This is a genomic window from Priestia sp. ST2 (genome assembly GCF_055810735.1).
This window is the reverse complement of the sequence record NZ_JBVVNT010000001.1, coordinates 346,029-461,371: the sequence shown is the minus strand read 5'-3', so window position 1 is coordinate 461,371 and position 115,343 is coordinate 346,029. Positions and strand designations below refer to the sequence as shown.

The 115,343-nt window shown below is 38.7% G+C and carries 121 protein-coding genes, 5 tRNA genes and 1 riboswitch (2 of these 127 cut by a window edge); of the genes, 17 read left to right on the top strand and 109 right to left on the bottom strand.

Annotated features, from left to right (window positions below; genetic code table 11):
• The 14 genes from AC0KUU_RS02350 to AC0KUU_RS02285 all read right to left on the bottom strand — a co-directional run.
• Window positions 1-23, bottom strand: the beginning of a protein-coding gene (locus AC0KUU_RS02350) for an amino acid ABC transporter permease (RefSeq protein ID WP_013059114.1). 637 nt of this gene lie to the left of the window's left edge; 23 of the gene's 660 nt are visible here — the first part of the coding sequence; it begins with the start codon at window positions 21-23; its stop codon lies off the left edge, out of view.
• A gap of 31 nt (window positions 24-54) precedes the next feature.
• Window positions 55-858, bottom strand: a complete 804-nt coding sequence (locus AC0KUU_RS02345; protein WP_370506066.1) for a transporter substrate-binding domain-containing protein — start codon at window positions 856-858, stop codon at window positions 55-57.
• A gap of 281 nt (window positions 859-1,139) precedes the next feature.
• Entirely contained in the window at window positions 1,140-1,577 is a 438-nt protein-coding gene (locus AC0KUU_RS02340; protein WP_013059116.1) for a BrxA/BrxB family bacilliredoxin, read from the bottom strand.
• Window positions 1,578-1,770: 193 nt separating this feature from the next.
• Window positions 1,771-2,766: a methylmalonyl Co-A mutase-associated GTPase MeaB gene (gene meaB, locus AC0KUU_RS02335; RefSeq protein ID WP_322552423.1), complete on the bottom strand. Its 996-nt coding sequence runs from the start codon at window positions 2,764-2,766 to the stop codon at window positions 1,771-1,773.
• Window positions 2,767-2,782: 16 nt separating this feature from the next.
• Window positions 2,783-4,933: a methylmalonyl-CoA mutase gene (gene scpA, locus AC0KUU_RS02330; protein WP_025750479.1), complete on the bottom strand. Its 2,151-nt coding sequence runs from the start codon at window positions 4,931-4,933 to the stop codon at window positions 2,783-2,785.
• Window positions 4,926-6,962, bottom strand: a complete 2,037-nt coding sequence (locus tag AC0KUU_RS02325) for a methylmalonyl-CoA mutase family protein (RefSeq protein WP_162214945.1) — start codon at window positions 6,960-6,962, stop codon at window positions 4,926-4,928. The genes scpA and AC0KUU_RS02325 overlap by 8 nt, the downstream gene beginning before the upstream one ends.
• Window positions 6,963-7,222: 260 nt before the next feature.
• A complete protein-coding gene (locus AC0KUU_RS02320; protein ID WP_162214946.1) occupies window positions 7,223-8,482 on the bottom strand; it encodes a dihydrolipoamide acetyltransferase family protein in 1,260 nt (419 codons plus the stop codon).
• Window positions 8,483-8,497: 15 nt separating this feature from the next.
• Window positions 8,498-9,481: an alpha-ketoacid dehydrogenase subunit beta gene (locus tag AC0KUU_RS02315; protein WP_013084975.1), complete on the bottom strand. Its 984-nt coding sequence runs from the start codon at window positions 9,479-9,481 to the stop codon at window positions 8,498-8,500.
• Between the two features lie 12 nt (window positions 9,482-9,493).
• A complete protein-coding gene (locus AC0KUU_RS02310; protein ID WP_013084976.1) occupies window positions 9,494-10,486 on the bottom strand; it encodes a thiamine pyrophosphate-dependent dehydrogenase E1 component subunit alpha in 993 nt (330 codons plus the stop codon).
• A gap of 20 nt (window positions 10,487-10,506) precedes the next feature.
• Window positions 10,507-11,928: a dihydrolipoyl dehydrogenase gene (lpdA, locus tag AC0KUU_RS02305; RefSeq protein WP_034648963.1), complete on the bottom strand. Its 1,422-nt coding sequence runs from the start codon at window positions 11,926-11,928 to the stop codon at window positions 10,507-10,509.
• Window positions 11,929-11,956: 28 nt separating this feature from the next.
• Window positions 11,957-13,036 carry a butyrate kinase gene (gene buk, locus AC0KUU_RS02300; protein ID WP_370511583.1) on the bottom strand — a complete coding sequence of 360 codons (1,080 nt, stop codon included), beginning with the start codon at window positions 13,034-13,036 and terminating at the stop codon, window positions 11,957-11,959.
• 96 nt (window positions 13,037-13,132) lie between these two features.
• Window positions 13,133-14,236 carry a branched-chain amino acid dehydrogenase gene (bcd, locus tag AC0KUU_RS02295; protein ID WP_322552424.1) on the bottom strand — a complete coding sequence of 368 codons (1,104 nt, stop codon included), beginning with the start codon at window positions 14,234-14,236 and terminating at the stop codon, window positions 13,133-13,135.
• A gap of 12 nt (window positions 14,237-14,248) precedes the next feature.
• Window positions 14,249-15,160: a phosphate butyryltransferase gene (yqiS, locus tag AC0KUU_RS02290; RefSeq protein WP_043976264.1), complete on the bottom strand. Its 912-nt coding sequence runs from the start codon at window positions 15,158-15,160 to the stop codon at window positions 14,249-14,251.
• A 238-nt stretch (window positions 15,161-15,398) separates the two neighbouring features.
• Window positions 15,399-17,468, bottom strand: a complete 2,070-nt coding sequence (locus AC0KUU_RS02285; RefSeq protein WP_043976261.1) for a sigma-54 interaction domain-containing protein — start codon at window positions 17,466-17,468, stop codon at window positions 15,399-15,401.
• A gap of 175 nt (window positions 17,469-17,643) precedes the next feature.
• Here AC0KUU_RS02285 and AC0KUU_RS02280 point away from each other — a divergent pair, with 175 nt between their 5' ends.
• Entirely contained in the window at window positions 17,644-17,895 is a 252-nt protein-coding gene (locus AC0KUU_RS02280) for a DUF2627 domain-containing protein (protein ID WP_013059128.1), read from the top strand.
• A 12-nt stretch (window positions 17,896-17,907) separates the two neighbouring features.
• Here the strand turns inward: AC0KUU_RS02280 and AC0KUU_RS02275 are convergent, their stop codons facing one another.
• Window positions 17,908-18,636: a glycerophosphodiester phosphodiesterase gene (locus AC0KUU_RS02275; protein WP_028410665.1), complete on the bottom strand. Its 729-nt coding sequence runs from the start codon at window positions 18,634-18,636 to the stop codon at window positions 17,908-17,910.
• A gap of 124 nt (window positions 18,637-18,760) precedes the next feature.
• Between AC0KUU_RS02275 and AC0KUU_RS02270 the strand changes: the two genes are divergently transcribed.
• Complete coding sequence (locus AC0KUU_RS02270; protein WP_013059130.1) at window positions 18,761-18,913, top strand: YycC family protein; 153 nt, start codon at window positions 18,761-18,763, stop codon at window positions 18,911-18,913.
• 312 nt (window positions 18,914-19,225) lie between these two features.
• The gene (locus tag AC0KUU_RS02265) at window positions 19,226-20,557 is read left to right on the top strand and encodes a peptide MFS transporter (RefSeq protein ID WP_013084983.1); all 1,332 of its coding nucleotides are present in this window, start codon (window positions 19,226-19,228) and stop codon (window positions 20,555-20,557) included.
• A 390-nt stretch (window positions 20,558-20,947) separates the two neighbouring features.
• Here the strand turns inward: AC0KUU_RS02265 and spo0A are convergent, their stop codons facing one another.
• The 26 genes from spo0A to AC0KUU_RS02135 form a co-directional block, all read right to left on the bottom strand.
• The gene (gene spo0A / locus AC0KUU_RS02260; protein ID WP_013084985.1) at window positions 20,948-21,736 is read right to left on the bottom strand and encodes a sporulation transcription factor Spo0A; all 789 of its coding nucleotides are present in this window, start codon (window positions 21,734-21,736) and stop codon (window positions 20,948-20,950) included.
• A gap of 227 nt (window positions 21,737-21,963) precedes the next feature.
• Window positions 21,964-23,244, bottom strand: coding sequence for a SpoIVB peptidase (spoIVB, locus tag AC0KUU_RS02255; RefSeq protein ID WP_016765539.1), 1,281 nt, complete (start codon window positions 23,242-23,244; stop codon window positions 21,964-21,966).
• Window positions 23,245-23,426: 182 nt separating this feature from the next.
• The gene (gene recN, locus AC0KUU_RS02250; protein ID WP_028410663.1) at window positions 23,427-25,154 is read right to left on the bottom strand and encodes a DNA repair protein RecN; all 1,728 of its coding nucleotides are present in this window, start codon (window positions 25,152-25,154) and stop codon (window positions 23,427-23,429) included.
• A gap of 16 nt (window positions 25,155-25,170) precedes the next feature.
• Window positions 25,171-25,620: a transcriptional regulator AhrC/ArgR gene (ahrC, locus tag AC0KUU_RS02245; protein WP_013059136.1), complete on the bottom strand. Its 450-nt coding sequence runs from the start codon at window positions 25,618-25,620 to the stop codon at window positions 25,171-25,173.
• A 161-nt stretch (window positions 25,621-25,781) separates the two neighbouring features.
• Complete coding sequence (locus AC0KUU_RS02240; RefSeq protein WP_013084988.1) at window positions 25,782-26,609, bottom strand: TlyA family RNA methyltransferase; 828 nt, start codon at window positions 26,607-26,609, stop codon at window positions 25,782-25,784.
• On the bottom strand, window positions 26,606-28,507 hold the full coding sequence (dxs, locus tag AC0KUU_RS02235; RefSeq protein WP_013059138.1) for a 1-deoxy-D-xylulose-5-phosphate synthase: 1,902 nt from the start codon (window positions 28,505-28,507) through the stop codon (window positions 26,606-26,608). The genes AC0KUU_RS02240 and dxs overlap by 4 nt, the downstream gene beginning before the upstream one ends.
• Before the next feature lie 320 nt (window positions 28,508-28,827).
• A complete protein-coding gene (locus tag AC0KUU_RS02230; protein WP_013059139.1) occupies window positions 28,828-29,724 on the bottom strand; it encodes a polyprenyl synthetase family protein in 897 nt (298 codons plus the stop codon).
• Window positions 29,724-29,957, bottom strand: a complete 234-nt coding sequence (locus tag AC0KUU_RS02225) for an exodeoxyribonuclease VII small subunit (RefSeq protein ID WP_013059140.1) — start codon at window positions 29,955-29,957, stop codon at window positions 29,724-29,726. Before AC0KUU_RS02225 ends, AC0KUU_RS02230 begins: the two co-directional genes overlap by 1 nt.
• Window positions 29,958-29,960: 3 nt before the next feature.
• Complete coding sequence (xseA, locus tag AC0KUU_RS02220) at window positions 29,961-31,301, bottom strand: exodeoxyribonuclease VII large subunit (RefSeq protein ID WP_162214963.1); 1,341 nt, start codon at window positions 31,299-31,301, stop codon at window positions 29,961-29,963.
• 84 nt (window positions 31,302-31,385) lie between these two features.
• The gene (gene nusB, locus AC0KUU_RS02215) at window positions 31,386-31,778 is read right to left on the bottom strand and encodes a transcription antitermination factor NusB (protein ID WP_013059142.1); all 393 of its coding nucleotides are present in this window, start codon (window positions 31,776-31,778) and stop codon (window positions 31,386-31,388) included.
• 221 nt (window positions 31,779-31,999) lie between these two features.
• Window positions 32,000-32,401: an Asp23/Gls24 family envelope stress response protein gene (locus tag AC0KUU_RS02210; protein ID WP_013059143.1), complete on the bottom strand. Its 402-nt coding sequence runs from the start codon at window positions 32,399-32,401 to the stop codon at window positions 32,000-32,002.
• A 29-nt stretch (window positions 32,402-32,430) separates the two neighbouring features.
• Window positions 32,431-33,783, bottom strand: a complete 1,353-nt coding sequence (accC, locus tag AC0KUU_RS02205; protein WP_013084993.1) for an acetyl-CoA carboxylase biotin carboxylase subunit — start codon at window positions 33,781-33,783, stop codon at window positions 32,431-32,433.
• Window positions 33,784-33,795: 12 nt separating this feature from the next.
• Complete coding sequence (gene accB, locus AC0KUU_RS02200; protein ID WP_043976256.1) at window positions 33,796-34,302, bottom strand: acetyl-CoA carboxylase biotin carboxyl carrier protein; 507 nt, start codon at window positions 34,300-34,302, stop codon at window positions 33,796-33,798.
• A gap of 352 nt (window positions 34,303-34,654) precedes the next feature.
• Window positions 34,655-35,299 (bottom strand): SpoIIIAH-like family protein, encoded by a 645-nt coding sequence (locus tag AC0KUU_RS02195; RefSeq protein WP_013084995.1) that lies wholly within the window; start codon window positions 35,297-35,299, stop codon window positions 34,655-34,657.
• Between the two features lie 13 nt (window positions 35,300-35,312).
• Window positions 35,313-35,975: a stage III sporulation protein AG gene (gene spoIIIAG, locus AC0KUU_RS02190; protein ID WP_013084996.1), complete on the bottom strand. Its 663-nt coding sequence runs from the start codon at window positions 35,973-35,975 to the stop codon at window positions 35,313-35,315.
• Entirely contained in the window at window positions 35,972-36,592 is a 621-nt protein-coding gene (gene spoIIIAF, locus AC0KUU_RS02185) for a stage III sporulation protein AF (protein WP_013059148.1), read from the bottom strand. The genes spoIIIAG and spoIIIAF overlap by 4 nt, the downstream gene beginning before the upstream one ends.
• 5 nt (window positions 36,593-36,597) lie before the next feature.
• On the bottom strand, window positions 36,598-37,782 hold the full coding sequence (spoIIIAE, locus tag AC0KUU_RS02180) for a stage III sporulation protein AE (RefSeq protein ID WP_013059149.1): 1,185 nt from the start codon (window positions 37,780-37,782) through the stop codon (window positions 36,598-36,600).
• A 24-nt stretch (window positions 37,783-37,806) separates the two neighbouring features.
• The gene (gene spoIIIAD, locus AC0KUU_RS02175) at window positions 37,807-38,190 is read right to left on the bottom strand and encodes a stage III sporulation protein AD (protein WP_013059150.1); all 384 of its coding nucleotides are present in this window, start codon (window positions 38,188-38,190) and stop codon (window positions 37,807-37,809) included.
• A gap of 20 nt (window positions 38,191-38,210) precedes the next feature.
• Window positions 38,211-38,417: a stage III sporulation protein AC gene (gene spoIIIAC / locus AC0KUU_RS02170; protein WP_013059151.1), complete on the bottom strand. Its 207-nt coding sequence runs from the start codon at window positions 38,415-38,417 to the stop codon at window positions 38,211-38,213.
• Window positions 38,418-38,436: 19 nt separating this feature from the next.
• The gene (spoIIIAB, locus tag AC0KUU_RS02165) at window positions 38,437-38,949 is read right to left on the bottom strand and encodes a stage III sporulation protein SpoIIIAB (protein ID WP_013059152.1); all 513 of its coding nucleotides are present in this window, start codon (window positions 38,947-38,949) and stop codon (window positions 38,437-38,439) included.
• Window positions 38,950-38,955: 6 nt separating this feature from the next.
• The gene (gene spoIIIAA, locus AC0KUU_RS02160) at window positions 38,956-39,903 is read right to left on the bottom strand and encodes a stage III sporulation protein AA (RefSeq protein ID WP_043976253.1); all 948 of its coding nucleotides are present in this window, start codon (window positions 39,901-39,903) and stop codon (window positions 38,956-38,958) included.
• A gap of 65 nt (window positions 39,904-39,968) precedes the next feature.
• Window positions 39,969-40,250: a YqhV family protein gene (locus AC0KUU_RS02155; protein ID WP_013059154.1), complete on the bottom strand. Its 282-nt coding sequence runs from the start codon at window positions 40,248-40,250 to the stop codon at window positions 39,969-39,971.
• 137 nt (window positions 40,251-40,387) lie between these two features.
• The gene (efp, locus tag AC0KUU_RS02150) at window positions 40,388-40,945 is read right to left on the bottom strand and encodes an elongation factor P (protein WP_013059155.1); all 558 of its coding nucleotides are present in this window, start codon (window positions 40,943-40,945) and stop codon (window positions 40,388-40,390) included.
• 19 nt (window positions 40,946-40,964) lie between these two features.
• Complete coding sequence (locus tag AC0KUU_RS02145; RefSeq protein WP_162214964.1) at window positions 40,965-42,023, bottom strand: M24 family metallopeptidase; 1,059 nt, start codon at window positions 42,021-42,023, stop codon at window positions 40,965-40,967.
• Between the two features lies 1 nt (window position 42,024).
• Complete coding sequence (gene aroQ / locus AC0KUU_RS02140; protein ID WP_034648945.1) at window positions 42,025-42,462, bottom strand: type II 3-dehydroquinate dehydratase; 438 nt, start codon at window positions 42,460-42,462, stop codon at window positions 42,025-42,027.
• 121 nt (window positions 42,463-42,583) lie between these two features.
• The gene (locus AC0KUU_RS02135; protein WP_016765547.1) at window positions 42,584-43,120 is read right to left on the bottom strand and encodes a YqhR family membrane protein; all 537 of its coding nucleotides are present in this window, start codon (window positions 43,118-43,120) and stop codon (window positions 42,584-42,586) included.
• Window positions 43,121-43,433: 313 nt separating this feature from the next.
• Between AC0KUU_RS02135 and AC0KUU_RS02130 the strand changes: the two genes are divergently transcribed.
• On the top strand, window positions 43,434-44,390 hold the full coding sequence (locus tag AC0KUU_RS02130) for a DUF1385 domain-containing protein (protein WP_013085002.1): 957 nt from the start codon (window positions 43,434-43,436) through the stop codon (window positions 44,388-44,390).
• Window positions 44,391-44,438: 48 nt separating this feature from the next.
• The gene (locus AC0KUU_RS02125; protein ID WP_013059160.1) at window positions 44,439-44,837 is read left to right on the top strand and encodes an SA1362 family protein; all 399 of its coding nucleotides are present in this window, start codon (window positions 44,439-44,441) and stop codon (window positions 44,835-44,837) included.
• Window positions 44,838-44,867: 30 nt separating this feature from the next.
• Here the strand turns inward: AC0KUU_RS02125 and AC0KUU_RS02120 are convergent, their stop codons facing one another.
• The 4 genes from AC0KUU_RS02120 to AC0KUU_RS02105 all read right to left on the bottom strand — a co-directional run bounded on the left by AC0KUU_RS02120 (window position 44,868) and on the right by AC0KUU_RS02105 (window position 50,272).
• Window positions 44,868-45,749, bottom strand: a complete 882-nt coding sequence (locus AC0KUU_RS02120; protein WP_322552425.1) for a patatin-like phospholipase family protein — start codon at window positions 45,747-45,749, stop codon at window positions 44,868-44,870.
• A gap of 102 nt (window positions 45,750-45,851) precedes the next feature.
• On the bottom strand, window positions 45,852-46,283 hold the full coding sequence (gene mntR, locus AC0KUU_RS02115; protein ID WP_013085004.1) for a transcriptional regulator MntR: 432 nt from the start codon (window positions 46,281-46,283) through the stop codon (window positions 45,852-45,854).
• 284 nt (window positions 46,284-46,567) lie between these two features.
• Complete coding sequence (locus tag AC0KUU_RS02110) at window positions 46,568-49,126, bottom strand: vitamin B12-dependent ribonucleotide reductase (protein WP_322552426.1); 2,559 nt, start codon at window positions 49,124-49,126, stop codon at window positions 46,568-46,570.
• A 312-nt stretch (window positions 49,127-49,438) separates the two neighbouring features.
• Entirely contained in the window at window positions 49,439-50,272 is an 834-nt protein-coding gene (locus tag AC0KUU_RS02105) for a lipoate--protein ligase family protein (RefSeq protein WP_013085005.1), read from the bottom strand.
• 230 nt (window positions 50,273-50,502) lie between these two features.
• Here AC0KUU_RS02105 and AC0KUU_RS02100 point away from each other — a divergent pair, with 230 nt between their 5' ends.
• Entirely contained in the window at window positions 50,503-50,886 is a 384-nt protein-coding gene (locus tag AC0KUU_RS02100) for a rhodanese-like domain-containing protein (RefSeq protein WP_013085006.1), read from the top strand.
• Window positions 50,887-50,930: 44 nt separating this feature from the next.
• Here AC0KUU_RS02100 and gcvPB read toward each other — a convergent pair whose 3' ends face one another.
• Genes gcvPB through gcvT form a run of 3 tightly spaced genes read right to left on the bottom strand, consistent with a single transcriptional unit; the run spans window position 50,931 to window position 54,869 of the window.
• Window positions 50,931-52,409: an aminomethyl-transferring glycine dehydrogenase subunit GcvPB gene (gcvPB, locus tag AC0KUU_RS02095; RefSeq protein WP_043976249.1), complete on the bottom strand. Its 1,479-nt coding sequence runs from the start codon at window positions 52,407-52,409 to the stop codon at window positions 50,931-50,933.
• Window positions 52,402-53,748 (bottom strand): aminomethyl-transferring glycine dehydrogenase subunit GcvPA, encoded by a 1,347-nt coding sequence (gcvPA, locus tag AC0KUU_RS02090; RefSeq protein WP_043976247.1) that lies wholly within the window; start codon window positions 53,746-53,748, stop codon window positions 52,402-52,404. The genes gcvPB and gcvPA overlap by 8 nt, the downstream gene beginning before the upstream one ends.
• A gap of 20 nt (window positions 53,749-53,768) precedes the next feature.
• On the bottom strand, window positions 53,769-54,869 hold the full coding sequence (gcvT, locus tag AC0KUU_RS02085; protein ID WP_043976245.1) for a glycine cleavage system aminomethyltransferase GcvT: 1,101 nt from the start codon (window positions 54,867-54,869) through the stop codon (window positions 53,769-53,771).
• 212 nt (window positions 54,870-55,081) lie between these two features.
• Window positions 55,082-55,174: riboswitch (glycine riboswitch) on the bottom strand.
• A gap of 180 nt (window positions 55,175-55,354) precedes the next feature.
• Between gcvT and AC0KUU_RS02080 the strand changes: the two genes are divergently transcribed.
• Together AC0KUU_RS02080 and AC0KUU_RS02075 are read left to right on the top strand one after the other, a co-directional pair.
• A complete protein-coding gene (locus tag AC0KUU_RS02080) occupies window positions 55,355-57,028 on the top strand; it encodes a DEAD/DEAH box helicase (protein ID WP_013085010.1) in 1,674 nt (557 codons plus the stop codon).
• Window positions 57,015-57,839, top strand: a complete 825-nt coding sequence (locus AC0KUU_RS02075) for a YqhG family protein (protein ID WP_013059169.1) — start codon at window positions 57,015-57,017, stop codon at window positions 57,837-57,839. The genes AC0KUU_RS02080 and AC0KUU_RS02075 overlap by 14 nt, the downstream gene beginning before the upstream one ends.
• Before the next feature lie 24 nt (window positions 57,840-57,863).
• Here AC0KUU_RS02075 and AC0KUU_RS02070 read toward each other — a convergent pair whose 3' ends face one another.
• From AC0KUU_RS02070 to AC0KUU_RS02030, 9 genes are all read right to left on the bottom strand, one after another.
• The gene (locus tag AC0KUU_RS02070) at window positions 57,864-58,049 is read right to left on the bottom strand and encodes a YqzE family protein (protein ID WP_013059170.1); all 186 of its coding nucleotides are present in this window, start codon (window positions 58,047-58,049) and stop codon (window positions 57,864-57,866) included.
• 43 nt (window positions 58,050-58,092) lie between these two features.
• Window positions 58,093-58,467: a competence type IV pilus minor pilin ComGG gene (gene comGG, locus AC0KUU_RS02065; protein ID WP_043976241.1), complete on the bottom strand. Its 375-nt coding sequence runs from the start codon at window positions 58,465-58,467 to the stop codon at window positions 58,093-58,095.
• Window positions 58,457-58,894, bottom strand: a complete 438-nt coding sequence (gene comGF, locus AC0KUU_RS02060; protein ID WP_043976239.1) for a competence type IV pilus minor pilin ComGF — start codon at window positions 58,892-58,894, stop codon at window positions 58,457-58,459. The genes comGG and comGF overlap by 11 nt, the downstream gene beginning before the upstream one ends.
• The gene (locus AC0KUU_RS02055) at window positions 58,891-59,229 is read right to left on the bottom strand and encodes a type II secretion system protein (protein ID WP_028410645.1); all 339 of its coding nucleotides are present in this window, start codon (window positions 59,227-59,229) and stop codon (window positions 58,891-58,893) included. Before AC0KUU_RS02055 ends, comGF begins: the two co-directional genes overlap by 4 nt.
• Window positions 59,213-59,695 carry a competence type IV pilus minor pilin ComGD gene (comGD, locus tag AC0KUU_RS02050; RefSeq protein ID WP_322552428.1) on the bottom strand — a complete coding sequence of 161 codons (483 nt, stop codon included), beginning with the start codon at window positions 59,693-59,695 and terminating at the stop codon, window positions 59,213-59,215. The genes AC0KUU_RS02055 and comGD overlap by 17 nt, the downstream gene beginning before the upstream one ends.
• A complete protein-coding gene (comGC, locus tag AC0KUU_RS02045) occupies window positions 59,637-59,948 on the bottom strand; it encodes a competence type IV pilus major pilin ComGC (RefSeq protein ID WP_322552429.1) in 312 nt (103 codons plus the stop codon). Before comGC ends, comGD begins: the two co-directional genes overlap by 59 nt.
• A gap of 14 nt (window positions 59,949-59,962) precedes the next feature.
• Window positions 59,963-61,009 carry a competence type IV pilus assembly protein ComGB gene (comGB, locus tag AC0KUU_RS02040; RefSeq protein ID WP_097824594.1) on the bottom strand — a complete coding sequence of 349 codons (1,047 nt, stop codon included), beginning with the start codon at window positions 61,007-61,009 and terminating at the stop codon, window positions 59,963-59,965.
• Window positions 61,000-62,052, bottom strand: a complete 1,053-nt coding sequence (gene comGA, locus AC0KUU_RS02035) for a competence type IV pilus ATPase ComGA (RefSeq protein WP_013085018.1) — start codon at window positions 62,050-62,052, stop codon at window positions 61,000-61,002. The genes comGB and comGA overlap by 10 nt, the downstream gene beginning before the upstream one ends.
• 269 nt (window positions 62,053-62,321) lie before the next feature.
• The gene (locus AC0KUU_RS02030; protein WP_013059178.1) at window positions 62,322-62,705 is read right to left on the bottom strand and encodes a Spx/MgsR family RNA polymerase-binding regulatory protein; all 384 of its coding nucleotides are present in this window, start codon (window positions 62,703-62,705) and stop codon (window positions 62,322-62,324) included.
• A gap of 262 nt (window positions 62,706-62,967) precedes the next feature.
• Between AC0KUU_RS02030 and AC0KUU_RS02025 the strand changes: the two genes are divergently transcribed.
• Window positions 62,968-63,204, top strand: coding sequence for a DUF2626 domain-containing protein (locus AC0KUU_RS02025; protein WP_013059179.1), 237 nt, complete (start codon window positions 62,968-62,970; stop codon window positions 63,202-63,204).
• A gap of 37 nt (window positions 63,205-63,241) precedes the next feature.
• On the opposite strand, the gene AC0KUU_RS02020 is transcribed toward AC0KUU_RS02025, so the two are convergent.
• Entirely contained in the window at window positions 63,242-63,874 is a 633-nt protein-coding gene (locus tag AC0KUU_RS02020) for an MBL fold metallo-hydrolase (RefSeq protein ID WP_034648929.1), read from the bottom strand.
• Between the two features lie 208 nt (window positions 63,875-64,082).
• On the opposite strand from AC0KUU_RS02020, the gene AC0KUU_RS02015 reads away from it, so the two are divergent.
• Window positions 64,083-64,259 carry a DUF2759 domain-containing protein gene (locus AC0KUU_RS02015; protein WP_013059181.1) on the top strand — a complete coding sequence of 59 codons (177 nt, stop codon included), beginning with the start codon at window positions 64,083-64,085 and terminating at the stop codon, window positions 64,257-64,259.
• 35 nt (window positions 64,260-64,294) lie between these two features.
• Here AC0KUU_RS02015 and AC0KUU_RS02010 read toward each other — a convergent pair whose 3' ends face one another.
• From AC0KUU_RS02010 to AC0KUU_RS01900, 23 genes are all read right to left on the bottom strand, one after another.
• A complete protein-coding gene (locus AC0KUU_RS02010; protein ID WP_043976229.1) occupies window positions 64,295-65,197 on the bottom strand; it encodes a M14 family metallopeptidase in 903 nt (300 codons plus the stop codon).
• A 111-nt stretch (window positions 65,198-65,308) separates the two neighbouring features.
• Window positions 65,309-66,277, bottom strand: a complete 969-nt coding sequence (locus AC0KUU_RS02005; RefSeq protein WP_013059183.1) for an ROK family glucokinase — start codon at window positions 66,275-66,277, stop codon at window positions 65,309-65,311.
• A gap of 2 nt (window positions 66,278-66,279) precedes the next feature.
• Entirely contained in the window at window positions 66,280-66,486 is a 207-nt protein-coding gene (locus AC0KUU_RS02000) for a YqgQ family protein (protein ID WP_013059184.1), read from the bottom strand.
• A 181-nt stretch (window positions 66,487-66,667) separates the two neighbouring features.
• The gene (locus AC0KUU_RS01995; protein ID WP_043976226.1) at window positions 66,668-68,188 is read right to left on the bottom strand and encodes a rhomboid family protein; all 1,521 of its coding nucleotides are present in this window, start codon (window positions 68,186-68,188) and stop codon (window positions 66,668-66,670) included.
• A gap of 135 nt (window positions 68,189-68,323) precedes the next feature.
• Window positions 68,324-68,500 carry a hypothetical protein gene (locus AC0KUU_RS01990; protein WP_013059186.1) on the bottom strand — a complete coding sequence of 59 codons (177 nt, stop codon included), beginning with the start codon at window positions 68,498-68,500 and terminating at the stop codon, window positions 68,324-68,326.
• A gap of 51 nt (window positions 68,501-68,551) precedes the next feature.
• Window positions 68,552-69,349 (bottom strand): DUF92 domain-containing protein, encoded by a 798-nt coding sequence (locus tag AC0KUU_RS01985; RefSeq protein WP_025750519.1) that lies wholly within the window; start codon window positions 69,347-69,349, stop codon window positions 68,552-68,554.
• Window positions 69,336-69,902, bottom strand: a complete 567-nt coding sequence (locus AC0KUU_RS01980) for a 5-formyltetrahydrofolate cyclo-ligase (protein ID WP_322552430.1) — start codon at window positions 69,900-69,902, stop codon at window positions 69,336-69,338. Before AC0KUU_RS01980 ends, AC0KUU_RS01985 begins: the two co-directional genes overlap by 14 nt.
• A 46-nt stretch (window positions 69,903-69,948) precedes the next feature.
• Window positions 69,949-70,098, bottom strand: a complete 150-nt coding sequence (rpmG, locus tag AC0KUU_RS01975; RefSeq protein WP_013059189.1) for a 50S ribosomal protein L33 — start codon at window positions 70,096-70,098, stop codon at window positions 69,949-69,951.
• Window positions 70,099-70,340: 242 nt separating this feature from the next.
• Window positions 70,341-72,620 (bottom strand): sugar phosphate nucleotidyltransferase, encoded by a 2,280-nt coding sequence (locus AC0KUU_RS01970; RefSeq protein ID WP_043976221.1) that lies wholly within the window; start codon window positions 72,618-72,620, stop codon window positions 70,341-70,343.
• Window positions 72,617-74,935, bottom strand: a complete 2,319-nt coding sequence (locus AC0KUU_RS01965; protein ID WP_322552431.1) for a glycosyltransferase — start codon at window positions 74,933-74,935, stop codon at window positions 72,617-72,619. Before AC0KUU_RS01965 ends, AC0KUU_RS01970 begins: the two co-directional genes overlap by 4 nt.
• Entirely contained in the window at window positions 74,928-75,422 is a 495-nt protein-coding gene (locus tag AC0KUU_RS01960) for a DUF4912 domain-containing protein (protein ID WP_043976217.1), read from the bottom strand. The genes AC0KUU_RS01965 and AC0KUU_RS01960 overlap by 8 nt, the downstream gene beginning before the upstream one ends.
• A 193-nt stretch (window positions 75,423-75,615) precedes the next feature.
• Window positions 75,616-76,275, bottom strand: coding sequence for a phosphate signaling complex protein PhoU (gene phoU / locus AC0KUU_RS01955; protein ID WP_013059193.1), 660 nt, complete (start codon window positions 76,273-76,275; stop codon window positions 75,616-75,618).
• A 22-nt stretch (window positions 76,276-76,297) separates the two neighbouring features.
• Window positions 76,298-77,095 carry a phosphate ABC transporter ATP-binding protein PstB gene (gene pstB, locus AC0KUU_RS01950; RefSeq protein ID WP_371264484.1) on the bottom strand — a complete coding sequence of 266 codons (798 nt, stop codon included), beginning with the start codon at window positions 77,093-77,095 and terminating at the stop codon, window positions 76,298-76,300.
• A gap of 617 nt (window positions 77,096-77,712) precedes the next feature.
• Window positions 77,713-79,890, bottom strand: coding sequence for a peptidoglycan D,D-transpeptidase FtsI family protein (locus AC0KUU_RS01945; RefSeq protein ID WP_322552432.1), 2,178 nt, complete (start codon window positions 79,888-79,890; stop codon window positions 77,713-77,715).
• Window positions 79,891-80,051: 161 nt separating this feature from the next.
• Entirely contained in the window at window positions 80,052-81,329 is a 1,278-nt protein-coding gene (locus AC0KUU_RS01940) for an MFS transporter (protein WP_043976213.1), read from the bottom strand.
• A gap of 129 nt (window positions 81,330-81,458) precedes the next feature.
• On the bottom strand, window positions 81,459-82,067 hold the full coding sequence (gene sodA / locus AC0KUU_RS01935) for a superoxide dismutase SodA (RefSeq protein ID WP_013059198.1): 609 nt from the start codon (window positions 82,065-82,067) through the stop codon (window positions 81,459-81,461).
• A gap of 197 nt (window positions 82,068-82,264) precedes the next feature.
• Window positions 82,265-82,357 (bottom strand) — tRNA-Ser (locus tag AC0KUU_RS01930).
• An 11-nt stretch (window positions 82,358-82,368) separates the two neighbouring features.
• Window positions 82,369-82,445, bottom strand: a tRNA-Ile gene (locus AC0KUU_RS01925).
• 3 nt (window positions 82,446-82,448) lie between these two features.
• Window positions 82,449-82,523, bottom strand: a tRNA-Asn gene (locus AC0KUU_RS01920).
• Window positions 82,524-82,563: 40 nt separating this feature from the next.
• Window positions 82,564-82,637: transfer RNA gene (locus tag AC0KUU_RS01915), tRNA-Met, on the bottom strand.
• A gap of 1 nt (window position 82,638) precedes the next feature.
• Window positions 82,639-82,713: transfer RNA gene (locus AC0KUU_RS01910), tRNA-Asn, on the bottom strand.
• A gap of 62 nt (window positions 82,714-82,775) precedes the next feature.
• The gene (locus AC0KUU_RS01905; RefSeq protein ID WP_043976211.1) at window positions 82,776-83,261 is read right to left on the bottom strand and encodes a DUF456 domain-containing protein; all 486 of its coding nucleotides are present in this window, start codon (window positions 83,259-83,261) and stop codon (window positions 82,776-82,778) included.
• 86 nt (window positions 83,262-83,347) lie between these two features.
• Complete coding sequence (locus tag AC0KUU_RS01900) at window positions 83,348-85,003, bottom strand: Na/Pi cotransporter family protein (protein ID WP_080781555.1); 1,656 nt, start codon at window positions 85,001-85,003, stop codon at window positions 83,348-83,350.
• A 220-nt stretch (window positions 85,004-85,223) separates the two neighbouring features.
• On the opposite strand from AC0KUU_RS01900, the gene AC0KUU_RS01895 reads away from it, so the two are divergent.
• The gene (locus AC0KUU_RS01895) at window positions 85,224-86,015 is read left to right on the top strand and encodes a DUF1189 family protein (protein WP_162214971.1); all 792 of its coding nucleotides are present in this window, start codon (window positions 85,224-85,226) and stop codon (window positions 86,013-86,015) included.
• 147 nt (window positions 86,016-86,162) lie between these two features.
• On the opposite strand, the gene AC0KUU_RS01890 is transcribed toward AC0KUU_RS01895, so the two are convergent.
• Window positions 86,163-87,374, bottom strand: coding sequence for an MFS transporter (locus AC0KUU_RS01890; protein WP_322552433.1), 1,212 nt, complete (start codon window positions 87,372-87,374; stop codon window positions 86,163-86,165).
• A gap of 76 nt (window positions 87,375-87,450) precedes the next feature.
• On the opposite strand from AC0KUU_RS01890, the gene AC0KUU_RS01885 reads away from it, so the two are divergent.
• Together AC0KUU_RS01885 and ispG are read left to right on the top strand one after the other, a co-directional pair.
• Window positions 87,451-87,783, top strand: a complete 333-nt coding sequence (locus AC0KUU_RS01885) for a hypothetical protein (protein WP_013059203.1) — start codon at window positions 87,451-87,453, stop codon at window positions 87,781-87,783.
• Window positions 87,784-87,934: 151 nt separating this feature from the next.
• A complete protein-coding gene (gene ispG / locus AC0KUU_RS01880; protein WP_201763664.1) occupies window positions 87,935-89,038 on the top strand; it encodes a flavodoxin-dependent (E)-4-hydroxy-3-methylbut-2-enyl-diphosphate synthase in 1,104 nt (367 codons plus the stop codon).
• Window positions 89,039-89,075: 37 nt separating this feature from the next.
• Here ispG and AC0KUU_RS01875 read toward each other — a convergent pair whose 3' ends face one another.
• A complete protein-coding gene (locus tag AC0KUU_RS01875; RefSeq protein WP_013059205.1) occupies window positions 89,076-89,441 on the bottom strand; it encodes a G protein-coupled receptor family protein in 366 nt (121 codons plus the stop codon).
• Window positions 89,442-89,700: 259 nt separating this feature from the next.
• On the opposite strand from AC0KUU_RS01875, the gene AC0KUU_RS01870 reads away from it, so the two are divergent.
• Window positions 89,701-90,276, top strand: coding sequence for a 5' nucleotidase, NT5C type (locus AC0KUU_RS01870; RefSeq protein ID WP_013085038.1), 576 nt, complete (start codon window positions 89,701-89,703; stop codon window positions 90,274-90,276).
• A 30-nt stretch (window positions 90,277-90,306) separates the two neighbouring features.
• Here AC0KUU_RS01870 and AC0KUU_RS01865 read toward each other — a convergent pair whose 3' ends face one another.
• The 3 genes from AC0KUU_RS01865 to AC0KUU_RS01855 are packed head-to-tail and all read right to left on the bottom strand — an operon-like array spanning window position 90,307 to window position 92,335.
• Window positions 90,307-90,720: a Fur family transcriptional regulator gene (locus tag AC0KUU_RS01865; RefSeq protein WP_013059207.1), complete on the bottom strand. Its 414-nt coding sequence runs from the start codon at window positions 90,718-90,720 to the stop codon at window positions 90,307-90,309.
• Window positions 90,717-91,559: a metal ABC transporter permease gene (locus AC0KUU_RS01860; RefSeq protein ID WP_013059208.1), complete on the bottom strand. Its 843-nt coding sequence runs from the start codon at window positions 91,557-91,559 to the stop codon at window positions 90,717-90,719. The genes AC0KUU_RS01865 and AC0KUU_RS01860 overlap by 4 nt, the downstream gene beginning before the upstream one ends.
• Window positions 91,556-92,335 (bottom strand): metal ABC transporter ATP-binding protein, encoded by a 780-nt coding sequence (locus tag AC0KUU_RS01855; RefSeq protein WP_013059209.1) that lies wholly within the window; start codon window positions 92,333-92,335, stop codon window positions 91,556-91,558. Before AC0KUU_RS01855 ends, AC0KUU_RS01860 begins: the two co-directional genes overlap by 4 nt.
• A gap of 273 nt (window positions 92,336-92,608) precedes the next feature.
• Here AC0KUU_RS01855 and AC0KUU_RS01850 point away from each other — a divergent pair, with 273 nt between their 5' ends.
• Window positions 92,609-92,860 (top strand): DUF2624 domain-containing protein, encoded by a 252-nt coding sequence (locus AC0KUU_RS01850; RefSeq protein WP_013059210.1) that lies wholly within the window; start codon window positions 92,609-92,611, stop codon window positions 92,858-92,860.
• Window positions 92,861-92,909: 49 nt separating this feature from the next.
• Here the strand turns inward: AC0KUU_RS01850 and AC0KUU_RS01845 are convergent, their stop codons facing one another.
• Together AC0KUU_RS01845 and AC0KUU_RS01840 are read right to left on the bottom strand one after the other, a co-directional pair.
• Window positions 92,910-93,797, bottom strand: a complete 888-nt coding sequence (locus AC0KUU_RS01845; protein WP_016765580.1) for a deoxyribonuclease IV — start codon at window positions 93,795-93,797, stop codon at window positions 92,910-92,912.
• 28 nt (window positions 93,798-93,825) lie between these two features.
• Window positions 93,826-95,145 (bottom strand): DEAD/DEAH box helicase, encoded by a 1,320-nt coding sequence (locus AC0KUU_RS01840; protein ID WP_013059212.1) that lies wholly within the window; start codon window positions 95,143-95,145, stop codon window positions 93,826-93,828.
• Window positions 95,146-95,330: 185 nt separating this feature from the next.
• On the opposite strand from AC0KUU_RS01840, the gene AC0KUU_RS01835 reads away from it, so the two are divergent.
• Window positions 95,331-96,035 (top strand): YqfQ family protein, encoded by a 705-nt coding sequence (locus tag AC0KUU_RS01835; RefSeq protein ID WP_013059213.1) that lies wholly within the window; start codon window positions 95,331-95,333, stop codon window positions 96,033-96,035.
• Window positions 96,036-96,163: 128 nt separating this feature from the next.
• Complete coding sequence (locus AC0KUU_RS01830; protein ID WP_013059214.1) at window positions 96,164-97,114, top strand: 4-hydroxy-3-methylbut-2-enyl diphosphate reductase; 951 nt, start codon at window positions 96,164-96,166, stop codon at window positions 97,112-97,114.
• Window positions 97,115-97,161: 47 nt separating this feature from the next.
• Here the strand turns inward: AC0KUU_RS01830 and AC0KUU_RS01825 are convergent, their stop codons facing one another.
• From AC0KUU_RS01825 to floA, 21 genes are all read right to left on the bottom strand, one after another.
• Window positions 97,162-98,283, bottom strand: coding sequence for a Nif3-like dinuclear metal center hexameric protein (locus AC0KUU_RS01825; RefSeq protein WP_237074126.1), 1,122 nt, complete (start codon window positions 98,281-98,283; stop codon window positions 97,162-97,164).
• Entirely contained in the window at window positions 98,280-98,984 is a 705-nt protein-coding gene (locus tag AC0KUU_RS01820; RefSeq protein ID WP_237074125.1) for a tRNA (adenine(22)-N(1))-methyltransferase, read from the bottom strand. Before AC0KUU_RS01820 ends, AC0KUU_RS01825 begins: the two co-directional genes overlap by 4 nt.
• 168 nt (window positions 98,985-99,152) lie before the next feature.
• On the bottom strand, window positions 99,153-99,512 hold the full coding sequence (gene cccA, locus AC0KUU_RS01815; protein ID WP_013059217.1) for a cytochrome c550: 360 nt from the start codon (window positions 99,510-99,512) through the stop codon (window positions 99,153-99,155).
• Between the two features lie 131 nt (window positions 99,513-99,643).
• Entirely contained in the window at window positions 99,644-100,783 is a 1,140-nt protein-coding gene (locus tag AC0KUU_RS01810) for an acyl-CoA dehydrogenase family protein (RefSeq protein WP_043976200.1), read from the bottom strand.
• A 382-nt stretch (window positions 100,784-101,165) separates the two neighbouring features.
• Window positions 101,166-102,299 carry an RNA polymerase sigma factor RpoD gene (rpoD, locus tag AC0KUU_RS01805; RefSeq protein ID WP_013059219.1) on the bottom strand — a complete coding sequence of 378 codons (1,134 nt, stop codon included), beginning with the start codon at window positions 102,297-102,299 and terminating at the stop codon, window positions 101,166-101,168.
• Between the two features lie 65 nt (window positions 102,300-102,364).
• Window positions 102,365-104,173 carry a DNA primase gene (dnaG, locus tag AC0KUU_RS01800; protein WP_013085046.1) on the bottom strand — a complete coding sequence of 603 codons (1,809 nt, stop codon included), beginning with the start codon at window positions 104,171-104,173 and terminating at the stop codon, window positions 102,365-102,367.
• Between the two features lie 41 nt (window positions 104,174-104,214).
• The gene (locus AC0KUU_RS01795) at window positions 104,215-104,685 is read right to left on the bottom strand and encodes a YaiI/YqxD family protein (RefSeq protein WP_026106699.1); all 471 of its coding nucleotides are present in this window, start codon (window positions 104,683-104,685) and stop codon (window positions 104,215-104,217) included.
• Between the two features lie 315 nt (window positions 104,686-105,000).
• Window positions 105,001-105,804 (bottom strand): pyruvate, water dikinase regulatory protein, encoded by an 804-nt coding sequence (locus tag AC0KUU_RS01790; RefSeq protein ID WP_013059222.1) that lies wholly within the window; start codon window positions 105,802-105,804, stop codon window positions 105,001-105,003.
• A gap of 33 nt (window positions 105,805-105,837) precedes the next feature.
• A complete protein-coding gene (locus AC0KUU_RS01785) occupies window positions 105,838-106,476 on the bottom strand; it encodes a helix-turn-helix transcriptional regulator (RefSeq protein WP_025750542.1) in 639 nt (212 codons plus the stop codon).
• 258 nt (window positions 106,477-106,734) lie between these two features.
• Window positions 106,735-107,499, bottom strand: coding sequence for a DNA repair protein RecO (recO, locus tag AC0KUU_RS01780; protein ID WP_013059224.1), 765 nt, complete (start codon window positions 107,497-107,499; stop codon window positions 106,735-106,737).
• A 27-nt stretch (window positions 107,500-107,526) separates the two neighbouring features.
• A complete protein-coding gene (locus tag AC0KUU_RS01775) occupies window positions 107,527-107,670 on the bottom strand; it encodes a YqzL family protein (RefSeq protein WP_014458193.1) in 144 nt (47 codons plus the stop codon).
• A 155-nt stretch (window positions 107,671-107,825) separates the two neighbouring features.
• Window positions 107,826-108,731, bottom strand: coding sequence for a GTPase Era (gene era / locus AC0KUU_RS01770; RefSeq protein WP_013059225.1), 906 nt, complete (start codon window positions 108,729-108,731; stop codon window positions 107,826-107,828).
• Window positions 108,724-109,122 carry a cytidine deaminase gene (locus tag AC0KUU_RS01765; RefSeq protein ID WP_013059226.1) on the bottom strand — a complete coding sequence of 133 codons (399 nt, stop codon included), beginning with the start codon at window positions 109,120-109,122 and terminating at the stop codon, window positions 108,724-108,726. The genes era and AC0KUU_RS01765 overlap by 8 nt, the downstream gene beginning before the upstream one ends.
• Window positions 109,123-109,213: 91 nt before the next feature.
• Window positions 109,214-109,585 carry a diacylglycerol kinase family protein gene (locus AC0KUU_RS01760; protein WP_043976196.1) on the bottom strand — a complete coding sequence of 124 codons (372 nt, stop codon included), beginning with the start codon at window positions 109,583-109,585 and terminating at the stop codon, window positions 109,214-109,216.
• Entirely contained in the window at window positions 109,569-110,039 is a 471-nt protein-coding gene (gene ybeY, locus AC0KUU_RS01755; protein ID WP_025750544.1) for an rRNA maturation RNase YbeY, read from the bottom strand. Before ybeY ends, AC0KUU_RS01760 begins: the two co-directional genes overlap by 17 nt.
• On the bottom strand, window positions 110,036-112,144 hold the full coding sequence (locus AC0KUU_RS01750; protein WP_043976703.1) for an HD family phosphohydrolase: 2,109 nt from the start codon (window positions 112,142-112,144) through the stop codon (window positions 110,036-110,038). Before AC0KUU_RS01750 ends, ybeY begins: the two co-directional genes overlap by 4 nt.
• 63 nt (window positions 112,145-112,207) lie before the next feature.
• The gene (locus tag AC0KUU_RS01745; RefSeq protein WP_043976192.1) at window positions 112,208-113,182 is read right to left on the bottom strand and encodes a PhoH family protein; all 975 of its coding nucleotides are present in this window, start codon (window positions 113,180-113,182) and stop codon (window positions 112,208-112,210) included.
• A 3-nt stretch (window positions 113,183-113,185) separates the two neighbouring features.
• Window positions 113,186-114,373 carry a sporulation protein YqfD gene (yqfD, locus tag AC0KUU_RS01740; RefSeq protein ID WP_016765592.1) on the bottom strand — a complete coding sequence of 396 codons (1,188 nt, stop codon included), beginning with the start codon at window positions 114,371-114,373 and terminating at the stop codon, window positions 113,186-113,188.
• Window positions 114,374-114,389: 16 nt separating this feature from the next.
• Entirely contained in the window at window positions 114,390-114,674 is a 285-nt protein-coding gene (gene yqfC, locus AC0KUU_RS01735; protein ID WP_013059232.1) for a sporulation protein YqfC, read from the bottom strand.
• 59 nt (window positions 114,675-114,733) lie between these two features.
• Window positions 114,734-115,195 carry a hypothetical protein gene (locus AC0KUU_RS01730; RefSeq protein ID WP_043976190.1) on the bottom strand — a complete coding sequence of 154 codons (462 nt, stop codon included), beginning with the start codon at window positions 115,193-115,195 and terminating at the stop codon, window positions 114,734-114,736.
• A gap of 31 nt (window positions 115,196-115,226) precedes the next feature.
• Window positions 115,227-115,343, bottom strand: the 3' portion of a protein-coding gene (gene floA / locus AC0KUU_RS01725) for a flotillin-like protein FloA (RefSeq protein WP_237074124.1). 867 nt of this gene lie beyond the right edge of the window; the window shows 117 of its 984 coding nt (coding positions 868-984); its start codon lies beyond the right edge, outside the window — the gene reads right to left on this strand; the stop codon is at window positions 115,227-115,229.

Sequence of the window (115,343 nt, the reverse complement as noted above, 5' to 3'; positions counted from 1 at the left end):
ATTTGCGAAAAATCCAAATTCATGCCTAGTTCCATTCCTCTCTAACTATCATTCTTATTTTTGGTTATCAAACCACTTAACGATTAATTTATCTAATTCACCGTTTTCTTTCATTTTCTTTAATTCACGGTTAAAGTCATTCGTTAGCTTGCTGTCTTTAGGAAATGCGATTGCTGATCCTTTACTTGAATCTGGACGCCCTGTATCAGACATTTGCAAGCTTTTGTCTTTATTCACATATCCTTTAGCTACTGTATCTTCAATAATCGCTGCATCGATACGATTTGATTTCATTTCTTGAATTAGTTCTGGAATACGGTCACGCGTTGTTACATTTACTCCGTCAACTTCTTTTGCAATTTCTTTTGCTTCGTCTGCTTGAATAGAAGAAGTTTGTACACCGACTGTTTTTCCTTTTAGTTCTTCTGCATTTTTAATTGGGGCATCTTTCTTAGATACAATCATGTTTTTTGCTTCATAATATACGTCTGAGAAGTCCACGTTCTTTTTACGCTTTTCAGTTGGCGTCATACCAGCTAAAACTAAATCGACTTTATTAGATTGTAAAGCTGGAATTAATCCGCCAAATTCCATATCCTTCACCTGTACGTCATAGCCTAACTTTTTACCGATTGTTTTTGCTAAATCTACGTCAAATCCGATTGCTTCACTATCACCTTTTGCCGTATCAATATATTCAAATGGTGGGTAATCTGCTGATGTTCCCATTACTAGTACTTTTTTATCTTTGTCGTCGCTGCTTGCTCCGCCATTAGACGTTCCTTCTCCTGCTCCGCATGCAGCTAAAACGCCTGCTGTTAAAAGACCAATTGCCGTTACCGATAACCACTTCTTCAATTTCATCTTCGTTCCCCCTAGTTTATTCCTTACATTATTTTTTAAAAATTAATAATATTATGAAATAAGTTTTTTGCTATTGCAAGTAAATGTCGAAATTTAAATATATATTCATATAAATGTATTTTAACACAACATTATAAATATGCAATATCTTTTTTAAATATAAGTTTCACTATTTGAAAATACCTTTTCTCAACATTTTCCACTCGTTAGAAAACCTGCATACAGATAGGTAAAAAAACGCATAAAAAAAGAAGCCGTTCAAAACGGCTTCTCTCTTACACTTCTTCACAGTGCTGTTCGAATGCTTCTTGCAGCTTCATCACAACTGACATTGGCTCATGGCCTTCAATTTCGTGACGCTCTACCATTGTGATAATTTTTCCGTCTTTTAATAAGGCGAAAGATGGAGATGAAGGCGGATAACCTTCAAAGTATTCGCGTGCACGTGCAGTTGCTTCTTTATCTTGCCCAGCAAATACTGTAACCAAGTTTGTTGGACGTTTATCATAATGTACAGCGTGCGCTGCAGCAGGTCTTGCAATACCTCCTGCACAACCACAGACTGAATTCACCATTACAAGCGTTGTACCAGGCTTTTTAAACGTTTCATCTACCGCTTCAGCCGTCGTTAATTCTGTATAACCAGCAGCTGTAATTTCTTTACGGGCTTGACGAACAACGTCGTTCATAAACAAGTTAAAATCGATATTCATTTTCATACCTCCCTTTTGCTATCTATTCTTTATCATAGCAAACGAAAACTAAAAAGGCGATTGCTTTGACTCATTTTTTCTTGGTAATCAAGATTAAACAAGAAAAGAAATGGTGATACTATTTTTACAGCTAGAAAACCATACTCTTAACTCCCTAGTGTAGAAGGATCCGCATAAAATACAGGATCCTTTTTTATATTTCCTTCATCGCCTGCTGGTAGGTTTTAATTAAGTGTTCGAGAGCTTCAGCCATTGTGACATCTCCCGTCATCATTTGTTTTTCAACATCCCCTAACGTTTGCTTAACTAAAGGATGTTCATAAAATGATTCTTGTAAATATTCATTAACACTTGCTTGTAACCATGCCTTCATTTGCTTTTGTCTTACTGTATAAAACAGATCATTTTTATTCATCCATTCCTTATAGTTACAAATTATCTTCCACAAGTCTTGAAATGATGCTTCTTCATAAGCAGAAGTTGTGATGACCTGTGGGTTCCACCCTTCAGAATGATCGTGAAGGAAACCGATGACGCTTTCGTATTCTTTTGCAGTCACTTCTGCTTTTAGCCGGTTATCCCCGTCTGCTTTATTTACACAAATCAAATTAACCCATTCAAGCAGCCCTTTTTTAATTCCTTGCAAATCATCTCCTGCTCCGGTTAAAGCAAGCAGAACAAAGAAGTCTACCATCTCTTTTACAATCATTTCACCTTGGCCAACGCCCATCGTTTCGACAAATATGATGTTATACCCAGCCGCTTCACAAAGAAAAATGGCTTCTCTCGTTTTAAGATGAACACCTCCAAGCGTTCCTTGAGAAGGTGAAGGACGGACAAAAGCGTTCTCTTGTTTGGTAAGAAGCTCCATTCTCGTTTTATCTCCTAAAATACTTCCTCCAGACAAGATACTGCTTGGATCGACTGCCAAAACTGCAACGGAATGGCCATTTTTGCATAGGTACGACCCAAATTTGTCAATCAGCGTACTTTTTCCTGCTCCGGGTACGCCTGTAAAACCGATGCGCACTGAATGCCCCGTATGAGGATAGATTTCTTTAATCAGCTGTTGTGCTATTACTTTATGCTTGGGCGCTTTACTTTCAATTAAAGTAATAGCTTGAGCTAACGCTGTTCTTTTTCCTTCAAGCAGCCCTTGTTTATAATCTTGTACCGTTTTTAATTTCACCAATTGTCTTCACCAACTATTCTTCTAACCGTTTCTTTATTTCATATAAAACGGAAACGGCCGCTTTTGGGATTACTGTTCCAGGTCCAAAGATTGCAGAAGCGCCGTGTTCTAAAAGAAATGAGTAGTCTTGTTTAGGAATAACGCCTCCGACAATAACAACGATATCGTCGCGCTCTAATTTCTTTAACTCATCAACAAGCTGCGGCAGTAACGTTTTATGCCCGGCTGCCAAAGAACTTATGCCAATCACATGTACGTCGTTTTCTACAGCTTGCCTTGCTGTTTCTTGAGGCGTTTGAAATAAAGGACCGATATCAACATCAAATCCAAGATCAGCAAAGGCTGTTGAAATGACTTTCGATCCTCTGTCATGCCCGTCTTGCCCCATTTTTGCGACTAAAATTCTTGGGCGTCTTCCTTCTTCCTCTAAAAATTCAGCCGTGAGCTTTCGAACTTCTTCGATTTGATCTCGATGCACAAACTCCGCACTGTATACCCCGCTGACTGACTTAGAAGTAGCCTGATGTCTTCCAGCCACTTTCTCAATAGCTTCTGAAATTTCACCTAGTGTAGCTCTAGCTCTCGCAGCTTCAACCGCAAAAGCAAGGAGATTCCCTTCACCTGTTTTGGCACAATTGGTCAGTCGATTAAGCGCTTCGATTACCGCTTGTTCGTTACGTTCACTGCGTATTTTCTTTAACTTTTCCAGCTGCTTCATTCGAACTGCTGTGTTATCAATATCAAGAATATCAAGCGGTTCTTCTTGCTCCGGCTGAAACTGATTCACACCTACAATAATTTCTGCCTGCGAGTCTATTCTTGCTTGTCTGCGCGCAGCGGCTTCTTCTATCTTCATTTTAGGTACGCCTGCTTCTATTGCTTTTGTCATTCCGCCGAGCTGCTCTATTTCTTCAAGGTGCTTCCACGCTTTTATCATTAATTCATTCGTTAATGATTCCACATAATAAGAGCCTCCCCAAGGATCAATAACGGAACAAATCTCCGTTTCATTTTGTAAATAAAGCTGCGTATTTCGGGCAATTCTAGCTGAAAAATCAGTTGGAAGAGCAATCGCTTCATCTAGTGCGTTTGTATGAAGCGACTGCGTATGTCCTGATACTGCAGCCAGAGCTTCGACGCATGTTCTAATAACATTATTAAATGGATCCTGCTCCGTTAAGCTCCATCCGGACGTTTGAGAATGCGTTCTAAGAGCTAGAGATTTAGGGTTATCCGGCTCAAACTGCTTCATTAATTTTGCCCACAGCAGCCTCCCTGCTCTCATTTTCGCTACTTCCATAAAATAGTTCATTCCAATTGCCCAGAAAAAGGATAGCCTCGGAGCAAATGCGTCAATTGTAATTCCCGCTTTCAAGCCGGTTCGTACATATTCAAGTCCATCTGCAAGCGTATAAGCAAGCTCTAAGTCTGCTGGAGCACCTGCTTCTTGCATATGATAGCCTGATATACTGATACTGTTAAATTTCGGCATGTACTCCGCTGTATATTTAAAAATATCCGCAATGATTCGCATTGACATCTCAGGAGGATAAATATACGTATTGCGCACCATATATTCTTTTAAAATATCATTTTGAATCGTTCCAGCCAGCTTTTCTTTTTTTACGCCTTGTTCTTCAGCTGTTACGATGTAGAAAGCTAAAATAGGAAGCACCGCCCCGTTCATTGTCATCGACACGGACATTTGATCAAGCGGAATCCCTTCAAACAGCTGCTTCATATCTATCATTGAATCAATTGCCACACCTGCTTTCCCTACATCTCCAACAACTCTTGGATGATCAGAGTCGTAGCCGCGGTGGGTAGCAAGATCAAAAGCAACAGACAGCCCTTTCTGTCCAGCAGCTAGGTTTCGGCGGTAAAAGGCATTGCTTTCCTCCGCCGTTGAGTATCCTGCATACTGCCTAATAGTCCAAGGCCGATTCACATACATCGTTGCATACGGTCCTCTCACAAACGGTGGGACACCAGGTGCAAAGTGAATAAAATCGAGGCTATCTCTATCTTTTTTTGTATATACTGATTTTAATTCAATTTGTTCATTTGTTTGAAAGGCAGTGAATGAACTTTGAGTCACGTCATCTTCCCTTTGCTGCTTTGAAAATGATAATGGAATATTAGAAAAAGAAGGCTTTTTATACATGAACTTCTACCTCCAAAGCACATAATAACTTCTTAACGCATTGAATAACATTCGTCTTAGGATGTATGACGCTCATTACACCTTTTTGCTGCCACTGCGTTTTGCGTGATACATGTTCTTCCCCTACTACGTACACATAAACGGAATCTTCCTCAAAATACGTCATCGCTTTTGTTAAGAGCTTTTCCACGAGTTCATCACTTCCACAGATCACATATGCTTCGTGCTTTTGTTCATTCATCCAATCTGCTATCTCGACATAGGAATCTATGTTTTTAATTGTTTCACACGCAAAGCCTGCACTTTCAAATAAAGACCGGGCAATCTCAGCTTTTTTACGGCTGTTAGGATCGGTGAGCTCCATAATGCCAATGCTCATTCCCTTTGTATAAACCCGTATTTTTTCAAACTTCTCTGCTGCTCTCCACTTAGTGAGCGGCACAACACTGTCAGGCTGTGTCTGCTTCGCCATTTGTTTTAGCATCCACCCTGCTGTTACCCCTTTAGATGCTAGCTTTGTATAATCCTCTAGGGAAAGATTTGATGAAAATTCCGAAGCGTTCTGATCACTGTATTTATCCATTTTTATTTCTTCTTTTCTAAACGGGGTGCTTTTTATCTCTTGAGATACATCCTGTTGCTTAGGAGCATAGTGTGTGACTCCGATCAAGCGCTCAATTCGGCACTCTATATTCTCTTGTCTTTTTACTTTCATTTGTTCAACTTCATCTTGAATTCGCCCTTGTTTTAAAGCTTCTTCCATTCCGCCGTGGTCTTCAATGTTGCCAAATAACTCCCAAGCTTTTGTCATTAATTCATGTGTGTAGGCTTCAACGTACCAAGAGCCTCCGGCAGGATCCGTTACTTTTGATATATGTGTTTCGTGCTGCAAAATTAAGTGAGTGTTACGGGCAAGGCGATGAGCGAACTGAGAAGATGAAGACGTGACAGAATCATATGGCTCAATATGCAGACTATCCGCTCCTCCTACAATAGAAGCAAATGCTTGAACCGTGCTCCTTAATGCATTTGTATACATGTCTTCTTTAGACTGTGTAAGATGTGACGTTTCTGTATGGATAAACGGCACTGAAACGGCCGTGTCATCAAAAGCACGAACCACATTTGCCCAAAGCATGCGAAAAGCACGAAGTTTGGATATTTCCATAAATAAATGTGAGCTAACTGAAAAAGAAAAGGTCATGTGAGGTAAAACTTGATGTAAGGACAAACCGCGTTTTATGCATTCATCAATATACTGCACCCCTGTAGCAAGCATATAAGCTAGTTCTTGAACAGCGTTTGCACCGCTGTTATGGTAAGGGATGCTTGATACAATGATCGTTTTGAGCTCTGGAACATTACTGTGAGCCAAACGCGTTGCGTAAGCTAAATGATCGTATAAATCTCGAGTAGAAAGTGGAACTCTTCCATATTCAGCAAGGGTGCCGAGCGGATCCATTCCAACCGTTCCTTTTAGCTGTCTCATATTAAAGTTATGATCAGCACAGTATGCTTTTAGAAACGAAAGAAGCGGAACGGATGTACATCCCGTATTTAAAAATAAAGGGACCGCTTCAAGAGCTACATGCTGAAACAAATGAGCAACATCCTCTAAAGTAGAAATTGTACCGCCTGATGCTACTTCAGCTTCAGTTGCTTCATCAACGTCTTTCCCTTGCCTCATTGCTTCACTGCACGTAAAAGCGGCCGTATTTTGTCCATTTCTCAAACTGTGTAAAAGAAGTTTATTGCTTTCTTTAATAGAAGGTAAGTCGATTTTTTGGGTGATTTCCCATTCCCCTAGTATGTATGATTCTTTACCGGCTCCGCTTAAACAATCTATTCCCGCCGGACTCTGCTGTAAGTAGTCTAAATGTGCCGTATCACTTTCGAAATAAAGCGGTTTCAAAAAGATGTTTTCCAACGTTTCTTTTGAAGAGATCGCGGTATTTTTGCTAACTTCCTGTGCCCAATCTTCTTTAGGTGTACGTGTAAATTCATGAAATGATAATGTATTTGTTTTCATTTCCATGCCCCTTTACAGTTAATAGCTGCCTGCTAAACCGAGATGATTACACTTTGAAGTTTGATGATTCTTCTTTTATTTTAATACATCTTTTACAAATTGTTCAATCATTGCTTCAAAATAAAAAGGGACCGGGACATAATTAACCTACGTTTACCATCACCATAAAAAAATCCGAACGAGTTGGATTCTCTTTCAAGAATCTAAATTCATCGTTCGGATCTTCCTTCAGCTAAAATATTTTTGTGTCAGCCTCTGTTTTAATAGACGGACGTATTCTCTTTAGAAGTAGATTCTAAAATCTCTTTAACTCTTGCCAAGAATCTGCCGCACACCAAGCCGTCTAACACGCGGTGATCAAGTGATAAACATAAGTTAACCATATCTCGAACAGCAATCATGTTATCAATAATAACCGGACGTTTTACAATAGATTCTACTTGTAAAATAGCCGCTTGCGGGTAATTAATAATCCCCATTGATTGAACGGAACCAAACGATCCTGTGTTGTTAACAGTAAACGTTCCGCCCTGCATGTCTTCAGACTTCAATGAACCCGTACGAACTTTTTGCGCGAGCTCTGTAATTTCACGCGCAATGCCTTTGATTGTCTTTTCATCGGCTTGTTTAATAACCGGCACAAATAAAGCATCGTCTGTTGCAACAGCAATCGATACATTAATGTCCTTTTTCTGAACAATACGGTCTCCTGCCCACATTGAATTCATTTGAGGGAATTCTTTTAAAGCTTGAGCCACTGCTTTTACGAAGAACGCAAAATACGTTAAGTTAAAACCTTCTTTTTGTTTGAAGTCCGTCTTTAATGCATCACGATAAGAAACTAAGTTCGTTACATCAACTTCAACCATTGTCCATGCATGCGGAATTTCGTGCTTGCTGCGAAGCATATTTGCTGCAATAGCTTTACGCACGCCTGTAACAGGGATTTCTTGATCTCCTGCTGCAGACACAACCGGCGCGGGCTGCTGCGTTTTTGGAGCAGCTGCCGCTACAGGTGCTTCTGGCTGAACTGTTGATGCAGGTGTTTCTTTCACTTCAGCAGCTCCGCCTTTTTCAATAACAGCTAAAATATCTTTTCTCGTAATGCGGCCGCCCGCCCCTGTCCCTGTCACGGTATCTAAATTAATATTATGCTCTTGTGACAGACGCATAACGGCTGGAGAGTATCGACTTTTATTGGATTGACTGTCCGCTGTTTTTGACGCTGATTCTTCTACAGTCTTATCAGACGTTTTCTGTTCTTTTTGAGGTACAGTTCCTTCTACTTCAATTAAACAAATCACTTCTCCTACAGGCAAAGTATCATCTTCACCTGCAATTAACTCTTTAATTGTTCCACTAAAAGAAGAAGGTACTTCAGCATTTACTTTATCCGTCATGACTTCAGCTAACGGGTCGTACTTATTTACGTGATCTCCAACAGAAACGAGCCATTTGCTAATTGTACCTTCTGTTACACTTTCACCGAGCTGCGGCATCGTAATTTTTTCAATAGCCAATTGATACAACTCCTTTTAAAATTGAGCTAATTCTCTCATTGCTTTTTCTACTTTATCTGGATTCACCATAAAATATTTTTCCATTGTTGGTGCATACGGCATAGCTGGAACATCAGGGCCAGCAAGGCGCTGAATTGGCGCATCTAAATCGAATAAGCAGTGTTCAGCAATAATAGCTGCTACTTCGCTCATGATGCTGCCTTCTTTGTTGTCTTCCGTTAAAAGCAGTACTTTACCTGTTTTAGATGCTGCTTCAATAATAGCTTCTTTATCAAGCGGATAGACCGTTCTTAAATCTAAGATGTGTGCTGAAATACCGTCTGCTTCCAGTTTTTCAGCAGCTTGAAGAGCAAAGTGTACACAAAGACCATATGTAATAACCGTGATGTCGTCTCCTTCTCTCTTTACATCTGCTTTGCCAATCGGAAGTACATAATCATCTTCAGGGACTTCTCCTTTAATCAAACGGTACGCACGCTTATGCTCAAAGAAAAGAACTGGATCATCATCACGAATAGCTGCTTTTAATAATCCCTTTACATCATAAGGCGTAGAAGGCATCACAATCTTTAACCCTGGCGTATTGGCAAATAGTGCTTCAACAGATTGAGAATGATAAAGAGCACCGTGAACTCCGCCGCCGTAAGGAGCTCGAATTGTAATTGGACAACTCCAATCATTATTAGAACGATAGCGAATTTTCGCTGCTTCTGACACAATTTGATTGACTGCGGGCATAATAAAATCAGCAAATTGCATTTCAGCAATCGGACGCATGCCGTACATTGCCGCTCCGATTCCTACCCCTGCAATAGCAGACTCTGCAAGAGGCGTGTCAATGACTCTTTCTTCCCCGAACTGTTCGTATAGTCCGTTGGTTGCTTTAAATACGCCGCCTTTTTTCCCTACGTCTTCTCCTAATACAAACACGCGGGAATCTCTTTCCATTTCTTCACGAATGGCCATTGTTACTGCATCAATATATGAAATAACCGGCATATGTTCTCCTCCTTACTCACCGTACACGTATTTTAAAGCCGATTCCGCTTCTGCATAAGGAGCGTTTTCAGCATAATCTGTTGCATCATTAACGATGTTCATAATATCATCAAGCATTTGTTTTTCTCGTTCATCGGTTAACACGTTAACCTCTTTTAAATAAGTCGCAAAGTACGCAAGCGGATCGCTCTTTTTAGCTTCAGACAATTCTTCTGCTCCGCGATATGCACGATCATCGTCATCACTTGAATGGGCAGTCAAACGCTCTGAAACAGTTTCAATAAGAGTAGGTCCTTCTCCTCTGGATGCACGATCTCTTGCTTCTTTTACCACTCGGTATACTTCAAGGACATCGTTTCCATCAATTGTGTAGCCTGGCATACCATATCCAATTGCACGATCAGATACTTTTGCGCATCCTAGCTGCTTTTCAACCGGAACAGAAATCGCATACTTGTTATTTTCACACATAAAGATAACAGGAAGCTTATGAACACCTGCAAAGTTCGCGCCTTCATGGAAATCTCCTTGGTTAGAAGATCCTTCTCCAAACGTCACAAACGTTACTAAGTCTTTTTTCTCCAATCGTCCTGCTAAAGCGATTCCTACTGCATGAGGCACCTGTGTTGTAACTGGAGAAGATCCTGTTACAATTCGCTTTTCCTTATGGCCAAAGTGACCTGGCATTTGACGACCTCCTGAGTTTGGATCTTCTGCTTTAGCAAACCCAGAAAGCATTAAATCGCGCGCAGTCATTCCAAATGCTAGCACAACACCCAGATCGCGGTAATAAGGTAATATGTAATCATTCTCTCTATTTAAGGCAAAAGCTGCGCCAACTTGAGCGGCTTCCTGACCTTGACATGAAATAACAAAAGGCACCTTCCCTGCACGATTTAATAGCCACATACGCTCATCAATTTTTCGTGCAAGCAGCATAGTGCGGTACATTTCAAGTACTTGTTCATCAGTTAATCCTAATGATTCATGACGGTTTTTTGTCATGTTTAAACCTCCTTTAATCATCAAAAATGAATCGCTTTTCCATCTACAGCTAATGAAGCTTCTCCCATCGCTTCTGAAAGGCTAGGGTGAGGATGAATGGTATGAGCAATTTCCCATGGTGTAGCATCCAATACCTTTGCAAGACCTGCTTCAGAGATCATATCCGTCACGTGAGGTCCAATCATATGCACACCAAGGACATCATTTGTGTCGGCATCAGCAATAATTTTAACAAACCCCTCTGCCTCTCCATATACAAGAGCTTTTCCAACGGCCTTAAACGGAAACTTTCCAACCTTCAGCTGAAACCCTTGCTGTTTTGCTTCTTGTTCTGTTAATCCTACACTTGCTGCCTCCGGGCTGCTGTATACGCATTTAGAGATTGTTGTATAATCAATCTTCAAAGGCTTTTCACCATGTAAATGCTCCACAGCTACAATTCCTTCGTGAGAAGCTACATGTGCAAGCTGCAGTCCGCCAATCACATCTCCAATTGCGTAGATATGAGATTCTTTCGTTTGATAAAAATCATTTGTGGCAATCACACCGTTTTCTACTACAATATCGGTATTCTCGAGACCAATTCCTTCGACATTCGCTTGACGCCCTACAGATACAAGCAGCTTTTCTGCTTCATATTCTTGCATATCGTCTCCTACTTGAGCGGAAATTTTCACCTGACCATCAATAGACAGTGTATCAGCCATTACTTTAGCAGAAGTAATAATGTTAACTCCTTTTGCTTTTAAAAGCTTCGTCATTTCACGGGAGATATCTTGATCTTCTGTTGGTAAAATTCGATCGCTGTATTCCACAACCGTTACATCAACATCAAAATCTGTGAGCATTGACGCCCATTCAATTCCAATGACGCCGCCTCCCACAATAATAATAGAAGCGGGAAGTGTTTCCATCTTTAATGCTTCATCTGAAGTGATTACTTTCTCTCCGTCAATCGTTAGACCAGGTAATGTTCTAGGACGAGACCCGGTTGCGACAATTACATTCTTTGGAATAAGCATTTCGTTTTCTTCACCGCTTTTTAATTCGACGGAGATAGTTCCTGGCATAGGAGAAAAAATAGAAGGGCCTAAAATACGTCCAATTCCTTCATATACGTCAATTTTACCTTTTTTCATTAGCTGTTTAACACCATTATGTAACTGTGAAACAATTTCTGACTTTCGTTCTTGTACACGTGCATAGTTCAATAGCACATTGGACGTTTCTACGCCAAATTCACTGCTTTTCTTAGCTGTTTGGTAGACTTCTGCACTTCTTAGTAAAGCTTTGCTTGGGATACACCCTGCGTGCAGGCATGTGCCGCCTAACTTATTTTTTTCTACAACCGCTACCGATAGACCTAACTGAGAGGCACGAATAGCTGCTACGTACCCTCCGGTTCCACCGCCGAGAATGACCAAATCATATTCTTTTGCCACACTGCTTCACACCTTTCTGCAAACGCTATTAAGCGCCTTTATATTCCTTCACTTCTTCTTCACCTGTAAGCACTCGGAGAGCCCCTTCAGCTAGCGCTTGAAGCTCATTTTCTCCAGGATAAACAATGACATCTGCAATCCACTTTACATGATTAATAATCAGCTCAACAAACGCTTTTGAATAAGCAATGCCTCCCGTTAAAATAATGGCATCTACTTTTCCATGCAATACCGTACTGGCAGCTCCAATTTCCTTCGAAATTTGATAAGCCATTGCTTCGTAGATAAGCTTAGCTTTTTCGTTTCCATTTTTCACTAGCGCTTCGACTTTCTGCACGTCAGATGTGCCCAAATAACCGACAAGCCCGCCTTTCCCTACAAGCATTTTCATAATCTCCTCGCGGTAATACTGACCTGAAAAGCAAAGACGAACTAATTCACCAACCGGTACACCGCCAGCGCGCTCTGGACTAAAAGGACCGTCACCGTGCAGGCCATTGTTCACATCAATTACTTTTCCGCGTTGGTGAACTCCGACTGTAATGCCTCCACCCATATGGGTAACAATAACGTTCATTTGTTCATATGTGCTATTCATTTCTTTAGCCACTTTTCGAGCAACCGATTTTTGATTCAGCGCGTGAAAGATGCTTTTCCTTTCCATAAAAGGAGTTCCTGAGATACGAGCGATGTCACTTAGCTCATCTACCACCACTGGATCAACAATGTACGCTGGTATATTTAATCCAGATGCAATCTCAAAAGCTAAAATCCCGCCTAAATTTGAAGCATGATGGCCGGCATAACCGTCTTTTAAATCTTTGAGCATGGCTTGATTTACTTCGTATGTGCCGCCTTCAATCGGGCGTAAAAGCCCTCCTCTTCCACATACTGCACTTAATTTAGATAAATTAATCCCTTCTTCATCAAGTGCCTCTAAAATCGAGTTTTTACGGAACTCATACTGTGCATATATCGTCTCAAACTGATTCATTTGCTGTGAATCGTAGCGGATTGTTCGATCAAAAATTGGTTTATCGTTGTGAAATACGCCAATTTTTGTGGACGTTGAACCCGGATTTATTATCAGCATTCGATATTCGTGCATATCCAACACATGTCCTCCTACCTTATCATTCTCATAAACGAAGGCTAGGTCGAAAGGATTTCATTTATTCCTTTTGCCTAGCCTTCAGCTCAAACATTAGCGCGTATGACGTCTACTTAAAATATGCTGTCCATTTTGTAAAAATTGACTGCGTGAACGACGCAGCTTTTCAATTCTTTCTTCAGCTAAGCGATCTGCTGCTAGATAGGTTGGAATGCCATCTCGCTTTGAGATTTCAACTACCTTTTCAATATTATCATAAATACCTTCAACTTTTTTCAGGGCACGCTCACGGTTATATCCAACTAGCTCATCAGCTACGTTAATAACGCCTCCTGCGTTAATAACATAGTCGGGTGCATATACAATGCCTAATTCATGAATTAAATCACCATGACGCGTTTCTTTCAATTGATTATTAGCTGCCCCTGCAATAACTTTTGCTTTTATTTGAGGGATCGTTTCATCGTTAATCGTTGCTCCAAGTGCACAAGGAGCATAGATATCACATTCTACACCATAAATATCATTCGGGTCTACTGCTTGCGCACCAAATTCTTCTACCGCACGCTGAACAGCTTCTTTATTAATATCCGTTACAATAAGTTTTGCTCCTTCTTCCTGAAGGTGGCGGCATAAATTATACGCTACGTTTCCTACACCTTGGACAGCTACTACTTTTCCTTCAAGCATATCTGTTCCAAATGCTTCTTTTGCTGCTGCTTTAATTCCTCGGTATACGCCGTAGGCTGTGACTGGTGATGGATTGCCTGATGAACCAAAAGCAGGAGATACACCCGTTACATAATCCGTTTCCTCATATACAATATCCATATCCTCTACCGTTGTGCCCACATCTTCTGCTGTAATATATCGACCATTTAACCCTTGAATAAAGCGACCAAATGCACGGAACATTGCTTCATTTTTATCTTTGCGAGGATCTCCGATAATAACCGTTTTCCCTCCTCCTAAATTCAAGCCTGCTGCTGCATTTTTATAAGTCATTCCGCGTGATAGACGAAGCGCATCTTCAATTGCAGCCTCTTCTGATTCATATGTCCACATTCTTGTACCGCCTAGAGCTGGTCCAATTGTTGTATCGTGAATGGCAATAATGGCTTTTAAGCCTGAATCTTTATCTTGGCAAAATAATAACTGCTCGTAATCGTATGTTTCCATATAGTCAAAAATTTTCATTGTTAGTGCCTCCTAAGAATTCTGTTGAGCGACGCTGATAGCAAGCGCCAGTGAGTATAATTTACTTTCTGATGAATCTGCTCTGGATGTTAAGACGACCGGAGCTTTTGCTCCTGCTAGAATAGCTCCAACTTTTGCTTTAGCAAAATAAATAAGGGATTTATATAAGACGTTCCCTGTTTCAATTGCTGGAACGAGTAATATATCTGCTTGACCGGCAACTTCACTTTGAATGCCTTTTTGCTTGGCTGCTTCTATGTTAATGGCATTGTCGAGTGCTAAAGGTCCATCAATCACGCAGCCTTTAATTTGTCCTCTGCGGTTCATCTGTGTAAGAAGGGCAGCCTCTACTGTTGCAGGCATCAAAGAGTTCACAACTTCAACCGCTGCAATAGGAGCTACCTTTGGCATCTCGATCCCAATCGAGTGGGCAACGTTCACCGCATTTTGAATGATTTGAACTTTCTCTTCCAGAGACGGCGTAATATTCATAGCTGCATCTGTTACAAGAATCGGACGGTCATAGTGGGGAACGTCAAATACAGCTACATGTGATAAAACATTTCCCGTACGCAAACCATGCTCTTTATTTAACACAGCTTTTAAGATAAGCGATGTGGATAAATTCCCTTTCATTACGATATGAGCTTGACCTTGCTGAACTGAACGCACAGCCAATTGAGCCGCTTCTAAAACGGACTCCGTATGTACGACCGTCACAGCCTTATGAGTGAGTAAGGATGGGCGGTACAGCCTGAATAATTCATTAATTGTCGTTTCGTTGCCAAACAAAATAAATTCAGAAACTTCCCTTGACACAGCTTCATACACTGCCTCAATTGTTTCTAAGTCTTCAGCTGCTGCAACAGCAACAGTCAAAGAAGACTGCTTAGCAACCCGAGATAAGATGGTAGCAAGAGTCATGGAATGTTCGACCTCTCCTTTTTCATTCTTTCTTTTGCTCCGTTTTAAAGAGCATACTGCGCGTTTATGCAGTCACCTAAAATACATGCAAGATTTGTGCCATCCTCTGCATATATTACATAATATAGCTGCTTATATCCGTTCTTACGCACAAAAAAAATTTTTTATTGATTCTAACACCAAATAGAAAAAAAGAATACCTCTCTATTTATATGCAATAAATTGCACACCATGCATTTTATTGCATGCTGTTATTTGCAAGATTGTATTTTTCCAACTTATAATACAAAGAACGCAGGGAAATATTGAGCTGTTTTGCTGTTTTCGTTCGGTTATACTCGTTTGCAAGCAGCACTTTTTGAATAAGTTCCGCTTCGTAATTTTCCATCATGTGCGCTAAAGTCTTCCCTTCGAACATTACCTCTTCATTCACCTGATTTTTTTCTTTTTTGCCCTTGCCTTCAAGTGAAGGGAGATGAACAGAATCAATCATTGTTTCTGTATAGTGCATATAAATAATCGCTCTGCCTAATATGTTTTCAAGCTCTCTGACGTTTCCTGGCCAGTCGTATGATCTTAATGACTGTAAAGCCCGCTCTGTTACTCCTTCAACATGCCGGCCGTAATCTTGATTAATTTTTGTAATTAAGTGTGTAACAAGCGCACCAATATCCTCTTTTCTCTTCCGAAGAGGAGGTATGTGAATCGGAATTTTGTTTAGCCGATAATACAAGTCCTGTCTGATGCTTCCATCAGCCATTCCTTTTTCTAAATTCACATTCGTAGCTGCAATAACGCGAACATTCACCGGAATAGGAGTCGTTCCTCCAACGCGAATAAGCTCTTTTTCTTGAAGCACCCGAAGCAGCTTAGCCTGCATATGAGCTGAGAGCTCCCCGATTTCATCTAAAAAGATGCTACCGTTATTGGCTTCTTCAAAAACGCCGCGTTTCCCCCCTCTTTTTGCCCCGGAAAAAGCTCCTTCTTCGTACCCAAAAAGTTCACTTTCAAGCAAGGACTCAGAAAGCGCAGCACAGTTAATCCGGACAAATTTGTTAAACTTTCGGCTGCTCGCATTATGAATCGCATGTGCAAACAGCTCTTTACCCGTCCCAGATTCACCTCTAAGCAAAACAGTAGCTGGTGTTTTAGCAGCAAGTCTAGCCTGCTCAATTGCTAACTGAAACTCTTCAGATTGACCAATGATATCAGCAAATGAATATTTCGCTTCAAGCGTTCTGATAATTTGACGCGCTCTTTTGAGTTCATTTGTAAGCTCTTGAATTTCAGACATATCATGAATAACACCAACGCTGCCTTTTAATTTTCCATCAACAATAACGGGGGCAACATTGACAACCACGTCTCTTTTACTCGGACCGAGCCTCATTCTTACACCTCGGACAGGACGCCTTGTTTGCAGTACCTTCATGTGCATACTGTCTCCTTCAGAGATATCGGCAGTCGCGGGCTGACCAATAATATCCGTCTTTTTTAAACCCGTAATTCTTGTATAAGCAGGATTAATTAAAATTCCTCTTCCTTCTTCATCGACAACCGAAATAGCTTCTTCAGAAGATTGTATAATAGCTTGAAGCATAGTTTGTACTTCTTTTAAGTTCGTAACTTCTTCTGCCAATCCGACAACGTCCGTAATATCTTTAAAAATCGAAAAGGCCCCAAACAGCTCTCCATTCTCGTCGAGTATTGGTATTCTAGTCGTAATTACCTTCCGTCCGCTATCTAACACAAATTCACTATTTTGATCAATCGTTTTTGTATGAAGAACATCAACAAGTTTACTATTTGGAATGACTTCATGAAGATGCTTACCAATTACATCTCTGTGTGAAAAGTTCGTCAAACGCTCGGCACTTTGATTAAATAGCGTAATATATCCATTCCTATCAATCACGACCATCGCATCATGAGCTGCGTTAAAAATAAGATCATATTTATACGATTCTTGCTTTAACCTCTGAATTAACTCTTCTTTTTCCTCCATCAGATTTGCCATAATTTCAGCAACCAATCCCGGCACTACCAGTGCATCAGCGGGTTTGCTTCTTTGCAATTGTTGAAAGACGCCTTGTTTACCTGTTGTTTCAACAATGACATCGAGCTGCTTTGTCATATAAGGCTCCCAATTCATTCCGGTTGAAATATCTTGTTCTTGCGCATGCAAAACAGCCGGCGCGTTAGCTCGTACGTCTACTACACCAATCACTTTCATAAATTCTGTTTCCAACAAGATTTTCAGAATAGCTAATCCGCCTTTTCCTCCTCCAACGATCAACACATTTTGCATATTTTTTCACCTTTTCTACTTAATATGTACATATCCCGTGCAAAATATTGCATATACCTATCATATAAAAAAAGAAACGCTCTTGACAATTTATTTAGTTCTTTTATGATTCAAGTATAACGGTTTCATAATGTAAACGCATTCATTTTAAAAAAGAGAAGCGAAAGGAGCAGTTATGGTTCGAATTATCGCACTGCTAATCTTACTTATTCCCGGTATACTCGCTGGCTATGGCATTAAACTTATGAGAGATATGATTTTTGGCATCCTGCAATCCCCATTCCCTTCTTTATTTTTGCAATTTTCAGTCGGCCTTCTATTATTTTTAATCGGCCTTGGATTTGTTGCTGGCTTTATTCTGCACAGAGACCGCAAGCGAAACAAAGTTCAAAACAGATTTCAAAAAGATAAAAAAACATCGCATTAATGCGATGTTTTTTTACGAAAAGCGTCCTCCAAATTGCTTCACCATTTTTTCTGGATAATCGGTAATAACGGATTCACATCCATATTTTCGAAGCTGCTCAGCTACTTTTACATCATTTACTGTGTAAGGTCGCACTGGAATTTGACAATCTTTTGAAGCCGCTACATTTACTTCATTAACAGTACGCTGATTAGGGTGAAGAGCTTTTGCGCCAAGATGCTGCGCATATACCCAAGGCTCATACATCGGATAAGAATATAAAATAGCTGTTTCAATCGTAGAATCCAGAGAACCAATTCGGGCTAAGCTGTTATGATTAAAAGATGAAATCATCGTTCGATCCTTCATCTTGTATAAATAAATTAAATCCAAGACTTTCATTTCCAAGTATGGATAGTCAAATATATTGTTTTTCAACTCAATATTTACGCTAATTCCTTCACTTGAAGCCCACTCCATTACTTCATTTAACGTGGGGATTTTACATACTCCATACTTTTTTTTGAACTTATAGCTCGCATCTAATTTTTTTAAATCTTGATACGTAAAATCTTTTACATACCCTTTTCCATTCGTCGTTCGATCTACTTTTTCATCATGAATTACAGCAAGTTCTCCATCCTTTGTCATATGCACATCAAGTTCAATTCCGTGTGCTCCAACTCTCGCTGCTTCTTTGAAGGAAATCATCGTATTTTCAGGAAACGTTCCAGCTGCGCCGCGATGACCTATTACAAACATACTTGCTCAACTCCTCTATTATCACTTATTATTAACTTTAGCATTACTTAATAGTGAAAGCACGAATTTACTGTTTATACTTTTTTACTTTCATTACTTTATATGCAAAAGGAGGTTGTTGTGTATGAGACCACTGCAAATTTCACCGGATACAGCCGTAAAATTAGCGGAACAATTAAATATCCCCCTCGAGCAATTAATGCATATGCCTCAGCATATTTTGCTGCAGAAACTTGCTGAATTAAATGCGAGCGAAGATAAAAAAGGATCTGAATAACAGATCCTTTTTTCTTTTGAATTTCCATTTCCAAAAATAGTATTACCTTCTCATTTCATTACCTATAACATATATTAGAATATTTAATAATATAAATGTATTTTTAAAAATGCTTTTAAATAAGTAATTTAATACTTTTTTGTGTATATTTAATTATTTTTTGATTTTTCCATATAATTTCATTGACGAAATTATTGTTTTTCTACTAAAATAAAAAGACATTATATTTATTCCAGTACTTATATTCTGATTTTTTGATTAATTCAAACAAAAGAATTAAATAGTATGAGAAAAATTTAGGGGGACTTCATTATGCAAGCAGCTGTACAACACGAAAATCAGCAGCCAAATGGGTCTAGGAAAAAACACCCTCCTGGACTGTACTTATTATTCGCTACTGAGGCATGGGAAAGATTTAGTTATTATGGAATGAGAGCCATTCTGGTTCTTTATTTAACTGCTACCGCTGCTCAAGGTGGACTAGGGGTAGATAAAGCAACTGCACTGAGCTTATATGGAACATTCACTAGTGCTGTTTACATTACGCCGATGATTGGCGGATATTTAACAGACCGCTTCCTCGGAAGAAGGCTAGCCATCACTATCGGCGGTGTGATTATGGCACTCGGGAATTTTTCCATCTTCATTCATCAAAGTGTAGCCGCTTTGTATATCGGACTTGCTTTATTAATTATCGGAAACGGATTTTTCAAACCAAATATCTCCACATTGGTCGGAGATCTCTATGAAGAAAATGATCCTCGCCGTGACGGTGCTTTTACCATTTTTTATATGGGTATTAACTTTGGTGCATTTTTCGCACCGTTAGTTGTTGGATTAATGAGTTACAAATACGGATTTTTAACAGCAGCTATCGGAATGGTTGTTGGACAAATTTTATTTAACCTACTGGCTAATCGCTACTTAGGTGATATCGGGAAAGAGCCTACAGGAAAAGTTCACGCAGCGGCATCTCAAACATCAACTGCTCCGCTGTCAGCACGAGAAAAGAAAAGAACGGTTGCTATCGTTATTCTAGCCTTCGTTGTTATTGCTTTCTGGACAGCTTTTGAACAGGCCGGAAGTTCTTTAACGCTATATGCTCAAGATCAAATTAATCGTCAAATAGGTAGTTTCACGGTTCCAACAGAGTGGTTCCAATCATTGAATCCGCTGTTTATCATGATTTTAGCACCAATTATGTCACTAGTTTGGTACAAGCTCGGAAATTCAAAACGCGGTGATTTCAAAACGCCAACAAAAATGGGTATGGGACTTGTGACAGTGGGATTAGGATTCTTAATTTTAATTCCAGCCGTTATGTATACTGGTAATGACCCAGCTTTAAAAGTAAATATCCTGTTCATGATTTTCACTTACTTCCTGCACACGCTAGCTGAGCTTATGATTTCGCCAGTAGGGCTGTCTATGGTAAGTAGACTGGCTCCATTAAAGCTTGCTTCTCTTTTAATGGGCGTATGGATGGCAAGCTCTGCTGTCGCTAATAAGCTAGCGGGTGTTCTTGCATCTTATACACAGTCTTTAGGTTATTTCGATATCTTCAGCTTAATCGGAGCTGTAACAATTGTACTTGGAATTATTGTTCTGTTCCTTTCAAAACCGATTGCTAAATTAATGGATTAAAAAAAGCAGCCTTTTCTGAAGGCTGCTTTTTTATAATTTACTTATCTATATCCCATTTAAAATATGGACATGAATTTTTCAATACATCTTCTAAATCTTCTTTCAAACACAAAACCCTCATAACAATTAAATAAATTATTTCAATAAAATACTCCACTATGGATATGAAGAAAAACAAGATGCACGTTCCATTAACCTCAATATTTTCACCTCTTAAAACAAAATAAAAAGACCAATGAATGAGTAAAATTCATCGGCCCTGCAGTAAAAAGTTTATTGGTTTTTAGTTTACTATCTAGTGTAAATTCCAAAGATTTATCGGCATGTACTCTGTATTACAAAAGGTATCAGCTCACTCAAAACCCCGTAATTCCAGCAGTCCTATCCCTTTCAACTCGCTTTATGTTCAAGGCGTAATTTATCCGCAACCATGGCGATAAATTCACTGTTTGTCGGCTTCGCTTTTGACATGCTGACAGTATACCCGAATAATGAAGAAATGGAATCAATGTTTCCTCGGCTCCATGCTACTTCAATGGCATGACGAATGGCGCGCTCAACGCGGCTTGCCGTTGTATTATATTTTTTTGCAATATCAGGATACAGTACTTTTGTAATCGACCCAAGCAGCTCAATATCCTTATATACCATTGAAATGGCTTCTCTCAAATACAAATAGCCTTTGATATGAGCAGGTACACCAATTTCGTGAATAATGCTCGTAATGCTTGCATCTAAATTTGCTGGTTTGCTGTCGCGATGTGAACGCATGGAAGAAGATGAACGTTGCATGAATGAAGATGTTTGTCCGCTAACTTGACGAATATGATTCACTAAGTTTTCCATATCAAACGGCTTTAGAATAAAATAAGCAGCTCCTAAATCAACCGCTTTTTTCGTTACGTCTTCTTGCCCAAATGCTGTTAGCATAATGACATTTGGATAATTTTCTTTTTTCATTTCTTTTAACTGACCTAAAACTGCTAATCCATCTAGATGCGGCATAATAATGTCTAATACAAGAACATCCGGATCTTTATCTTTTAAAATGGATAAACACTCTTGTCCATTGTAAGCTACTCCGATTACTTCCATGTCTTCTTGCTCTGAAATATAATCTTCAAGCAAACCAATTAGTTCCCGATTATCATCAACCAAGCATACTTTAATTTTTTTCAATGCAGCTTCCTCCTCAGTCCTTTATGTTATACGTCGTTTCCTACGTGTCTCTATTCTTTATTCTAAAGGACAAATTCGACAATGCAACATTATTTCCTTTATTTTTTTAGAAAAAAGTCTTTTAAATGGAATTTATTCGATTTTCTCTTATTTTCTTTGTTTTTCGACGTTTTTCTCTTACATTTACGACAATAATTTTTATCAAAAAAAGCGAACTAATGACAACATTAGCTCGCTTTTTTTCGATTATTTTTATAAATATCGATTCCTGCTTCGTTAAGCATCCATTCAATATGGACACCGTAACCCGAGGTAGGATCATTTACAAAAACATGGGTAACCGCTCCAACGACTTTACCGTTTTGAATAATCGGGCTCCCGCTCATTCCTTGAACAATTCCACCTGTTTTCTTTAGCAATTTAGGATCTGTAATTTTAATAACCATTCCTTTAGTAGCCGGAAACTTTTGAGGTATAGTACTCATAATTTCAATATCAAATTCTTCTACTTGATCATCATCTACTACCGTTAGAATTTTAGCCGGTCCTTCTTTTACTTGATGAGATAGGGCAATTGGCATTGCTTTATCCATTATTCCATTTTCCATCGTTGAAGACAATTTTCCAAAAATACCAAAAGGACTATTTCGTGTAATATTTCCAATGATTTGTCTATCTTCAGAAAACCTTGCTAGCTTTTCGCCGGGAACGCCGTTAGAACCTTTTTCAATTGATGTAACGGTCGAACGGACAATTTGTCCATCTTCTACTACGATTGGCTTTTTTGTATCCATATCCGAAATAACATGACCTAAAGCGCCGTATTTTTTAGATTTTGGATCATAAAAAGTCATTGTGCCAATTCCTGCAGCTGAATCACGGATATATAAACCGATTCTGTAAGCATAATCTTGCTTATCTTTTAACGGATATAGCTTAGTGTCAAACTGCTTTTTTTCTCTTAAAATATGCAGATTTAATGGTTCACCCGTTTTTCCTGCCTGCTGAATAAACGGTGTAATATCACTCATTTTTTCAATGGTTTTACCATTAATCTTCGTAATCATATCTCCAACTTGAATACCCGCAATTTCGCCAGGAGATCTTTTACCTTTTGCTGTATCTACTTGATGATAGCCTACAACAAGAACACCTTTTGAATTTAATTTCACACCGATTGATTGTCCACCTGGAATGACTTTAAAATCAGATAATACCTGCACGTCTACACGCTTTACAGGAATACCGGCCAAATGAAGCATCAACTCTTCTTTGCCTACTTGTTTGCCTGCTACGGTCAGCTTCGCCTTGTTACTTGTTACATCGTAAACAGGTGATGAAGCTTCTACGCTAAGCGGTAATGTCGTATTAATTTTTTCTTTTTGCTGTTCAAATAAGACGATTTGTTTTGGAATGTGTATATATTGTTGCACAACTGGAATAAATCCTACAAAAATGAACGAAACAAGGAGAATCGCACCAATTATATGTCTGTATCGATTTTGCATGTTTTCACTCTCCTCGCTTCCTCGCCTAAATGGCTACACATTTAATTTAGCCTTCTTAGAGCGCATTTATAACAGAAGTTCAGAGAAAAATGAAAAGAAGTGCAAGGAAACATTTTCAGTTCCTCCATTTTGTATAAAAAAACACCTTTAACACATACTGTTACGTGTTAAAAGGTGTTTTTTTAAATGGTGTGCTTCATCTTATCCGCTAAATCTAAAAGCTCTTTGGCATGTTCCTTCGTTAAGCTTGTAATTTCAGCTCCTGCAATCATTCGACCAATTTCTTTTACTTTTTCATCAACAGTTAACGGAAGAACAGACGTCGTTGTACGATCACCTTTTATCTCTTTAGCAATAAAGAGATGAGTATCTGCCATCGCTGCTACCTGAGGCAGATGAGATATACAGAGAACTTGTGAATCAACAGAAATAGCATGTATTTTTTCACCGATCGATTGAGCTACTCTTCCACTTACGCCTGTATCAACTTCGTCAAAGATAATGGACGTCACGCCTTGATGCTTAGAGAAGATGCTTTTTAACGCCAGCATAATTCTTGACAGTTCTCCTCCTGATGCTACTTTTGCAAGAGGCTTTAAAGGTTCACCAGGATTGGTAGAAATATAAAATTCTACGTTGTCAATACCGTCTTTGGTGAATTTTATTCTTTCTCCATTTACTTCAACGTCATTTTTACCTGCATTTACAACAGAGAATTTAATTTGAAATACGGTCTTAGCCATATACAGTTCTTGAAGCTCATGATGGATACTGTCCGTTAACTCCTGAGCAAGTTTTTTTCGAATAGCTGAAACGTTATTAGCTTCTACTAATAAATCCTGTGCTACACTGTTTAACTCTTCTTTGATCTTGCTCACATGCGTATCTCGATTTTCAATACGATCAATTTCATCTTCAATTTGCGCTGCATATTCTAGAATTTCATCTACACTTTGACCGTATTTACGCTTTAAGTGATTAATTTCATTTAAACGCGCTTCAATAAAGTCTAAGCGTTTGGGATCAAATTCTAATAAATCAAGCTGCTGACGAATTTTATAAGATGCGTCTTCTAGCTGATAGAAGCTCGATGAAATGATCTCAGAAATTTCGGCATAGTTTTTTTCCAGTGACGAAATATCCTCCGTATGATTCATTGCTACGCCGACCCAATCTAAACCTTGGTGTTCACCGTGCAGGGCATTGTACGCATCGTTTAGCGACGTATAGATCTTTTCAAAGTTAGAAATCTTCAAACGCTCTTCATTTAGTTCCTCGTCTTCGTTCAGCTGCAAATTTGCCGCTTTGATTTCATCTAATTGAAATTGAATAAGATCGAGGCGATGTGCCATCTGCTGTTCATTTTCAGTTAATTGATCAAGCTGCTTTTTTAGCGATGTATACCTAGAAAATACCTCTCGATACTCCGTCAAAGCCTCTTCTACTTTTTCTCCTCCATATTGATCAAGAAGAGTTAAGTGACGATCTTGATTCATTAAATCTTGGTGCTCGTGCTGTCCATGTATATCAATTAACGTCTGTCCAACTTCACGTAGGATAGCTAACGTTACGAGCTTACCGTTGATGCGGCAAATACTTTTCCCATTTGTAGTGATATCTCGGCGAAGCACAATCATTCCATCTTCCACTTCCAAACCGACTTGTTTGGCTTTTTCGTGACTCGGATGCTGTTCTTCATCAAATAAGAAAAGTCCTTCAATTTCGGCTCTGTCTGTTCCGTGGCGTACAAACTCCGAAGAGCCTCTTCCACCTACTAACAATGAAATGGCATCAATAATAATCGATTTCCCCGCTCCTGTTTCGCCTGTTAATACCGTTAAGCCTTTTTCAAATGAAACAGAAAGTTCATCAATAATCGCAAAGTTTTTAATGGATAATTCAGCTAACAACCTGCTTCACTCACCTTTATAACATTTCTAAAAATCGGTCTGATATAATTTGCGTATCTTCAGGAGTACGGCAAATAATCAAACATGTATCGTCTCCACAAATTGTTCCTAATATTTCATCCCAATCCAAATGATCAATTAATGCGCCAATCGCATTTGCATTTCCCGGTAATGTTTTCATCACCAACATATGCCCCGCTGAATCAATTTTTACAAATGCGTCCATAAGAGAGCGCTTTAACTTTTGTAAGGGATTAAAACGCTGATCTGCAGGCAAGCTGTATTTGTATCGACCGTCCATCAAAGGCACTTTGACTAAGTGCAGTTCTTTAATATCACGAGAGATTGTTGCCTGTGTTACATTAAAACCTTGGTTTTTTAAAATATCTACCAATTCATCCTGTGTTTCAATATCATTATTCGTGATAATATCACGAATTTTAATATGTCTTTGCCCTTTATTCATGTTGGCACCTCACATTAATATGTAATCTTTTTTTTGTTTTGTTGTTTATAAGTCTTTCACTAATTAAGTATCATAATGTGTTCAACTTGATTATGCACCTTTTGTATAAAGAGTCATAATCAAATCGCCAATGCTAAGTCTTTGCTTAACATTGGCCATTATTACTTTTTCTCTTTTAACGTCTTATGTGCTTCTTCAACTACTTCGCTCACAGTAAGCGGAGCTTGATTTTCACCAAGTTCACGCTCGCCTTTCCAGCGCAGGTGGAGAAGAAATTCGATATTTCCATCTCCTCCCGTTATCGGTGAATACGACATGTTATATACATCGTATCCTTGACGAAGGGAGAAATCCACCATGCCTTGAAGAACTTCTTCATGCACTTTTGAATCACGCACGATTCCTTTTTTCCCAACTTGCTCTCTTCCAGCCTCAAACTGTGGCTTAACGAGCGCAACAACATCGCTGTGTGGAACAAGAAGTGTTTTTAACACAGGAAGAATGAGTCTTAAGGAAATAAATGATACATCAATAGAAGCGAATTCAGGCAAGCCTCTTGATAAATCAGCTGGCGTCACATAACGGAAATTGGTTCGTTCCATTACTTCTACTCGTTCATCTTGACGAAGCTTCCAAGCTAGCTGATTATAGCCTACGTCTAGCGCATAGGACATCTTCGCTCCATTTTGAAGCGCACAATCGGTAAAGCCTCCAGTAGAAGAACCAATATCAATCATGATTTTATCCGCTACATGGACATTAAATTCTTTAATCGCTTTTTCAAGCTTAAAGCCGCCTCTGCTGACGTAAGGCATCACTGCACCTTTAATTGTCAGCGGCGTATCGCGTTCAATTTTCTCTCCCGGCTTATCCAAACGGACTTCATTCGCATAAACGAGTCCTGCCATCACTGTACGCTTTGCTTTTTCTCTTGTTTCAATCAAACCTCGTTCTACTAATAATACATCTACTCGTTCTTTTTTTGTCACTTAACTTCAAGCCTCTTTTGTGTTGGTGTTACGAGTTTTTTAACTCGATTTATAATCTCTTCTTTGGTTAAGCCAATTTCTTCTAAAAGTTTTGTTACGCTGCCGTGCTCGATAAAGCGATCTGGAATCCCCATACGTTCAACGCGCGTATCATAATAGCCGTGCTCTGATGCAAACTCTAACACCGCGCTTCCAAAACCGCCTTGAAGTACCGCTTCTTCTACCGTAATCACAGGCTTACTAGTTTGGAAAATCTCATGAAGCATTTTTTCATCCAACGGTTTAATAAAACGAGCATTTACCACTTTGACGCTGATTCCTTGCTTCTCAAGTTCTGCTGCTGCATCCATCGCCATTGAAATCGTTGTACCAAACGTTAAAATGGTTGTATCTGAACCTTCTTTTAATACGTCCCATGTTCCGATCGGAATGTTTTTCAATTCTGAATCTAGTTCAACACCTAATCCGTTTCCTCTAGCATAGCGCATAGCAATCGGACCTTCTTCATAAGTCAAAGCAGTGTGAACCATGTGCTGGCCTTCATTCTCATCTTTTGGCATCATAATAACAAGGTTAGGCAAATGACGTAAGAATGCAATATCAAACACGCCTTGATGCGTTTCACCATCAGCACCTACTAGCCCAGCGCGATCAATCCCAATAAATACATTTAGCTTTTGACGGCAAATATCATGAACCACTTGATCGTATGCACGCTGTAAAAACGTAGAATAAATAGCTAAAAAGGGCTTCATATTTTGAGTTGCAAGACCTGCTGCCATTGTTGTTGCATGCTGCTCTGCAATCCCAACATCAAACATGCGATGCGGAAACTCTTTTTGAAATGCTTCGAGTTTTGAACCCACAGGCATTGCTGGTGTTACGGCTACAATGCGATCATCTTCCCTAGCCATCTTCAATACCGTATCACTTACTAGTTTACTCCAAGCAATCGGAACATTTTTGTCTTTAATAAAGTCACCGGATTCAATTTTGTAAGGGCCTGTACCATGCCATGCTCCGCTTTTATCGCTTTCCGCCGGCAAGTAGCCTTTCCCTTTTTTCGTAATAACGTGAATCAGCACGGGACCTTTTGTTTTCTTTGCATATTGTAACGTTTCCAATAAATCATCATAGCTATGGCCATCAACTGGGCCTAAATACGTAAAGCCAAGGTCTTCAAAGAACATGCCTGACACGACCATATACTTTAGACCATCTTTTACACGTTCTGCCGTTGCCGCAAGCTTACCGCCTACTGCAGGCACTTTTTTCAGCAAGACTTCAAGCTCATCTTTTACCCAGTTGTATTTGCCTGCCGTGCGCAAACGTCCTAGAATACTGTGTACAGCTCCCACGTTAGGAGCGATAGACATTTCATTGTCATTTAAAATAACGGTCATATCCGTTTGCTCGTGCCCGATGTGGTTAAGCGCTTCAAGAGCCATACCACCTGTTAAAGCTCCGTCACCAATGATGGGAACAATATGAGCTTTTGTTTTTTGCAAATCTCTTGCAGCAGCCATTCCCATTGCGGCTGAAAGAGATGTAGAACTATGTCCCGTTTCCCATACATCATGTTCACTTTCGTCACGCTTTGGAAAACCGCATAATCCTTTATATTGACGGATTGTATCAAACTCTCCCGCTCGTCCTGTTAAAATTTTATGGACATACGACTGATGCCCCACGTCCCATAAAAATTTATCTTTTGGGCTGTCAAATACTTTATGGAGTGCAAGCGTTAACTCAACAACTCCCAAATTCGGCCCTATATGACCGCCAGTTGCAGAAAGCTTTGTAATTAAAAAACGACGAATCTCTTCACTTAGTTCTTCTAATTGTGTTACTGACATTTTCTTTAAAAACTCAGGATTTTTTATCGTTGTAAGATCCAAGGTGGATCACTCACTTTCGTACTTGTTATAAAGTTACCTTAATACATTGTCTATTGTTTTATACGTATAGTCAATTTTTAGTATTTCCTTATTACTTACAATACCTTTGATATTCTATCAGTAAACCAGCGATATTCAAAGGAAAACAGTGAAAAAATAGCCGCTAACACAAATGTGATAACGGCCACCAAGATATTGTATATGTCTTTCAAACCTATGCACTACGCTTTTATACAGTAGTAAAATCATTATAGCATAGCCCCTATTGGGACTCAATCTTATTTTACTGTATCACTCAAAAAACCTGACAGAGATCGTCATTAACTATCACGTTTTGCTATATATAAACAAATTTCTTCTAGTAATCCGTGCTTAATTTGAGCTTGACGTAACGAGAGAAGTGCTTGTTCAACATGATACTGTAACTTTTCTTTGGCCGCTTCCATACCTAATAAAGAAGGATATGTCGTTTTTTCATTTTCTGTATCACTGCCAATTGGCTTTCCTAATTTTTCTTCAGACCCTTCCACATCCAAGATATCATCTTGAATTTGAAACGCTAACCCTACATGCTTACTGAATTCTTCTAATAATTCTTGCTGTAAAGGCGTAGCTTTTGCAAGAATAGCTCCTGCTTTTACACAAAACCCTAGCAGCTTCCCCGTTTTGTGAAGGTGAATATATTCAAGCTCATCTAGCGTGAGCTGCTTTTTTTCGCCTTCCATATCCGCAACCTGTCCGCTGATCATACCTTCTGTTCCGCTTGCTTTTACCAGTTCTGTAATGAGCTGAAGCTTCATATGTGATGTAATCTCAGGATGTGCCGCTTCAGAAATGAGCTGAAAGCTATTTGTTAAAAGAGCATCTCCAGCTAATATAGCGGTTGCTTCGCCGTACACCTTGTGATTCGTTGGTTTACCTCTTCTTAAGTCGTCATCATCCATGCTAGGTAAATCATCGTGAATGAGAGAATATGTATGAATCATTTCCACTGCACATGCTGTTTCTAATCCCATGCTCTCGTCTTTTCCAAACGCATGTAGCGTGGCAAACAACAGCACTGGGCGAAGTCGCTTTCCTCCTGCCGTAAGCGAGTAAAGCATGGATTCCTTTAAGTTAACCGGAGCATGTAATGCTTTTACCACTTCAGGCAGGCGTGTTTCTACTCGATCTTTTGTAAAAGAAATATACTCTTTTAAATTCATTTCATTCACCATCACTCTTCCTCCTGCACCGAGAATGGCTCAAGCGTTCCGTCTTCACGTAAAATAGTTTCCATTTGCTTTTCAATATGCTGAAGACGATCGTGACAGAATTTTGAAAGAGTCATTCCTTCTTGGAATTGTTGAATTGCTTCTTCTAAAGGCACGTCGCCTTCTTCTAGCTTGTTTACGATGGTTTCTAACTGCTCCATCGCCTCTTCAAACGTATACTCTTTATTTGTCGCCATTTTTCATCGCTCCTCTATTTTCGAAACTTCACACTGCAACTGTCCATCGGTCAAACGAACGTTTACCATATCGCCTTTGGATACTTGTTTGGTTGATTTAATTAACTCTTTTTCTTTATCGTATACTAAGCTGTAGCCTCTTTCCATTGTTTTTAATGGACTAAGCGTATGTAATTTTGACGTTGCCGTTGCAAATAAAAGCTGTTTTTGCTTTAGCAGCTGCTGCATCTCTTTTGTCAGCATTTTCGTCAGCTGCTGTTGACGCTCCGCTGCTTTCATTAACTGATGCTCGGGGTGATTGCGCAACAAAGCGGCTGTTAGCTGCTCGTAGTTCGTCCGTTTATCTTCAATGTACCTTCTGCCTTCACGATAAAAACGCTCCATCAACTGATCTAACTGTTGCTCTTTTTGCTCGACCAACTTTTGAGGATAACGAAAAGCATATGATTTCTGGGATCGTTCAAGCCTGCGGCTACTAGACTGAAGCATTTCTTTCATCGAACGAAGAAGACGGATATTTCGCTGAGTCAATCTTTCTGTAATTTCACTGATATGAGGCACAGCCAATTCCGCAGCACCCGTTGGAGTAGGAGCGCGAAGATCTGCTACAAAATCTGCAATTGTAAAATCGGTTTCATGTCCAACCGCTGAAATAACAGGAATAGTAGAAGTGAAAATTGCACGAGCAACGCTTTCTTCGTTAAAAGCCCAAAGCTCTTCAATTGACCCACCACCGCGGCCAACAATCAATACGTCTGCTTCTTTACGACGGTTTGCTTCTTCAATTGCCTTAATGATAGACGGTGCCGCATTCACTCCTTGAACAAGAGCGGGCATAACAATAATGTTCGCGTTATATCTGCGCTTTAATGTCGTAATAATATCACGTACGGCTGCTCCAGTTGGAGATGTAATAACACCTATTGTTGTTGGATACTTCGGCAGTTTTCGTTTCCTAGCAGGATCAAATAAGCCTTCTTTTTCTAGCTTTTTTTTCAGCTGTTCGTAGGCCAAGTATAAGTTTCCAACGCCATCAGGCTGCATTTCTTTTACGTACATTTGATAATTTCCGCTTGGTTCATAAACCGAAATTTCAGCTCGAATGAGTACATTCATTCCTTCTTCAGGCTGAAAATTAAGCTGCCGGTTATGCCCAGCAAACATAACGGCTGCGATACGAGCATTTTGATCTTTCAAGGTGAAATACATATGTCCCCGACTATGACGTTTAAAGTTAGAAATTTCTCCTTTAATCCATACATCTTGCATGTGAGGGTCTACATCAAACTTGCGCTTAATGTATCGTGTAAGAGCCGTAACGGTTAGATAACGCACTTCACTCATCGTTTTGCCTCCTTTGCAGTCACCCTCTCCCCTTTGTATAAAGGAGAGAAGCATTTTGGTCACTTGATTTGGCAAGATGAACCTTTATTTAGATAAAGTTGTTAACACTTTAGACAATACGCCATTGATAAACTTGCTTGATTGATCATCGCCAAACGTTTTCGCTAATTCAATCGCTTCATTTAACGTAACGCTCGTAGGAATTTCTTCTTCATACTTCATTTCGTATACGGCAATACGTAGGATAACGCGGTCTACAGTAGCTACACGATCTAACGTCCATTTTTCTAAATGATTGCGTAAAAGTTCATCAATTTCTTGCTGATGTTCAACCACACCTAGCACGAGACTTTCTAAAAATTGATCAGACTTTTCATTTTGTACAACATTTCCGATTGCCTCCATTGGCTCGGTCTGCCCTAAATCATGCTGAAATAGTGCTTGTAATGCTTTTTGGCGTGCTGTATGTCTTTTCATTATTTTTGCTCCTTTATTTATCTTCTTCAACTAGTATACCTAGATAATAGCATAGTTTATGATACGATACTTCATTGTTCTTAGACGAAGTTTGTAGAACACGAAAAAGACCGTCTTTATGACGAGACAGTCTTTTTCACTTTACCATAGCTTGTGTTGAAAAGGAACAAGTAATCATACGTTATTCCATTTTAGCAACAGCCGTTAGGTCAACGTTTGTTTTATTCAACTTCTTCAATATCAGTTTTTTGCGTATCAAACTGAATCCCTACGATATGAATGTTTACTTCATCGAGATCAATAGCTGTCATATTTTTAAGGGCTTGACGAATGTTGTCTTGTACTTGTTGCGCTACGTTTGGAATAGACACTCCAAACTTCATCATACAAAATACGTCTACTTTTATCCCGTTTTCTGTTAAGTCCACTTTTACACCTTTACCGTGGTTTTTCTTTCCTAGTTTCTCCACAACGCCAGCTGCAAAATTTCCTCTCATTGCAGAAACGCCTTCTACTTCAGAAGCAGCAATACCCGCAATGACTTCAATAACCTCAGGAGCAATTTCTACTTTGCCAAGAGAATTTGGGTGTTCTTCCATTTCTAATACATGATTTTCATTCATGTACAGCACCTCCTATAGTTTATATTATACTAAGAATTCATTACGTCATATAGCTCAAGAAACTTCGTGTTGAATTCACCGCTAACAAATTTTTCATGATTTAATAGTTTTTGGTGAAAAGGAATAGTGGTTGCAACGCCGTCGATAACAAATTCATCTAACGCGCGCTTCATTCGTTCAATAGCTTCCTCACGAGTTGGCGCATGAACAATCAATTTAGCCACCATTGAATCATAGTAAGGCGGGATTGCATAGCCCGGATATGCAGCAGAGTCTACGCGCACTCCGTAGCCACCTGGCGGCAAGTACATTTGAATTGTACCTGGTGATGGCATAAAGTTTTTCTCTGGGTTTTCCGCGTTGATTCGGCACTCAATTGCCCATCCGTTAAATGTCACTTCTTCTTGCGTAAACGGTAAAGTTTCACCATTTGCCACTTTGATTTGTTCTTTAATTAAGTCAACTCCTGTCACCATCTCTGTAACAGGGTGTTCTACTTGGATACGCGTATTCATTTCCATGAAGTAAAATTTGTTTTCACGGTAATCATAAATGAATTCCACTGTTCCGGCTCCTGTGTAATTAACGGCTTGAGCAGCTTTAACAGCAGCGTCGCCCATTAATTCACGCGTTTTTTCGTCTAACGCTGGAGAAGGCGTTTCTTCAATTAATTTTTGAAGACGGCGTTGAATCGAGCAATCACGCTCTCCTAAATGTACAGTATTCCCATGAGAATCAGCCAACACTTGGATCTCAACGTGACGGAAATCCTCAATGAACTTTTCAATGTACACACCAGGGTTACCGAAAGCTGTAGCAGCTTCTTGCTGTGTAATTGTAATACCTTTAATAAGCTCTTGTTCATTTTTCGCAACGCGGATTCCTTTTCCTCCGCCTCCTGCCGTTGCTTTAATAATAACAGGATAGCCAATATCATTAGCGATTGACATACCGTCTTCCACTGACTCTACAATTCCAGTTGAACCAGGAACAATTGGAACACCCGCTTCACGCATCGTTTCTCTCGCTACGTCTTTTGTTCCCATTTTGTTAATGGCTTCAGGACTTGGTCCTACAAATGTAACGTTACACTCTCTGCATAGCTCTGCAAAATCAGCGTTTTCAGCTAAAAAGCCGTATCCAGGGTGAATAGCGTCACAGCCCGTTAGCATCGCAACACTCATAATGTTTGTAAAGTTTAAATAGCTGTCTTTAGATGACGTTGGTCCAATACAATACGCTTCGTCTGCTAATTGTACATGCAAAGAATCGCGATCAGCTTGAGAATGAACAGCTACTGATTCTACACCTAACTCTTTACACGCTCGAATAATTCGAACCGCAATTTCTCCTCGATTCGCAATTAATAGCTTTTTAATCATATTTACCGCTCCTTATTCAGGCTTTACTAAGAAAAGAGGTTGACCGTATTCTACAAGTTGTCCACTTTCAACTAATACGTCAACGATTTCACCTTTAACTTCTGCTTCGATTTCATTAAATAATTTCATTGCTTCTACGATACATACAACCGAATCTTTTTGTACTTTATCTCCAGGAGTCACGTATACATCTGATTCTGGCGATGATGACGCATAGAAAGTCCCTACCATCGGAGATGTAATTTTATGTAAGCTTTCATCAACCGCTGGGGCCGCTTGTTCTTCTTTTGGTTGAGCAGACTGTGCTGCTGGGGCTGGCGCTGGAGCCGCTGCTGCCTGCGGTGCAGGTACTGCCGCTTGTTCAGGTGCCGAAACCACTACTTGCTGTGCTTGTTTGGAAACAATTGCGTCTTTTTTCTTCATCTTGATTTTGGAGCCTTCGTGCTCATAGGTGAACTCCTCGATTGATGATTGATCAACTAGTTTAATGATCTCACGGATCTCTTGAATTTTTAACATATTGAACACTCCTACCTCATGAAAATAGAATTCTCTACAATGTTAATAATACGACAGATGGCTACAGCCATTCAATTCGTTTGGCAAACATTAAAAAGAAGTTCCACTTACTCTATAATAACTTTTTAGCGTTATCGTTTTATAAATGGAAACATAGCTTTACAGATGACAACACTTATGAAAACGTTTGTCACCTAGTACTAATATAAGATTATGAAACCTATTATAACCGAAGTAAAAAAAGAAAGCCATGTTAAAATTTTTACCGTCTCGCTTAGATTTTAGTCATTTCATAAAAAAAGAAGTGTAAACAACCCCAATTTACGGCTGTTTCACACTTCTTTTATTCCCTTTATTTAGTTGGTTGAAACTCTACCGCTACTTCTTTTGGACCCATTTCTTTTTTGACTAGCTGAATGATTTGATTTGCTTTTGTTTTTGAGTGTTTTTCTGTCTTAACCGTAATTTGTACTTGCTTTCCGTCTGCTCTTACTAGCGCGTCACTGTATCCTTTTGCTTTAATTAATGTTTCCAGCGTGGCTTCTTTTTCCCCAAGCTTTGATAATTCATCAATTTTATCCATCGCCTTGCTTACTTCCGCAGGCGTCACATTTTTTGATGCAGCTACTTCTTGATACTCTTCTTTTAATTGACTTCTTTCATCATTTAATTCCAAACGAAGAGCCGTAAATAGCTCGTCGCTATCTGTGCTTGATACAACCGCTGATTCTTTTGCATTTTTAGCCGTTTCCTTCTTTACATCTCCTGCTGAACCTTCAGTTTTTGAATCTTCTTTTGTTCCTGATTTCTCATCTGTCTGTTGTTTTGTATCTTCTGCAGGAGCCTTGTCATCAGCCTGCTTTTCGCTCTGTTTTTCATTGTCTACTAGCGCAACATTACTCTGAGGATTTTCTGGCGTTGTCATATAATACACCGATAACACAACAACTAAACTTAACATTGTTAATAACCAAACCGTTTGCTTTTTTAATAACATATTCATTTCCCCCTCATCCTTTTTTCGCTAATACTGCTACTCTATGACTTGGTATATCGAGCGCTCTTGTCACGGCTTCAATAATAGATTTCTTTACCTCGATATTATCAGCTCCTTTAGCTACAACTAACACGCCTCTTACTTTTGGCTTTTCGGTTTTAACTACAACAGGCTTTTCTTGTTCTCCACTTCTTACAATGACCAGCTGTTCGTCTGTTGAGGAATCTTCAACTTTACGAGTCCCTCCTTCACGGTCTGTTTCGTTGGTCGTTTGCGATTTTGTGACGCTGTTTTTTTCATATATTTTGGATTCTGTTGCATCTAGGTTCACAATTACTTTTACCTTACTTACGCCTCTAACTTGATCCAAAATATCTTTCAATTCTTCCTCATACCGCTCTTCATAGCCTGTCATTGTTGTTGTCTTTTTAGAGCTAAAAGCGGGAACATCCTGTGATACCGGTGGTGCGCTGGTTTCTTTGCTTGCACTCTTTAGTAATCCGCCTGAATTCATAGATGTTGTGAGTGAGTTGCTAAATACCATAAAGATAACGCCTGCAGCTAGTAAAATGCCTATATACATTAACTTTGAAGGTTTCTTCGTAGTTGATGACTGTTTAAGTGAAAAGAACCGCTGAAAAAATGATGGGTCACCTTTTTCTGGCTTTTGACTCATTTCGTGTCTCCCTCCTCCATATTCACAACAACTTGGCCTTGTTTTACATCCCATTTTGCTGCTAAATAGTTGGATAATTTCTTGGATTCTGTTGGTTTGTTTGTTTCGATCGGTGTGGAGGTATCAATAGAAATAACTTTCACAGCTGAAACAACCTCGGAATCATCCGATGCTTTTTTACTTACGGCAACTGAAATGGATTTAATATTATCAGCGGTAGGTTCGTCGTTCGGCTTTTTTGTTTCAATGTGAATTCGATCAATTGCTACACCATACTGATCCATCAACTCCTCTTTTACATCTGCCTCCATTTGGACAGCCATTTGTTCTAAAATATATGCACGTTGTGAAGCTTGTATTTCTTTTTTCTGATTTTCTATTGAATTTTCTACCTGCTGATCGGATCGAATAGATGATAAGCTAAGTGATTTCAGCATTTGATTAACATCCACTTTGAAAATTTGAAAAACGGGTGTAATAATAATCAGCATTAAAAGAAGTCCAACCACCAGCTTTGTATATTTTTGAAAACTAGAATTGGGCAATAGTAAATTAATAATGGTAGCTAATAAGATAAAAAGAACGATATTAGTAATCCACGTCGTTAAGGCCTGCAATTTCTTCACCTCACCATCATTGTGACGTTGCTCGCTGTAATGATGACCGTTAAACATAAGAAAAACATAAGCGAGACAACCGCAAGCGCCGCAAAAATATAGATGACGCTTTTACTGATAATGCTCAAGCAGGAAATAACCGGTCCTCCTCCAATGGGTTGAAGAAGAGCTGCTGCTAGCTTATAGATAAAAGCAAGCGTTAACACTTTAATAGCCGGAAACGCGACGATTAACAGTAAGACTGCTACTCCAGCAATCCCTACTGAATTCTTTAATAGAAGCGAGGCACTGATGACTGTATCAGCCGCATCTGTGAACACACGCCCTACAACAGGTATAAAGTTCCCTGTGACAAACTTTGCCGTTCGAATTGTAATACCGTCGGCAACAGCTGAGGTAGCCCCTTGAACGGACAGCACTCCTAAAAAAACAGTTAGGAATATTCCGAGCACGCCAATGCTTATATTTCTCAACAGCTGAGCAAGCTGTGTAACCTTATGTTCATCTGAAATCGTACTCACAATGCTAAGCAGTGCTGAAAGAAAAAGCAGCGGCATCACTACGTATTGAATAAGCAAACCGCTTGTGTTCATTAAAAACAAAATCATCGGATGAAAAAAGGCTGCCGATACAACTCCTCCTGATGATGCCATTAAGGCAAGCAGCAGCGGCACCAGAGCTAAAATGAATTTGGTCATGGTCTCAATCGCTCCCGTTGCATAAGAGATAGCAATTTGAAAACTATTAAGAGCAATGATGATCAAAACCATATATACAAGCGCATACGCTACTTTACTTACGGTTTGCTGATTAAACGCACTTTGGAGTGTTTGTAAAAACACGCTAAAAACCGTTAGCATAATGAGTGTACCGAGGAGTTTTCCATTCGCTAATACTTCATGAAATAAAAACTTTACAAGACCTCCTAGCCATTCTTTAAGAGAGAACTCTTTTTCTCCTTTTAAAAAATCGACTAAACTTCCCTTCTGACTCTCGGGTAAAAAGCCGCCGTATTGGGTAATAATATCGTCCCAAAACTGTTTGACTTCATCGATACCGAGCTTATCAATTTGTTCATTGACAAGTTCTTGCTGCTTCGGGGGTTCGGAAGCTTGTACATTTTCTGGAAAGAAAAAAAAGAGGAACAAAAGAAGAGCGAGTATATTCACTTTAAACGTCCACCGCTTCATTTCGTCACCTCATATTAAGTAAAATTAATTGGGCAGCATTGAAATAATCGTTTCAATAATGACCGTTAAAATAGGAATTGCCATGGAGAGAATCAGCACTTTTCCACCTAATTCAATTTTAGAAGCAATGGCACCTTGCCCTGCATCTTTCGTAATTTGAGCACCAAATTCGGCGATATAGGCGATACCAATAATTTTCAAAATGGTTTCCACATAAATCATGTTAACGTGGGCATTAATCGACAGCCGCTCGACCATCTTAATAATTTCGTAGATTTGATCAATTAAAAAAAGAAAGATCACGGATCCCACGAATACAACAAGTAAAAAAGCAATAGGTGATTTATGTTCTTTTAAAATAAGAGCCAAAAACGTAGCTACTAACCCTAAGCCCACAATTTGAAGCATTTCAATGGCAACTCACCCCTCTACCCTTGAAATAAAAAAACCGATTTGATTTTTTGAAATAAGTCCTCTACAATCGAAGCAACCATAAATAAAATATAAATAAAACCGATGAGGGTAACCCAGTTCGCGTAATCTTTTTTTCCCATCTGTTCGAGTACGGTGACTAAAAAAGCTACGACGATACCAATCCCAGCAATCTGAAAAATGGTGTTCATATCAATTCCCACATTCAATCCTCCTCTATCGCTACATCAATAGAATGACCAGTAGCAATCCAGATAGAAAGCCTAAACTTTTAACCATTTTTTCATAGCGATTCTGCTTATCAACTGCATCTTGTTCTTCGCGTTCAAGATGATTCAGCGTCAGTAAGATATGCTTTTGCTGCGAATAACGATCATGCTGACCAAGCGTTTCACCAAATTGTTTTAAGATTTCTAGTTCTCCCGTTTTAAGTGCGGTTTGTTTCCAAAATTGGTCCAACGTCTTTTCCCAAGCTTCCTTGACACTTTCAGTACCTTCTTTTAATTTCATTGAAAACTCATTAAATAAAGAAGCCAAAGGATTAGGAAGCTGTAGAGATAACAAATGAGCAACTTCTTGAAGAGGCCGATTGCTGTACATAATTTCTGCTTCTAACGACCTCAGAGCCGTTTTTAATTGCCTGAGCTGCCTAGGTCTTGCACTAAGCTGCTTTGCAAACTCAAATCCTGTGTAAGTGGAAGCAAATAAGATAAAGATGGCACCAAACAGTTTCATACACCATCACCCTTTACTATTTTCAATAAGCGACTTTTCAGTGGACGTTTTCATGGAATTATAGTGCTCATCGTAGATAGCCTGAAGTGTTCCAGGACCTCGGCTGTTCGATAGCACAACATACCTTTTGAATACGTGAAGTTTCATTAAAGCTTGCAAAGTGGGACGCTTCATTAAATCGTCAATGTCATAGCCATGAACAGTCATAATGACACGAACGCCAGCATTAACCGCTTCAAGCACGGCCTTACAATCTTCTTCACTTCCCACTTCATCCACGATCAGCACATCGGGGCTCATAGAGCGAATCATCATCATCATGCCTTCAGCTTTCGGACAGCTATCTAATAAATCCATTCTAGATCCGAATGTATGCTGAGGAACCCCTTTAACAGCCCCAGCAATTTCTGATCGTTCATCTACAATTCCCACTTTAAACGGAGGAATCTTAGAGCGCTCTATGCCAGTACTTATTACTCTGGCTAAATCGCGAATCATGGTTGTTTTTCCTGTTTGAGGAGGTCCTATAATGACCGTACTTTGCCAATAGCGATTGTATAAAAAAGGAATAAGCTGATTCGAAATACCAATCTTTTGTTTAGCAATCCGGATATTAAAGGATGATACATCTCGAATCACACGAACCTGTCCATTTTCCGTTACAACTTTTCCCGCTAGCCCAACCCGGTGCCCGCCTTCAATGGTGACATATCCTTTTTTCAATTCTTCTTCAATCATATAAATCGAAAACTGGCTTAATTTATTTAAGATAAATAAAGCATCTTCTGCACTTGGAAGATACGATTCGAAATATGGCTGATTGTTGATTGTAAATTCGACAGGTCTTCCTATGCGCACTCGAATTTCTTCTAGTACATGAGAATGGTTTGTGACATAAAATTCAACAGTCTTTTTTAAATTAGGCGGAAAGATTGCAAGTATTTCGTTTAACATATTCATCCCCTCATATTTGAACTCACTTCAATGTATTATAAGCTTGACCATTTTATGCCTACCTTTTATTTAAAAACACCGATTAAAATGAAGAGCACTCCTACTACAATCATGATTAATTTCCCAAAAGATAATTGATCGGCTACGGACACTAAACCTATGGTAAAAGAACTCACCATTACAATCGGACCAACAAGCGCTAACATTCCATTAATCATTAACGCCTTTTTCACATCATTGTTTGTGACAATTAAAATAGCGGCAATAAACTCAATAAATGAAGAAATAAATCGAAGGCACGCCATCGTTAATACCGTACCGTTTAAATGATCCAACCACTGCTTCATAAGCCCCTCCTATACCTCTGCGTTGTTTAGTACAACCTATGCAAAATAAGGAAGAGTTAGCACAAAAAACATACAAAAAAGGCAGAGAATGATTCTCTGCCTTTTTTGTATGTTTGCAGCTTGCTTACACGATCCAATTACGCGCGTGATACGTAGCTGCTGTCTGTTGTGTTGATAATTAATACGTCGCCTTCGTTTACGAAGAACGGAACGTTTACTGTTAAGCCAGTTTCTACAGTTGCCGGTTTTGTACCGCCAGAAGCTGTGTCACCTTTAATACCAGGTTCAGTTTCTGTTACTTTAAGCTCAACTGTGTTTGGAAGTTCAACACCTAATGTCTCACCTTGGTACATCATAATTGCTACTTCCATATTCTCTTTTAAGAATTTTAGCTCATATTCAATTGCACTTGCCGGAAGCTCTAATTGCTCATAAGACTGGTTGTCCATGAATACGTGCTGATCGCCGCTTGCATATAGATATTGCATTTTACGGTTATCAATTTGGGCTTTCCCTACTTTTTCACCTGCACGGAACGTTTTTTCTTGCACAGCTCCTGTACGAAGGTTACGTAGTTTTGAGCGAACGAATGCAGCGCCTTTACCAGGCTTTACGTGTTGGAAATCCATTACACGCCAAATACCTCCGTCTACTTCTACTGTCAAACCTGTACGAAAATCATTTACTGAAATCATGAAGAAATCCTCCTACATTTTATAAAATAATGAACTCTTTTGATGAGTGCGATAATGCCTCATTACCTTCTGCTGTGACGATCGTATCATCTTCAATACGAACGCCCCCTAAGTCTGGTATGTAAATACCTGGTTCAACGGTTACAATCATACCTGGCTGCAGTACATCTGTAGATTTCACAGAAAGTGATGGGCCTTCATGTACTTCTAACCCTACGCCGTGACCGGTCGAATGTCCAAAATACTGGCCGTATCCGTGTTCTGTAATATAATCACGCGTTAGCGCATCTGCTTCTTTACCCGTCATACCTGCTTTGATGCCGCTCATTCCGTTAAGCTGCGCTTGCAGTACGACATTATAAATTTCTTTTAGCTTATCACTTACTTCACCGACGGCAAATGTTCGTGTGATATCTGAACAGTAACCATTATAGTATGCGCCAAAATCAAGCGTTACAAGTTCGCCTTTTTCAATGACTTTGTCAGAAGCAACACCATGGGGTAAAGCCCCGCGATGCCCTGAAGCAACAATTGTATCAAAAGATGAAGATGTTGCGCCTTGTTTTCTCATAAAGAACTCCAGTTCATTAGATACTTGAAGCTCTGTTAAACCAGGACGAACAAAGGTTAAAATATGTTCATATGCTGCATCTGCTATTTTTGCAGCTTCCTTTAATATCTTAATCTCTGAGTCACTCTTTATCAAGCGTAAGTTTTCGATTGCGTGCGAGATTGGAACAAGTTTCGCGCCGATATGCTTATCAAATAATTGATGCTGTCCATATGTAACATAATTCTGTTCAAAACCAAGCTTTTTAATTCCAAATTGTTTCACTACATTCGCTACTTCTTCTACAATAGGACCCTTGTGCTGAACGATATCAAAACCTTCTGTTTGACTAGTTGCTTGTTCAACATAACGAAAATCTGTTACAAATGCCGCTTTGTCTTCAGAAATAATAACGACACCAGCAGATCCTGTGAAATTGGTCATATAGCGCCTGTTATATTCACTTGTAATTACAACACCGTCCACATTCAACTTTGAAAACTGTTCGCGTAGTTTTTCGATTTTCATTTTATTTCCCCCTTAATTGTAAAAGTGCCTGCAGGGCAAGCTCATATCCATATAAACCTAACCCGACAATTTGACCATGTGTAACAGGTGCCGTCACCGAATGGTGGCGAAACTCTTCACGCTTATGTACGTTCGAAATATGCACTTCAATAACAGGAACAGATATACTAGCAATCGCATCTCGAATGGCATAACTGTAGTGAGTAAAAGCACCAGGATTGATCATAATCCCATCAAATTTTTCATCCGCTTCATGAATCCAGTCGATAATTACACCTTCGTGATTAGACTGTACGCACTCAACTTCTATCCCATGGTCTCTGCCTGCTCGCTGAAGTTTCTCTTCAAGATTTTGAAGATTATCTGTCCCATATACCGCTGGTTCGCGTACGCCTAAACGATTTAAATTAGGACCGTTTATTACTAAAATCTTATTCATCTTAATTCAACACTCTCCCCTACTACGAACCCTTTATGCAGCTCACTCATGTGAATTTGCACTTTATTTTTCTTTTTAAATCATTATATAGAATATATTAGCATACGTTGGAACATTCACACTACTTATTCGCCGTTTGAAAATCTGTAGATTCATCTTTTGTTTGAAGCTCTGCAGCTTCAAAAGAAATGGAATATCCGATGAATACACCATATAAAATATAAATACAGAGGGATGAAATAATCGTGTTAGCTGGAAGCTCTCCAATTGTTTTTAAGTTGGGAAAGAGCGGATTCAAAACAACGAATACAATTGCCCACCATAATAAGCCGTAAGCAAAACCTATCCAAATTGTTTTAAACTTCTTTAATAGGACGTAGTATAACAACCCGACAACAATAGATAATACCCCTATAAGAAAAATACTGACGATAACACCTATTCCTTTATCCTTCCAATCACCTAATGCCCATGGATCTAAAAGCATATTTGGATTGATAACACTAAAGCTGAACAGATAATTTAAATAGCCAATAAAGCTCCAGAAAATCCCTCCAAAAAAGGAAATAAAGATGGCTTTAAATAAAAAAGACATTTCCTGTTTATGCGTAGGGTGGTTATCCTGTTTTTTTTCATGCTGTTCTTTAGGTTCTGACATATTAATCACCTCTTGATGTAGTATGAACTTTTTTCTCATTTCCTACTGACTCATTTCTAAGTTTTTACGTTTATTACTCTTCCTATACGCAAGAAGGGAGCCTGATATCAAAGAGACATTTTTAAACTACTTCGCACAGAGTTTCATAAACAAATTTTATAAGTGAAAGGAAAAAAATTCATAACAAGGGTGTGGAGATGAAAAATATTGGCTAAACTAGATAACATGCATCCGCCTAGAGGTTTATTTGATTTTGCTGTAGAATATAAAATACTAAGAAGTCTAGTCTAGTTAAGTTAGGTTGGTGCCTGAAATGTCTAAATTGCAAAAACCTGCGTATGGTGGTCAAGCCGTTATAGAAGGCGTCATGTTCGGTGGCAAACGTATGATGGTGACGGCTATTCGTCGCAAAGATCAATCTATTGATTATTTTCATTCAAAAAGAAAATCAAATTCCGTACTCACTGCTTTAAAAAAAATTCCTTTTTTACGAGGAATTGCTGCTATTGTTGAAGCCAGTGCAAACGGTACGCAGCACTTGAACTTTTCCTCTGAACGCTATGACGTGAATCCAGAAGATGATGCTCAAGTAGCAGAAGAACAACAAAAAGAGAAAAAAGAATCAAAACTATCTTTAATATTTGGCGTTGCAACTATTGGTGTAATATCCTTTCTTTTCGGGAAAGTACTATTTACATTGATTCCTGTGTTTTTAGCACAATTGACACGTCCTGTTTTCACTTCAAGTGTAGCTCAGGTTTTTATTGAAGGAGTATTTAAACTATTATTGCTCCTTGGCTATATTTATGTGATTTCACAAACGCCACTTATTAAACGGGTGTTTCAATATCATGGAGCAGAACACAAGGTCATTAATGCATATGAAAACAATGCTGAACTTACGGTAGAAGCCGTGCAAGCACAATCTCGACTTCATTATCGCTGCGGAAGTAGCTTTATCCTCTTTACCGTAGTTGTAGGAATGTTTGTCTACCTACTCGTTCCAACGGATCCTCTTTGGTTACGAATTGTGGATCGCCTTGCATTAATCCCAGTTGTCCTTGGTTTATCATTTGAAGTGTTACAGTTAACCAATAAAGTTCGTCATGTCCCTCTTCTTCGCTTTTTAGGTTATCCCGGTTTATGGCTTCAGCTTTTAACAACCAAAGAACCAAAAGATGATCAAGTTGAAGTTGCGATTGCTTCATTTAAAGAACTTTTACGCGTTGAAAATGAACTTTCTTCTACCACTGACGAACAAGTTGTCTAATCCACACCGTTTTGCTTTCTTTTTTTACTATTTTAGGAGGTGAACAAAATGAGACGTCCATTCGTGAAACCACTTGTATATGGTCTAATCGGGTTAGGAGTCATTGGCTTTGCATTTACGTTGATTACAGATCCAGCTGTTTTATTACGTCAAGCAGGTTATATTTTTCTGTTTATCATTTTGTTTTACTTAGTTTATCGGTTTATTCTCCGCCCTTCTCAGACAAAAGGTCAAGATAGAGGCTATGTGCGCGCAGTAAAACAATCAAAACTGCGTCAAAAAGAAAAAGAGCGAGGAAGCAACAAAGTTGATATGCATACGTACCGAAGCTCAAATAAGCGCCCGGTATCCAAATCAACGAAACCGCTAAAGAAAAAGAAAAACAACTCACACTTGACCGTCATCGAAGGTAAAAAAGGAAAAAAGAAAAATAGAGCATTCTTTTAAAAAAACAAGGAGAAAAACCTCCTTGTTTTTTTAATAGCACCATTTTTTCAAAAATGCCCTTGTACGCTTTTTACCAAACGCAATCAGCTCTTCCTTCCGTTCTTCTGTGAGGGTAAATTCTGTCGCAAAAACTTGATTAACAGGTAAAAAGATAATATTTTTTTCGTGACGTTTTGAAATATGTCTTGCATCGTGCGCATCTTTCATCGTCTCAAAAAGCGCACTGAATAAACCAACGGCATTCTTAATTTTATTCCGTTCCCTTTCTTCGTCCTTCGGGCTCAGCTTCACCCCAATTACCGGTCGTTTCTTAAGACTTTTATCATCATCAAACAGAAAAATTGGAAAGTTGCTTAACACGCCCCCGTCAACTATTAAACTGCTTGGGTTAGATTTTAATTTAACCGGCTCAAAAAAATATGGAATGCTGCAGCTCATTCGAACGGCTCTTGCTACAGAAAAGCGATTCGGGTCGATTTGATATTTAGGCAAATCATCTGGAAGAACAAGCATCGTACTGTTGGTCAAATCTGAAGCAATAATACGCAGCGACTGATCAGGCAAATCAGCAAATGTACGAATTCCTCTGCTCCGCAATTTTTCAGCAATCCACTTTTCAAGCCTTTCTCCTTTATATAATCCCATTTTCCAATATAAAAACAGCCACTTTGTCAAGCTTGATGGTAAAAAAGACATTCTTTGATCTAAAAAAGACGATAACTCAATTTCATTCATCATTTCAACAATTTCTTCACTTGTATAACCGGCTGCTACAAATGCACAAATAATGGAACCCGCACTCGTTCCGGCTAACCGCCGAAAGATCAAGCCTTTTTCTTCTAGAGCTTGTAACGCGCCAATCAGTGCAAGCCCTTTAATACCGCCACCTGAAAACACTCCGTCGACGTACACAGCCTCTCCTCCAAACTACCCACTCTACATTTGTAGTCGACTCAGCAACAAGTTATGATAAAAAGAAAAAAAGCAGTGACGCTATTGGCCGCTGCTTTTTTCTTATAATTTTTGTTCTTCTTCATTTCGTTTTTGTACATTGCGAAGATCTTGAATACGGTTATGATTTTCTTCAAAGTATTGAACCAAATCTCCAATTCGATCAATGGAATTCCAGCTTAAATGATGTTCAATTCCTTCTACGTCATCATAAATATTTTTCTCATCTACGCCAATGATGCGCAGCAGCTGCTCTAAAAGCTCGTGGCGATAAACAAGACGTTTTCCAATCTTCTGCCCCTTAGCTGTTAAAACAAGGCCTCGATATTTTTCATAAATTAAGTACTCATCTTTGTCTAGCTTTTGAACCATCTTCGTTACAGATGAGGGGTGAACCGCCAATGCATCAGCAATATCAGACACTCGAGCGTATCCTTTATCTTCAATTAGCATATATATTTGTTCAATATAATCTTCCATACTCGGTGTAGGCATGAAATCTCCCCCAATTAATATTATGTATTGCTAATAATAAGTCATAAATGTCTGTTTCTTATAGTGATATCGTGTTCATGTTTGATAATCTATGTGAAAAAAACGTGTAAATAAAGCGATGTCATAAGATAAAACTGGATAAAAGACATTCAATTAAAATCATACTACAATGCTTATTCAAATACAAGAACCGTTCGATCTCGCTTCTTATTTATGCCCCATTTTTATACATAATAAAAGCTGACTCGTTTGAGTCAGCTTTTACTAGTCAATCATATTCAAAATTAAAGGCCGCATTTCAGCTGTGCACCACAGTTTGTACATGTGTTGCATCCGCCCATTTCTTCTACCGTTCCTTGACGGCAAACCGGACACGTATTACCTACTTCAGAACCGATTGTTACATCAGTTGAACGAATTTCATTAATTGTATCAACTAACACAACGTGCGGTTTCGTTTCTTCTTTTGGCGCTTCAATTTCTTCATCAAACGTATTTTCTTCTGCTTTTAGCGTTAAGACTTGTGCATCACGGCTGCCGTCTACGTACACCGTACCGCCTTTTGCTCCGCCTTTATACAGACGCTCGTACACTTTTTGAACTTGCTCTACCGTGTAACCGCGAGGAGCGTTTACTGTTTTACTAATTGAACTGTCAATCCAGCGCTGAATCACACATTGCACATCCGCGTGAGCTTGTGGTGCAAGTTCCATAGCTGAAATGAACCATTCAGGAAGGTTGTTTGGATCTGCTTCTGGATGCTGATCTAAATACTCTTGAACGATATCAGCTTTTACTTCAATAAATTTACCTAAACGGCCGCTTCGGAAGTATGAGAATGAGAAATAAGGTTCAAGACCCGTTGATACTCCAACCATTGTTCCAGTACTGCCTGTTGGCGCTACTGTTAATAAATGAGAGTTTCGGATACCGTTCTCTTTAATGTTTTCACGAATATCTTCAGGCATTTTTTTCATGAAGCCTGTATTTGTGAATGCTTCACGTAAAGAAGCCGTTTCAGCATCTGTTTCGCCTACTAAGAACGGGAAGCTTCCTTTTTCTTTTCCAAGCTCTACAGACGCGCGGTAAGCCGTCGTTGCAATTGTTTCAAACACTTTATCTACTAACTCATTGCCTTTGTCAGAGCCGTACTCTGTTTCACAATAAATAAGAAGATCGTGAAGACCCATTACACCAAGGCCAACGCGGCGTTCGCCAAGCGCTTGCTTTTGGTTTTCTTCTAAGAAATAAGGAGTTGCATCAATAACGTTATCTTGCATTCTAACGCCTGTTTCAACCGTTTGACGTAACTTTTCAAAGTTAACAGTTTTCGTTTCTTTATCTGCCATTTGCGCTAGGTTAACAGCAGCTAAGTTGCAGACAGAGAATGGTGCAAGTGGTTGTTCACCACATGGATTTGTTGCAACAACGTGCTGACCATATGCTTGAGCATTTGTCATATCATTAGCATTGTCAAAGAAGAAAATGCCTGGTTCAGCTGAGTACGTTGCACAAATATTAATTAAGTTCCATAGCTCTTTTGCACGGATAGTACGATACGTACGAACTTTGTTTCCTTGTTTTGCCCATTCGCGCACGTCGCCTACTTCGTGCCAGTTTTCATTGTAGTTAGCCATTTCTTCTTTTGAATAGCTTTCTACGTCTGGGAAGCGAAGTTCGTATTCTCCGTCGTTTTCAACAGCATCCATAAAATCTTTTGTTAAGCATACAGAAATGTTTGCTCCTGTTAAAAACTCTGAGTTATGAACGCTGTACGTTCCGCCTGTTTGCAGCTTTTCTTCTGCATGTTTGATGATTTTTTCACTGAACCCACCAAGACCAGGAATTTGTTTATAGTTAATGATTCCTTGGTACATCGCTTCTTCAGACTCTGTTAGCGGCGTGAACTTCAATTTATCTTGCGCATGTTTTTTAATCATTTCGTCATTTGTGTTTTCAATTAAGAAACGTAAAATGCGAGGGTTTTGCATTTTAGAAATAATAAATTCTACAATGTCAGGATGCCAGTCGGCAAGCATGATCATTTGGGCCCCACGACGTGACCCACCTTGCTCAACAAGATGCGTCAGTTTAGCAATATCATCTAACCATGAAACCGAACCAGATGATTTACCGTTTACACCGCGAGCCAGCGTGTTGCGTGGACGAAGAGTTGAACCATTCGTTCCAACACCGCCTCCACGGCTCATGATTTCCATTACTTGTTTGCGGTGTTCTGAAATACCTTCACGTGAATCTTTTACATAAGGCATTACATAACAGTTGAAGTACGTTACGTCCGTATCAGCACCTGCACCGTAAAGAACGCGGCCAGCTGGTACAAAGTTTAGCTGAACAAGCTCTTGATAGAACTTTTCAAACCACTCTTTGCGCTTTTCTTCTGTTTTTTCCACAGAAGCTAAGCCTGTTGCATTACGTTTTGCAATTTGCTCGTAGAAGACTTCTAGAGGTTTTTCAATGACATCTAAAGAACGAGTGATTAATCCGTTTTCTGCTTCTTCAGGCGATAAAGCTCCTCTAAACTCATCTTCTACCTTGACAACAGCGGTTTTTTGCTCAAAATTAATGCTTTCCACATAGCCAAGTCCTCGTGCTGGAAATTTTGGATCTTCCTTTACGGTTAGAACAACAAAATCTCCTTCTGATAACGTTAATTTTTCCGTATCTTTAAACGCATAGCGGTCTAACATTACCAATCTTGAAACACCTTTATGAGTCAACTTCATATCCGGTGTAATCGGATGTACTTGCGGAAAGCGTTCAATATCTGAATTGAGCTTTTCAACATTCATATTCACTTTTTGATTTAACAAAACAGTCATTCTCACAACTCCTTACCTATCGAACATCTATAAATTTATTAACTCTATTTCCTTTTAAAGGAAATAGAGTTTTTCAATCAACTATCAATAACTTACCACACGGCTTGGACGAATTCAATATATAGTATTTGACACTTCTCCAAACATCTACATATAGAAGGGTGTCAAGTGAAATATTTTTTTTTTCGTAAAAAAAGTGTTTGACTTTTCTTCCCTATGTATTCTATTAGCCAAGCATTGTTTCTAAAAATTCCACTAAAAAGTGCAACTTATAAGAAGTTGCACTTTTATCTATTTCCCATGGGCATCCGTTTAGCGCTTAAAGTTCCATTCATCCGATCCGTACTTTGTGCGCGCTAGTTCTTCTACATATGCTTCCTCTTCTTCAGACAGTGTATACGGTTCTAAATCGATATCAAGAGCAGAAGCAAATCCTTTATAAAACGCTTCTTTTGCTTCTTCAATAGAGATTTTGCGGCCCGCAATTGCATTAATGGCTACCGCTTTAGAACGAAATGCGCGCTGCATTCTTTCTTTCACGCGATCATTTGGATAATTAAACACGCTGAATAATTTATCTTCATCAATCTCTAACAGAATAGAGCCGTGCTGTAGAATAACTCCTTTTTGTCTAGTTTGGGCACTTCCAGCAATCTTGCGGCCCTCTACAACTAGTTCATACCAAGAAGGAGCATCAAAGCACACGGACGAACGAGGGTTTTTTAAGCTATTTTTTTCTTCTTCTGAACGAGGAATAGCAAAATAAGCCTCGAGCCCTAACGAACGAAATCCTTCCAGTAAACCTTCAGAGATTACGCGATATGCCTCTGTAACTGTCTTGGGCATGTTAGGATACTCTTCAGATACAATTACGCTGTAAGTAAGCTCTTCATCGTGAAGCACGCCCCTGCCGCCCGTTGGACGTCTTACAAAGCCTAGCCCTAATTCTTTTACTTTATCAAAGTTAATTTCTTTTTCAGCTTTTTGAAAATAACCGATTGACAGCGTTGGAGGGTTCCATCCGTAAAAACGAATCGTAGGTGGAATTTCTCCTTTACTATGCCATTCTAATAACGCTTCATCTAACGCCATATTGTAATAAGGCGAACGGTTGTTGGAATCAATAAATCTCCACTTTGCTTTCATCTACCTCATCCTCAGCTATATGTAATATAAAAAATAAATCCGTTTTTTAGTCTACCAAAAGATTGAGCTAAGGAAAAGCAAAGAGCAACATAAAACTGTGAATTCAAATGTGGTAGTTTTTTCATTTCCGGGAAGAAATCCGCTAGATTCAAGGCAAAATCGCTTTACTTCTAATTTCATTCACTTATATAATAAGAGTATGGATTTTGTCGAAGAAAGGAAGAATCAGCATGTCAGCAATTACAGCAGTACTCATTTTACTTGGAGTAATCATCATATACTCTGTCGTTATGTTCTTTGTCCAACGTCGCATTATGAAAACGTTAACTGAAGAAGAATTCCGCAGCGGCTACCGCAAGGCACAGCTAGTTGATATTCGTGAACCGAATGAATTCGAAAACGGACATATTTTAGGCGCACGAAATATTCCTCTTTCACAGTTCCGTATGCGCATTAAAGAATTTCGTCCAGATCAGCCTGTCTACATCTATTGTCAAAGCGGAATGCGCACAGGACGCGCAGCACAAATGCTTCGTCGCCACGGTGTTCAAGAAATCTATGATTTAAAAGGCGGCTTCAAAATGTGGAACGGTAAAGTGAAAAAGAAAAAATAATGGTATGTATATAGAAAAACCTCGCCTTTGGGCGAGGTTTTTTGTTAGACGTTTTGAACAGCCTGTTCTTTCTGATAGCGAAGAACTGGCTTTCTCGCTGCCAGCGTTTCATCAAGGCGCTTCACAACCGTTGTATGCGGAGCTTCCTGTACGACTTCAGGCGTTTCTTCTGCTTCTTTTGCAATTTGAATCATCGCATCGATAAACGCATCTAGCGTTTCTTTCGACTCCGTTTCCGTTGGTTCGATCATCATGCACTCTTCTACGATAAGCGGGAAGTAGATAGTCGGCGGATGATAGCCAAAATCAAGCAGTCGTTTCGCAATATCCAATGTGCGCACGCCAAGCTTTTTCTGACGTTTTCCAGATAAAACAAATTCGTGCTTACAGTGACGGTCAAACGGAAGCTCATAGTGTTCTGCTAAACGACGCATCATATAGTTGGCATTTAGCACAGCGTTTTCCGTCACCGCTTTTAAGCCGTCTGGACCCATTGAACGAATATACGTATAAGCGCGAACGTTGATACCGAAGTTGCCGTAAAACGGCTTTACACGTCCAATTGACTGAGGACGGTTATAGTCAAAGTGATAGCCTTCTTCTGTTTTCACAAGCACTGGTTTAGGCAAATACGGAATTAACTCTGCTTTTACCCCTACCGGACCAGAGCCAGGACCGCCTCCTCCATGAGGGCCTGTAAACGTTTTATGAAGGTTTAAATGAACAACGTCAAACCCCATATCTCCAGGACGGGCTTTACTTAATACTGCGTTTAAATTTGCACCATCATAATAAAGCTTTCCACCTGCTGCGTGAACAATTTCAGCCATTTCTAAAATATCTTCTTCAAATAATCCCAGCGTATTTGGGTTTGTTAACATTAAAGCGGCTGTATCTTCTCCTACTACGCGGCGTAAATCCTCTAAGTCCACTAAACCATGTTCGTTTGATTTTACCGTCACCGTTTCAAATCCCGCAACTGTTGCCGAAGCCGGGTTCGTTCCGTGAGCTGAGTCTGGAACAATGACTTTTGTTCGCTGCGTCTCACCATTTGCTTCATGATAGGCACGAATCATCATAAGCCCGGTCCACTCGCCGTGAGCACCTGCTGCTGGCTGAAGTGTTACTTCATCCATTCCTGTAATTTCTGTTAAATGCTCTTGTAAATCATATAAAAGTTCGAGAGCACCTTGAACCGTTTGCTCATCTTGAAGCGGATGAATATGCGCAAACCCAGCAATGCGTGCTGCTTGTTCATTCACTTTGGGATTATATTTCATCGTACATGAACCAAGCGGATAAAACCCTGAGTCTACCCCGTGATTTCGTTTTGAAAGCGCGGTGTAATGACGCATAATATCGAGTTCTGATACTTCAGGAAGCTCAGGAGCTTTGGTACGCACATACGCTTTCCCAAGCAGTTCTTCAGCATTTACTTGCGGCACATCTAACTCTGGCAATGAATAGCCGATTCGTCCTTCTTTACTGCTTTCAAAAATAAGTGATTGATTTTGATTAAGCATGAAGATCCCCCAATTCATTTACAAGTTGGTCAATTTCCTCTTTTGTACGGAGCTCTGTAAAAGCAAGCAGCATGTGATTTTCAAGCGCTTGGTTATCACGGCTAAGATCATAACCGCCAATTATTTTTGATGCTAATAAATGATTGTTTGCTTCTGTTACCGAAACCGGAAGCTTCACGACTAATTCGTTAAAAAACGGTCCTTCAAATGCTACATTTACCCCTTTTGCCTTTAACGCTTCATATGCATAATGCGTTTTTGATAAGTTTTGCAGCGCCATTTCTTTTACACCTTGCTTGCCTAAAGCTGTCATGGCAACTGATGCTGCTAAAGCATTTAACGCTTGATTTGAACAAATGTTAGACGTCGCTTTATCGCGGCGTATATGCTGTTCACGCGCTTGAAGGGTTAAAACAAACCCTCGCTTACCGTTTTCATCGACCGTTTGCCCTACTAATCGTCCTGGGATTTTTCGCATAAGCTTAGACGTAGTTGCAAAGTATCCGCAGTGCGGGCCTCCAAATTGACTTGGAATACCAAATGGCTGTGCATCTCCAATGACAATATCAGCTCCGAATTCTCCAGGAGGCGTAAGTAAACCTAATGATAAAGGATTGCTTGAAACCACAAACATGCATTTTTCTTGATGGGTAATTTCTTCAATTTCTTTTAACGGCTCGATTTGTCCGTAGAAATTTGGATACTGGACAATAACAGCTGCCACGTCACTCCCCATCTCTTTTTCTAATGCAATCATATCTGTTACGCCGTCTGCTGAAGGGATTTCTACCACTTCAATGTATTGACCCTTCGCATACGTTTTTAACACATCTTTTGACTCAGGGTGAACAGCCGCAGAGACAAGTACTTTTTTCTTTTTTGTTTGACCCGCACTGAGCATAGCGGCTTCTGCTAAAGCAGTTCCTCCGTCATACATAGAAGAATTAGCCACGTCCATCCCCGTTAACTCACAAATCATTGTTTGAAATTCAAAGATGGCCTGAAGTTCTCCTTGAGAAATTTCCGGTTGATACGGAGTATAGGCCGTATAAAATTCCGAACGAGAAATAACATGATCAACAATAACCGGCATGTAATGATCGTAAACTCCTGCTCCTAAAAAAGAAGCATAGTCTTTTAAATGAGCATTTTTAGCAGCCATACTATTTAATTCTTTTAACAGCTGAGGCTCTGAAGCCGCTTTTTTAATATTGTATTCTCCTTGAAAACGAACGCGCTGCGGAATATCTGAAAATAAATCATCAACAGATGAAACACCAATTGCTGCTAACATTTGCTGCTGATCTTGTTCTGTCATTGGTAAATAGCGATGTAACATGTTAAATTCCTCCCCAAAGCTTACTTTGAACGTTTATAAAAAGGTGTTGAAACCACTTTTGCTTTTAAGCGCTTTTTCCGAACCTGCACTTCCACTTCTTGACCAAGCTCTGTATACTCTGCTGACAATAGTGCTAGACCGATGTTTTTCTTTAATGTCGGTGACTGTGTACCTGTTGTCACAAATCCAATTTGTTCTTCATCTGCAAGTACTTCGTAACCGTGTCTTGGTATACCTTTATCAATCATTTCAATTCCTACCAGCTTACGAGGTGCCCCGCTTTCACGCTGTTCTTTTAACACTTCTTTTCCAATAAAGCTGTCTTTGTTCGTCTTTACTGCAAATCCAATTCGAGCTTCAATGGGCGTAATATCTTTTGAAAGCTCTTGGCCATATAAAGCCAAAGTAGCTTCAAAACGAAGCGTATCGCGAGCACCTAATCCGCAAGGCAGCACACCTTCATCACTGCCTGCTTCTAAAATAGCTGTCCACAAGTGAGCTGCGTCAGCTGAAGAACAATAAATTTCAAAGCCATCTTCCCCGGTGTACCCAGTACGTGAAACGAGAGCTTTTACATTCGCTACTTCTACATCATCAGCAAATGTAAATGGCTTTAACAAAGCTAAATTTTCGTTCGTTAACGTTTGTAAAACTTTTTCTGCTACAGGACCTTGCAAAGCTAGCTGCGCAGTTTCATCAGACTGATTAACGAGCGTTACATCTCCTTGTTTGTGAGACACCAGCCACTCATAGTCTTTTTGAATATTAGCAGCGTTTACGACTAGCAAATACTCTTGATCTGCTTTTTTATAAATCAGCAAATCATCTACCGTGCCTCCGTCTTCATAACACATAGCCGTATACTGCGCTTTTCCATCTACGAGGGTAGAAACGTCATTTGTCATCGTGTGCTGAAGAAAAGCTAAGCTATCAGCTCCTGTTACAAGAATTTCTCCCATATGAGAGACATCAAAAAGGCCTGCCTTTGTACGTACAGCTTCATGCTCTTCTTTAATAGAAGAAAATTGAACGGGAAGAGCCCATCCTCCAAAATCAATTGTTTTGGCACCATATTTTTGATAGGTATCATAAAGCGGCGTTTTGTGTAATTCTGTTGTCATATTTATGTCCTCCTCTTTTTCACGTGAAACTTTTCATAACGGGGAGTTTTCAAATAGTGTGGGGATCACTATTTATCCAAACAAAAAAGGACAGAAAACCCCCTACTGTATTTAGTAGGAAGTCTCTGTCCTTTTCACCTGAAAGTTTACCTATAAATGAATAGGTTTGCCTCGTGGGTGGTCTATAAACGCATAGACGCTCTCCAGAGCTGCGTCAAACAAGAGTCTTTTTGCCTGAGAGATTCACAATTTTATTGCTTGCTCCTTCGGCGCTACATTCAAGTAGTCTCTCCCCGTGTCGTCATTCGCTTCTATAAAGTTGGTAAAGTTGGGCATACTACTGAAAGATGTATCTATCTTTATTCACACAATCATTTGTAAAGTGCTAATCTATTTTCTTTTTCAAATTTTCTAAATATATTTTTATCCTACCTGATTCTTATCATTTGTTCAATAAAAATTTTTCACAAAGGAGCATTTTTATCATGAAAGTGAAATTAAACATCGATGAAACATGGGAAGCAGCCTTCTCAACTAAATTGGAGCAAGACGGCCCTTGGTCTGCATGGGATTTGTATAAACTTGCCTATGAAATAGAAGACCAAACGCTTATCTCAGAATTTGAAGGACTACAAAGCCCAAAACATCTAGCCGATTTAACGCCGCTTCCTCATCAGCTCGAAGTAGCCAAACAAGTAGTTGAAACAATGAATGGGAAAGCCATTTTAGCAGATGAAGTAGGACTGGGCAAAACGATTGAAGCAGGGTTAATTTTGAAGGAATATATGATTCGCGGACTTGTTAAAAAAGTTCTCATTTTAGTTCCAGCTTCGCTTGTTTCACAGTGGGCTATGGAATTGAACCAAAAATTTTATATTCCCGCAGTCCCTCAAAGAAAATCATACGTGTGGGATCAGTGTGACATCGTTGTGTCTTCAATTGATACAGCAAAACGTTCTCCTCATCGAGAAATTGTGCTAGAACAAGACTACGACCTCATCATCATTGATGAAGCTCATAAACTTAAAAACAACAAAACAAAAAACTATGAATTTGTGCAAAGTCTAAAAAAGAAATTTTGTCTGTTGCTAACCGCAACACCGATTCAAAATCGAATTGAAGAAATTTTTAACTTAGTCTCTCTTTTAAAGCCTGGTCATCTCGGCAATAAAGACTATTTCGAAGAATTATTTTCCGCTAAAAAACGCTCTTTGCAAAACGATGAACACTTAAAAGAGCTTGTTAACAAAGTTATGATTCGAAATCGCCGCCACGATACGGGTATCGAATGGACAAAGCGAATTGTTCAAACCATTCCTGTTGAATTCTCGCCGAAAGAACGGGAGCTATACGATGCGATTACATCTTTTAAAGGAAACGGACTCCACCCTTCAAGCGCTTTTTCAATTTTAACCCTGCAGCGAGAGGCCTGCAGCAGCCGTGAAGCGGTGTATATGACATTAAAAAACATGCTGGAACGTCAGGAAGATCCAAACAGCGCATTAACGGAACATATGATTACTCCGTTAATGGAACTACTTCAGCAAGTTCCGCAAAATGCAAAAGCAGAAAAAGTGCTAGAACTCGTTCAGAAAATTGATGATAAAGTCATTATTTTTACTGAGTACAGAGCAACTCAACTGTATTTACAGTGGTATTTAAAACAGCATGGAATTACCTCTGTACCTTTTAGAGGCGGATTTAAGCGAGGTAAAAAAGACTGGATGAAGCAGCTTTTTGAAAGCCACGCGCAAGTATTTATTGCCACTGAAGCAGGCGGAGAAGGAATCAATCTTCAGTTTTGTCATCATATCATTAACTATGATCTGCCGTGGAATCCAATGCGTCTAGAACAGCGAATTGGAAGGGTCCATCGTTTAGGTCAAAAACATGATGTTCACATTTACAATTTAGCCATTCAACATACGGTCGAAGAACATATTTTAAAATTGTTATACGAAAAAATAAACCTTTTTGAACGAGTTGTTGGAGAGCTAGATGATATTTTAACAAAGCTTGATTTAAAAAATATCGAAGAGCATATTCAGGATATTTTATTTCATTCACGGAGTGAAGGAGAAATAAAAATCAAAATGGAGAACTTGACGTCTATTATTCAATACGAAGACAGCGAGGAGGATCAGCATGCAGCAAACTGATATTCATCAATTTTTAAAGCGTTATTTTCTAGCTAATAATTGTTCTATTGTCACAGAAACATCTTCTTACCTGACGGTTCAATTAACGATTGAACTCGATAAAGAATTGATGAATCGTCCATTTTATTGGCACTATATTGAAAAGACGGGAGGAGAAGCAACTCCTGCTTCGCTCACTTTCATTACAGACCCAGCATTTGAAGACGATTCCGTTCAAGGAGAACGAATTCATTTCGGTTCACCTAGGCTGCACCAAATTTTCGCTTCTACTCAAAAACTAGGCGGGTTTATTCACTTGTATGAACAAGTTGCATCAGCTCAGCCAACAAATCAGCCTTTACACCCTTGGCTTGCATTAAATATTAAAGTCTCATACAAATGCGATCGTAAAAAAGATGAGCTCTTGTCGCTTGGCATTAATTTAATCAATGGACAGATTATTGAATCATTTCATGAATTAATCATTAATCAAAATTTGTCATCTAAAATCTCAGACTATTGCTTTACTCTCTCACCTTTTATTAAACCTAAAAGTGCCATCGCACGACTCACATCATATGTGACTGACTATGTTAAAGCTCAGCCAACTGAATGGGCTGAAAAAGCGCAGGAGAGATGGTATGAAGACTTAGCGCTTCTTGATCATTTTTACGAAACAGCAGAAGAGCTACCAGAAATATATATGACCGAAAAAACAGCGCTTCAAGAACTGTACGAGCCGACTATCTTGTTTAAGTTTATAAACGGTGGCTTATTTTACATATCGCCTGAAACGATGTCTCGTCAATTTAACAAAACACAAGCCGGTTAAAAAAAAGATGAGCATATGATATGCTCATCTTTCTTTTTTCTTTCGATACCACAGCATAAACGACAGCGGAATCATTCCAAACCATCTGTTTGCAAAAGGTGCTCGCTCTTCTTTTTTTTGAATTTTTTTCGTTTTCCTCTCTTCTTTTGGCTGATCCATATATTGTACAAATTGCTGAGTCATATATTTTACATAATCATTCGTTTTCATATAATCAACTCCTCAGCACTATTATATCCGGAGAGAAAGAGACTTAATCCGTCCACTTCACAATGTGCTGATCCTTTTTTTGAATATATGCCGTTTCCGTCAATGCTCTTCCTTGCAATGTTTGACATTTTATTTTTAGGATAATCATCTGTTCATCTTCACTTACTACTTCGTATGAAACCGTACCAGTTTCTAATACTAAAGATGCAAATGGAGATTTATTATGTTCTTTTATTTCTTTTTTTACATGTACAACCGCGTTTTCTAAAAGATGCTGCAGGCGATTTTTCTGCTCTACTTCTTGATAAAATGAACTTTTCGTCACAAAATAAGTGGTTTGCTGAGCTACCAACAGAAGAAAAAGCGCACAAAATGCCAAAACAACGGGGAGAATAAATCCTTGCTCATTATGTTTCATGAGCAAGCATCAAAAACGTCGTAATGGTTTCTTCTCTAACTTTGTTCACACGGTCTGTTGAACGAATTAACAGCCTTTCTTTTTGCTGTTCATACATAATATTCTTAATGTGCTGCAGCACAACTTCATGACCGCTTTCATCCACTCGTCTTCTTATCTTGTCTTCATAGCGTTCATAAGTGATGATCTGATTATTTTCCATTTTCAACGTAAGCGTAGTCGCATGAATTCCTACTTCTTTTGCTTCTCGATATTCCATAGCAAGTTGATTCACAAAGATTTCCCATTCCATTTCATTCATACTAAAGTCCGGATTATATGTTTGCTTCGCTAGCGGAATGATAATGGGGAAAAATGAAACAATGATCAAAAAAAGAGTAAAACTGACTAACATCTCTACAAGCGTAAAACCTTTTTCCCTTTTCACTTCAACATCACATCACACTTCTTTTTCATTTTCTCAGCGGAATCTGTCCATTCTACACAAAGCTTTTGAGCACTTTCTCCGTCCCACTTCAGATAAAACGCAACGTTTTCTTTTACGATTTTTTCTCGCCGTTTATATCCTGCTTCATATTTATATTTCAATAGCTCTTCGTGCAAGATAGCATCGGCTTGATACGAAACATATTGCTTCTTTTCTGCTTCCTTCATCTGAACATACAAAGGAATAATTGTACCGGTTAGGAGTAAAAGCATACTAAATGAAACAAGCATTTCTAACAAAGTGTAGCCCTGCTGACCCTTACATCTTGTCCACATAAAAACGCCCTCTGCCTATTTGAAAAATAACTTTATATTTAAATTTTTGATTGCTGATAAAAATGGTCTTCGCTTGAGAAATATTGCCGTTTTTGTTGTATTGTATCGTGGAATTTCCGCTTCCAAACGTGATATGAATGGTGGAGTCATAGGCGCGCTTATAAAGAACGGTACGAGAATCAGAAACAATATATTCTGTTCCCTTCGATGCGAAGTTAATTTTAATTGGAGATTCTCTGTTCATGGCTGTCTGCTGCACATAAAACGTGTCGCTTTGCAGCTGTCGCAAAAATAATGTGATTTTGTAATATTCCACAAGCGGACGAATGGCTACAATAATGGAAAACATCATCACTTGCACAATAAATAAAACCATCAGCATCTCAATGAGGGTAAATCCTTTTTGCTTAAGAAGAACCACTAGCTGTAACCTTTCCGGTACCGTCAATTTGAATGGTTTGACCATTTGGACACACGGTGCCTTCTTTTAAGTAGCCTCCTGCTTCAAGCTCTTCTAGACTTGGTTTTTCGCCATTTTCAAGTTCGTATACTTGTACCTCAGCCTCTACGGTTTTGACAAGAGCTGAGCAGCCTTTGTTGTTAATAACCGTATTATGCTTTAATACATTTGGAATCATAATGAGCAAAAGCACGGTAATAACGAGCATAACAATGAGCATTTCAATAAGGGTAAATCCTTTATCACCTTTTAGAATCATATTCTTTCCCCTTTCTACAAGCTCGACATCACTTCTAACATCGGAAGCATAACGGACATATACATAAGCAGAATGACAATTCCGATGAATAAGAATGTAAGCGGCTGTACATATTTTAAAATACGAAAAATAAACTGTTCCATTCTTTCCATCATAAATAGACTGTAATCATACAGTTCTTGAGAAAGCTCACCGTTCTGCTGGCCATGCACAATAACGTGTGCCAAGTCTTTTTCATAATGAGATTTACCTGAAACGATATGATCTAATCGCATTCCTGAGGAAAGTTGATCTGTAAAAGCAAAAGCTTCCACTTGAAAAAACGGATGATGCTCTTGCTTTTGAAAAAGAGCAAAGCATTCATAAATAGATAAACCACCATTTAGTAAATTGCTCATATGAACAGAAAAAAAGTACGAGTTAAATAGCCGTGTGAACGTTCGGATAACGGGAACTCTCATAAAGAGCTGCATTTGAACTACTGGAGGCAATTTTTTAATGTACATCACATAAAACAAATACAGGATGATTGGCATACTGATGACTGCAGGCAATACAAAAGGAAAGAACGACATCGCCTGCATAAATAAGAGGATAAACGAAGACTGCTTGTTTCCAAAGGATAAGTACAGAGCTTCAAACTGTGGAAGTAAAACCGTACTTAAAACAAATAAAATGGAAAGAATAAACAGCAGTAGCAATACGGGATATTGAACAAGCTTTTGAAATTTTTTACGATGCCTTACTTTTTCTTCAATCATTGAGCTGCTTTCTTTTAAAGCAAATTGAAGGTTTCCATGCTGTTCCGCAAAATATAAATAGCTTAAAATATCACGGTGAAACTGAAGTTTAACAAAAGCATCGTGCAAAGATTCTCCTCGTTTTAACTGCTCAAGACATTTTTCAATATCCGTTTTTTCTTTGTTAGATACTTGAAACGTCAAAAACGAAAGAGCTTGAGAAAGAGTATAGCCTTTTTCCAAGAGCTTAGAGACCTGCTTAAGAATTTTCGCTTGCTGAGCAAGAGACCACCTTTTTTGTCTATTTGTCTTTATCCCCATCCGTCTAGCGAATGCGGATATAAATAGCCTAGCGCGATTCCTTTTAGAATAACATCTCGGAGCGTCTTATAATCATAATCCGCATTTTCTCCTTTCACTTCTCTCATCACTGCGCTAAGCTCCTTGCCATAAAGCAATTCGTATATGCTGGACTGACGATGCTTCCTCATTTTTTTACAAGCGGGGTGGCATTTTCCGGAACACAGCGGACAGCGAATTTCTACAAGGCGCTGTGCAGCTACTGCTACAAGAGTCTGTTCCATTTCTTGAAAGCTAACGCCAAACTCAAGCAGCCTGTACAAAGACCCTTTTGTATCTTTAGTATGCATTGTTGTCAAAACCAAGTGTCCGGTAAGCGCTGCTCTCACAGCAATTTTGGCAGTCTCACTATCTCTTATTTCTCCCACCATGATAATGTCTGGGTCATGGCGCAATATAGCTTTTAAACCAGTCGTGTACGTAATTCCCGCCCGTTCATTTACCTGTACTTGAAGCACAGTTTCACTCGGTTTTTCAATAGGATCTTCTAGTGTAATAACATTTCGATTAAAAAGGTGCTTTACTTCGTGTAAAAGAGTATATAGAGTAGTGGTTTTACCTGATCCTGTAGGACCGGTAAAAATAATTAATCCATGAGAGAATTTCAAGAGAGAAATAAGCTTTTTAGTATGTTCAGGAAAAAGAGATAAATGTTTGAGAGATGTAGATTGTTGATGAGGCAAAAGCCGAATAACAAGACTTTCATCATGAGAAGTAGGAAGAGTTGATAAACGCAAATTTACTTGATAGTGATCAATGGAAGTCGTCAATGCACCATTTTGAGGTTTTCTGCGCTCGCCAATATCCATTCCCCCTAAAAATTTAAAATGCGAAATGAGCCGTTCAGACATTTCCTTTGAAATAACCCTCTTTAAAATAAGCTCCTGGTCAATTCGCAGCTGAATCACAGCATCTTTCTTTCGGGGTACAATATGCACATCAGAACTTCGGCACTCATATGCATCTCGTATAACGTAAGTAGCAAACTGTTCAATTTCGGTCAAACGATCATCACTCCTTTATTTGTAATCAAGATGATTGGTAAAACATCTAGAAACAGTAATTTCGACCTTTTTCGAGATTTTCCTCCTTCTTTTTTCATTTTTTATAATTTTTTTAGTATACGCTTCTTTTCTTCCCTTCAGTCCTTGTACACGATGTACAACTTCTGTACACCTCTAAACAACTACATAAAAAAAGACAACGTGATGTAAAACTCTACGCTGTCGTTTTATTCATTATTTACTGAATTGAGCTTCTTCATCATGTACGCTTACACAACTAGAGAAGCAAGACTTGTTTTTTTCTTGACTAAATTTTTAAGAGCAGATTCGTTATAGCCTACTACAAGCTTTTTACCATCTGTTAAAATTGGTCGGCGAAGCAAACGAGGATGTTCAATTAATAGATTGACCACTTCTGATAGCGTCATGCTATCCACATCAACATTTAACTTTTTATATTCTTGACTTCTTTTAGCAAGAAGTTCATCCATCCCTTCTGTTGTCATAGAAAGAAGTTCAAGCATTTCTTTATGAGTAGGTGTTTCTCTAAATAAATGACGCTCTTTAAAATTTACATCTTCCTTCACTAGCCACTTTTTCGTTTTACGACAAGATGTACAGCTCGGGTACGTATAAAATTTAATTTCTTCCATATGAAACCCTCCCGTTTTTTTAGTTATAGATTGTTTATATACATTGTACACGTTTTGTATAACCTTTGTATAGTATTTTGCACATGTTTTGTATAACTTTTTTTCTTCTGTCGTATTTCAAGGAAAAGATAGCGTTTTCAGGAAAGAAAGGATGTATTATAATGGAAAAGTATCGATATAGTTTCATAAGTGCTTTCTAGTGCTTACACAGCGATGACATTCATCATGACACTAACTAAGTTTGATAAAGGAGGAAATGGACGTGGAACGAATGTACCGTGTAATGGGGTTCTGGACAGCAATTTTCACTGTAATGTTTTACCTCGGTCACATGCATAAGACTTCTTTACTCTTTTTAGCTCAAACAGGCTTTTTTGTAATTCTTAGTTATTTAAAGCTGTCTGAAAGAATGTACATTTACGTTTTCGGAGCATATTTGACCGTCTTTTTTGTGGGGTTCACGTACTGGTCAACTTTTATGATGACACCAGGACAGTAAAGAGAAAAGCGATGGGCTTCCATCGCTTTTTGTATTCTTAAAAACCATTTAGGAAAGGGTTTTGATCCATTTCGTGCCCCACAGTTGTTTCAGGTCCGTGACCGCTTAGTACAAGCGTATCTTCTGGAAGGGACAGCAATTTCGATTCGATGCTTTCTAACAGCTGAGCTTGATTGCCTCCAGGTAAATCTGTGCGTCCAATGCCGCCTGCAAAAAGCGCGTCACCAGATACTACAAAGTTACCCGGTTTAAAATAATATGAAACGCTGCCAGGAGAATGGCCAGGCGTTTCGTACACCTCAAATTGGAATGAGCCAATTGTTAAATTGCCTTCGATTGAAATAATATCAGTTGCATCTGGAGCCGTAATTTCTCCTAAATCAAAAAATTTCGAACCGTTTAAATCACTATTATGAAGCCATTCTTTTTCATTTTTATGTACATAAAGCGGGATAGAGTAGTGATTCATCACTTCATCTACTCCTCCAATGTGATCAAAATGAGCGTGTGTCAGCAAAATAGCCAACGGTTTATACGTTTGTTTTTCTAGAAATTCAACGAGCTGTTTCCCCTGAGCTCCCGGGTCAAAAACTAAACACTCTTTTTTTTCGTTAGCAACGACATAACAATTCGTTTGAATAGGTCCTAGCGGTATACGATGATAGTTCATAATGTATCCTCCTTGTAAAATTTATTTCCGTTATATGCATTATCATACACACATCATCTTATAAATGAAAGTAAGGACCTTTCTAAGCTAATAAGGCGAAAGAAAGATTGGTTTTCATCTCGACAAACGGTTAGAAAAGTTTTACAATTAAAGGGATAAGCTAATGATAGCGCTTTAATTTTAAGTTGCCTAAAGGAGGTTTCTTCGAGTGGGTCTTATGATTATTTTTGCACTAACAACATTGCTAGGCGTATTTGCAGCTATTTCATCTTTTAGAAATAAAAACATATTAGGCATTGGTTTTTCGGTACTAACATTCGGTGTGTTCGGATGGTTTACCGTGATGACCATTATACATCACGGTTATCCGGCGGTACATCATTAAAAAAGCCACGCAAAGCATATGCTTTGCGTGGCTTTTCAAATAGATAGATATTCCATTGCCGCAACTAAAATAGCTTTAGTCGGATTATATACGCGCGACATTTGAGATAGAGGCAGCGGATTAATTCCTTTCCCCAGTTCTAAAGTGAACCCTAGCTTTTTCTTTTCTAAAATAAACCAATCCTTAAATCCAGCGTGACTATCAATCGTTTTGACTGCTTTATAACCGCTTACCCTTTCAAAATAACTGGCTATTTCCTCCGCTTCCTTCGGCTCTTCATTCATATACCCCCAGTAAAATTCTTCTCCTTGGGTATGTAAAGCGATCACACAATCAAAATCATGACGCTCAACGAGTTTTACCATTGCCTGCGCTTCAGGTTCAGACAGAGATTCATAGCCTGGAAAGTCCCGATAATGCGGAGCTTTAGGTTCTTTGCGCTTTTTTTCAATTTCCCAATAAGCCGGAAACTGATTGTTTAAGTCTACCCCTCGGATATTTGCTTTCCAGCTTTGAAAATCAGGAAAATCTCTTCCTATTTTAGAAAGAAAAGACGCATAAGGTTCACTTACAGCAGGACCTTTTAAGACCAAATCTACTCCGTCTGGATTAACAATCGGAACCGCAGAAAGCGTAATTTGATTAAAAAGAGCTCTTGCTTCCTGCCCGTTCAACGCCTTGTCGTAATGAAGAGCAGCTAAATAATCTTCAACAAACTGTAGAAGAACATTTGTCGTAATCCATTCATTGGCATGAAAAGACGCATTAATATGAACCTTTCTTTCTCCGTTTCCAATTAAAATATGAGGAATCGGCTTTCCAAGCACGCTGCACCCTATCCATTCAAGAGAACCATAGGGGTAGTACGTCAAAAGTGTTTGGATATCTTGTATTGTTCGCATGTAATCGTAGGGCTTTTGGATATCTACAATTTGCATAATCTTCACTCCTTTACACTATGTATATGTAAAGATTGAAAAGATGCATGATAAAAAAGCGCTTTGACTAAATGTCAAAGCGCTTTTTTATCTCAGTTAGATTCTTGCTTATTATTCAAAATAAGATTTAACTAACCAAGCTCCTCCAATAATTCCCGCATCGTTTCCTAAAGTAGCGATTGCTAGTTCAGCACCTTGCGCTACGCGAGGAAATGCAAAACGTTTGAAATAATCTCTTACCGGTGCAAGTAATACCTCGCCTGCACGAGACACACCGCCGCCTAGAACGATCTTCTCAGGGTTTAATGCATTAGCAGAGTTTGCTAGTGCCAGACCTAAATGAAAAGCAACTTTATCTACAACATGCATAGCTAACTCGTCTTTTGAACGAGCTGCATCAAATACATCTTTAGATGTAACTTGTCCATTTTGTTCTAACACCGTGCGAAGCTCACTTGGTTTGTCCGTTTCCGTTAATTCTTCCATTGTTAAACGTACAATTCCAGTTGCTGAAGCAATGGTTTCTAAACAGCCGGTTTTGCCGCAGTTACACGGTGCCCCGCCTTCAGGAATAGAAGTAATGTGCCCGATCTCACCAGCGGCTCCATTTACGCCTTGTACAATTTCACCGTTTGCAATGACGCCACCGCCAACGCCTGTGCCAAGCGTAACGCAAAGTAAATCTTTTGCTCCATCTCCAGCACCCTTCCACATTTCTCCAATCGCTGCAATGTTTGCATCATTGTCTACTACAACAGGAAGAGAAGTTTCTACTTCCAAGATATCTTTGATAGGGAATTTTTCCCAGCCTAAATTGACAGCTACTTCAATCGAACCGTTTGCAAAGTTAACAGGCCCCGGTGCACCAATACCAATTCCTACTAACCTTGATTTTACTTCTCCAAGATCGTTTAACTTTTTATCAATTGCTTTTGCAATATCCGTTGGAATTTTACGGCCTTGCTCGCTCACATCCGTATTAATTTCCCACTTGTGAATGATTTCTCCATAATGATTAATAAAGGCCATTTTTATTGTTGTACCGCCTAAATCAACTCCAACTAACCACTTGTCATCCATGTTCATTCATCCTTTTTCTCTTTTTGTTGTTTTAACTCTCGACGAAGCAAAAGAATTGCCATTTGGTAATCACGTACATCAATCAAGTTAGACTGATATAGCTCTTTTACTTCCGCTTCCATCAGCTCTAAATCAGCAATACGATCGCCCACGTATATAAAAATGCCGAAGGACTTTAATAATTGTTGTACATCATATAACGTATTCATTCTGTCACCTTTATCCTATTTTCTAGGTGATATGATTCATTTATTTTGAGATAACTCAACAGTCATTCAGTCATAAACAGCGGCCGTATTTAACGCCCACTGCTAGGTCTACATATTAATATTCTAGTAAACGTTCTCACAATAGTAAAGTATAAAATATTAAATTCGTCATTCAACAATTTTAATTTCCTATCTCTTGCTTCAGCTTTTCGTATTTTTCATTTTGCGGTTCAAGCGCAATTGCTTTATCGATATTTTGTGTGGCCGCTGGAATATCATTCAGTTTCATATTCACCAGAGCTAAATTGTAATACGCCTCATGAAAAGTTGAATCATACTTTACAGCCTGATTCAATTGCTGTTTAGCTTCTTTATAATTTTCAAGATAAAATTCTGCGTTAGCACTGACGAAATACACGTTACTATTTCCTGTTCCTTTTTCAACAAAAAGCTTAATGGCATCTTTTGCTTCTTCATACTGCTTCTGCTGAAGATACGTAGCCGCTACGCTAAGTGCATAGGGCTCATCTTGATAAACAGAACGCTCATGATATCCATAAAAAAGCAGACTTCCTACTAATAAAAGCGTGCAAATGAAAGCTGGAATCTGAATATACAGCTTTTTTTGTTTCGGTAAACTGACGATGCTCGCAGCTAAAAATCCGCCAACCAAACCGCCAATATGCCCTGCATTATCGACGTTCGGCGCAACAAATCCAAAAATCAAGTTAATCACAATGATGACAATGAAACTCGATCCCATTGTTCGAAAAAAGAAGCGTGGATTTGTTCTTGCTAAAAACAGTAAAGCTCCAAAGCAACCGAAAATGGCCCCTGAGGCTCCTGCGGAAATGGACGTATTCCATATAAAACTTCCTAGAGATCCTGCAAACCCGGCAAATATATAAATAAAGACAAAACGCCCGCTGCCATATATCCTCTCTACAAGCGTTCCTAAATAATACAGGGCTACACTATTCATAAGCAAATGCAGAAGTCCTATATGCAAAATTATAGGTGTAAAAAAACGCCACCATTCGCCTTCCATAATTAAGGGGTTGTATTTAGCTCCGTATTGAATCAGAGTGAGTGTATTTTGTGTACTGCTCTTCCACTCCAGAAATAGAAACATTAAGATTTGCAGCGCTAAAAATATATATGTAAAAATAGGCTTCCCGTATCCAGCTATTTGCTGTTCTTCGCTTTGCTTTTTCTGTACAAAAAGCACAATTTTATGTTTCCACTGCTCTATTTGCTGTGCTTCTTCTTCGGAGGAGAAATTGTCTGCGCTTTCTAATGTAAGACCCAGCCGTTCGAATAGAGGTTCATAAGCGCTTGCTTTCTCTGCCGTTAATTGTTCAACATAACTATTCACTTTAGAGGGACTTGGCGCACTTTCTAAGGACTGCTCTGTATAAAAAGGATCAAAATCAGCAAAGTAAATCGTGTTAAGAGTAAGCGTTGATTTACCTCTTTGCTTTCGCACATTCTCAGCTCTTTGTAATGCATACAATACATCTTTTTGCTGCTCAACGGCTGATTTAAAATTCCGGCGGACTATGCGGACAATTGACTTATCTTTGCGATGCGAAGATTGAAACCATAGCTCTGAAGCATCAGCTTTCATCGAAATCAACTCATATGAAGAATGGCCAAGCAATTGCTGTGCCAGCTGCCAATAATAAAAATCTTGCCTAGACAAATAGTCACCTCCTCATACTCTCTATATGTAAAGATGGCAGAAAGCCAGGAAAAAAGCAACGATTTTCCCTTTTTCTTTTTCTACAAAAAAACACCTTACAGGTCTGTAAGGTGTTTTTTTATGTATCTTTCGCTCTTAGCGGAAGACCTGCTTCATTAAACGATCCCGAACAAACGGCAAATTAAAAAATGAACGAACAGCTAGACTACGGATAAATGAATTTCCAAACAGCGAATTTAAAACACGGTATCTCATTTGATAGCCCAGCGTTCCAACAACTAAAAGCGTAAGTACTAATACAATATGTCTCATTTTCAAGCCTCCTTACGTTTACTTTGCTCCTATGACGAACATTTTATGCTCTTATATAGGTAAAAGCAGGATAAGGATTCCGCCTGTAAAAGCAGCAAGCAAAATAGCGGCAAGATTTACAACATCATTGTTAAAGAAAGTTATTCCTTTCTCTTTTATCGTTGGCTTACGGCAATGATCTTTCCGTTCCGTTTCAATACCGCAGCTTTGACAGCGAAAGCGAACTTGCACACTTGCTCCAAGAAGAGTGTCTATAGCGTTTCCAATAAAACCAAAGCACCCGACTAGCAATATACTACTCAGCGATACGGATGGAAAAGCAAAATAACAAGCGGCAGCAATAAGAAAAGCTCCGGCTGCTCCGGCTGCTGTACCTAAAAGTGAAACGGCTCCTGAGGTACCCGCTTCTACTCTCTTTAATGTCCAAAGGTAAAACGGCGGCTTCTTACTAAGAGACCCTATTTCAGATGCCCACGTATCCGCATTAGCAGCTGAGATACTGATCATAAACATCCACATGTAAACAGGAAAAGCTGTTGCAGCATATAACAAACCGCAAGCAGCAGCTACACCTCCATTAGCAAGGACTTGAATATAATCTCGCCTGTCGTGCTTCTCTAGCTTTTCTTCTAATGCACGTTTTTTTTCTTTTTTGTACTTACTACACAACGTAGAAGTGCTAAAAAATAAGAGTAAGAGTAAAAAACCTTGAAGCGAAAAACCGATATAAACGCTCGCTCCTACGATAAAAGACATGCAGGCTCCCGATACTGTCAGTGCTTTTGCTATGTAGCCTGCTCCTGCCATGAGTAATATTACAATTATCATGACAGCATCAAACGGATTCACAGCAAATAAGCTCCTTCTCTGTCAAAATATATTCCACGGGAATATCATGAGATTCATATGGGACCTCTGAAACGACTTGACAATCAAACGCAAGGCTTAGCTTCTGTCCGCTATAATTTGTTAGATAACGATCATAATAGCCGCCTCCATAGCCGATACGATATCCATTTTTGCTATATACCACGCCAGGCACAAGGAGTAAATCAATTGAAGATTTTGAAACGGGAACAGTTTCTTCAACAATTGGCTCCGCTAACCCGTAGTACACTGTTTCAAGCTGTGAAAAATTCGTAATCTCGTAGAAAACCATTTGAGATGTTGTGGGGTTGCATTTTGGAACAGCTACTTTCTTTCCATCTTTCCAAGCACGTTCAATGATGGCTTTCGTATTAACTTCTTTATTTCTTGAAACCGTAGCTGCAATGACTCTAGCTTCTTTCCATAAACAAGTTTCATACAGTGCATTTGCTATGCTTGTTGAATGTGCCTCGTGCTGCTCTTCAGAAATTAAATTAAGAACCCGCTTCATCTCTTTGCGCAGATGAGATTTCATTTTAATTCCCCCTATAAAAAAAACAGCAGGATTGTACTCCTACTGCTTACTTTGTTTCACGATGAAGTGTAACTTTTTTAAGTCTTGGGCTGTATTTTTTTAACTCAAGACGATCTGGGTTATTACGCTTGTTTTTAGTTGTAATGTAATTACGGTCACCAGTTTCAGTGCAAGCTAATGTAACGTTTACGCGCATCTATTTTCCCTCCAAACATTATAAACATAAATCAGACTTTAATATAATATCATTTTTCGAAAGGAAATGCCAGTCTGTTTTTTTGAAGAAAGTCATTTAATTTCATTTCTTCACTTTTTCTTTCCTCTTAGATCCCTGAGCTCCTTCTCTGCTACGCCTTACATATAGATGAAGTTTCTTGAAATAAGCGGAACTCTTTTTATGAGAGGCGTACTTCCTTTCTTTTAAATAAAAGCCATTATTTACACTCTTTGATACTCTTGTATTTTTTCTACAAAATATGCCGACAGCTTCTTGGCAGTCTGAGTGTTTAACGCCTCTGAATAAATATTTAATACAGGCAAGTGACCATCGGGCAAAATAAGCGTCCATTCATGGGGATCATGGTAAATCTTTAAGCCATCAATGACATACACTTGTTTACCGATTGCTTCTTCTAATAGTTTCTTCATCACTTGTTCTTGAATTTCTAGCGGACATGAAATATACCGCCAGTTCATATAAGCGTGGGGAACATATTGAATCATTTCAGAAATTTTCCGCTGTTGCACCATAATTAATTCGATCAGCTGACATAAAGCGTACATGGCATCTAACTGAAATTGAACGGGCCCCAAAAGACTAAGTAAATCACGTTTTTTTGCTTTTGTCCTCATAAATGATTGATTGAGAGATTGAGCAAATGTTTCTAGTGTGGATGAATAGTGTATAGGAATAGGAACGAATGCTACTTTTTTTGTCATGTATACGCTATAAATATAAAGCGACATAATTTCTGAGTCATTTACGCTGCAGCCTTTTTCATCATATAGAGCAAATGTTTCTCCATCTTCTTTAATCTGAATACAAAAAGACAGCTTATTTCGTTTAATTATTCGTTTGATTTCTTCTGTTTTCTCCCATTTGTTTAAAAATAAAACACGGACACGAAGACGCTTACATAATAGTTCGATAACTTCCTGTATAAACGGCGAACAAATCACGCCAATCCGCGTACTGTCTTCCAATAAAACATGCTGATTAATTGATTTTACTAAAGCATCACAATATTCTTCCCTGATATTTCCTATGCTTGTTTCTCTAAGTGAAACAGAAGTTGTTATGTTTGCTTGTTTAGCTTGAAGGTACATCCGCTCAATCTTTTTTTCAATAAGCTGATTAACTAATTGCCCTTTCTTGTCATATATTTCTAAAAAGAGGCCGCTGTTTTTGCTATCCACACCAATATAAATACCAATGCTCGCTTGTGAAGTCATCATGTAATATCGAAATACCGGAAGAGCTTCTTTTTTAATATCATACACAGCTGAATGATTACTCCGTAAAAAAGAAAAGCATTCTTTGCGAAGTTGAATGGCTTCTCCTTCATCATCGCTTGCTAGACAGAACGACCCTTGGTGTTTGCATACAAGCAATAACGCATTGTACAGTCTTGCTCGATCAACAGATGAATGTACATACAGGCGACCGTTTTTGAAGATAGAAACATCTGGTTTTACAGAAAGTTGAGGTAGTACTTGATTTTCAGCTACTGTATCTTGGACATACGTAGTCATTGCTTGAACATTTACATAGGGACCTATCGTAGCGTTGTATAAAAACGATTCTGCCCCCACCGTTACGTTTTGGAGCAAAATTGTTTTATCGATTGCAGCATGTGCTTCTATGATACTATTGGTTCCGATAATCGTGTAAGGACCAATTGAAGCACCTTTTCTAATCACCACATTTTCTCCTACGTAAACCGGATCGTAAATAGTCACCCCTTCTTCTATAAGCGCGTCATCTGAGACAATACTTTCCTGTCTATTGCCAAACCACTTCCTCCACAAATCATAGTGTGCTTGACGATAATGGTGGATTTGCCCAATATCAATCCAATAATCTTCCGTTACAAAACTGCACACAGTATGATTATATTCCAAAAGAAGCGGGATAATGTCAAAGCTAAAATCTGTAGGACCATAAGAATTCACGTAATCAAGAACGGATTTTTTGATCACATACACTCCCGTATTAATCAATCGGCTATTGGCCTGTTCGTAGGTCGGTTTCTCTACAAATCCCGTGACTCGATGCCCTTCATCTATTGTCACCACTCCATAACCCCGCACGTCGTTTACTTCTTTTGTAACAATGGTCATTTCGCTTTTTTGTTCATAATGAAAATGAATAACGTCTTGAAGATTAATTTCTGTTAAGGCATCTCCACTAATAATAATACAGTCTTCCTCAATAAAGGCCTCTGCTCGCTTAATTCCGCCCGCTGTTCCAAGAGGCTCTTTTTCGATAAAATAAGTAAGCGTCACTCCCCACTGAGAGCCATCCCCGAAGTATTCAATAATTTGTTCATGCCTATACTGCAGCGTAATCCCAATCTCTGTAATTCCATGTTTCTTAAGCAGTTCAATGCTATATTCCATCACAGGTTTATCGTAAAGCGGCAGCATAGGCTTTGGAATCGTATAGGTCAAGGGCTGCAGTCTTGTTCCTTTACCGCCAGCAAGTATAATGGCTTTCAATTTTTTGCCTCCCTTCTTTTTTTATCCTGGCAAATTTGATGTTGAAACAGCTTACTTGTATCAATAGCGATTTTTTCCCAGCTAAACATAGTTGTTGCTTTTCTATACCCATTTTCGCTGATTTTTGCAGCCGTTTTTTTATTTTTTAACAAAAATTCAATACAGTTGATTAATTCGAACGTATCTCCTCGGGCAAACGTCAGGCCCGTGTCGAAATGTGAAACAATATCGCTTAGACCTCCTGTATCGGCAACGATAGTTGGCTTCTTGGCTACCATCCCCTCTAAAGCCACAATTCCAAAAGGTTCATATAAACTTGGAAAAACAACCATTTTGCAAGCTTGAAGAAGCTGATTTCGTTCGTTATCGGTAATGTATCCAATAAAATACACGTATTTTTCTAGTTGCTTTTCACTTACCTGTGTTCGAAACTCATGAAGTAAAGGCCCTTTTCCTGCTACAACGAATTGAACATCTATTTGTTTTTTCTTAAATAGTTCCGCTGCTTCAATAAATAGCTGAAAGCCTTTTTCATATACAATTCGTCCAATTGAAAAAATAATAGGGGCCTTTCTAAAATTATATTTCTTTTGTAAACTTTCTTTTAACCGCTCATTTACTGCGTCGACTACCAGCTGCTTGTCAATTCCATTTGGAAATATAGCAATTTTATCTTGCTCTACTTGAAATAAAGTGATTAATTCCTTCTTCATATAGTCGCTGCAGACAATGATTGAGCTTGATTGTCGAATCAGCTCCTCTTCTTGCAAGTGAATTTTTTGCTGCATGTCATTATGAATACCATTATTGCGCCCATGTTCTGTCGCATGAATGGTCGTAATTAGCGGTCTATCCGTTTTATCTGCTAAACATTTTGCAGCGGAGGCAACAAGCCAGTCATGAGCATGAATAACGTCAAAAGACAGCTTGTAGCCTAACTGCAGTCCTCTAAGAGCCATAGCCACGTTCAAACTGTTTACCCATGTCAAAAAATCCGGGTGATGAGGCTGCAGGCTTTTAACTCGGTAAACGTGAACACCGTATAAACGCTCATATTCCGGCAGCCCCTCTACATAAGTTGTTAATACACTAACGTGATGGCCCGCCTTTGCTAACGCTCTGGATAAATCAAATACATGTCGTGCAAGTCCTCCGATAACTAGAGGAGGGAATTCCCATGCAAGCATTAAAATGGAGAGACCGCCTTTATATTGATTTACTGATAAAGCCGCCGGCTCTATCTCTTTTGCAGGGGATAAAAAAGAACTTCCTGAAAGAAAACTGTTTTCGCTATCCATCCTTGGGTTCTCTTCGTGACAAAGAAAATCAAATAGTTTTACTTGCCTTTCGTATTCACCTTTGACTTTTTCAAAATTATAAAGCCAATCGCTGCTACTTAAAAGGAGCCACTGTCGGTAGATAGCATTCACCACGCTAGGATGTTTAGAATCGATAACATCTAGCATCGCCTCTGACTTCTGTACGGTTGAAATAAACAATTGATTGTTCTCACTGACAAATTCAGCGCTTTTTGTTGCACCGTAGAGTGCAAGAGTTTCGTTTTGATGAAACTCTATATCCCTCGCGTAATCTAAAGGATATTGAAATATACCGCTTGCTGCTTGCATTCGCTGAAAGCCAAGCGTGTCCTTAGCCTTCAAATCCAAAAAAACGCTCGCTTTATTGATTGTTCCTTCCTCAACTTGTTTTCCTTGCTTAGGATATGGAAACAAGATAATGCCAGCAGGCGACTTTTTTAGTTCATCTGTTGATGACTTCACAAAGGTATAGCGCATTTCATGAGATTTTAGGAGCATATCTACTTGATGAGTATACTCTCCTTGCTGTATAAAAAAACCGACGGGCTTTTTTTCAAAAAACTGTTGAAAAACACGTATTGCTTCTGTAATTTGGAGATTTAATGTTTGTTCGGTTTTAAGGGTGGAAACGAACGCGTTCGTTACGGTAGTAGGAATACACTCCATCATGTCATGCTGAAAAAAATATTTGCAGGCTGAGAACAAGCTCCCGTTCCACTTTTTTAAAAAGGTGAGTGCTCTCTGATGCTGCCGGCTTGAAAACTGGTGTAAATATTGAGCGTAACGAGTATTAAACTCCTCGTTGTTTAATGCGTTCAAACACACACAAGACATCACAGCTGTTGCACCTATCAATTTCTTAGACTCAATTTGATCTAAAAAAGGGATGAACTCGTTCGTTACTTGTTCAAACAGCAGATACTCACTCTCTGTTTGAAGTACATGTAGCAACGGACAATGCATATAAGTTAAAAGAATACAGTCATCACTATTCATATTGCTTCTTCACCTGCTCCAAGTCATTTGAATATAAGGAATATGTGCTAAATTCATTTTGAACACCCTGGTGAACTTTTACAGGTTCGTACATCCAGCCTAACGAAGTTACATTCACTTGTTCATATTTTTCTTTCATCAAATAAACTGGATTCGAACGAAGAAGGGAAAAAAAACTTCCTTCTTTATCTTGAATACCAATATCTATTACATACGTGCGCTCACTTTCCAAGCTGTTCATAAACATGAAGTCTTGCTTAGGAGTAAGACCCTTCATATAATAGCGGTTTGATTCATGGCCGTTAAAATGAAGACCTGTTATATCATACGTACACATAGCTAGATTCAATTCTTCCCACCGTGTCGAAAACATACTTTCTACCATCTCTCGAATATGATCAGAAAACGACCAGTGAACATAAATACGAGATGAGTCAAGCTGAGTAGCTATACACACATTTAAGTTTTGAATAAGATTAGCAGCCACTGTTTTATCACTTCGTTTCTTAGAATGTTTTTTCTACATATAAATGCCGTATAAACTTATTAACATCTTACCATTCAGAAAAAGTTGCCACAATAAACGCAATTTGTCGATTTGTGTTAAAAATTCAGGTTAACATAGTAATTATAATTTACTAACAAAAAAACCTCTTCGCTTATTAGAAGAGGTTTTTCTACTATTCGTTTAAGTCGTAGCGTTTGCCTTTTACAAGGTAAAATACGCTTTCTGCTACGTTAGTGGTATGATCAGCCATACGCTCTAAATAGCGGGCTACAAATAAAAGCTGCGTAATTTGGTTCATAGCCTCCTGCTTTTCTTTAGCAAGACTTAAAAGTTCTTTGATTGTTATTCCGTAGAGCTCATCCACTTGATCGTCCATTTCCGCTACTTTTTTAGCCAGCACAAGATCTTCCTCGTGATAAGCTTTTAACGAAAGGCTCAACATTTCAATCGAAATATCGTGCATTTTCTTTACGTGTTCTAACGGCTTAATTAATTCTTCGTTTCCAATTCGTATAGCTGATTTTGCTACGTTAACCGCAAAATCTGCCATACGCTCAACATCCGAAGCAATTTTAATTGCCACAATGATACGTCTTAAATCGATAGCCACCGGCTGCTGCTTTGCGATCAGTAAGATAGCTAGGTCATTAATTTCTTCTTCTAAGTCATCCACGTATGAATCGCCGTCGATAATTTCTAGCGCCAGCTCAACGTTGCTTGTTTGCAGCGCTTCAATTGATTTTGATAGCGCCTCATGCGTTAAGCGCCCTATTTCTAATAATTTTTCACGTAATATCTTTAAATCACCATGAAACTTTTCGCGTACAACCACTCATCCCATCTCCTTGTATGTCTTAACCAAAACGACCTGTAATATAATCTTCTGTGCGTTTATCAGATGGCATTGAGAAGATTTTATCTGTTTCTGCGTACTCTACCACTTCTCCATTTAAGAAAAATGCTGTTTTATCTGAAATACGTGCCGCTTGCTGCATATTATGGGTAACAATAATAATGCTGAAGTCTTTCTTTAATTCTTGTACTAACTCTTCTACTTTTAATGTTGAAATTGGATCAAGCGCAGAAGTAGGCTCATCCATTAAAATAACGTCAGGTTCAATTGCCAAGCATCGCGCAATACAGATACGCTGCTGTTGTCCACCTGACAACCCATTTGCATTTTGATTCAAACGATCTTTAACTTCGTCCCAAATAGCCGCTCCTCGTAAACTTTTTTCAACAATTTCATCTAGTTTTTTCTTGTTGCGAACACCATGAATTCTTGGACCGTACGCAATATTATCATAAATAGATTTCGGGAACGGATTTGGCTTTTGGAAAACCATTCCTACTTGCGTGCGCAGCTCTTCCACGTGGTACGATTTATCAAAAATATTTTTCCCTCTATACTCAATCTCACCTGATGTACGGACAATTGGAGTCATTTCTACCATACGATTTAACGTTTTAATATATGTTGATTTTCCACAGCCTGATGGACCGATAATCGCGGTAACTTCGTTAGCATGAATGTCTAAATCAATATTTTTTAAGGCATGTGTGTTGCCATACCATAAATTCAAACCTTTTGTTTTATATACAATTTCTTTTGTTTGCGGAGTATCTACTTTTTCTTTGTTAGTCAATTCCATTGTTATTGCCATTGGATAATCCTCCTTCATCGTCTTTAACCGTTTTGAGCACAATAAAAGTCTCTCTATGTCTATTTAATATCTATTGTTTACTATCAGTGTAAATAAATACGAGAAGCCGAAACGCTTCCCCTTATTTTGATCATTTCTATTAACCCTTACACTTACAGAATAATAGCCGACTATTAATTGTGTTTTAACTCAATGTAAAGCTTTTGTAAACGAAGGTCTATCTGCGTGTTTTTTAGGTAAAAAACTAGTTCTTACGACCCTTAAATTCAATAAAAAACCATATATGTAAATATTTCTAACAAAAAAGAAGAGGTAGAGACATAACTAAATTAATTCAATCTAAAGATGGGTGGATTGGATTAATAAGCCAGTATGAATTACTTCCGATACCGCTGTTGATTTTCGTTTCACGGGCGGCCAGTGAGTCTCCTCATCGCTTCGCTTTTCCTGCAGAAGTCTTCACCTTGCCCTCCAATCAACCGCCAAAAGCACCTACATACACGAAATCTACTTTCATCCTATAAATAAAAAATCCGAACAAAGTTGATTCTTAATCAACTTTGTTCGGATCTTACTTCAACTAATATGCTTTTGTCCCAGCCTCTTTAATTGGCGTCGTTTGCAATGACAGCCTGTTGGTTCTCTTCTTGATCTTTTACTTCTTGTTCACCTTTTTTCTTTAAATCAAAATACGTATCGAGCGCAGAACGAGCAAGCTCTTTTGTAATGGTATTTGGTGCACTTGGCACAAATGCCGATGGTACCACCACAGCTACTGCAATTTCAGGATTATCTGCCGGAGCAAAGGCCACAAAGTTTGAATTATTAACTTTAATAGGGTCCCCTCCGCTAGGGTTTTTCTCATAGGCTTGTGCCGTTCCTGATTTACCAGCAGGATTATAGTTCGCTGTATGGAAAGCTGCATACCCTGTACCGCCTTGTTCTTGCGTAACGCGCTTAAAGCCACTTTGAACATCTTTAATGTATTCTTCTTTCATCGTGATACGATTTAACACATCAGGCTCAAATGAATGCTGCGTACCGCCAATTTCATCGGTTTTAATCGTTGGTTTTCGGATTTCTTTTACTAGCTGCGGCTTAATGCGATACCCTCCATTAGCTATTGCAGAAGTATATTGAACAAGCTGCAGCGGCGTGTACGTATCATACTGACCAATGCCTAAATCAAGCGCCGTTCCTGGAACATCGCTTCCACCTTGGACACCTGTTGATTCGTTATCAAGGTCTATACCTGTTGATACGCCTAAGCCGAACTGACTGTAGTAAGAACGCAGTTCGCTGAATGTATCAGGTTTAATCGGTAAAGTCATGTTTTTATGATACTGTAACCCAGCCATAGCCATTACCGTTTTAAACATAAATACGTTGGATGAATATTTTAACGCAGATGAATACGTTAAGGGTCCTAACCCTTCAGCCTCAGCTGATTTTTTAACCGGTGTTCCTTTAATTTTTAACGGTTCATCAACGAACACTGTGTTTGGCTTAATAGCTCCTGAATCTAAGCCGGCTAAAACCGTTGCTCCTTTTACAACAGAGCCCATCGTATAAGATGTTGAAATATTTCCCAATGCAAAATCTTCTATTTTAGGCGCTCCAGTCTTCTTATCAATGGTGTATTTTTTACCTGCCATTGTTAAAATTTCTCCTGTGTGAGGATCCATCATAATAACAAAAGCACGGTCTAAAAATTGCGTTCCTTTCATTTGCTTTTTGGCTAAAAGCTGGTCCGTAATTTGTTTTTCTACCGCTTTTTGAAGCTCCATATCAATAGTTAAAACCAAATCACTGCCGCGTTCACCTTTAGACACTTGAATTGTATCAAGGAGATTTCCTTTTTTATCTGTTACATATTGGACTTTTTCTTTTTGACCGCTGAGCTGAGCTTCGTATTGCTTCTCTAAATAGCTCGTCCCAACTTGGTCATTTCGGCTATAGCCTCTTGACAAGTAATACTGTACTTTATCTTTAGGCAGCCCTTCGTTGGCAGATGATACATTTCCAAGCAAAGTACGAAGAGTACTGTTTTCTGGGTATGAGCGATCCCAATACGTTGTTGTATCAACACCTGGAAGTTCATCTAAGTGCTCACTTACAACGGCATACTCTTCATTTGTCACACCGCTCTTAACAATTTGCGGGGTGTTAGAGTAACCTGCCTCCATTTGGCGCTTAATAGCGAGAACTTCTAAATCACTCTTTAGACTTTCTAAATCTTTTTTAGAGATGCGGTCTAACTGACGTTGATACAGTTCGTCATCAGTCATTTCACCATCTTGAACTTTTTTGCGATCAGGTTGCGTAATTTTCTGTTCCGCTTCTTTAGGGTGAAGCATAATCCAATAATCCTTCATATCGCGTTCTGTAATTTTTACCACATTTTTAGCGTCTTTATTCTTTTTATTTTCCGGAATATCAATCACATTTGTGGTGTAAGGAACATCGATCATAGTGGATAACTTTTTAGCGATGCGCAGCCTTTCTTCAGCTGTATTTCCTTGAAAACGAGTATATGTAATCGTATTTAAAGAGGTATTATCTACAATTACGCGGTTATAACGATCGTACATTTTCCCTCGAGGAACAGGCGTACTGACCGTAACGTCCTGTGTTTTTTCGACTTCTCGTTCGTAATTCTCACCGTATACAATTTGAACAAGTCCCAACCGCAAAATTAATACGGAAAATAGGACAAATACGGTCAAGAAAAGTAAGTTCACACGAAAAGGCACGTGACTTTTTCTTCTTTTTTTCTTTTTCATACCAACACCTACACTTTATAAAACATATATACCATAACACCATAAAATCAGCCATTTAGCAAATAAATAGACACCTGGCAGGTGCCTATTTACACAACGTATTTATTCTAAAAGAAAAGCGAAGCATTTTCCATAGTGCAAATGAAGGAGCTGACAACACTCTAAGCTGGAGACTCTCCGTCTCCTTCATTTAATACCGGAGGAGTAACAGTGGTTTCTTTTTTGTGCAGAGGCTGTGAGATATGTCTTACACAAAAATAAATGATCGTATGCCCTGCTCCAACAATAGCTAATAAAATGGGAATACTTTTTGCTTCATCAAAAAACAGTACAGCTATTAAAAATAAAGATATGGAAACGACGCGCCCGATATTCAGAAATACTTCTCTGACAACAATGTATTCAATTCTTTTTGAAACAACGTCTTTTGCTCGTCCAATCACATCGTACGTTAGAGAAATGAATGGAACCAATAAAATAGGATAGGCAACGGCAATACAAACAGCATATATAATTAACTTTGGATACGATAAGTTAAAGATAAGCAAAAAGACCGCTCCATAGAGAAGGAGGCCCCCTGTGAAGATAAACCGAAGGCGATTTTTTTGCTTAATAAACCTTGAGGCAACATAGTATCCTACAAATGCAACCGCTGAATTCACCAGTCCATATGTTCCTAAAGCTAATTCACTTCCCGTCGTAATAAATACCATGACGGATACAACAAAAATGAACGTACCTTCACGCAACCCTTGAAAGAAATGAGCCTGCAATATTCGATTCCAGTCTTTATTGACTTTTCGTTCAGCCCATACTTCTTTAAATTTGTATACTCCTTCCGCTGCGCGTCTTGTAATAAAAAAACTAAGTACAACGGCACCGATAAACAATAGCAGCGATACACCAAACACAATTTTATACCCAAGTGATTCATACAAAGCGGAAATAACAAAGCCCGCTCCTAAAGGACCAATCATCCCTGCAAAAGAGTTTAAGATCCCTAAAAATCCGTTAAAAAAGTCTCTTGTATCAGGTTCTGTAATTTCAAAAGTTAGCACATTAAAAGCTAGCCAATAAAAGCCGTATCCTATACCCAGCAGTCCACCAAGCAATACTAAATACTGGGCTGCGTTAGCTCCACTGACTAATACAGCGATATAAAAAACAGCTAAAAAAGATACACCTAACCTTAAAACCACAACCCGGTCAATTCGTTTGGCCCATTTACCTGCTAAAATAAACGTAAGCGGCTGAAGCACCACTACCGCTAAATTATAAATAGCAAGATCCGAAAATTCGCCTGATTGTTTCCACAGATAAATGTTAACAAACGAATTGGAAATTGAAATAGCCAAGGCATAAAGACCGCCTATAATTAAAAGCAAAAGTAAATCTTTACTAACTTCTACATCTCCAACTACTTTTTTTAATAAAGGCATATCAAAAAACTCCTTTTCTCTTCTACACCTAGTGTGTGAAAAAGAAAAGGAGATATGTAAAAGAATTGGAAAACAAAAAAGCCAGTAAAGGTAATAATTACTTTACTGGCTCTTAAATACGTCTTTAGCTTATTTTGCAGCGTCGTAACGCTTAGCAACTTCGTCCCATTTTACAACATTAAAGAATGCTGAAATGTAATCTGGACGGCGGTTTTGGTAATTTAAGTAGTAAGCGTGCTCCCAAACGTCTAGACCAAGAATTGGCGTTTTGCCTTCCATTAATGGGCTATCTTGGTTTGGTGTGCTTGTTACTTCTAATTCGCCGTTGTTTACAACTAACCAAGCCCAGCCAGAACCGAAGCGAGTTTTAGCTGCATTTGCAAATTCTTCTTTGAATTGATCAAAGCTGCCGAATTTGCTAGCGATAGCGTCTGCTAATTCACCAGTTGGAGCACCGCCGCCGTTAGGGCAAAGGATTGTCCAAAATAATGAGTGGTTCGCATGACCGCCACCGTTATTGCGTACTGCTGTACGGATATCTTCAGGAACAGCATCTAAGTTTGAAATTAACTCTTCAATACTTTTGCTTTCTAAATCCGCTTTGCCTTCAACAGCAGCGTTTAGATTTGTAACATATGTGTTGTGATGTTTTGTGTGGTGAATATTCATTGTTTCTTTGTCGATATGTGGTTCCAGTGCATCGTATGCATAAGGTAGTTCTGGTAATTTGTAAGCCATGAATAATTCCTCCTTCAAAATATGTAAGCATTTTGGCGCAAAAGCACCATATACGTTTAGATTAGCAAATTTACCCTACTGTTTCAAATAAAAAGTTCCTAATCCATGATTTATATTTACCTAATTCCCATTCGCTATTCTTTTAAACATAAAAAAAGCTTCTTTTTCTCAAAAGAAGCTTTGAATAGACAATAGTATGGCGGAGGAAGAGGGATTCGAACCCCCGCGGGCTTTAACACCCCTGTCGGTTTTCAAGACCGATCCCTTCAGCCGGACTTGGGTATTCCTCCAACCCTATAAATGGTGGACCCTGCAGGACTCGAACCTGCGACCGGACGGTTATGAGCCGTCTGCTCTAACCAGCTGAGCTAAGGGTCCACATGGCTCCACAGGTAGGACTCGAACCTACGACCGATCGGTTAACAGCCGATAGCTCTACCACTGAGCTACTGTGGAACAATATGAATTATGTATGCCACAAACGTAAATTGGAAAATAGCGGCGGAGGGGATCGAACCCCCGACCTCACGGGTATGAACCGTACGCTCTAGCCAGCTGAGCTACACCGCCATGGCTCCACAGGTAGGACTCGAACCTACGACCGATCGGTTAACAGCCGATAGCTCTACCACTGAGCTACTGTGGAACAATATAACATTTACTAGCGACATTAAAAATTTAACATGTTTCTAGCCTAAAGTCAATATATTATTTTAAAACAGCGTATAAAAAATAGGCAATCATCAGCAGTTGAATAAATCCTTTTGAAATAGCGCCACTAAAAAAGCCAATAACCGAACCTACTCCAATTTTTACTGCGTTGCTAATTGTGGTCCGATGAACAATCAGTTCTCCTACAATCGCTCCGATAAACGGCCCTAAAATAATTCCAAATCCCGGAATGACAAACGGACCTACAAGCAGCCCAACTGTACTTCCCCAAACACCTGCTCTAGTGCCTCCGAATTTTTTCACACCAATAATATTAGCTATATAGTCTGCTAAAAAAAGTGCGACAACTAACAATCCTTGTATCACCCAAAATAACCAGCTATAGGAGCTGAAATCATAAAATAAACCGTATATAACAAATCCTAGAGCTACAAATAGCACGCTTGGGATGATGGGATAAACCAACCCAACAAACGATACAACAAAGCTAACGATAATTAATGCCCAACATAAAATAGCCACGTTCGCACCTATCCTTTTTAGTATTACTATTTATCATACAATAACTACACCTATAAAGAAAGACCTTGCTTAAGCAAGGTCTTTCTTTATGTTACCTGTGAATAGGTCTTTGCATAACGATCGCCCAGTACCGCTTCCGCAATATTAACCGCATGATCCCCGACCCGTTCTAAGTTGCTAATAATATCGACAAAAACAATAGCAGCAGATCCTGTACAAATGTTTTCATTCAGACGTAAAATGTGCTTCTTACGAAGTAGACGCTCCATCGCATCAATCTGTTCTTCTTTTTGAATGACTTGTACTGCTTTTTCTCTATCCACTTTTTCTAAAGAAGAGACAGCTTCTTTAACTGTTAGAATAGTCAATTCGAACATATCAGCTAAATCGTTATTAGCTTCTTTGGTCATCTTTACTTTGTTCGTAATTTGATAATCAACAAGCTCAATAATGTTCTCAAAATGATCGCCAATACGCTCAATATCTCGTGCTGTATCTAGAAGAACCGAATGTTCCTCACTTTCTGCTTCTGACATTGAAGAGCGGGATAACAGCACTAAATAATCAGTAATTTTTTTATCCAGATTATTAATCGCATTTTCAATTTGCATAGTAGCATCAGCATGTTGAGGCTGACGTGTTTTTAAATAGCCGTTTGCCTCTTCCAACCCAAGCGTCGCAAACTCTCCCATACGAATCAGCTCTGCCTTTGCCTGACCAAGAGCAATTGAAGAGGACTGCTCAATAAAAATCGGATCAAGATGCTTAGGCTTAAAGTCTATAACAGCATCTTCTCCAGGAATTAGTTTTGTCACAATTAAAGCAAGCAGACCGATCAACGGGAACTGGATAATTGTATTGGTTGTGTTAAAAATACCATGAGCAAACGCAATCGTCATTTCAGGATTCAAATCCATTGCTACTTTCAAATATTCCACAAAACGAGTAAATAGAGGCAAGATAATCAAAAAGATTGTTGTACCAATTAAGTTAAACATGACATGCGTTAAAGCAGCCCTTCTTGCAGCTACACTTGCCCCGATTGAAGCTAAAATGGCAGTAATAGTTGTGCCAATATTATCTCCAAACAGTACAGGCAGCGCTGCCTGTATATCAATAGCGCCCTGTCCAAAAAGTTCTTGTAGAATGCCAATAGTAGCGCTAGAACTTTGAACAATTACCGTAAATAAAGTGCCAATTACGACTCCTAAAATAGGATTATCGCTCATGCTTACAGTTAAATCTTGAAATTGTTGAAGGGACCTAAGCGGCTTCATTCCACTTCCCATAAGCTCTAAACCAAAGAAGAGCATGCCAAAACCAAAAGCGATCTGGCCAAAGTTTTGAACTGCCTTACTTTTAAAGAAAAAGAGTAAAATAGCTCCCACTGCGAGAATAGGAAGAGCGTAGCTCGAAATGTCAATTCCGATTATAAAAGCTGTAACTGTCGTACCGATATTTGCTCCCATAATAACGCCTATAGCTTGGCGCAAAGTCATAAAACCAGCACTTACTAAGCCTACCGTAATAACAGTAGTTCCTGAGCTGCTCTGAATAAGAACAGTAACTAGGATACCTGCTAGAACTCCCATAAACGGATTAGTAGTAAATCTGTCTAAAATATCACGTAATTTATCTCCTGCTGACTTTTGCAATCCATCTCCCATGAACTTAATTCCAAATAAAAAGATTCCCAGTCCGCCGATAAACTCAAAAATCATTTTTTGAACATCTAGTTCCAAATATCTCAGCTCCTTGATTTTTTTCTAACGACATAAATAAGTCCCTACCATTATTAATGAAGTTTGAAAGTACTGTAAACGGCTTTCCCTTAATGTTTACAATAACTTAACAGTATATTTACATTGTAATTGGAAACGATTTCTAGAACCTATTGTAAACCTTGAATTCTCGCTATAAAATAAGAGATAGTTAGAATTTTTAATATAAGGAGGCTTTACAATGAGCATGCTGAAAAAGATGGCATGGAGTTTTACTTCCTTCAAAAAAATAAGGTCGCTTCGCTTTGAGCATACGAATAAAACAATTGGCTTTGTGCTGTTTTTAACATTTATTTCTTTGCTGCCTACATTTTTCTTTATGACTTTGACGATTGTAAACGGCTATCATATTGCTACTACAGATCTTCCGAAATCTGTTTCTTCTTTTTCTATTTCAAACTCACAGCTTACGTCAAATCAACCTTTCACAAAAAAAGTAAACGGTACCGCTTTTATCTTAAACCCCTCACAGTCTATTGAACGATTTCATTCCCCTGCTCATGCCATTGGTTTTTTAAAGGATGGAATTTACATCACGACTAATTCACAAACACAAACGTATTCATATGAGTTGCTAAACTGGCACCATAAAGATAAAAATGAACTGTTAAACTTGCTGCACGAACAAAAATTTTCTTTATACATACTTGTCCCTATCGCTATGCTTTTACTGTACGTATTAACATCTGGACTAAACTTCCTTTCTATTACCTGCCTTGCTTATCTTGGAAAGCTGATTGGACTCATTGCTAAAAAGCAGCTTCCTTTCAAGCAGCTATGGGCACTGAGCGCTTATAGTACGGTAGCCTTCACGCTGCTTTATACGCTTTTTGAAGCTTTTTCTTTGTCTCTAGCACTACATAGCTCTCTTTACTGGATAGGAACATTCTTCATTTACTTGTTGCTCGTCACAAGGGTTCCTATAAGAAAAAAGGTAAAACCTAATAAAGGTGCTGGGACAAACGTATTTTAGTTGAAGGAGAATCCAAACGAGGAATCTAGATTCTTGATAGAGAATCCACCTCTTTTGGATTTTTTTATTGATATGGTGAACGCAGGTTTCATGTATGCGGCTGCTTCTAGCTGGTGATTGGAGTGATTTAGTTAAGTCTCAGCCTCTTTATTTCGGTACAACTTTTCTTCTTCCCATTGCAGAAGAAAGAATTTTCAACTGATACAAAACCCACAAACCTCCTGCTGTGAGCAGAATAAAGCTGTAAACAAACATCAGCCTTTCAGTATGCATCCACACTTCAAAAACAACAGGTCCCAACGCTACTCCTAAAAATCTCACCGTTCCATAAATGGATACAATAAACCCTCTTTCTTCGTCTGAAGCCGCTGAAGTAATCATCATATTAATACACGGAAGAACAAATCCTAAGCCGCCAAAGGCGACTGTCAAACAAAACATCAGCACAGGAAGCTTATAAATAATCGTTAATACTCCAAACATCAGGAATAAAAAAATTATCCCTACTATCATTAATTTTTTCATGAGCTCTACATCTGTTTTGATGCGTTGACCGGTCCAATAAGAAACGAGCGTCATCGCACCAAGAGGAAATAAAAAAGCGGTTCCTTTAAAAAAACCGTCTATATGATACGTTTCCTCTATTAGAAAAGATAAATAATATAAAATGCCAAATAATAAAAACAACCCCAATCCCCCGACAAAGAATAAAGGAAAAAGCGATTTTCTTTTATCATAGACAATTCCAATGGCTCTCTTTAAATATTCTTGAACAGATACTGAATCCGAACCTGTTTTCCCTTCTCTCACATACATCACTATACCTACTAAAGCAGCACCTGCAGCTAAAGGATAGACAAAAAACGCGGCATACCATACGACGAGTGCTGCCGATGCTCCAATTATCGGTGCAACCACTTTTCCAACTCCGTTATACACTTCTAAAATCCCGAGGACTTTTGCTCTTTTTTCCCCTGCAAATACATCTCCAGTTAATGCCATTGCCAACGTTGTAGTACCTGCAGCTCCAATCCCTTGAATGACTCTGCCTGCTATCAACACAGCAAAGCTTCCAGAAGAGAATGAAGCACTACTAGCAGCGATGACACTACCTATTATCATCATGATGAGTGAATATATGATTAACTTTTTACGCCCATACCGGTCTGATAAAATCCCTACAGCAGGAATACACAATGCGGCTGGAATTGAAAATGCACTCAGTATCAAACTGGTTTGAACTCCGCTTAAGTGAAGTGACTTTTGAATGCTTGGCAGCAGAGGAATGAGCATGGAATTTCCCAGCACCATGATTAAAGGCAATAAGCCTAATGAAACAATCATTAATTTTTCTTTCAATTTTCGTTCTCCAATCATATTTAAGTAAGACAAGCATAGGCTTTACACATAAGCAAAAGAATGAAGGAGGAGCATAATGAAAAAGCTATGTGCATTAGCCGCTTTCGCTTTTATCGGATATATTTGTCACTACGACATTAAATACGGGACCATTCCCACTGCTACTGAAGCAGTTCAAGTCAGCAAAGCGCAGCCTGCAGAAACAAAAGCCGCCAGCTCTTCTTCCACCTATACAAAAATAAAAATTAAGCCAGGCGATACAGTTTTGTCCGTCATTGAGGAGCTTACAAAAAAATCGATACCGGTTTCTATGAACCAAATGATTACAGACTTCAAAAAGTTAAATAACGGTACAGCGCCTGAGGATATTCAAATTGGAAAAACGTATAAGTTCCCTATTTACAAGTAATGACAGCATTCTTCTTGTCAAGATGGGATAGTCATTGTTAAAATAGCTAAGGTAGTACTTTCTACTAGTTATTTTGTTCATAAAGAGTTATTCTATTAATGAATTCAAATTCTTGATTTCATCTTGAAGGAGAGATTATCACGTGAGTGAAATTATACATCGTACAAAAACACGCCCGGTTAAAGTTGGAGATTTAACAATCGGAGGCAGCAACGAGTTAGTTATTCAAAGTATGACAACCACTAAGACACATGATGTTGAAGCAACGGTTGCAGAAATTAAACGTTTAGAAGAAGCAGGATGCCAAGTTGTTCGTGTTGCTTGTCCAGACGAGCGCGCAGCAGATGCAATCCCTGAAATTAAAAAACGCATTAACATTCCATTAGTTGTGGATATTCATTTTGACTACCGCTTAGCATTAAAAGCAATTGAAGGTGGAGCGGATAAAATCCGTATCAACCCTGGTAATATCGGTCGCCGTGAAAAAGTGGAAGCTGTTGTAAATGCTGCAAAAGCTAAAAATATTCCAATTCGTATTGGAGTTAACGCTGGTTCACTTGAAAAACGTATTTTAGACAAATACGGCTATCCGACAGCAGATGGCATGGTAGAAAGTGCACTTCATCACATTAAAATTTTAGAAGACCTTGATTTCCATGACATCATCGTTTCAATGAAAGCATCGGATGTTAACTTGGCAATTGAAGCTTATGAAAAAGCTGCTCAAGCATTTGACTACCCTCTTCACTTAGGAATTACAGAATCGGGTACATTATTTGCAGGAACTGTAAAAAGTGCAGCAGGTCTTGGCGCTATTTTATCTAAAGGAATCGGAAATACATTACGTATTTCTTTAAGTGCGGATCCTGTAGAAGAAGTAAAAGTTGCGCGCGAATTGCTAAAATCATTCGGTTTAGCTTCCAATGCCGCAACGCTTATTTCTTGCCCAACTTGTGGACGTATTGAAATTGATTTAATTAGCATTGCTAATGAAGTTGAAGAGTATATTTCAACTGTAAAAGCACCGATTAAAGTAGCGGTACTTGGCTGCGCTGTAAACGGTCCTGGTGAAGCTCGTGAAGCTGATATCGGGATTGCGGGAGCACGCGGTGAAGGTCTACTATTCCGCAAAGGCGAAATCGTACGCAAAGTTCCTGAAGAAACAATGGTTGAGGAACTAAAAAAAGAAATTGATAAAATTGCTGCTGAATATCACGCAAAGCAAGAAGCTGAAAAAGCTGCAGCTAAATCATAACTAAAAAAAGCGAGGCGCATATGCGCCTCGCTTTTTTTTATGAAAAGAACGGTAATATAAACGTACCGACAATAATCGATACAACTCCGATCCCTATTGCCCATGCTCCTAGCGTAAGTGCTCCTTTTCTGCGTGCGATAAACCCTAGAATAATCCCAGCGGCACCAAGAATAATTGGTAAAAAGAATAGTGAAAGAATCGAAAGCACGAGTGCGAAACGACCGTATCCCGTTCCTTCTCCTCGTCCAGCGACTTCATGATTGCGATTGCGATCAATATCTATAACTTCACGCTCTGCATGAGGCTCTCCTACTCGGTAAGGAACGCCCACTTCAGCTGCAGTTTCTTCCATGAAATCAGCTTCATATACATCTTTTCTACGCCTTTGTTCTTCATTCTCCATGCTTAATCCCTCGCTTTCGTAAATAAGGAGCATTTATAGTATCTGAATGCGAGGAAAAATTATAAGTGTTAATCTTATACAGCCGCTCACTCTCTTACAAGAAATAGGTACAGACGCAATCACCAGGCCGTGCAGTGATCATTACGTTTTGCCAAAGGCGTATAAAAAGTATTACTGTTTCTCTTTGGGCTTTATGTTACACTAGACAAGAATAATCAAGCACCTAAGTAGAATAAACGTATTAAAGGAGTGCACGTAGTTGACGAAAAAGTTTGGAATTGACATTGATGGAACTGTTACTTCTCCTGAAACTTTTGTTCCTCATTTAAATAAAGCCTTTAACTTAAATTTAACACTTGAAGACATTACAGAATATGATTTCAGCCCTTTTGTAAATGTATCACCTGCTGAACTCGGGAAATGGTTTAAAGCAAATGAACGCTCTATTTACGAAACCTCTCCACTTGCAGACGATGCAAAAGCTGTTTTGCAAAAATGGCATCAAAAGCACGAATTATTCTTTATCAGTGCAAGGCACGATAAGCTATTGGACGTCACGGAAGAATGGTTTCAAAAAAATGAACTATCGTTTCATCACATTGAGTTAGTCGGTTCTCATTTTAAAGTTGAGACAGCAAAACGATATGATGTTGATATCTTTTTTGAAGACAAACATGATAATGCTTGTGAAATCAGTGAAGAATGCAATATCCCCGTTATCTTATTTGATACTCCTTATAATCGCTTACCTGTTCCAAAAGGAGTGGTTCGCGTATACAATTGGCTAGAAGCAGATCAGTGGGTAGCCAGCTGGTTAAAAGAACAGCAAAAATAAAAAAGAGAGGTGCATAACGCCCTCTCTTTTTTATTGATTACATTCTATACATTGACCGTAAATTTCAAATTTATGGCCTGTAATATTGTACCCTCGCAAATCCTCGTCTACATACTCCATCGGACAAGCTTCAATTTCTTTTGTTTTTCCACAATCTAAACAAATGAAGTGGTGATGATGATGGGCGGTCGCACATTTAAATCGAAAGTGCTTTTCGCTCGAAAGCTCCGTCATTTCAAGTACACCTAACTCCACAAACAATGATAAATTACGGTAAATTGTATCAAAACTCAGGCCAGGATAATCGGGCTTCATGTACTCTAATACATCTTTTGCCGTTAAGTACTTATTTGATTTTGAAAACAAGGCAAGCATTTCTTCACGCTTTCCTGTATGTTTATATCCTTGATCTTTTAATAAATGAATGGCTTCAGTTAAATTCATTTTTGTTTCCCCTTCCGTCCTTTATTAATCATAATAGATATGATTAAAATAACAACAGCAATGACAACAATTGTACCGCCTGGTGCTAAATCCAAGTAGTACGCTGAAAATAATCCGCCTAAAACAGATATTTCACCAAAAATCACCGAAAGCAGAATCGTTTGTTTAAAGCCTCTAGCTAAGCGAATGCTTGCTGCTACAGGAAGAGTCATAAGAGATGAAACTAATAAGATACCGACGATACGCATTGATACAGCAATGACAAGAGCAACCATCACAATAAATAAAAAGTGCATCCACTTTGATTTAATCCCAGAAGCAGAAGCGTGCTCCTCGTCAAAAGATAAAATAAACAATTCTTTATATAAGAAAAAGACAATAGCTATAACAAATACGGCTATGACAACAACTGTCCAAAGATCCGAACGACTCACCGCACTTACGCTTCCAAACAAATAATTCATTAAATCATTATTAAAACCGTCCGCTAGCGAGATACAAATTGCACTAATACCAATTCCGCCCGATAAAATAATCGGAATGGCCAGCTCTTGGTAATGCTTGTAGACGCTTCGAAGTTTTTCAATAAAAAGAGCGCCTGTAACGGAAGATACCATCCCTAAATAGACGGGGTTCACTCCTTGCATAAACCCTATTTTCTGACTAAGAAGCAAGCTCGCAGAAATCCCCGCTAGCGTCACGTGACTTAACGCGTCTGCAATTAAAGAAAGACGTCTTACTACGATGAACGTGCCCAATAAAGGAGCTAAGACGCCAATAATCATACCGGTTAAAAATGCATTTCGTAAAAACTCAAATTGAAATAAACTGCTTATCATACGTGCTGCCCTCCATGATGATGATCATGGGTTAACACATGAACATTATGACCATAAAACATAGATACATCATGTTCACAAAGCTGTTCGAATTCTTTGGCATTCCCATGAAAGTGTAGAAATTTATTTAAACAAGCAACGTGGGTTACTTTTTCTGAGACAGTGCCAATATCGTGAGTAACAAGCACAAGCGTAATGCCTTTTTCTTTATTTAACTTTTCAAGAAGCTCATAAAAAGTGTACACATTTTGTGCATCCACTCCGACTGTTGGCTCATCTAAAATTAACAGCTCGGGTTCGCTTACAAGCGCGCGCGCAATAAAAATTCGCTGCTGCTGGCCACCGGATAGTTCTCCTATGTTTCGATTTAAAAATTCGCTCATCCCCACTGCTTCTACCGCTTCTTTCACTTTTTGTTTATGAGAAGCATTCATAAAGCGAAACAAACCTAATTTTGAAGTAAGACCCGTGGAAACCACTTCAAAAACGGTAGCAGGAAAGCCGCTGTTGAAACTATTCGCTTTTTGCGATACATATCCAATTTTACTTCGTTCTTTAAACCTTCTCTGATCTTTTCCAAATAAACGAATTGCACCTTGAGATGGTTTTTGCAAACCAAGCAAACATTTGATTAGCGTTGATTTCCCAGAGCCATTTGGACCAACGAGACCCAAAAAAGCTCCTTTTGGAATTGAAAAACTTATATCTTCTAATACATTCACTCCATCATATTGAAATGATAAATGATCAATTTCAATGATATCAGGTGTATTCATATGCGCCTCACCATTCTTTTTTTATATTTCTCCATACAAAAGAGGGCACGGTTTCTATCGTATACTCCGTTACCCATTTACTTTCTCAGAATCATTACGATTTAGTCATTAATGTAGTATACAGGATTGTCTTTTATTTGTAAACTAAGCCGTTTCACTCCTTCGCTTTCTTGCCTCCGTAAGTTCATCCGGCTCGAAATGTTGTTTTATTACACAATATAGTCACATCTTTCTTTTTTATTCATAAACTGTATATGACGAGGAGGTAATCATATGAAAATTGTACAGCAGATTGTCAATAAGAAAGTAAACAACATTACCCCGAAAGAGCTTTTAAAGTATAGCAAACAATACAACATCCCCATTACAGATCAGCAGGCACACACACTTGTATCCGTCATTAGACAGCAGCCCGTAAATATTTATAACCTTGAAGAGCGCCGAAATTTAATCAAACAAATTGCTCAAGTTACAGATCGTGAAACTGCCAGACGAGTGAACGAATTATTTCAGCAGTTGATGTAAAAGAAGAGGTCATGTCTATAGACATGACCTCTTTCAATCACATATGAAATTACATAAGCTTTTGTTTTAGCTCTGAATCAAAGCTTTGTGCACGAATCATATCAATTTCCAACTGATATGGTGCTTTTTTATTCTTCTTATCTTCTCCTACATAAGGAGTTTCTAGAATTTTAGGAACTTCTTTAAACGCTGGGTGATGAACAATATAATTCAGTGCACCAAATCCAATTTCACCAAACCCAATGTTTTCATGGCGGTCTTTTCGAGCACCGCGTACATTTTTACTATCATTGATGTGAAGCACTTTAATTCGCTGTATTCCTACGGTTTTGTCAAATTCATTTAATACACCGTCAAAGTCTTGAACGATATCATAACCAGCGTCATGAACGTGACATGTGTCAAAACAAACAGAGAGCTTTTCATTGTGCGTCACGCCATCAATAATTTGGGCAATTTCTTCAAAGCTTCTTCCACACTCTGTTCCTTTTCCAGCCATTGTCTCAAGCGCAATTTGAACTTCTTGATCAGCTGTCAACACTTCGTTTAGACCTTTGATAATTTGCTGAATACCGGCATCTGCTCCAGCGCCCACGTGAGCTCCTGGGTGAAGAACAATTTGCTTTGCGCCAAGAGCATGGGTGCGCTGAATTTCAGACGTTAAGAAATCTACTCCAAGCTCAAATGTTTCGGGCTTTGTTGTATTTCCTAGATTAATGATATAGGGAGCATGTACAACAATATCTGTCATTCCATGCTCTTTCATATGCAAAAGACCAGCTTCAATATTAAGCTCTTCAATCTTTTTGCGACGAGTATTTTGTGGAGCGCCTGTATAGATCATAAACGTATTTGCTCCGTAAGAAGCTGCCTCTTCACTTGCTCCTAAAAGCATCTTTTTGCCGCTCATTGATACGTGAGAACCAATTTTCAACATTACTTTTTACACCTCTAACCTATTGCGATTAACGATTGTTGCGTCTTTCACTACGCTTTTTCTTTTGCACATACTTTGTAATTTCACGAGCACGTTTTTTCTTGTAGCCAGGCTTTACTTTCTTCGGCTTTTGAATAAAGCGATGTGCCTCTTCTCCCACTTCATCCGCTTTCTTCACACGCTTTTTACGGCGGTTACGGTCATCGATGGAAACCCATTCTTGCTTTTGAAGATCTTTGTTTACAAACTCGATTCCCATTTTCTCTAGCTTATTTACTGCATCTTCATCTTCCACATCGAAGATTGTAGCAGCAATTCCAGAATGACCGGCACGAGCTGTACGTCCTACGCGGTGAATGTAGAAATCTAGGTCTGAAGGAAGCTCAAAGTTAATGACGTGTGAAATTCCTTCAATATCAATACCGCGAGCTGCTAAATCTGTCGCTACTACGTATTGAAATTCTAAATTATTAATTTGCTTCATCATTTTCTTACGGTCACGAGGAGATAAGTCTCCGTGAATTCTTCCTACTTTTAATCCTTTAGACAGTAGGTCATCTGCTACTTCGTCCGCCATTTTCTTTGTATTTGTAAAGACGATAGCTAAATAAGGATTATACGAAATAAGCATATCATGCAGCAGCTTAAACTTGTTACGATGACGCAGTGGAACTAATACATGCTCTAATTTAGCTGCTGCTGCTTGCTTCGGCGAAACATGCGTAAATTTTGGATTTTCCATGTATTTTTTTAAGAATGGCTTTAATTTTTCAGGAATAGTTGCTGAAAAAACAAGCATCTGTAATTTTTCAGGCATATTGCTTGCTAAACGGTCCACATCTTCTAAAAATCCCATATCAAGCATTAAATCAGCTTCGTCTACTACTAACGCCTTTGTTGTATACACAACTAACGCTTTTTCATTTACTAAATCAAACAAACGAGCCGGTGTTCCTACAACAACTTGAGGCTGCTTCTTTAATTTGTCGATTGTACGCTGCTTATCTGTACCGCCGATAAAACATTTTGCTGAAATTTCTTCTCCTTCAGCACTGTGTTTTGTTAGCTTTAATACTTCTTGATAAATTTGAGAAGCAAGCTCACGAGTTGGAGCGGTGATTACAACTTGTACTTCTTCTTTTTTAGGGTCTACCTTTTCAAGTAAAGGCAATAAATAAGCGTGTGTTTTGCCGGTCCCTGTTTGCGACTGACCAATTACGCTTTCCCCTTTTAAAACAGAAGGAATTAAGCGCTCCTGAATCTCTGTAGGCTGATAAAAACCTAATTGTTTAATTGCTTCTATTAAAAATGGTTGAAACTCAAAACGTTCAAAGTTTGTTTTTTCCATAATAGTCTCCTTTTTTACATTCACGTTCATCTTTTAAGGCACAATATATGATTATAATCGATTTTTCCTTCTGTGACTACTTCTCATTCATATTACTAAAACTTATTACCTGTTTCAAAAACATTTTATCGCGAGTTGCATACGATAGTAAAAGAAAATCTACTTTACTAAAGGAGGTGCGTCCTTTGCTACAGCGAAGACCACCATTTCCACCCGGTATGCAAAGAAGAATGATGCCAGGAATGCCACCACAAAACGGCTTTGGGCAACAACCTGGTAACTTTGGCCAATTTAATCCATTACAGCAGTTTCGTAACTTTGCCCAGCAAACAAATGCTCAACAATCATTTTACCCGAATCAGCAAGGCCTGAACCGTGGAGGAGGTAACTTCTTAACTCGCCTATTCCGAAGAGGCGGAAATAGAAACATACCATTTCAACAAGCGGCTGCAGCTGCTCCTCGAGGTTCTTTGTTTTCTGGCCTTTCAGGAGCCCAAGGTGCTGCAGGAGCGACTAACTCTTCTTCCCTGCTTGGAGGTTTGCAAGGATTAACGAACCCTGCTAACTTGAGCTCCATGATGGGGAATGTTCAGCGAGTACTAAAAGCAGCGGAAACGATGGGACCTATGATTCAACAATACGGACCTCTTGTCAAAAATGCTCCTTCTCTGTGGAAAATCTATCAGGCCTTGCGCTCAAGTGATGACACAGATGAAGTACTCGAAGCAGAAGGAACAGAGGTTTCTGAAACTGATGAAAGCAAAGACAGTAAAGTTTTATCAGCAGGCGCAGAAAGCACGGATTCATCCGATGATGAGCTGGATTTCTTTGAAGAAGAAATTGAACATTCATCCAGAGATCGGGTGTCTAAACCAAAACTTTATATTTGATAAATCTGCTGATTCCTTAAGGAAATACCGTGAGCAAAAAAAGAATATCTTTGTATTCTTCCTTCCTCTTTTATATAATAGAAGCGAGTTGAATTGCTCGTCAGGATTATGATGAGGAGGAAATTGAAATGAAAGTTATTAAAATTGCACCGCGCGGCTATTGTTATGGTGTAGTAGACGCAATGGTCATTGCACGAAACGCCGCTTTAGATAAATCATTGCCTCGACCAATCTATATCTTAGGAATGATTGTTCATAATAAACACGTTACAGATGCGTTTGAAGAGGACGGCATTATCACACTGGACGGTGCTAATCGCCTAGAAATCTTAGACCAAATAAATGAAGGAACCGTTATTTTTACTGCGCACGGAGTATCTCCAGAAGTAAAAGAACGAGCAAAAGAAAAAGGCTTAACAACAATCGATGCTACATGTCCGGATGTTACAAAAACCCATGACCTTATTCGCCAAAAAGAAAAAGAAGGTTATGACGTTATTTATATCGGAAAACGAAATCATCCTGAGCCAGAAGGTGCACTTGGTATCGCGCCAGATATCGTTCATTTAATTGAAAAAGCAGAAGACGTAGCCCATTTAAATATTCAACGTGAGAAAATCATTGTAACAAATCAAACAACAATGAGTCAGTGGGACGTTGCAGAAGTAATGGAAAAGGTAAAAGAAAAATATCCGCACGCTGAAGTTCACAAAGAAATTTGTTTAGCTACACAAGTTCGCCAAGAAGCTGTAGCCGAGCAAGCAGGTGAAGCAGATGTTACAATTGTTGTAGGAGATCCTAAAAGTAACAATTCAAACCGTTTAGCTCAAGTATCAATGGAGATTGCCGGCACTGAGGCATATCGTATCGGTGACATCTCAGAGCTGCAGATTGAATGGTTGATGAATGCGAAAACCGTAGCTGTTACGGCAGGCGCATCTACCCCTACTCCAATCACAAAAGAGGTCATCAATTTTCTAGATCAGTTCGATCCAGAAGATGAAACAACGTGGACACGTGAAAAAAGCGTGCCTCTTTCAAAGATTTTACCAAAAGTTCGAACAAAAAAATCGTCTTAATAGACACAAAAGAAGGTGTTGACATTTTTCAACACCTTCTTTCTTTGTTACATAAACGTAAATGGGTTTGTGTCTACTTTTGAATCAAATACTTCACACTCAAAGTTTTTTGCATCAAAAAGACTGTTTAATACACGCGTTACACCTTGTCTCATGACTTTTTCAACATGATGACCAGGATCTACAACGTTTAATCCCATTGCCATTGCATCATGCGCCACGTGGAAATACAAGTCCCCTGTTACATAGGCATCTGCTCCGCTAAATTTTGCGTTTGTAATATATTTGTTTCCATCTCCGCCAAGAACAGCTACTTTTTTCACCGTGGCATCCATAGACCCTACTACTCTAACACCATCCACATCCAATGCTTGTTTAACATGAGCGGCAAACTGTTTTAACGTCATCTCTTCTTTTAACTTACCAATTCGTCCAAGTCCAAGCGTCTCGCCCGTTTGTTCCACTGGATAAATGTCATAGGCCACTTCTTCGTAAGGATGAGCACTGAGCATGGCGCGAATAATTTTATTTTGCTGAACCGCTTCAAAAATAGTTTCAACTTTTGTTTCATTGACACATTCTAACTCTTCTTTTGAGCCAATGTATGGATTGGCTTCTGAAGAAGGTTTAAATGTGCCTTCCCCTTCAGTTGAAAACGTACAGTCGCTGTAAAGACCCACATGTCCAGCTCCCGCATCACAAATAGCTGTGCGCACTGCTTCAGCATGATTTGAAGGAACAAATACAGCAAGCTTTTTCAGCTGAATAGACGTTGTTGGAACCAGCACTTTTGTCTCTTGTAGCCCCAATGCTTCGGCCAACAAGTCATTTACTCCGCCTTTAGCTATATCTAAGTTTGTATGAGCAGCATATACAGCAATATCATGTTTGATGCATTTCTCTAAAATACGCCCTTCAGGACGATCTGTAACCACTTGTTTTAGAGGTCTAAAAATAGGAGGATGATGAGCAATAATCAAATCCACTTGTTTTTCAATCGCTTCGTCTACGACCGTTTCAAGAACATCTAACGTTACCATTACTTTTTTTACAGGCTTGTTTAACGTTCCAATCTGTAAACCAATTTTATCTCCTTCAACCGCTAAATGCTTGGGAGAAAATGATTCAAATGCTTCAATTACTTGAAATCCGTTAGGGATTTTACTCATTTTAACGCCTCCTCAATTAATGAGATGTCTTGGGTAAGCTTTTGAAGTTTTGCTTTGCTTTCCTCGGACTGAGCCTGCTCCATTTGGCTGACAATTTGTTTAAGATGATTTAGTTCATGCGTCCACTTTGTTATAAAAGCAGAAGAGCACTTTTCTTTTAAAATAGGGCCCATTAACACACCGGCTTCCACTTCACCGTTATAAGGAGCTAAGGCGTTTCCAGGTTCAGCGACGATGACTTCATACATACGACCGTCTTCTTCGATGATTTTTTCATCAATGATTTCCCAGTTGTGTTCAATCAGCCAGCTGCGAATATGATGTGAACCAATATTCGGCTGAAGTACAAGCCTTTTTACTCCTTCTAACTTTGCTTTTCCTTCTTCTAAAATCATCGTAATAAGCGTTCCGCCCATTCCGCAGATTGTAATACAGTCTACTTCATTCGGTGATATTACTTCTAGGCCGTTTCCTTTTCGAACGTCAATAACGTCCGTTAAGCTTGTTTTTTTCACCTGCTGAATAGCAGATTGAAGAGGCCCTTCTGTAATTTCTCCTGCTACGGCACCGCTAATATATCCATTTAAATAAGCAAAACACGGCAAGTATGCATGATCTGAGCCAATGTCTGCTATCTTTGCTCCCAAAGGAATCGACTTTACTACTTCTTCAAGTCTTGTTGATAAGTTTAATTCATTCATTTTGTCACCTATTCTCTATGTGATTACTGTTCATTATTTTAACATAGATAGCTGCATGATTCCTATTTCTCTTCATGTTTTCCTTTTAGCTGAATGCTTATAAAAAATCACAAAAAAAAAGCCTGCTTTATAAATGAGCGGCTTTCCAGAAAATCATGTTTCTGAACTCTATTTAATTTCTGATACCCATTTAGCCATTTCCTTCGCTTTTTCCGGAGGAACCAGCCCAGGCGGCATGTTTCCTTTACCGTTTACAACAATATCTGCAATTTCGTCTTGAGAAACTTTTTTCCCAATTCCTTTTAACGAAGGACCTACTCCACCTTGATACTGATCACCGTGACAACCAATACAAGTTTTTTGATAAATTTCTTCTGGTTTAGCTGAAGCCTGCTGTTCCGCGCCACCGCCTTCTTTTTCAGCCGCGATTTCTTTTGCATTATTCAATCCGTTGAACGAAAGCGTTAACATTAAAGCAATCCCAATTACCGCAATTAATAAAAATGGTATTAGCGGATTTCGCTTCACTCACTATACCCCCTTTATGTATTCCCATCCCTAGAAATAACAAAATAGTATAAGCACTTTTATTTTACTTGAAAATGCTCATAAGTGAAAGGGTTTTATTTACATAATTAACTAATTTCTTATTGCGTATCTTAACAGCCAATTTGCCTTGCAATAACCGAGCGCTGAATTTCTGAAGTTCCTTCTCCAATTTCTAAAAGCTTGGCATCTCGTAAATACCGCTCCACGTGATACTCTTTCATGTAGCCATATCCTCCATGAATTTGAACAGCTTGACTGGCTACTTCCATACAAATTTCAGAAGCATACAGTTTACACATAGCAGCTTCTTTCGTAAATGGCTTTCCTTGGTCTTTTAACCACGCTGCTTTATACACCATATTTCTTGCTAACTCAATTTTCATCGCCATATCAGCTAATTTAAACTGAATCGCTTGAAACGATGAAATAGCTTTTCCAAATTGCTTTCTTTCCTGCGCATATGACAGTGCTTTTTCATAAGCCGCTTGAGCGATTCCAACGGCCATTGCGCCAATTCCAATTCTTCCCCCGTCAAGCGTCATTAGAAATTGTTTAAAGCCTTCTCCTCTTACACCGAGTAAATTCTCTTCAGGCACTTCAACATCCTCTAAAACGAGTTCAGTTGTATTTGAAGCATGTAGACCCATTTTCTCGTAATTGTCTATTACAGTAAAACCTCGAGCTTCTGTAGGCACGATAATAGCTGAAATTTCTTTTTTACCTTCTGTACGATTTGTAACAGCTGTTAAAGCTAAAAACTTTGCATAGCTGGCATTCGTAATATAGCATTTACTTCCATTAATCCTAAATGTTCCATCCTTCAACACTGCTTCTGTCTCTGTTCCCCCCGCGTCACTTCCTGCGTTCGGTTCGGTTAAACCAAACGCTCCAAAAGATTCCCCGGAGCATAAAGCAGGTAGGTACTGTTCTTTTTGCTCCTTTGTTCCGAATAAATAAATAGGTGCGCCCCCGAGCGAAACATGAGCTGAGTATGTAATTCCTGTAGAGCCACAAGCTTTACTTAATTCCTCTACGACGATAGCAAAACTAACCGTATCTGCTCCTCCGCCTCCATACTCTTCAGGAAAAGGAAGACCCATTATCCCAAGCTCACTTAACTTTTTAAAAACATCAAGCGGAAATTGCTTACTTCGATCGCGCTCTAATGCATTCGGTGCTACTTCCGCCTCTGAAAACTCTCTCAGCGTCCGTTGAATCATCTTTTGTTCATTGGTTAATTCAAAATTCATTTTTATTCCCCCTAAAAAAATGTATACGCTTACATTATTTAATTATAATTCATTTTTGTAAATTTTCTCAACTTTTAAAACGTTTTAATTTTTTCATGTTATAATAGAGAAGTACCAATCAAAGCAAGAATAAAATGATAGCGATTCCATTTTTCGGATGTTTAAAAGGAATTTGAACAGCTTATGCTCTGTAACAAAAGAATATAAAGGAGCATTTGCAAAACGAAGGACAATTCAGTAAAATATATAAAAGAAGAAAAGTTGGTAAAAAAATCAATATACTTCTTCAAAATGCGTTTTTATGAAATTTATTCCATAAAAAATAGATAGCCCCTTTCCTCTAGGAAAGAAGCTATCTCATAAGCGTTATTTACGCTTTTATCTATTCTAAGAAATCTTTTAAACGTTTGCTTCGGCTAGGGTGACGAAGCTTACGAAGCGCTTTAGCTTCAATTTGACGAATACGCTCACGCGTTACGCCAAATACTTTTCCTACTTCTTCAAGCGTACGCGTACGTCCATCGTCCAGACCAAAGCGGAGTCTAAGAACATTTTCTTCGCGATCTGTTAACGTATCAAGGACGTCTTCTAACTGCTCTTTTAATAATTCATATGCAGCATGTTCAGAAGGTGATGTTGCATCCTGGTCTTCAATAAAGTCACCTAAATGCGAATCATCTTCCTCACCAATTGGTGTTTCAAGGGAAACCGGTTCTTGAGCAATTTTTAAGATTTCACGAACTTTTTCTGGTGTTAAGTCCATATCTTCTGCAATTTCTTCAGGAGATGGTTCGCGACCTAAATCTTGTAAAAGCTGACGTTGAACACGAATTAGCTTGTTAATCGTTTCAACCATATGGACGGGAATACGAATCGTTCTTGCTTGGTCAGCAATTGCACGAGTAATAGCTTGACGAATCCACCATGTCGCATACGTACTGAATTTATAACCTTTGCGATAATCAAATTTTTCTACCGCTTTAATAAGACCCATGTTTCCTTCTTGAATTAAATCAAGAAACAGCATACCGCGCCCGACATAGCGTTTAGCGATACTTACAACAAGACGTAAGTTTGCTTCAGCAAGACGACGTTTCGCTTCTTCATCGCCTTCTTCAATACGTTTTGCTAAATTGATTTCTTCCTCTGCTGACAATAAGTCAACGCGTCCGATTTCTTTTAAGTACATACGAACTGGATCATTAATTTTTACACCAGGAGGTACACTTAAATCATTTAAATCAAACTCTTCTTCTTTTGACAGTTCTTGAATATCGGGATCGGCATCGTCATCATTTGCTTCAGATTCACTCATTACTTCAACACCTTGTTCTCCAAGGTATTCATAATATTCATCCATTTGATCGGATTCAATTTCGAAGTTTGCCATACGCTCTGCAATTTCTTCGTATGTGAGCACACCACGTTTTTTTCCGATTTCGGTCAATTGATCTTTTACTTGTTCAATTGTTAAATCTGAATCAAGTTGTTTTGATTGAGCTGATTTTTCAGCCATCAGATCCCCTCCTTCCAAAATTTTAAGGAAAACCTTCTAAAAGTGGGACTAATACGCAATATCGTTTATTTTAACGTTTTTTTCAACTGTAAAATTTCCATTGCTATTGTCGCAGCTTTTAAATAATCTTTTTGACGCTCTGCTTCTTGCTTTTCTGCTTCTTTTTTTTCTATCGCTAACCTTTGTGGGTAAATCAATATCGTTTGGACATAATCATTCAAAGCTTGCTCCGACAATTCATCATTGATTGACATCATCGCCAATTCTGAAGCTAGACTAGACAACGAAGACTCGGGCAACCGTTCGATAAATCCGCTCGGATTAGGCTCGTGTCCTTCCTCGTAATAAGCATACAAATATAGAACAAGCGCACGATGTTCCTCAACATTGAACTGACCTTGAAGTCGGTCTTGAATTCTAAATGCTACATCCTTATCTTTCAACATATGAGCGATCAAAAAACGTTCTGCATTTTGATAAGCCGGTAATAAGCTTCTCTTTACGACTGGTTGTCTATTTATATTATTTCGATTTGGAGAATCATTATCCTTTTTCTTTTTTTCAGTTCGATACACTTGATACTGCTGTTCTTTAAGCGCATCTAATGAAATGGAAAACTCTTGTGCCAATTGGCGTAAATAATGATCTCGCTCTACAGCTTTCGTAAGGAGGCTTATTTCTTTCAAAACGTCTTCAATGTATTGCATACGTTCAGATTCATTTTGTAGATTTCGTTTTCGGCGGAGATACCTCATTTGAAATGCCATAAAGGTCAAGCTGCTATTAATAACATCATTTTGAAACTTCTCTGCCCCGTATTCTTTAATATAATCATCCGGGTCATAACCATCCGGCATCACAGCAATCTTAACGGTACAACCTACATTTGTTAAGATAGCAGTTGCTTTGTGCGCTGCTTCAATTCCGGCAGAATCTGCATCATAGCAAATGATAACGGACTCTACATTTCGGCGAATAATCTTGGCTTGTTCTTCTGTTAAGGCAGTTCCCATTGTTGCGATTGCGTTCGGGCACCCCGCTTTAACAGCCGAAATAACATCTGCAAATCCTTCAAATAAAATAACCTGCTGATTTTTGCGTATATGTTTTTTAGCGCGGTGAAAGTTGTAGAGTGTGCGACTTTTGTTAAAAATAGAAGTTTCGGGACTATTTAAATATTTAGGCTGCCCTTTTATCTCTTTTAGCAGGCGCCCTGAAAATGCAATTGTTTTGCCTTGCAAGTCAGCAATAGGAAACATAATTCGATCACGAAAACGATCAAAGTACGTTTCATCTTGGTTGCGTTTAATGATTAAACCTGCATGTTCCATCTCTTGCGGATTAAACCCACGTTTTGTTAAGAACTTACTTACAAATTCCCACGAATCTAAAGCAAAACCTATCTCAAATTCATCGATAATTTCTCGTGAAAACCCTCGATTTATTAAATAATCATAAGCATCTTGGCCTTCTTTTGTATTTACCAATAAATGATGGTAAAATTTCTTTAAAAGCTCGTGTGCTTCAATCATTTTATTGCTAGGCTTTTGATTATCTTCTTCATGAGGATGTATCTCATGTTCGAAAGGAATATCTCCTTTTTCAGCAAGCTGCTGAGCTGCTTCCGTGAAGGACAGTCCTTCTAATTCCATTATGAATGAAAATGAATTCCCTCCTGCACCACATCCAAAGCAATGATAAATTTGTTTATCAGGCGATACTGAAAAAGACGGTGTGCTTTCCCCATGAAACGGACAGAGTCCAAAATAATTGCGCCCTTGTTTTTTTAGTTGTACATAATCGCTTATGACGTCGACAATATCTACTGAATGCCGAATACGGTCGATTACTTCATCAGGAATTCGATTTGCCATAGTAACAGCTCCGTATTTCATATAATATTCTTCACTAAGTGCTAAATTCCTGCAAGTTTCGACAACATTTTTTCAAAAGCTTGAATGAAATGCTGGCGATCTTCTTCACTAAATGCCTTTGGGCCTTTAGTATGACGGCCTGACCGTCGCTCTTTTGCAGAAACATAACGAAAGAAAAGCACCGTATTCATTTCGTCGTCATTATAGTACTTTCCACGAGGAGACAGTGCGTAAACCCCTCGACTTACTAACATGCTTGCTAAGCCAGTATCTTGAGTTACTACAATATCCTGCTTGACTGCGTGATTTAAAATATATAAATCTGCGGCTTCCTTTTCTGCATCCACATAGACCCATTTTCCTGGTGTAGGATTTGTTTGCATGTGAGCATAGGAAGCAACAAACACAAGATCGATGTCATATGTATGTGTAAGTTCAACGATTTCTGCTTTAACAGGGCATGCATCAGCATCGACAAAAACTTTACTTTTTCTTTTGCTATAACTCTGTATTCTACATCCCTCCAGAGATTCCTTCTAACAATTTGTTATTTCCTGTAGATGGCATTTGTCGAATACTTTTTTCGATTTTGACTTGACTTTTATATAAATAGTTTATTCGTTCTTAACAAAGTCTAAACCTAAAACTATTCTTTTTTATCACAATTTTTTATTATAATATAAACAACCTATATTTTCTATACCAAAGTCACTTGTTTTTAAAAGTTCTGTCATATTCATCTTTGGGATATTTTCTTAGGCTTACAGCACACAAACATAAGAAAGCAATCTCCTTTATGTCACGCACAGAGGAGATCTATCGTTTATTTATTTCTTTTTGATGGTATTAAGAATGATACCAGCTGTTTCTTCTACGGCTCTGTTGGATACGTCCACCACTTCACAGCCAATCTTATCTACAATCCCTTGGAAAAATTCAAGTTCTTCTTTAATACGGCCAATATTAGCATAAATTGCTTTATCGTTTAGCCCAAGAGACTTTAAACGCTCTTTACGAATATCGTTTAACTTTTCAGGACTAATAGTAAGTCCTATACATTTCTCAGGTGATACGTGAAACAGCTCTTCTGGTGGATCTACCTCAGGTACAATTGGAACATTGGCTACTTTCAAACGCTTGTGTGCTAAAAATTGAGAAAGAGGTGTTTTAGATGTTCTTGATACACCGATTAATACAATATCCGCTCTAAGAATGCCTCTCGGGTCACGCCCATCATCATATTTCACTGCAAATTCAATTGCTTCTACTTTCTTAAAATAATCTTCGTCTAATTTTCTAGCCATTCCAGGCTCATAGCGAGGAGAAAGTTGATAAGAAGATTGAATTTTATCAATTAAAGGTCCAATAATATCAAATACCTCTACCCCGTTCTTGGACGCTTCTTGAATTAAAAATTCTCTCATTTCAGGCTTTACTAGCGTAAAGCCAATAATAGCGTTGTTCATCTTCGCTACTGAAACCACTTCTGAAAGTGTTGCGATGTCCTCTACGTAAGGTACTCTTTTAATTACAAAGTCCGTCATATTGAACTGACTTGATGCAGCCTTTACAACTAGTTCAGCCGTCTCACCTACAGAATCCGAAATGACATAAAGACATGGGTTGTTCATATTTTGTGCATCCCCTTTTTAATCCTTTTTCACTTATAATACTTCATCATTTGCTAATGCTACTAGTAATTTTGTAATATTTGTTTTGGTAATGCGTCCCACCACTTCAAAATTGCCGTCCCCCTCTTTAATAACGGGCATAGCATCAATCTGTTTTTCAATTAAGATCTTAGCAATATCAATTAACAAATCTTCGCGATAGCAATATGTAATGTTGGGCATTCTCGTCATGATAATATGAACAGGAATAGATGTGAGCTCTTGCTTTCCGATACTCGCGCGCAATAAATCTTTACGCGACAGTACTCCCACCAGCTGGGATTTCTCATCCACTACAAAAAGGGTCCCCACGTCTTCTAGAAACATTGTACAAATAGCATCATATACCGACACATTTTCGTTCACAACCACCGGGATAGACTGATATTCTTGCACCTGTATTTTTTTTATTTTATCTGTAAGAAGCTGTGCTCCTGTTTTACCTGTGTAAAAGTAACCTACGCGCGGTCGCGCTTCTAAATAACCAGCCATTGTTAAAATAGCCAAGTCCGGTCTTAGCGTTGCCCGCGTAAGGCTAAGCTGATCTGCAATATGCTCGCCTGTAATAGGGCCTTCGTCTTTGACAATTTGCAAAATTTGTTCTTGTCGTTTGTTCAGTTCGATTGTACTCACCACCTAATCATTAAATGTGACATACTATTTATAAAACATTATATACTTTTTAAGCAAAAGTAAAAGCTATAACTTATTAATTTTAGCATTTTATCTTTTTAGAATGCCGTTTATTTTACCACGGCTTCTCAAAAAAAGCAGGCATTACGCTTATAATAAGTGAAGCTACCTCTTCGCTCCACAGTAAAAAGGGTGTCCTCTACACACTACGAGGCACCCTAGCGACAGCAATTCCTTGCATATCACTGATTATCTTTTCTATTTCTCATCAGAGAGCGATTGTTTTAAAGACTCCATCTGATTCAAAAAACGCTTTGTTTTTAAAAACAATCCTGAATATTCTTCGTAATATTGATCAATTACAAACTTTAATTGTTTTTTTGTTTCAGGCTTAACAGAAATAGAACCTAACCGCTTTAAATCAATATAATAAAATAGCCTTAATAGTTTAACCGTCATCGGACTAATTTTCAAATGATAAGGATCTTTTTCTAAGCATCGATGACAAATAAACCCGCCTTCTCGAATGGAAAAATGAAATGTTCCTTCACCTTGGTGGCAGACTGCACATTCATTTAATGTAGGATGAAGACCTAGAACGTTTAACATTTTCATTTCATAAATAAAAGTTAAGATCTCTGCATCATACTCTTCGTTCATATAATGAATGGTTTGGTGCAGCAGCTCAAAAAGAAATGGATTTGGTTTATTGTTCTCAGTAGCTTTATCCGTTAATTCAAGAATATAAGAAGCATACGCTGTTGTGAAGATATCTTCGCGTATGCTTCTCATAGATGAGATAACTTCTCCTTGATGGAGAGTGCCCATTCCTGAACCTGCTTGTATAAAAAAGTATCCATACGTAAATAATTGTGTGACAGAAGCCAAGCGACTACTAGGCTTTTTTGCCCCTCTTGCCATGAGACCCACTTTTCCGAGTTCACGTGAATAAATGGTGACAATTTTATTTGATTCACCGTAATCATTCGTTCGAATGACAATTCCTTCACACTTTTTAAACAATCATCATCACCGCCATCTTACAGAAGGCTAAGACAAGGGAGAATTGAGACTTTCGCTGTTGTCCTCATATGTTTCGGGTCTTTCTTTCACTTCATTTTCAAGTTCCTTAAAAATGAGATAAGTATCAATGCTACCTGTTTGTGAAAAAATGTTCCAAGTAAAATTCAACATAGAACTCCCACCTTTCTAACCATAAAGATCAGATACATATTTCAATTCCTTATGTTTAGAATAGCCTTCCGACGTAAAATCATGTAACACAATTTTTTACAAATTACCTTCTTTTATGAAGGGATATAAATCAATGCAAACAAGAACTCAAATGATTAATATTCGTCTTCTCTAAATCCAAAGTCACGGAGATGCGACGCTCGGTTTCGCCAATCTTTTTGCACTTTTACCCATAGTTCTAAAAATACTTTTGAACCTAAAAGGGCTTCAATGTCTGCTCTTGCTTTTCTTCCTACCTCTTTTAACATCTTTCCTTGCTTTCCAATTACGATGCCTTTTTGTGAATCTCTTTCGACGATAATTGTAGCGCCCACGTAAACAGCACCATTATCTCGTCTTTGCATAGAATCCATCACAACGGCAATAGAATGAGGTATTTCTTCCCTCGTTGCATGCAGTACTTTTTCACGAATTAATTCCGTAATAATAAAGCGCTCTGGGTGATCAGTTACTTGATCTGCCGGATAATATTGCGGACCTTCCGGCAATCGCTGCTTAATTTGATCAAGCAAACGCTCCACGTTATTTCCTTGTAAAGCTGAAATTGGCACAATTTCAGCAAAAGGATATAAGTCTTTATAATTCGTGATAATTGAAAACAATTCGTCTGGATGAATTTCATCAATTTTATTAATCACAAGGAAAACAGGCGTTTTTGTGTCCTTTAAACGCTCGATAATAAATTCATCGCCTCGACCTAAGCCTTCTGTTGCGTTAATCATAAATAAAATTAAATCTACTTCTTTAAGCGTATTTTGCGCTACCTTCATCATAAAGTCGCCTAATTTATGCTTTGGTTTATGAATTCCTGGTGTATCAATAAACACAATCTGCGCCTGATCTTCCGTGTACACACCCTGAATTTTATTTCTAGTTGTTTGCGGTTTGTCACTCATAATCGCAATCTTTTGACCAATTACTCGGTTCAAAAAAGTTGATTTCCCTACGTTTGGTCTTCCAATAATTGAAACAAAACCTGACTTAAATTCATTATTACTCATGTAAATCCTCCGATGAAAATGCTCCTGGAAGTAATTCTTCCACAGTTAATTCTTGTATGTCATTTTTTAAATTGGTTAATATAACTTTCATTTCTTTTGGACAAAGCTCAGAGATTACTTGTCTGCATGCTCCACACGGAGAAACAGGACGATCAGTATCAGCTACTACAGCAAGTGCTGCATACTCTTTATCACCTTCTGAATAGGCTTTAAATAAAGCCGTACGCTCAGCGCAATTGCACATGCTATAAGCTGCATTTTCAATATTGCAGCCGCGATAAACCTTTCCATCTTTCGTCAATAAAGCTGCACCAACTTTAAATTTTGAATACGGTACATAAGCCATTTCACGAGCTTTTTTCGCCTCATCAATCAGTCCGGTCTTATCCATTTATCCGCTCTCCTTTTGCCCTTCTACATGTCTTTTAACTTGTCCTTTTTTATTATACCACGGGGGTGTAAAGAACCAAAAAGAATCCTTTTTAAAACAAATACTTTAAGAAAATAATTCCTCCTATAAGGACAGCAAAACACGCATAGACCAACACCGCGGCTGCGGCTGCATCTTTTGCGTGTTTTGCTAGTATGTGATATTCAGGAGAAACTAAATCGACAACTTTTTCAACCGCTGTATTCATTAACTCCAAGCTGAACATGCCTGCAATCAGAAGCAGCACAACCACCCATTCACCAGCTGTAATTGACAGCACGGCTCCTAAGAAAAGGACGATGAAAGAAGCTGCTACGTGAATTTGCATATTTCTCTGTGTTTTACAAACATAGATAAACCCTTCTATTGCATAACCAAAGCTACTGACAACTTTAGCTATCCCCTTTTTATCGCGAGAGTCCATATTGTTCTAAAATATCTTTTTGACGTGTAAACATCTCTTTTTCATCTTCTGATGTTTCATGGTCATATCCAAGCAAGTGCAAGAAACCGTGAACCGTTAAGAATCCTAGCTCCCTCATAAACGAGTGATTGTATTCTTCTGCTTGCTCATGAGCTTTTGGAATCGAAATGACAATGTCCCCTAGGACTCTTGGCATCTCATCTCCGATAATTTGCATTTCATCTTCGCCCATTTCTTCTAGCGCAAACGATATTACATCCGTTGGCTGATTTTTATGGCGGTATTGATGATTGATTTCTTGAATTCGATCATTATCCACAAATGTAACGGATACTTCTGCATCCTCTTGCAGATTTTCATATATAGCAGCGGCTTCAAGCAGCTTTTCAAGCTCTTTTTGCTGTTCTTCACTTACTTCGTTTGTTTCATCAATAAAATCAATAACTAAACTCATACCTTCACCTTCTCTTTTTTTATCTCTGGATATTCGATTCGGGAATGAAAAATCCCATTTAAAGTTTCACATAGTGCTTGGCGAATTAACTCTAGCTCTTTGAGCGTTACGTTACACTCGCTAAGCTGCTCGTCCTGCAAGCGATCTTTAATAATATTTCGCACCAAGTTCTCAATTTTTTCCGGAGTCGGATTGGACATTGACCTTACGGCTGCTTCTACACTATCAGCTATGCAAATAACCGCTGCTTCTTTCGACTGAGGCTTTGGTCCAGGATAGCGATATTCTTTTTCATCAATTTTTTCTTCTGTTTGTTCGAGTGCCTTATGATAGAAAAACTTAAGCAGAGTGGTTCCGTGATGCTGCTCTGCAATATCTACAATCTCTTTTGGAAACTTGTGATTCCGCAAAATGGTCGCTCCATCTGTAGCATGTGCGATTATAATATTTTTACTAGTCTTAGGACTTAGTTTATCATGCGGATTAGTAATATTCATTTGATTTTCAATAAAATACTGCGGTCGCTTCGTTTTACCAATATCGTGGTAATAAGCCCCGACTCTCGCTAATAAACCGTTAGCTCCTATCGTTTCGCACGCCGCTTCAGATAAGTTTGCCACCATTACGCTGTGATGGTATGTTCCAGGTGTTTCGGTTAAGATTTTGCGTAATAGCGGATGAGTAGGACTCGATAATTCAATCAGCTTCATCGTAGATAAAATGCCAAATCCACTTTCAAAAAACGGTAGCAAACCTATAGCTAAAACGGAAGCGATAACACCAGATGCAATTGACATCATGCTGTAATAGCCAAGCTCTACAGTGCCGATATGACCATTTTTAATAAAAATAATCGCAAAGCTGATAATTACGTTTACCATAGCCACAAATAGACCTGCCTGCAAAATCCGTGAACGTCTGTGCTGCCTGCTTAAAAATAAAATAGCAGCAATATTGCTAATTAAAAAGTAGATCCCAATGTTCATATTAAACGAGGTTGTTAATTCACCATTAAAAATAATGCTTCCACAAATAGCAAATACAATGCTTGATAAAATAGCAATGCGTTCATCCATTAAAATTCGAATCAGCAAACCTCCCACCGCAACAGGAGCTAAGAAACCAATTTCTGATAAATCAATTTGCTGAAACAAGCTTAAGATTTTCATGAGGCCAATCGTAATGGTTGCTACTAATACATACAACAGCAAGGGCTGATATGTCTTGGTGTGAAATTCACGCAAATAGTAAATGAGGCCCGCTATCATCATTACAATCAGCAAAGCTAACCCCGCAAAAGGCTGAATAGATCCTTTATTATTCAACAATCCCGCGAGCTGGAGCTGACGATATATATCAGGATTAATAAGCTGATTTTCTTCTACGATAATCTGGCCTTGTTTGATTCGGACAGGCTCCACTTTTTCCACAGCTGCTTGACGGTTTTCAGCTGTTTTTTGTGGATCATAAATCACGTTTGGAATGATAGCGAATTTAGCAATTGCATTCATTGAATCCTTTAGAGAATTGCTGACATTGGTGTAAACAAGCTGACTTTCTACTTGATCTTTTTTCTCTTCTACATCGCTAATCTTCACTTGATCTTTCATCACATGATGAACGGCCGTGACTACAGCATCTTTCGCAATCGATAAATCACTGTTAGAAGACTGAAGCAGCTGCTTAATGGTATCCTTTGGCAAGTTTTTTTGAATGTCTTCAGGAAGCTTGTCCTCTAGCATTTTTTGTTTGGTTTTTAATACGGCATCGATACTGTCATCTTCATGATCTTCTTTTTCATATTCTGTATTAACTTCCATCATCGCATCAAAAATAGATGCAACAAGATCGACTTGGTTCTGTGCGTATTCTGTTTTTTGTGTATACACATCTTCAACGGCTTGTTCTGCCTCTGCCCGTTTTTTCTCTGTGCTCTCTTTATCTTCAATGGTAACGGGTGAGTAAATGGTTTGCGGAGAAATAGATAGTAATCTGAGATCTAATTCCTGCGGCTTTACATTGCTATACATAGACGCAAACATCATTACACCTAACAAGGCATATAACCCAATTTGAATTAACCGTAATCGCTCGATCTGTGCCATTGTTTGCTTGATTATCCGAAACGTTGACACAAACGTACCCCCTTTTACAAAAAATAGACCCTATTAAGAAAGGGTCTTTTGGTCAGCTTGTTCGTACGCTTGAACGATGCGTCCCACAAGTGGATGGCGCACAACATCTGACTGTTCTAGATGAACAAACGAAATACCTTTAACATTGGTCAGGATTTTCGAGACAGCCGCTAGACCAGACTGAGCTCCTTTTGGTAAATCAATTTGTGAAATATCTCCTGTAATCACCATTTTAGACCCAAATCCTAGTCGTGTTAAAAACATCTTCATTTGCGCCATCGTGGTGTTTTGCGCTTCGTCTAAGATAACAAACGCATCATCTAGTGTACGACCTCGCATATAAGCAAGAGGTGCTATTTCAATAACTCCGCGTTCGATTAGGCGTTGCGTATGTTCTGTTCCTAATACATCATGTAATGCATCATACAGAGGCCGCAAGTACGGATCTACTTTTTCTTTCAAATCTCCTGGCAAGAAGCCAAGACTTTCACCTGCTTCAACAGCAGGACGTGTTAAAATAATACGCTGCACGTGACCATTTTTAAGAGCATTAACGGCCATGACAACGGCTAAATACGTTTTACCAGTACCAGCAGGCCCAATTCCAAATACCAAATCATTTTTCTTAATAGCCGAAATGTATTGACTTTGTCCTAATGTCTTAACACGAATAGTCTTACCTTTTACATTTTTACCAATCTCTTCTTCATATACATCTTCAAAAAACTCGAGAGAATTTTTCTTAGCTAATTGAATCGCATACACAACATCTCGTTCAGATATGGAAATATTTTTCCGGATAATGTTCAGTAACTTTTTAAGCATTTCTTCCACTAGCTGAACATTTTCTGTACTTCCGGAGACTACAACAGTCTCACCTCTTGATATGATAGAGACCTGCATTTCTTCTTCAATTCGCTTTAAATTCGCATCTTGTACGCCAAATAATGAAATGGCTTCATTTGAATCATCAAGTTGTACGTTAATTGTTACTAGCTGTTCTGACATTCATCAATCTCCTTGAATAATTGGTTGAGTGTTCGCAATATTTTCTATAACTTGGTAATGTATTGATAATCTAACTTTACCATTGTCCTGTTCTTGGTGCAAAACTTTTTCACCTTTTATTTTAGCATCCTCACCTAAAGTTGATAGTAATTTTTTTCGACCGATTTCCAAAGCTTTTTCCACCGCCTCTTGTTTAGAATAGACGCGCTGCGAGTTCTGTTCTTCTCGTACAGCAACTTTCTCATACGACAGAGGTAATTTCCATTTAAAAAAATAGAGTGGATGCTCCACTTTTTCTGTCACCTTTGAGGCGTATTTTTCTTTGTTAAAAGCCCAAAGAGGCATTTTAAAAGCTTGAAAATCTAAATAGTGCTTCGTATATCCATTACCCGTTAATACCTGAAAATCAGTTTTTAAAGGCACTTCCACCTCAGACTTATACCATGTTTCACCGTAGACTTTCCCTTTAGCAGCTACTACTTTTTTATTTTTTTCGTTTCCAATAATACCCGAAACTAGGACCTCGCCTTCGTTGACAAAATCATTAACCTTGACTAAAGGTTGTCCTTTTTCGACAAACAAATTCGTAATAATGGCTTTCTTTTTAGCAATTAAATGTTGGTAAGGTGTTTTTTGCTGAGGCTTGGGCTCATTTTTTTCAACCACTTGGAAGTGATAAGAAGTGCCGCGCACTTCTACTCCCACCCAGGTAATATTGTTCATATTATCTGTTAAATAGCGCTGAATTTTTTCAGGACTTTCTAACAGAAATTGAAACTCTCCTCTTTTTACACCTATTTTGGCAAGCTGCTTAGTCATTTGATGTTCCGTTTGTGGTTCTGCACCGCTAATTTCCACTTTCCACACCATGTTGGAAAGCAAACCAAGAATAATAAAAAAAGAAAGAAAACCTAAAGCAAATCCACTATTTTTGATCACTCGTTTTGTTAAAAAAGGAAAACCTCTGCCTCTTATAAAATAAATTTTACAATCTGCGTTGCGAATTAGTATACGAATTTTTTTTACATCTTTCAATAATATCGTTGCTGTCGCTAGCTGACCGTCAACTTTATGGACATTCGAAATCATAATCTGTTGTCTCACACAATTATTTAAAAAACGTTCAATTCCTTTTCCAACAATTCGAATACGTACGGTACCAATAACAAAGTTTGTCCATCCATTCTTCATTTTTTTCCTCCTTGTGTTATTGTTCTAAATAAAGAACTTGATTGATTTTACCTTCTAAAACCAGTTCTTCTGGCAGTATTACTTTAATGACCAGTCCTTCACCTCGAATTAACATTTGTCCCTGTTTTAGTAACACGCGTATTTCAGTATCAGAAAAGGCTAATAAACCTTTATGATTTTCAATATAAATGTGTATTTGTCCAACTAACGTAATACGGGGAAGATCCATTAATACATCAGCGGGTAGTTCCATTGTTTTTGTCATCCATCTTTTCATTTGGTGTCTCCACTTTTTGCTCATAAAAAGAACCCCCTTTCATCTCATGTTTATGAGAAAGGGGGTTAATGTATCACATCTATTTATCGTTTATATTTACGTTGTTTCGATTTTGGCGGCCCTAGAATTTCGGACCATATCACTCCTTGAACAGCTTCTTTACGAGAAATGGGCTTAAAAACGTTTTTCTCACCCGTGATTTTTGGTTTGTCAACTGTGATTTTCTTTTGAATAGATGGTTCATGATACGGACGATTTTTTAGCTCTTCCAATTTTTCTTGCAAAGGATTTGTTTCTGCTGAAGAAACAGTTTCCGGCTCCATACGAGCTGTTTTTGGCTCTTCTTTGACAGGTCGATATCTAGGTCTTTCCCGCCTTGAAGGATTGTTTACAGGAGGCATAGGAGCTCTTTTAGAACGCTGCTGTTCTTCCTCTTTTGACTGAGCCATAAAACGCTGCACAACGTTAAAAATAATTCCTCCAATGATGACAAAAATGAAAGCATTATTAATAATTAGTTTAATAAGCGTTTCAACGATATTCATTAGGAGAAAACCTCCTTGTTAAGCTGATTCATTATTTCTCATCGTCTTCTTTAGACATTTTCCCGATTGAATCACGCATATCCGTATCAGCAGTCAAGTTTTGAATATTCATATAATCCATGACGCCAATATTGCCAGAGCGCAGTGC

Bases quoted from the DNA above. Each gene is read 5' to 3' on its own strand.
- AC0KUU_RS02340 (WP_013059116.1), bottom strand. From the start codon at position 1,577: ATGAATATCGATTTTAACTTGTTTATGAACGACGTTGTTCGTCAAGCC.
- scpA (WP_025750479.1), bottom strand. From the start codon at position 4,933: ATGTATAAAAAGCCTTCTTTTTCTAATATTCCATTATCATTTTCAAAG.
- AC0KUU_RS02325 (WP_162214945.1), bottom strand. From the start codon at position 6,962: ATGAAAACAAATACATTATCATTTCATGAATTTACACGTACACCTAAA.
- AC0KUU_RS02315 (WP_013084975.1), bottom strand. From the start codon at position 9,481: ATGCCGGTTATTTCATATATTGATGCAGTAACAATGGCCATTCGTGAA.
- AC0KUU_RS02310 (WP_013084976.1), bottom strand. From the start codon at position 10,486: ATGACAAAAAACCGTCATGAATCATTAGGATTAACTGATGAACAAGTA.
- buk (WP_370511583.1), bottom strand. From the start codon at position 13,036: ATGCACGAATATCGAATGCTGATAATAAATCCGGGTTCAACGTCCACA.
- bcd (WP_322552424.1), bottom strand. From the start codon at position 14,236: ATGAAAATTTTTGACTATATGGAAACATACGATTACGAGCAGTTATTA.
- yqiS (WP_043976264.1), bottom strand. From the start codon at position 15,160: ATGACTCTTGCTACCATCTTATCTCGGGTTGCTAAGCAGTCTTCTTTG.
- AC0KUU_RS02285 (WP_043976261.1), bottom strand. From the start codon at position 17,468: ATGCAAAATGTGTTGATCGTTGGAGGAGGAAAAGGCGGATTAGCTATT.
- AC0KUU_RS02280 (WP_013059128.1), top strand. From the start codon at position 17,644: ATGGTTCGAATTATCGCACTGCTAATCTTACTTATTCCCGGTATACTC.
- AC0KUU_RS02275 (WP_028410665.1), bottom strand. From the start codon at position 18,636: ATGTTTGTAATAGGTCATCGCGGCGCAGCTGGAACGTTTCCTGAAAAT.
- AC0KUU_RS02270 (WP_013059130.1), top strand. From the start codon at position 18,761: ATGAGACCACTGCAAATTTCACCGGATACAGCCGTAAAATTAGCGGAA.
- AC0KUU_RS02265 (WP_013084983.1), top strand. From the start codon at position 19,226: ATGCAAGCAGCTGTACAACACGAAAATCAGCAGCCAAATGGGTCTAGG.
- spoIVB (WP_016765539.1), bottom strand. From the start codon at position 23,244: ATGCAAAATCGATACAGACATATAATTGGTGCGATTCTCCTTGTTTCG.
- ahrC (WP_013059136.1), bottom strand. From the start codon at position 25,620: ATGAATAAAGGGCAAAGACATATTAAAATTCGTGATATTATCACGAAT.
- AC0KUU_RS02230 (WP_013059139.1), bottom strand. From the start codon at position 29,724: ATGGTGAATGAAATGAATTTAAAAGAGTATATTTCTTTTACAAAAGAT.
- AC0KUU_RS02225 (WP_013059140.1), bottom strand. From the start codon at position 29,957: ATGGCGACAAATAAAGAGTATACGTTTGAAGAGGCGATGGAGCAGTTA.
- xseA (WP_162214963.1), bottom strand. From the start codon at position 31,301: ATGAGTGAAGTGCGTTATCTAACCGTTACGGCTCTTACACGATACATT.
- nusB (WP_013059142.1), bottom strand. From the start codon at position 31,778: ATGAAAAGACATACAGCACGCCAAAAAGCATTACAAGCACTATTTCAG.
- AC0KUU_RS02210 (WP_013059143.1), bottom strand. From the start codon at position 32,401: ATGAATGAAAATCATGTATTAGAAATGGAAGAACACCCAAATTCTCTT.
- accC (WP_013084993.1), bottom strand. From the start codon at position 33,783: ATGATTAAAAAGCTATTAATTGCGAATCGAGGAGAAATTGCGGTTCGA.
- accB (WP_043976256.1), bottom strand. From the start codon at position 34,302: ATGTTAAAAATTCAAGAGATCCGTGAGATCATTAAACTAGTTGATCAA.
- AC0KUU_RS02195 (WP_013084995.1), bottom strand. From the start codon at position 35,299: ATGTTATTAAAAAAGCAAACGGTTTGGTTATTAACAATGTTAAGTTTA.
- spoIIIAG (WP_013084996.1), bottom strand. From the start codon at position 35,975: ATGAGTCAAAAGCCAGAAAAAGGTGACCCATCATTTTTTCAGCGGTTC.
- spoIIIAE (WP_013059149.1), bottom strand. From the start codon at position 37,782: ATGAAGCGGTGGACGTTTAAAGTGAATATACTCGCTCTTCTTTTGTTC.
- spoIIIAD (WP_013059150.1), bottom strand. From the start codon at position 38,190: ATGCTTCAAATTGTGGGCTTAGGGTTAGTAGCTACGTTTTTGGCTCTT.
- spoIIIAB (WP_013059152.1), bottom strand. From the start codon at position 38,949: ATGAAACTGTTTGGTGCCATCTTTATCTTATTTGCTTCCACTTACACA.
- spoIIIAA (WP_043976253.1), bottom strand. From the start codon at position 39,903: ATGTTAAACGAAATACTTGCAATCTTTCCGCCTAATTTAAAAAAGACT.
- AC0KUU_RS02155 (WP_013059154.1), bottom strand. From the start codon at position 40,250: ATGAAGCAGTGGTTGGATCATTTAAACGGTACGGTATTAACGATGGCG.
- efp (WP_013059155.1), bottom strand. From the start codon at position 40,945: ATGATTTCAGTAAATGATTTTCGTACAGGTTTGACAGTAGAAGTAGAC.
- AC0KUU_RS02145 (WP_162214964.1), bottom strand. From the start codon at position 42,023: ATGAAAATCGAAAAACTACGCGAACAGTTTTCAAAGTTGAATGTGGAC.
- aroQ (WP_034648945.1), bottom strand. From the start codon at position 42,462: ATGAATAAGATTTTAGTAATAAACGGTCCTAATTTAAATCGTTTAGGC.
- AC0KUU_RS02135 (WP_016765547.1), bottom strand. From the start codon at position 43,120: ATGTCAGAACCTAAAGAACAGCATGAAAAAAAACAGGATAACCACCCT.
- AC0KUU_RS02130 (WP_013085002.1), top strand. From the start codon at position 43,434: ATGTCTAAATTGCAAAAACCTGCGTATGGTGGTCAAGCCGTTATAGAA.
- AC0KUU_RS02125 (WP_013059160.1), top strand. From the start codon at position 44,439: ATGAGACGTCCATTCGTGAAACCACTTGTATATGGTCTAATCGGGTTA.
- mntR (WP_013085004.1), bottom strand. From the start codon at position 46,283: ATGCCTACACCGAGTATGGAAGATTATATTGAACAAATATATATGCTA.
- AC0KUU_RS02110 (WP_322552426.1), bottom strand. From the start codon at position 49,126: ATGACTGTTTTGTTAAATCAAAAAGTGAATATGAATGTTGAAAAGCTC.
- AC0KUU_RS02105 (WP_013085005.1), bottom strand. From the start codon at position 50,272: ATGAAAGCAAAGTGGAGATTTATTGATTCCAACAACCGTTCGCCTTAT.
- AC0KUU_RS02100 (WP_013085006.1), top strand. From the start codon at position 50,503: ATGTCAGCAATTACAGCAGTACTCATTTTACTTGGAGTAATCATCATA.
- gcvPB (WP_043976249.1), bottom strand. From the start codon at position 52,409: ATGCTTAATCAAAATCAATCACTTATTTTTGAAAGCAGTAAAGAAGGA.
- gcvPA (WP_043976247.1), bottom strand. From the start codon at position 53,748: ATGTTACATCGCTATTTACCAATGACAGAACAAGATCAGCAGCAAATG.
- gcvT (WP_043976245.1), bottom strand. From the start codon at position 54,869: ATGACAACAGAATTACACAAAACGCCGCTTTATGATACCTATCAAAAA.
- AC0KUU_RS02080 (WP_013085010.1), top strand. From the start codon at position 55,355: ATGAAAGTGAAATTAAACATCGATGAAACATGGGAAGCAGCCTTCTCA.
- AC0KUU_RS02075 (WP_013059169.1), top strand. From the start codon at position 57,015: ATGCAGCAAACTGATATTCATCAATTTTTAAAGCGTTATTTTCTAGCT.
- AC0KUU_RS02070 (WP_013059170.1), bottom strand. From the start codon at position 58,049: ATGAAAACGAATGATTATGTAAAATATATGACTCAGCAATTTGTACAA.
- comGG (WP_043976241.1), bottom strand. From the start codon at position 58,467: ATGAAACATAATGAGCAAGGATTTATTCTCCCCGTTGTTTTGGCATTT.
- AC0KUU_RS02055 (WP_028410645.1), bottom strand. From the start codon at position 59,229: ATGTGGACAAGATGTAAGGGTCAGCAGGGCTACACTTTGTTAGAAATG.
- comGD (WP_322552428.1), bottom strand. From the start codon at position 59,695: ATGGTCAAACCATTCAAATTGACGGTACCGGAAAGGTTACAGCTAGTG.
- comGC (WP_322552429.1), bottom strand. From the start codon at position 59,948: ATGATTCTAAAAGGTGATAAAGGATTTACCCTTATTGAAATGCTCATT.
- comGB (WP_097824594.1), bottom strand. From the start codon at position 61,009: ATGGGGATAAAGACAAATAGACAAAAAAGGTGGTCTCTTGCTCAGCAA.
- AC0KUU_RS02030 (WP_013059178.1), bottom strand. From the start codon at position 62,705: ATGGAAGAAATTAAATTTTATACGTACCCGAGCTGTACATCTTGTCGT.
- AC0KUU_RS02020 (WP_034648929.1), bottom strand. From the start codon at position 63,874: ATGAACTATCATCGTATACCGCTAGGACCTATTCAAACGAATTGTTAT.
- AC0KUU_RS02010 (WP_043976229.1), bottom strand. From the start codon at position 65,197: ATGCAAATTGTAGATATCCAAAAGCCCTACGATTACATGCGAACAATA.
- AC0KUU_RS02005 (WP_013059183.1), bottom strand. From the start codon at position 66,277: ATGGATGACAAGTGGTTAGTTGGAGTTGATTTAGGCGGTACAACAATA.
- AC0KUU_RS02000 (WP_013059184.1), bottom strand. From the start codon at position 66,486: ATGAATACGTTATATGATGTACAACAATTATTAAAGTCCTTCGGCATT.
- AC0KUU_RS01990 (WP_013059186.1), bottom strand. From the start codon at position 68,500: ATGAGACATATTGTATTAGTACTTACGCTTTTAGTTGTTGGAACGCTG.
- AC0KUU_RS01980 (WP_322552430.1), bottom strand. From the start codon at position 69,902: ATGAAATCTCATCTGCGCAAAGAGATGAAGCGGGTTCTTAATTTAATT.
- rpmG (WP_013059189.1), bottom strand. From the start codon at position 70,098: ATGCGCGTAAACGTTACATTAGCTTGCACTGAAACTGGTGACCGTAAT.
- AC0KUU_RS01965 (WP_322552431.1), bottom strand. From the start codon at position 74,935: ATGAATAGTGATGACTGTATTCTTTTAACTTATATGCATTGTCCGTTG.
- pstB (WP_371264484.1), bottom strand. From the start codon at position 77,095: ATGGAATTGACTAACAAAGAAAAAGTAGATACTCCGCAAACAAAAGAA.
- AC0KUU_RS01945 (WP_322552432.1), bottom strand. From the start codon at position 79,890: ATGAAAAAGAAAAAAAGAAGAAAAAGTCACGTGCCTTTTCGTGTGAAC.
- AC0KUU_RS01940 (WP_043976213.1), bottom strand. From the start codon at position 81,329: ATGCCTTTATTAAAAAAAGTAGTTGGAGATGTAGAAGTTAGTAAAGAT.
- sodA (WP_013059198.1), bottom strand. From the start codon at position 82,067: ATGGCTTACAAATTACCAGAACTACCTTATGCATACGATGCACTGGAA.
- AC0KUU_RS01895 (WP_162214971.1), top strand. From the start codon at position 85,224: ATGAGCATGCTGAAAAAGATGGCATGGAGTTTTACTTCCTTCAAAAAA.
- AC0KUU_RS01885 (WP_013059203.1), top strand. From the start codon at position 87,451: ATGAAAAAGCTATGTGCATTAGCCGCTTTCGCTTTTATCGGATATATT.
- AC0KUU_RS01875 (WP_013059205.1), bottom strand. From the start codon at position 89,441: ATGGAGAATGAAGAACAAAGGCGTAGAAAAGATGTATATGAAGCTGAT.
- AC0KUU_RS01865 (WP_013059207.1), bottom strand. From the start codon at position 90,720: ATGAATTTAACTGAAGCCATTCATTTATTAAAAGATCAAGGATATAAA.
- AC0KUU_RS01860 (WP_013059208.1), bottom strand. From the start codon at position 91,559: ATGATAAGCAGTTTATTTCAATTTGAGTTTTTACGAAATGCATTTTTA.
- AC0KUU_RS01855 (WP_013059209.1), bottom strand. From the start codon at position 92,335: ATGAATACACCTGATATCATTGAAATTGATCATTTATCATTTCAATAT.
- AC0KUU_RS01850 (WP_013059210.1), top strand. From the start codon at position 92,609: ATGAAAATTGTACAGCAGATTGTCAATAAGAAAGTAAACAACATTACC.
- AC0KUU_RS01845 (WP_016765580.1), bottom strand. From the start codon at position 93,797: ATGTTGAAAATTGGTTCTCACGTATCAATGAGCGGCAAAAAGATGCTT.
- AC0KUU_RS01840 (WP_013059212.1), bottom strand. From the start codon at position 95,145: ATGGAAAAAACAAACTTTGAACGTTTTGAGTTTCAACCATTTTTAATA.
- AC0KUU_RS01830 (WP_013059214.1), top strand. From the start codon at position 96,164: ATGAAAGTTATTAAAATTGCACCGCGCGGCTATTGTTATGGTGTAGTA.
- AC0KUU_RS01825 (WP_237074126.1), bottom strand. From the start codon at position 98,283: ATGAGTAAAATCCCTAACGGATTTCAAGTAATTGAAGCATTTGAATCA.
- AC0KUU_RS01820 (WP_237074125.1), bottom strand. From the start codon at position 98,984: ATGAATGAATTAAACTTATCAACAAGACTTGAAGAAGTAGTAAAGTCG.
- AC0KUU_RS01810 (WP_043976200.1), bottom strand. From the start codon at position 100,783: ATGAATTTTGAATTAACCAATGAACAAAAGATGATTCAACGGACGCTG.
- rpoD (WP_013059219.1), bottom strand. From the start codon at position 102,299: ATGGCTGAAAAATCAGCTCAATCAAAACAACTTGATTCAGATTTAACA.
- dnaG (WP_013085046.1), bottom strand. From the start codon at position 104,173: ATGGCAAATCGAATTCCTGATGAAGTAATCGACCGTATTCGGCATTCA.
- AC0KUU_RS01790 (WP_013059222.1), bottom strand. From the start codon at position 105,804: ATGAACAACCCATGTCTTTATGTCATTTCGGATTCTGTAGGTGAGACG.
- AC0KUU_RS01775 (WP_014458193.1), bottom strand. From the start codon at position 107,670: ATGTTGAATTTTACTTGGAACATTTTTTCACAAACAGGTAGCATTGAT.
- era (WP_013059225.1), bottom strand. From the start codon at position 108,731: ATGAGTAATAATGAATTTAAGTCAGGTTTTGTTTCAATTATTGGAAGA.
- AC0KUU_RS01765 (WP_013059226.1), bottom strand. From the start codon at position 109,122: ATGGATAAGACCGGACTGATTGATGAGGCGAAAAAAGCTCGTGAAATG.
- AC0KUU_RS01760 (WP_043976196.1), bottom strand. From the start codon at position 109,585: ATGGACTCTCGCGATAAAAAGGGGATAGCTAAAGTTGTCAGTAGCTTT.
- ybeY (WP_025750544.1), bottom strand. From the start codon at position 110,039: ATGAGTTTAGTTATTGATTTTATTGATGAAACAAACGAAGTAAGTGAA.
- AC0KUU_RS01750 (WP_043976703.1), bottom strand. From the start codon at position 112,144: ATGGCACAGATCGAGCGATTACGGTTAATTCAAATTGGGTTATATGCC.
- AC0KUU_RS01745 (WP_043976192.1), bottom strand. From the start codon at position 113,182: ATGTCAGAACAGCTAGTAACAATTAACGTACAACTTGATGATTCAAAT.
- yqfD (WP_016765592.1), bottom strand. From the start codon at position 114,373: ATGAAGAATGGATGGACAAACTTTGTTATTGGTACCGTACGTATTCGA.
- yqfC (WP_013059232.1), bottom strand. From the start codon at position 114,674: ATGAGCAAAAAGTGGAGACACCAAATGAAAAGATGGATGACAAAAACA.
- AC0KUU_RS01730 (WP_043976190.1), bottom strand. From the start codon at position 115,195: ATGAATATCGTTGAAACGCTTATTAAACTAATTATTAATAATGCTTTC.